Origin of the sequence: Streptomyces sp. NPDC001407 (genome assembly GCF_042895325.1) — a bacterium.
GTDB lineage: Bacteria > Actinomycetota > Actinomycetes > Streptomycetales > Streptomycetaceae > Streptomyces.
Window position 1 is genome coordinate 184969 of record NZ_JBIAWF010000001.1, and the last position, 112425, is coordinate 297393.

Genomic DNA, 112425 nt, shown 5'->3' on the forward strand with positions numbered 1-112425 from the left:
TGGGGGGGGGGGGGGGGGGGGGGGGGGGGTGGGGGTGGTGGCGGGGGGTGGTTTTTCCGGGCCCCCAACCCCCGGCGCGGCCCCCCCCCCGGGTTCCCTGGCCCCCCGCCGGGCGCCCCCACCCCCGGCCCACCCACAACCCAAGCCCGGCCGGCGCTTGAGGCCGCCCGCCGCAGGCGCAACGGACCCGCACAAGACAACGGCGAGCCCCACCAACACCCCGCCCCCAACCAAGATCACCCCCGCAACGTAACCGACGGCACCACCCCAAACCGCTCCCGATAGACCGACGCAAACCGCCCCAAATTCCCGAACCCCCACCGATAAGCCACCTCAGCCACCGTCACCCCACTCCCCCGCTCCGCCAGCAGATCCGCGTGGGCCCGCCCCAGCCGGATCTCGCGGAGGTAGCCGAGAGGAGTCGTATCGAGATGACGGCGGAACGCCTCCTGCAACGCGCGAGGGCTGACGCGGCCGGCGCGGGCCAGGTCGGAGAGGGTCAGCGGCTGGTCGGGGCACTCCTCCGCCAGGGCCATGGCGCGGCGTACCGCCGCGTGGCCGACGACGCCCGGGCGCTGGGCGTCCACGCCGTCGGTGACCAGCCGGTAGGACTCCATGAGCAGGGCGGCGGTCGTCTGGGTCAGCTGGGCGGCGATCAGCGGGCTCGTGCGGGCGATGCCCTCGCCGAGGATCTCGCGGTGCACGGCGTTGGAGATGCCGGCCCAGCTGCGGGCCGCGCCGGGCGAGACCGGGCCGCCTAGTCCGAAGCGGGCGCGTAACGGGCCCTCCACGCCGAGCGCGTCGGCGGCGGCCCGCTCCACGGTCTCGCGGGAGAGCCGGAGGGTCGTCATCCGCGCCCCGGGCGCCCAGTGCACCTGGAACTGGCGGTAGGGGTCGAGCACATACGTCTCCCCGGTCCCCACGACCCGCTCGTCCCGCCCGGGGGAGATCACCTTGACCTGGCCCCGGACGAGTTTGCAGACGAGGAGGTAGGAGTCGAGCGGCTGGGGCGCCACCAGGGTCTCGGCGCCGTACTGGAGGCCGGACACGGTGACGCCGGGGAAGCTGCCCTCGGCGTACCACGCGGAGAATTCCTTGGGGTCGCCGAGCACGCTGAGCTGATAGGGGCTGTAGGCGGAGCTGATGATCTCGCGGGTCTGGTCGAGATCGTTGCTGAGTACGAGCGTGCGCATGTTGCCGGGGGCCTCGGGCCCCACTCGGGGTTCGGTCATCAGGCGTTCCTCGGGAGTCCCGCGTTCTCCGGCCAGGAGCCGCGTTTGACGAGTAGCCGACAGGTGGCCCCGTTAGTACCGTTCAGCTTGTCCGCAGTCAAGGCGAGGGTCCCTCCCACAGCTCTTTCGGGACAGGCCCGGCGCCGTGCTCGGGCACGGCCCTGGATCCACGGGGGACATCCAGGGCCGGTTCCTCACCGGAGGGGCGCCCCGCCGTCAGCGGACAGACGGCGGGGTTCTTCTGCGTCCGCCGAAGCCCGGACCTCTCAGCCCTTGACCGCACCGCCCAGCGCGAAGCCGCCGCCGAGCCGCCGGGAGATCAGCGTGTAGAGCAGGATCACCGGCGTCGAGTAGAGGATCGAGAACGCGGCGAGCTGCCCGTACGCCACCTGGTCGTAGTTGCCGAAGAACGTGAAGATGCTGACGGACGCCGGGAGCTGGTCCGGCGAGAGCAGCAGCATGAAGGGCACGAAGAAGTTGCCCCACAGCATGATGAAGCTGTAGATCGCCACGACGGCCACGCCTGGCCCCATCAGCGGCAGGATGACCCGTACCAGCGCCTGGAGGCGGCTCGCGCCGTCCGTCCAGGCGGCCTCCTCCAGGACGGCCGGGACGCCGTCCATGAAGTTCTTCATCAGCCAGATGGCGAAGGGGAGTTGGGCGGCGGCCATGAACAGCGCGGTGCCGTAGACGGTGTCGATGAGGTCGATCCGTACGAACAGCCCGTAGACCGGCACCATGACCGCGGTGATCGGCAGGCAGGTCGTGAACAGCACGGTCAGCAGGTACGGGCGGCTGAAGCGCGACCGGAACCGCGACAGCGGATAGGCGGCGAGCGCCGCGCACACCATGGTGAGCGCGGTGGCCGTGCCGCACAGGAGCAGGCTGTTGAGCATGGGCCGGAAGGTGATCTCCTCGGTCATGACCGCCGAGAAGTTGGCCGAGGTGGGTCTGTCCGGGACCCGCACCCGCAGCCCGGCCCCGTCGTCGACGGACGCCAGGACCAGCCAGACGAGCGGTACGGCGAACGCGACGGCGACGGCGAGCAACGCGGCGTCGGCGGCGAGTCGTTGACGGGTGCGACGGCTGAGCGTGGGTGGCATGGCGCCTCCGTACGCGGACGGCTGTACGTACCTCCCGGTTAGTACCCACTTTTTTGTGCGTACTTGAGGCCGGACGGTCCGTCGGCGAGCCTGATCAAGGCGCCGAGCACACGATCACCGGACATCCTGGAGCACTCTCATGAGCAAGTCCCCCGTCACCGTCCTCGGCCTGGGCGCCATGGGCACGGCCCTGGCCACCGCGTTCGTCACGGGCGGCCTCCCGACCACCGTCTGGAACCGCACGCCCGGCAAGGCCGAGCCGCTCGTCGCCCTGGGCGCGACGGCCGCCGACGGCCTCCCCTCGGCGGTGACGGCGAGCGAGCTGGTCGTCGTCTGCCTCCTTGACCACGACTCGGTGCACGAGACCCTGGACCCGGTCGCGGACGGGCTCTCCGGCCGCACGCTGGTCAACCTCACCAACGGCACCCCGGCGCAGGCCCGGGAGATGGCCGGGTGGGCGGCCGGGCACGGCATCGCGTACGTCGACGGCGGCATCATGGCCGTCCCGCCGGGGATCGGCACGGAGCACGCGTTCCTCCTCTACAGCGGATCACGCTCCGCCTTCGACGCCTTCGCCCCGGCGCTGGAGCTCCTGGGCGCGCCGCGCTTCGTGGGCGAGGACCCGGGCCTGGCGGCGCTGCTGGACATCGCGCTGCTCAGCGGGATGTACGGCATGTTCGCCGGCGCCTTCCACGCGCTGGCGCTGGCGAACACGGAGCAGGTCCCGGCGGCGGAGTTCGGCCCGCTGCTCGCGGGCTGGATCACCGCGATGGCCTCGGGCATCCCGCACTACGCGCATCAGATCGAGACCGGCGACTACGCGACCGGCGTCGTCTCCAACATCGGCATGCAGGCGGCGGCCTTCGCCAACCTCCTCGAAACCGCCGAGGCCCAGGGCCTCAGCCCCGAACTCCTGGCACCCTTGGGCTCGCTGATGTCCCGCCGGGTCGCGGACGGCCACGGTCGCGAGGACGTGTCGGGGGTCGTGGAGCTGCTGAAGCGGGCGTGAGGGCGCCGGCAGGTCACCGGAAGTCGGCGGCGTGGTCCTGCGCCCACTGCGCGAACGGGACGGCGGGCCGCCCCGTGACCTCCGCGACGCCGTCGTGCACCGCGGCCGGCACGCCGTCGTACGCGGCGCGGTACGCGGTCAGCGTCTCGGCGATGGCCGGTCCCACGAGCCGCGCCGTGCGCTCGAACTCCTCCTCGCGGCTGATCGGTTCGATCCGGACCGGCTTGCCGATGGCCCGCGCGACGAGCCCGACCATCTGCTCCTCGCTGAGCGACTCGGGGCCGGTCAGGTGGTACGTCGCCTTGCGGTGGGCGTCGTCGAGCAGCGCCAGGACCGCCAGGGCGGCGATGTCCCGTTCGTGCACGGGCGCGTTGTGCGTGCCCGGGAACGCGGACTCCACCACGCCCTCCGCGCGGATCGAAGGCGCCCACTGGAGCGTGTTCGTGGCGAAGGAGCCGGGCCGCAGGATCGTCCAGTCGACGCCCGACGCGGCCAGCGCCCGCTCGGCCGCGATGTGGAACGCGCCGATCGCGTTCGACTCCGGGTCCTCCTCCGCCGCCGACAGCGAGGACAGCAGCACGATGTGCTCCACGCCCGCGGCGCGCGCGGCGTCGAGGAACGCGCCGATGCCGGTGGGCTCGGCGTACAGGAACACCTTGCGCACCCCGTCGAGAGCGCCCGCGAACGTCCCGGACTCGGAAAGATCGAGCCGCACGGCCGATGGCCCGCTCTCCCCGGGCCGACGCCCGGCGGGCCGCACCGCCGCGCCGCGCTCCCGCAGGTCGCTCAGAACAGCCGCGCTCACACGGCCTCGCGCGCCGGTCACCAGAATCGTCATGAGATCTCCTGTCGACGGATGGAGCGACGAGTGCCGGGCCCCGCCCGGCCGTGATCCGATCGTCCGTCCGAACCTGACGAACAGCCTCGTCAACTCACCACCGGGCCCCCGAATTCCCCGTCAGGGTTGACGCTTCTCTATGGTGTCGAGATGTTGACCGTACGAAGGATGACCGATACCGACATCACCGCCGTCTCGACGATACGGGTGGCCGGCTGGCAGGCCGCGTACGCGGGCACCGTGCCGCAGACGTATTTGGAGAACATGACGGTCGAGGCGGACGCACAAGCCCTCCGGGCCCGCTTCGCCCGGTCAGGCCCGCAAGGGGCTGACCTCGTGGCGGTCGATGACCGTACCGGAGTCGTGGGGTGGGCCAGCTTTGGCCCCTGCCGTGGCGCGGAAGCGGATACCGGCGAGCTCTACGCCCTCTACGTCCACCCCCGGCTCATCGGAACGGGGGTCGGCCGCAGGCTGCTCACCGCCGTACACGCCGACGCGGTGACGTGCGACTTCCGTACCCTGCTCTTGTGGGTCCTGCGGGACAACCCCCGAGCGCGCCGCTTCTATGAACTCGCGGGCTACGCCCCGGACGGAGCCGTCCAATACGACGACTACGACGGCGTACCCGTCCCGGAAGTCCGCTACCGCCGCCGGATGGGGACATGACTCAGCCGCCGACCGGGACCCCTGCGGGCACGCCCTTCTCCCACAACTCTTCGGCATGCTCGGCGAATCGGGAGAACAGCCCGCCGTCACCTTGGCGGCGCAAGTGCAGCAGCGGGGAGTCGTGCCCGACCAGCCGTGCCAGATGTGGGGTCACCAAGAGCTCGTCATCGAAGCGAAAGACGGAAAGCGAGACATGGTTGACCGCGTCCACGGGAGCGGAGAAGCGGGCCTCCACCCCGTCCGCGGCGCCCAACTTTCCCAAATGCTCCAAGGTGATCCTGATGCGCGTGGAAACCGTCAACGCGACGTCTTCGAGCTGCTCGCGCTGACGCGTGACGTCACCTTCCGGGTCACCCAGAAGGAAGCGCACCCGGCATCCTTCGCCTGCCTTGCGGCGCAGAGTGCCGACGAAGTCGGGCTGGTCCAGCCAGAGGAAGTAATTCGTGTATCCGGCGAAGAGGAGATCCTGGGAAGAGCTCTCGATCAGCCCTCCCCACACCGTGGACGGACACGCGGACCGGTAGGGATAGCTGTGGACCAGTTCCCTGTCCGTACCGGTCTTGATGCGGTCCTTCACGGATTTCGGCCACAGCATCTCTTCGTCAACTCCCAGCTCGGCGCAGGCGTCTTGGCGGTTCTTCCGGTGCGGAATCAACTCCGGATCGTTCAGCCACCGCTCCACGGTCTTGCCTGACACCCCGACTCTCATGGCCAGCTTGCGAGGCGTGAGACCGGCATCGGCCATAGCCGACCGCAGAGCAGTGTTCAAGACCCAGCCTCCAGACGTTTGGGACGTCTTCCACGCTAGCGTCGAAACAGCCCAACTGTCCGGGATTCAGGGCCGATACGTCCTTCTTGGGAGCCGAAGATGGCCCCGTGCCACCCGAGGCGAGCCGACCAGGCCGCCCGAAGGCCGGATGAGGAAGGACAGGTCATGAACGACACGCCTGACACGGAGAAGCGCGACGCCGCTCTCCGCGACAAGGTCCGCGAGGCCAACAAGCGCAGCACCGGGGACCGTACGTGATCGCCGTCGCGCACGCCTCCGCCGGGCCGTACACGATCGTCAAAGGGGACGCCAAGAGCTGCCGGACATGCCGTCGGCTGGACGACGCCCGCGCCCTGGCCCTGTCTCGACGGGACGCCACCACCGAGGCGGCCTGCGCCGAGCGCGCCATGCGGCACATCTACGACGTACACCGGGTGAGCCCATGAAGTCGGACAACACCTGGTGCCTCACCTGCGCACGACTCGCCCTCGCCCGCGCCGCCGCCTTCCGCTGCGGCGAGTACCAAAGGGTGAGTGCGGTCAACGCCGATCTACAGCGCCACCGGGACGACGCACATTCCGGCACTTCGGCCTCAGCCCCACTCCGCCCCCGCTGCTGAGCAGCAGGCACAAACGCATCGCGGATCGACGGTGGGCCCACCCGCGGGCCCACCGTCAGCGGATCACCGGAAGTCGGCCGCGTGGTCCTGCGCCCACTGCGCGAACGGGACGGCGGGCCGCCCCGTGACCTCCGCGACGCCGTCGTGCACCGCGGCCGGCACGCCGTCGTACGCGGCGCGGTACGCGGTCAGCGTCTCGGCGATGGCCGGTCCCACGAGCCGCGCCGTGCGCTCGAACTCCTCCTCGCGGCTGATCGGTTCGATCCGGACCGGCTTGCCGATGGCCCGCGCGACGAGCCCGACCATCTGCTCCTCGCTGAGCGACTCGGGGCCGGTCAGGTGGTACGTCGCCTTGCGGTGGGCGTCGTCGAGCAGCGCCAGGACCGCCAGGGCGGCGATGTCCCGTTCGCGCACGGGCGCGTTGTGCGTGCCCGGGAACGCGGACTCCACCACGCCCTCCGCGCGGATCGAGGGCGCCCACTGGAGCGTGTTCGTGGCGAAGGAGCCGGGCCGCAGGATCGTCCAGTCGACGCCCGACGCGGCCAGCGCCCGCTCGGCCGCGATGTGGAACGCGCCGATCGCGTTCGACTCCGGGTCCTCCTCCGCCGCCGACAGCGAGGACAGCAGCACGATGTGCTCCACGCCCGCGGCGCGCGCGGCGTCGAGGAACGCGCCGATGCCGGTGGGCTCGGCATACAGGAACACCTTGCGCACCCCGTCGAGAGCGCCCGCGAACGTCCCGGGCTCCGAGAGATCGAGCCGCACGGCCTCCCCTCCGGGCTGCCGCCCGGCGGCCCGCACGCCCACACCGCGATCGGTCAGTTCACTCAGCACGGCCGCGCTCACCCGACCGCGCGCGCCGGTCACCAGAATCGTCATGAGATCTCCCCTGTCAACGGATGGAGCGATGAGCGCCGGGCAGCGCCCGATCATGAACGGATCGTCCGCCCCAGCCTGACGAACAGAGCCGTCAACTCACCACCGGGCCCCCGGAATTCCCCGTCAGGGTCGACCGTTCCGAGGCCGGTCCCGCACAGCGGCCCTTCAGGCGCACCCAGTGAAGGCCGCACTGCCTGTCACCCCCACGCGCTGCACGATGCACCACGCGCCGAGCCAGGCCCAGCTTCATACTGGCCCCATGTCAACACCGCAGACGACAGAGCTCCCCGACATCCCGCGCACCATCGGCGGGATCGCCGCCGCCCTCGAAGCCCACTGGCAGGACAAGTTCTGGGACGACGTACGCCGCATCCACGACGGGATCTCCGCCCGTATGGCCATCGACGACTGGTGGAGGCAGGCGGTCATCGACACCGCCGGCAGCGACACGGCGAAGCGCGCCGCGCTGGAGGATGCCGCCGACCTGCACCTGATCGCCCTCGCCAGAGCGGACAGCGACGGCACCACCATGAACCATGAAGAGGCCATGGCGGTCTTCGACCAGGCGCAGGCATCGTGAGCTACACGCTGATCTGGGCCAACGACACGGCCCTCAAACTGCGGGAGTTGCGTCAACGCGACGGGGACGCGGTCAAGCCGTTCCACGACGCCATCAACAGCCTCGTCCGCGATCCCCGCCCGTCGTCCTCCGTACAGATGGGCGGGACGAACTCCTACCGGTTACGCACCGGCAAGTACCGGGCCCTGTACGAGATCAGCGACAGCCGGGTGTCCGTAACCGTGCTGATGATCGGAACCACCCGGTCCGGTGATCCACGCCGGATCACCGCTCCCCCACCGTGGACGGACACACAACTGCCGGACGGGATGGATTTCTCCAGCCCGTCCGGCAGTTGAGGATGCTCGTCGCGGACGGCGGTCGAAGCCCCGCCCTAGAAAACCGACTCCGCCTCGTCCATCCGGTCCTCCGGCACCCGCTTCAGCTCGGTCACCGCATCAGCGAGCGGGACCATCTTGATGTCCGTGCCGCGCAGCGCGGTCATCTTGCCGAAGTCGCCGCGGTGGGCGCCCTCGACCGCGTGCCAGCCGAAGCGGGTGGCGAGGACGCGGTCGTACGCGGTGGGGGTGCCGCCGCGCTGGACGTGGCCGAGGATGACCGGGCGGGCCTCCTTGCCGAGGCGCTTCTCCAGTTCCGCGGCGAGCTTCGTGCCGATGCCGGCGAAGCGCTCGTGGCCGAACTGGTCTATGGCGCCCTTGGCGTAGTCCATGGAGCCCTCGGCGGGGTGGGCGCCCTCGGCGACGCAGATGACGGCGAACTTCTTGCCGCGGGCGAAGCGTTCCTCGACCATGGTGACCAGGTCGGCGACGTCGAAGGGGCGCTCCGGCAGGCAGATGCCGTGGGCGCCGCCGGCCATGCCGGACTCCAGGGCGATCCAGCCGGCGTGGCGGCCCATGACCTCGACGACCATGACGCGCTGGTGCGACTCGGCGGTGGTCTTCAGCCGGTCGATGGCCTCGGTGGCGACGCCGACGGCGGTGTCGAAGCCGAAGGTGCGGTCGGTGGAGGAGATGTCGTTGTCGATGGTCTTCGGCACGCCGACGACCGGCAGGCCCGCGTCGGAGAGCATCTTGGACGCGGTGAGCGTGCCCTCGCCGCCGATGGGGATGAGGACGTCGATGCCGAGGTCGCGGGCGAGCTCCTTGGAGCTCTCGCACGCCTCGCGCAGCCGGGCGCGCTCCAGGCGGGAGGAGCCGAGGATGGTGCCGCCGCGGGCGAGGATGCCGCTGACCGCGTCGAGGTCGAGCTTGCGGTGGCGGCCTTCGAGCAGGCCCTTGAAGCCGTCCTCGAAGCCGATCACCTCGTCGTTGTGGCCGACGACCGCGCGGTGCACCACCGAGCGGATGACAGCGTTCAGGCCGGGGCAGTCGCCGCCTGCGGTGAGGACTCCGATGCGCATCTGGCTGTGTCTCCTGCTCGCTACTGGTACATGTGAGCCGAACCGATTGTTTCACGGGCCGGGAGGTACTGACGCACCCCGTGCCGCACCCCCCGCCCACGCCCCGTGAATCACCTGCTGACGCGCGCCTTATCCACGGGCGCAGGTATTGTCAAGAGGGCAAGCCCACCATAACGGCTATTTTTTTACCGAATGAACACGGCGATGGAGCAAGGAGAGCACGCGTGACGCGCAGCGTGTACGTGACCGGGACCGACCGGGGCGACGGCCGCCAGGTCATCGAGCTGGGAGTCATGGAGCTCCTGACCCGCCATGTCGACCGGGTGGGTGTCTTCCGCCCGCTGGTCCACGGTGACGGCCCCGACCGCCTCTTCGACCTGCTGCGCTCGCGCTACCGGCTCGGCCAGTCGCCGGAGAGCGTGTACGGCCTCTCCTACGGCGAGGCGTCGGCGCTCCAGGCCGAGCGGGGCACGGACGAGCTGGTGTCCGCGCTCGTCGAGCGCTTCCTGGCGGTCGCCCGGCAGTACGAGTACGTGCTGGTGCTCGGCACCGACTACGCGGGCTCCAACCTGCCCGACGAGCTGGCGCTGAACGCGCGCCTGGCGAACGAGTTCGGCGCCTCCGTGATCACGGTCGTCGGCGGCCAGGACCAGGACGCGGAGTCGGTGCGGGCCGAGGCGCGCAACGCCTATCGCGCGTACGAGGCGCTCGGCTGCGACGTCGTCGCGCTGGTCGTCAACCGCGTGGCCCCGGCCGACCGCACGGCCGTCGCCGAGCGGCTCGCGGCGAGCCTGCCGGTCCCCTGCTACGCGCTGCCCGAGGACGCGTCGCTGTCGGCGCCGACCGTGGCGCAGATCGTCGGCAAGCTCGGCGCCGAGGTGCTGCTGGGCGACGACTCCGGGCTCAACCGCGACGCCCGCGACTTCGTCTTCGGTGGCGCGATGCTCCCGGCGTTCCTGCCGGCGCTGACCGAGGGCTGCCTGGTGGTGACCCCGGGCGACCGCACGGACCTGATCATCGGCGCGCTGGCGGCGCACAGCGCGGGCGCCCCGCCGATAGCCGGCGTGCTGCTGACCCTGGACGAGCGGCCGGGCCCGGACATCCTGGCGCTGGCGGGCCGGCTGGCCCCGGGCACGCCGGTGATCTCGGTGCCGGGCGGCTCCTTCCCGACGGCCCAGGAGCTGTTCGCGATCGAGGGCAAGCTCAACGCCGCCTCGCCGCGCAAGTCGGAGACGGCGCTGGGCCTCTTCGAACGGCACGTGGACACCGCGGAGCTGACGAACCGTATCTCCGTCGCCCGCTCCAGCCGCGTCACCCCGATGATGTTCGAGCACGAGCTGATCGAGCGCTCCCGCTCGGGCCGCCGCCGCGTCGTGCTGCCGGAGGGCACCGAGGAGCGCGTGCTGCGCGCCGCGGACGTGCTGCTGCGCCGCGACGTCTGCGACCTCACGCTGCTGGGCGAGGAGGAGGCGATCCGCAAGCGCGCCGGCGAGCTGGGCATCGACCTGGCCGACGCGCAGCTCGTCGACCCGCAGACCTCGCCGCTGCGCGAGCGCTTCGCCGAGCTCTACGCTCAGGTGCGCGCCCACAAGGGCATGACCGTGGAGCTGGCCCACGACATCGTCGCCGACGTGTCGTACTTCGGCACGCTGATGGTCCAGGAGGGCCTGGCCGACGGCATGGTCTCGGGCGCGGTGCACTCCACCGCCGCGACCATCCGCCCCGCCTTCGAGATCATCAAGACGGCGCCGGGCGCGCAGATCGTCTCCTCGGTCTTCTTCATGTGCCTGGCCGACCGGGTGCTCGTCTACGGCGACTGCGCGGTCAACCCGGACCCGAACGCCGAGCAGCTCGCGGACATCGCCATCCAGTCGGCGACGACGGCCGCGCAGTTCGGCGTGGAGCCGCGGATCGCGATGCTGTCGTACTCCACCGGCACCTCCGGCTCCGGCGCCGATGTCGACAAGGTCCGCAAGGCCACCGAGCTGGTGCGCGAGCGCCGCCCGGACCTGCTGGTCGAGGGCCCGATCCAGTACGACGCCGCGGTGGACGCCGCGGTCGCCGCGACCAAGCTCCCGGACTCCGAGGTCGCGGGCAGGGCCACCGTGCTGATCTTCCCCGACCTCAACACGGGCAACAACACCTACAAGGCCGTGCAGCGCTCCGCGGGCGCCGTCGCGGTCGGCCCGGTCCTCCAGGGCCTGCGCAAGCCGGTCAACGACCTGTCGCGCGGCGCGCTGGTCCAGGACATCGTGAACACCGTCGCGATCACCGCCATCCAGGCGCAGGGCGAGCAGCGCCCCTGAGCCCGTTACTGTCGGTACGGGGCCGCGCGGCCCCGTACCGACAGCCCCGCCGAGACCCGTACACCACCCGGAAAGCCTTCATGACTGCCAATCCCACCCGTGTCCTCGTCCTCAACTCCGGCTCCTCGTCGGTCAAGTACCAGCTGCTCGACATGGCCGACCGCACCCGGCTGGCCGTGGGCCTGGTCGAGCGCATCGGTGAGGAGACCTCCCGGCTGGCGCACACCCCGCTCGCGACGGGCGGCGCGAAGCGCGAGCGCGAGCAGCCGATCGCCGACCACGAGGCCGCGCTGAACGCGGTGGCCGAGGAGCTGGCGGCGGACGGGCTGGGCCTGGACTCGCCGGAGCTGGCCGCGATCGGGCACCGGGTGGTGCACGGTGGCAAGAAGTTCACCGAGCCGACCGTGATCACCGAGGAGGTCGTGGCGGAGATCGAGCGGCTGATCCCGGTCGCCCCGCTGCACAACCCGGCCAACATCACCGGCATCCGCACCGCGCAGGCGCTGCGCCCGGACCTGCCGCAGGTCGCGGTCTTCGACACGGCCTTCCACACCACGATGCCGGAGTCGGCCGCTCGCTACGCGATCGACGTGGAGACCGCGGACGCGCACCGCATCCGGCGCTACGGCTTCCACGGCACCTCGCACGCGTACGTCTCGCGCGAGACCGCCAAGCTGCTCGGCAAGGACCCGTCCGAGGTCAACGTCATCGTGCTGCACCTGGGCAACGGCGCCTCCGCCTCGGCGGTCCGCGGCGGCCGCTGCGTGGACACCTCGATGGGCCTGACCCCGCTGGAGGGCCTGGTCATGGGCACCCGCTCGGGTGACCTGGACCCGGCGGTGATCTTCCACCTGGCGCGCAACGCCGGCATGTCCGTCGACGAGATCGACTCGCTCCTCAACAAGAAGAGCGGTCTGATCGGTCTGTGCGGCGACAACGACATGCGCGAGATCCGCCGGCGCATCGACGCGGGCGACGAGAAGGCGGCCCTGGCCTTCGACATCTACGTGCACCGGCTGAAGAAGTACATCGGCGCGTACTACGCCGTCCTCGGCAAGGTCGACGCGGTGGCCTTCACCGCCGGTGTGGGCGAGAACGCCGCCCCCGTCCGGGAGGCCGCCGTGGCGGGCCTGGAGGAGCTCGGCCTGGCGGTGGACGCCGACCTCAACGCCGTCCGGGCGGACGAGCCGCGGCTGATCTCCCCCGACTACGCCCGGGTCGCCGTCGCCGTCGTGCCCACCGATGAGGAGCTGGAGATCGCCACTCAGTCGTACGCCCTGGTCAGCGCTTGATCACCGGCCAGCACTTGGCCTTTCCCACAGCTCGAATATTCCGCTCCGAAACAAACCGATAGGATCTGCCCCATGCGCCGTTCCAAAATCGTCTGCACCCTGGGCCCCGCCGTCGACTCCTTCGACCAGCTGAAGACGCTGATCGAGGCGGGTATGAATGTGGCCCGTTTCAACATGAGCCACGGGACCCACTCGGAGCACGAGGAGCGGTACCACCGCCTCCGTAAGGCCGTCGAGGAGACCGGCCGCGCGGTCGGCGTCCTGGCCGACCTCCAGGGCCCGAAGATCCGCCTGGAGACCTTCGCGGACGGCCCGGTGGAGCTGGTGCGCGGCGACGAGTTCACCATCACCACCGAGGACGTCCCGGGCGACCGGACGATCTGCGGCACGACCTACAAGGGCCTGCCGGGCGACGTCTCCAAGGGCGACCAGATCCTGATCAACGACGGCAACGTCGAGCTCCGGGTCACCGAGGTCGAGGGCCCCCGGGTCCGGACGATCGTCATCGAGGGCGGTGTGATCTCCGACCACAAGGGCATCAACCTGCCCGGCGCGGCGGTCAACGTCCCGGCGCTGTCCGAGAAGGACATCGAGGACCTGAAGTTCGCTCTCGCGATGGGCTGCGACATGGTCGCGCTGTCCTTCGTCCGCGACGCCAAGGACGTCCTCGACGTGCACCGCGTCATGGACGAGGTCGGCCGCCGGGTGCCGGTCATCGCCAAGGTCGAGAAGCCGCAGGCCGTCGCCAACATGGAGGGCGTCGTCATGGCGTTCGACGGTGTGATGGTGGCCCGTGGTGACCTCGCGGTGGAGTATCCGCTGGAGAAGGTCCCGATGGTGCAGAAGCGCCTCATCGAGATGTGCCGCCGCAACGCCAAGCCGGTGATCGTCGCGACCCAGATGATGGAGTCGATGATCACCAACTCGCGGCCGACCCGCGCCGAGGCGTCCGACGTCGCCAACGCGATCCTGGACGGCGCGGACGCGGTCATGCTGTCGGCAGAGTCGAGCGTCGGCGCCTACCCGATCGAGACGGTCAAGACGATGTCCCGCATCGTCGAGGCGGCCGAGGAGGAGCTCCTCTCCAAGGGCCTCCAGCCGCTCGTCCCGGGCAAGAAGCCGCGCACGCAGGGCGGCGCCGTCGCCCGTGCCGCCTGCGAGATCGCCGACTTCCTCGGCGCGAAGTCGCTGGTCGCCTTCACCAAGTCCGGTGACACGGCCCGCCGCCTGTCCCGCTACCGCGCGGCCCAGCCGATCCTGGCCTTCACCACGGACGCCTCCACCCGCAACCAGCTCACGCTGAGCTGGGGCGTCGAGACCTACGTCGTGCCGCACGTCGACAACACCGACGCGATGGTCGACCTGGTCGACGCGGAGCTGCTGAAGCTCAAGCGCTACAGCAAGGGCGACACGATGATCATCACCGCCGGCTCGCCCCCCGGCATCCCGGGCACGACCAACATGGTCCGCGTCCACCACCTGGGCGGCGAGAGCCTCTAGGCAGGACGGAGGGGCCGGTTCCTGGCTGAATCTCAGCCAGGAACCGGCCCCTCCGGCGTTCCCGCAGGTCTTTACGAATACGTGCCGTCCGTCAGGTACTGGTGCAGGTTCGGGATGTGCAGCGTCCCGCCGAACTGGCCGCCCTGCCGGATCTTCACGTTCGTGTAGAAGATCGGGATCGGCAGCTTCAGGCCGGGGATCAGCGGCGGCGGGCTCGTGGGGCTCGCGGTCGACGGGATCAGCCCCAGCAGATTGCCCTTCAACTCCTCGGTGTACATCGTCACTTGCCCGCCCGTCACCGTGGAGTCCGTCCCCGGCCCGACGATGTGGTACTCCTTGCCGTAGCTGTTGACGATCTGGTGCAGGTCCTTGATGGTCAGCGCGTCCGCGGTGAACTTGAGCACGGACTTCTGCTGCCCGTTCACCATCGTGATCTTCTTGATGCCCTCGTAGGTCAGCCCCTTGAGCGTGAGGACCTTCGCCTCCAGATACCAGGGCTGGTTGGGGAAGGAGTGGCCGTCGTTCCCGTCCGCCGCCTTCCCCTTGGGGCACGGCGGCAGGGCCCCCGGCGAAGCGCTCGTGCCCGGTGAGGGCGAGGTGCTGGGGTCGGCGCTCGACGGTGCCGTGGACGGCTTGGCGGACGGTGACGGCGCAGCCTTCGGCTTTCCGCTGGGCTGCCCGTCGGGCGTACGCGCATCGGCGGGCGGCGGTGCGGCCGGCTTCTTCGACGCGGACGGCGCGGAGGGGCCGCCCGACGGGTCGGGCGAGGCGCTCGGCGCCGCCGACGGCTGCTCGCTGCCGGACTTGCCACCGTGCAGGATGTCCCTCAGCTTGTCACCGAGGCCCAGCGGGTCCAGCGGGTTGAAGGGCTTGGACGGCGAGGGCGAGGCGGACGGCGGGGCCGGGGCCTGCGTGGGCGGCGGGTCGGCCTTGGCGGGCTTGTCCGTGTCCGGGCTGCTGCCGGGCTCCGGCTTGGCCTCCGGCTTCGCGGACGGCGAGGCCGGCGCCTTCGAGGGCTGCTCCGAGGGCCGGGTGATCGATTCCTTCGCGCTCCGGCTCGGCGCCGGGCTCGGGCTGGTGCTCCCACTCGCGCCCGGCTCGGGCGAGGCGTCGGGCGCGGTCGCGCACTGCCCGTCGAACGGCTCGGGCAACGGCGGCTTGGCCGAGGCGAGTTGGGGCGTGAGCCCCATGCCCATCAGGACGGCCGTCGGCATCGCGGCGATGGCCACGGCCTTGCCCGCCGGCATGTGGAGCCGGGCGAGCAGCGCCTTGCGGGGCGCGGCGTGCCGGGGCCCGTTTCTCACACCCTCGCCCTCGGGTGTCTCCTCAAGCGGCACTGTGCCCCCCGTCGCTGTCCTTGAGCAGGCTGAGCCCCGACGGCGGCGTATCGGCCCGCGGTGCGGGGCCGCCCTCCGGGTCCTCCGCCTCCGCGACCGGCTTGCCCGGCGCCCAGGAGACGCCGAGGGCGCCGCCGATGAGGGCGAGCAAGAAACCGATCAGGAACGCCCCGAAGTTGGACACCACCAGCGACACCAGCGCGAGCAGGATCGCCGCGACACCGGCGAAGATCCGCGACTGTTTCTGGAACCAGAGCGTCAGCCCGAGGACGATCAGCAGCACGCCGATGATCAGCGAGCCCGCACCCGCGGTGGTGGCCATGCGGATGTGCAGGTCGCCCAGGGTCATGGTCTGGTACGGGATGTACATGATCGGGATGCCGGCCAGCAGGGTCCACAACCCGCCCCAGAACGGGCGCTGCCCGCGCCATTCCCGGAACGAGTGGCGGGCGCGGCCGAATGATCCTGCCGGCCGGGGTCGCGTGTCGGCGCTCATGTCGTACGGCTCCTCGGGGCGATCGGTGTTACGTGTCGCTCGCTGTCCGGCGAGCGGTGCGCGCGGTACGGGCACGGGACCGTGCTTCCCTTCCCGCACCCGTCCGTTCAGCGCGTCACTGCTTCTTCAGCTCGCACTTGGCCTGGCCCTTGCTGACGCTCAGGTGCAGACCCGGCAGGGTGAAGGTGCCCGCCGAGGTGGCCCACGCCTTCTGGTCCACCGTGTCGAACCAGACCTCTCCGGCCTGCTGGGCGAACGAGCCGGGCTCGTGCGATCCTTCGCCGCCCTTGCCCGGGCCCGCCGGGCCCGGCCCCTTGGTCGTGTTGTCCGCGGACACACCGATGTCGATGTCCTTGAACGTCGCGTTGGCGGTCATGTCGTCCGCGTCGATGTACAGCTTCGACGCCTTGACCTGCTTGCCGCCGCCCCCGGCCGTCAGCGTCATCGACACGTTGAAGCCGAGGCCGGTGGGAACGGTGACCGCCTGGCAGAGGCCGTTGATCTCGGCGGTGTCGATACCGACCACCGCGACGGGCTTGGCGCCCGCCTTGGTGCTGTCCAGGGCGCCGTACTGGACGAATCCGGTGCCGTGCAGCTTGTCGGCCGTCACCTGGAACTGCTGACCGGAAACACTGAACGAAGCCGCCAGCGCTCCCTGCGCCACCGCCACACCGATCGCGGCCGTAGCCGCCATACTGGGCACCATCACGACGGCGAACCGGCGCCACCTGGTCCCACCGCGAGTCTGGGACTGCATGACTTTCCTCCTTCTCGGACGTACATCTCCGGTCGGTGCCTCATGGCCCGGGTCCGGGATGGGAGAAGTGCTACGTCCTCGGGAAGAAGAGCGCCGCCGCACCCGGCGGCGCGAAACGCCTCCGACGGCACCGGCGATCACCCCCGAGCGACAACCACTGGCCACGCGTTCGCGCAACCGCGGGGACAGGCCCTGCCGTTGACGGCCGGGACCCCCCTGTCCCATGAGCCGCCCCGGCTGCGGGACGGCCCGCCCGGTGGGGACCCACCTCCGCACACCGACCGGCTGCCGGGTAAGGGAATGGACCGAGCTTGGCCGATCGTGGTCCATTCGCGGCCGGGGCACAAGAGGTTCATTACTAGCGAGTAACGGGCCGATAACCAAGGGAGGTCCAGACCGCATCGACCAGTGCCGAGAGGATGCCGCACCGTGCGCGGAAGAATCGGTAGCCATACGAAAAAACCCGGGCGAATGCCCGGGTTTTTCTTACTCGCAGTAACGGCTCACGCAATTGCCAAGTTTTGGCAAAGTGCGGCAGCCCGTGCCGTCTGTGGCACAGGAGAAGGAGGTTCCGTCAGAACAGCGCGCGCGACAGCGCCGTACGCGCGGCCCCCACTCGCGGATCGTCCGCCCCGATCACCTCGAAGAGCTCCAGCAGCCGCACGCGCGCGGCGTCGCGGTCCTCACCGGCGGTCCGCTTGATCACGTCGAGCAGCCGGCCGAACGCGTCCTCCACATGACCGCCGACCAGGTCGAGGTCGGCCGCGGCGATCTGCGCCCGCACATCGGCCGGGCCCTCGGCCGCGGCCTTGCGGACCTGCTGCGGGTCCATATCCTGGACGCGCTGGAGCAGTTCGGCCTGCGCGAGGCCCAGCTTGGCCTCGGCGTTGCCCGGGTCGTCGGACAGCACGTTCTTGTACGCCCGCACGGCGCCGCCCAGGTCACCCGCGTCCAGCGCGTCGTGGGCCAGACCCAGCGCGCTGTCGTGCGGGCCCGCGGGGGCCGCCGGAGCGGCCGCGGCCTCGTCGGCCGCACCCGGCTCGACCGGCGCGCCGACGATCCCGAAGCGCTCCTCCGAGACCTGGACGAGCTGGTCCAGCACCTGGCGGATCTGCGCCTCGGGCGCCGCGCCCTGGAAGAGCGGCAGGGCCTGCCCGGCCACCACGGCGAAGACCGCGGGGATGGACTGGACGCCGAACTGCTGGAAGAGGAGCTGGTTGGCCTCGACGTCGATCTTGGCGAGCACGAACCGGCCGGCGTACTCCGCGGCCAGCCGCTCCAGCAGCGGGCCGAGCTGCTTGCACGGCTCGCACCAGTCGGCCCAGAAGTCGATGACGACGGGCACCTCGGCGGAGCGCTGGAGCACCTCCGCCTCGAAGCCGGCCTCATCGACGTCGAAGACCAGGCGCTGGGCGCCCGCGGCGGGTGCGCCGCCGCCCTGACGGGCGGCCTCGGCGCGGGCCTGCTCCGCCTTCTGCTTGGCTTCCCCGGCCGCCTTCACCGCGGCGAGGTCGACCACTCCACTCATGGACATGTTCCGTGGCTGCATGGGCCTATCCTCCCCCCTCGGCGCGGCGATCGTAAAAGCGCGCCGGTGTACGGCGCTCGTAGCATCCTCGTGGCACCGGGTCCCCACCCGGCGCCTGTGGTTGTCGCTCTTTCGCTACGAGTCGTAGCGTAACTGGAAGCCGGTCCGTCGCAATGGGGCACCCCCAGGTCTTTGCGTGATCTGGCTCATACCGGCCTGGCTACTCGGCGGTAAGGTCGCGGCATGACTTCCGCCCGCGCCCGTACGGGCCGTCCCCGCAGCGCCGAGGCCGACCGGGCGATACTCGACGCGACGCGCGCCGCCCTGGTCGAACTCGGCTGGGGGAAGCTGACCATGGGCGATGTCGCGGCCCGCGCGGGGGTCGCCAAGACGACGCTCTACCGCCGCTGGGCGGGCAAGAGCGAGCTGGTCGTGGACGCGGTGGCGGCCCTCTTCGACGAGCACCTGGAGCTGCCCGACCTCGGCAGCCTCGCGGCCGACATCGAGGGCGTGGTGCTGCGGTTCGCGGCGCTGCTGGAGCGGCCGGAGACGAAGACGGCGCTGATGGCCGTGGTCGCGGAGTCCACGCGGGACGACGCGCTGCGCGCGCGGATCCGCTGCGCGATCGTGGACCGGCAGAAGCGGCTGGTCCTGCTCGGCCGGGAGCGGGCGCAGGAGCGCGGGGAACTGCCGCTGGAGGAGGACCCCGCGGCGGCGGCCCGCAACGCGGACCTGATCTTCGACGTGATCGCGGGCGCGGTCGTCCACCGGGCGCTGGTCAGCGCGGAGCCGGTGGACGGCGAATGGGCTTACGGCTTCACGGCCCTGCTGCTCGGCGGCCTCGCGGCGGCTGCGCGCTGATCGGTTGCCTGAACCTGCACGCTGCGCGGCGTCCTCAAGCGCCGGACGGGCTGGATGGTGCGGACCGTACCCAGCACAATCAGCCCGTTGGGGGCACCTCTGGGGGCACCCCCGGACGGAGTCTGGGGGAGGTAGCTGGGGGAGTTTGAGGACAACGCGCGAAGCGTGTTGCGGGGGTCTGGGGGCTTGCCCCCCACGCGGCGGAGCCGCAAATCGGATGCAGCCGGGAAGGGGCGGGGCTGGGGAAAAAGCCCGCCGCAGGCGCGAAGCGACCCGCAGCCGTGGGCCCAGGCAAACCCCTAGAACCCCGCCGGCTCCGTATACGTGCCCCACTCCTCCCGCAGGACGTCACAGATCTCACCCAGCGTCGCCTCCGCCCGCACAGCGGAAAGCATCGGCTCGATCATGTTCGCCCCGGACCGCGCGGCGTCCAGCATGCTCTTCAGCGCCGCCGTCACCTTGGCGTCGTCGCGCGCGGCCTTGCGGCCGGAGAGCACGCGGACCTGCTCCCGCTCGACCTCGTGGCTGACGCGCAGGATCTCCAGGTCGCCGGTGACGGAGCCGTGGTGGCAATTGACGCCCACGACCCGCTTGTCACCCTTCTCCAGGGCCTGCTGGTAGCGGAAGGCGCTCTCGGCGATCTCGCCGGTGAACCAGCCGTCCTCGATACCCCGCAGGATGCCGGAGGTCATGGGCCCTATCGGGTGCGCGCCGTTCGGCACGGCCCGCGCGCCGCGCTCCTTGATCTGGTCGAAGATCTTCTCGGCGTCGGCCTCGATGCGGTCGGTGAGCTGCTCCACATACCACGAACCGCCCAGCGGGTCCGCGACGTTGACGATGCCGGTCTCCTCCATCAGCACCTGCTGTGTGCGCAGCGCGATCTCGGCGGCCTGCTCGCTGGGGAGGGCGAGGGTCTCGTCGAGGGCGTTGGTGTGCAGCGAGTTGGTGCCGCCGAGCACGGCGGAGAGGGCCTCGACGGCGGTGCGGACGACGTTGTTGTACGGCTGCTGGGCGGTCAGCGAGACGCCGGCCGTCTGGGTGTGGAAGCGCAGCCACTGCGCCTTGTCGGTCTTCGCGCCGTAGGTGTCGCGCATCCAGCGCGCCCAGATGCGGCGGGCGGCGCGGAACTTGGCGATCTCCTCGAAGAAGTCGAGGTGGGCGTCGAAGAAGAAGGAGAGGCCGGGGGCGAAGGTGTCGACGTCCAGGCCGCGGCTCAGGCCGAGCTCGACATAGCCGAAGCCGTCGGCGAGGGTGTACGCCAGCTCCTGCGCGGCCGTCGCGCCCGCCTCGCGGATGTGGTAGCCGGAGACGGAGAGCGGCTTGTAGGCGGGGATGGAGCCGGTGCAGTGCTCCATGAGATCCCCTATGAGGCGCAGGTGGGGCTCCGGCGGGAAGAGCCACTCCTTCTGCGCGATGTACTCCTTGAAGATGTCCGTCTGGAGTGTGCCGTTGAGGACGGCCGGGTCGATGCCCTGCCGCTCGGCGGCGACCAGATACATGCAGAAGACGGGCACGGCGGGCCCGCTGATCGTCATCGAGGTGGTGACGTCGCCGAGCGGGATGTCCTTGAAGAGGACCTCCATGTCGGCGGCGGAGTCGATGGCGACGCCGCAGTGCCCGACCTCGCCGAGGGAGCGCGGGTCGTCGGAGTCGCGCCCCATGAGCGTCGGCATGTCGAAGGCGACGGAGAGCCCGCCGCCGCCGGCCGCGAGGATCATCTTGTACCGCTCGTTGGTCTGCTCGGCGTTGCCGAAGCCGGCGAACTGGCGGATGGTCCACGTCCGGCCGCGGTAGCCCGTGGGGTGCAGGCCGCGGGTGAAGGGATACTCCCCGGGCCAGCCGATCCGCTCGAAGCCCTCGTACGCGTCGCCGGGGCGCGGGCCGTAGACGGGCTCGACCGGGTCGCCGGAGAGCGTGGTGAAGTCCGCGTCCCGCTTGCGGGCCTTGTCGTACCGCGCCTGCCAGCGGCCGCGCCCTGCCTCGATCGCCTCTGCGTCCATGTGCTCCGAACCGCCTCTCCGCGCCCCGCGAATTTACTAGGACGTCCTAGTAAATGGTCGCGCAAGAAAGCCCCGAACACAAGGGTGTCCGGGGCTGTGCGCGTGGCGCGCGGGTCCACGCGTCTCGCGTCAGGCGGTGGCGGCGGCCTCCGCGACGAGCGGCTCCAGGTCGCGGGTGGCCTTGCGCTCGACGAAGAACGCGGCCGTCGGGATGGTGCCGGCGACGAGCACCCACACCAGCCTGCCGAACGGCCACTTGGCCTTGGAGGCCATGTCGAAGGCGAAGACCAGGTAGAGGACGTAGAGCCAGCCGTGCGCGATGGCGACGACACGGACCGGACCCGCGACGTCCATGTCCAGCCCGTACTTCGCGATCACGCCGATCGTCAGGAGGATCAGCAGCACACCCGTGATGTACGCCAAGACGCGGTAGCGGGTCAGCACGCTTTGTTTCATGCCCACGAGCGTAACCGCCCGAGCCGGGGCGATCTTCGCCACCCCCGGCGCGCGCCGGAAGGTGTCACCCGTGTGTCACTCGTCCGTGAGATCGTCCGCCCGGTCCCCGGCGGCGTCCTCCTGCGCGTCCTCCGCGAAGTCCGCCGCCGCGACCCGCAGCGGGCGCAGCATGTCGAAGATCGCGCCGCATTCGTCCGCGTCGTACGCCCCGAGCCCGAAGTCCATCGCCATCAGGTCGCGGGTGGCGTCCTCGACGACCTGCCGCCCCTTCTCGGTGATCGAGGCGAGCGTGCCGCGGCCGTCGTTGGGGTTGGGCCGCTTGGCGACGAGACCGGAGACCACCAGCCGGTCGACGGTGTTGGTCACCGAGGTCGGGTGCACCATCAGCCGCTCGCCGATCTTGGACATCGGCAGCTCGCCGGCCCGGCTGAAGGTGAGCAGCACCAGCGCCTCGTAGCGCGCGAAGGTCAGCCCGTACGGCTTGACGACCGCGTCGACCTGGCCGAGCAGGATCTGGTGGGCGCGCATGATCGAGGTGATCGCGGCCATGGACGGCACGGACCCCCAGCGCTGCTTCCAGAGCTCGTCGGCTCGGGCGATGGGATCGAAGGAGAGGCTGAGCGGCTTCGGCACGCGTCGAGCCTACCTTCAGGTCACATCGTGGTCACCGGCATCTCACGCTCCGGACTTGGCTGTGCCGGACCCTTCCTCCAGCACCTCACGCACCAGCTGGACGGCCTGTGCCAGGCTCAGCCCCGGCTGGGCCTGGCGCACCGCCTTGACGGCGTGCACCTCGTGCGTACGCGGGTCGACGCCCGCCTTGGCGAGGACGCCGCGCGTCCACTCCTCCCGCACCTCGCGCTCGGGCCGCTCCGCGTACCGGGCGATCAGCTCGGCCGCCAGCTCAAGGCCCGGCCGCTGCTCGTCGGTCGCGCCGGCCAGCGCCTCGCTCACGGCCTCGGCGATCGCCTTCGAATCGCGCAGCACGAGCACCTGCTCGCTCCGCTTGCCCGTACCGAACACCGGCAACTCCCCCTGAAGATCACTTGCTGTGGAGGGAGCGTACGACACCGCGGATCACCGCTCCCACCGCGACCGTACCCAGCACGCCGGTCGCCGCCACCACGTCGTGCACGGGGACGCGTTCGGCGGCCGCGCCGGCGAGTGCCATGCCCAGGCCCTGGAGGGTCATCGTCCCCGCCGTCTGGAGGGTCATCGCGCGGCCGCGCAGCTCTTCCGGCACGGCGGCGACGAACCACTGGTCCAGCCCCAGCGTGTACGCCACCCCCATGCCCGCCAAGGCGACGGCCGACAGGGCGAGGCCGAGCGGGGGCCGGGCCGCGTACACGAGAAAGGGGAGCAGCAGCACCGCGGCCACCGGCAGCACGATGCGCTCCCGGCCGCGCGGCCCGAGCAGCGAGCCCGCGAGCACCTCGCCGACGATCGCCCCCACCGGCATCCCGCACAACAGCAGCCCCAGCCCGACCGATCCGGCTCCGATGCGGTCCGCGTACGGAGCGGCCAGCGCCTCGGGAGCCACCAGGAAGAACGGCGGTATCCAGGACAACAGGAGCAACGCCCGTATGCGGCGCTGCCCGAAGACCTCGCGCAGCCCGGCCCACGAGGCCGTCAGCAGCGTGCCACCGTCCCGCTCCGCACGCGACGGCCGGCGGCGGGTCCCCAGGCGCAGCAGCAGGGCGGAGGCGAGGAATCCGGTGGCGGTGGCGAGCAGGGCGGCGCGCGGCGTCACGACGGTGAGCAGCAGCCCGCCCACGCCGAACCCCGCGAGCTGCGCCCCTTGCGAGACCAGCCGGATCAACGACCGCCCCAGGACGAACAGATCGCCCGCGCCGAGGATCTCCCCCAGCGTCGCCGCCCGCGTCCCGGAGAACACGGGCCCGACGGCGGCGTTCAGACACCGCAGCACGAGCAGCCCGGCGACGGGGGTGACGGGCAGGGCCATCGCGGCGCCACCGGTCGCGCAGAGGAGGTCGCAGACGACGAGGACGCGGCGGGCGGGATACCGGTCGGCGATCCCCGACAGCAGCGTCCCGCCCACGAGATACGGCAGGAAGCCGAGCGCGAAGGTCAGCGAGGTCATGAGCGGCGAGCCCGTCAGGCGGTAGACGAGCACGGACAGCGCGATCTCCCCGACGACGATCCCGAGCAGCGACAGCAGATGCGCCGCGAAGACGACCCGGAACTCCCGCACACCGAACACGGCTCGAAAGCCGCGCGAGGCGGCGCCTGCACTCTGCGAAGTGATGGCCATGGCGCCAGCGTGGCGAGGGGCGCGTCGGAGGCCCAGAGATTCGGCTGGAGACGAAGGAACGAGCACCGCTCGATCGAAAGCGACTTGTCGCCACCCGCGACGAAACCTAGGGTCGCGAGCCCAAGATCCGTACGAGAAGGGTTCCGTGGATGCAGCCACCGACAACGGGCGAAACCGCAGCGAAAGGCGCGGACGGCCAGGCGCAGGGTGAATCGCCCGAGGGCTATCAGCGCGGGCTGGGGTCCCGGCAGATCCAGATGATCGCCATCGGCGGCACGATCGGCACCGGCCTCTTCCTCGGCGCCGGAACCGCGATATCCCAGGCCGGGCCCAGCCTCATCATCTGGTACGCCGTCGCGGGCGTCGTGCTGCTCTTCGTCATGCGCGCGCTCGGCGAACTGCTCACGCACAAGCCCGTGGCGGGCAGTTTCGCCGAATACGCGCGGGAGTTCCTCGGGCCTTTCTGGGGCTACGCCACCGCGTGGACCTACTGGATCATGTGGGTCACCACCGGCATGGCCGAGATCACCGCGGCCGGGCAGTACGTCAAATACTGGTTCCCCGGGATCGAGCAATGGCAGACGGCCCTGGTCTCGCTCGTCGTGCTGCTCGCCGTCAACCTCATCTCGGTGAAGGCGTTCGGTGAGCTGGAATTCTGGTTCGCCCTCGTCAAGGTCGTCGCGATCGTCGGCATGATCCTGATCGGGCTCGGGGTGCTTCTCATCGGTTTCGGCGACGTCGGGAAAACCGCCTCGGTGACCCACCTCTGGCAGGACGGCGGCATCGCCCCCAACGGCGTGCACGACTCCCTGATGACGCTCCAGATCGTCCTCTTCGCCTATCTCGGCGTGGAACTCGTCGGCGTCACCGCGGGCGAGGCGGAGAACCCGAAGAAGAACATCCCGCGGGCCATCAACAGCCTGCCGCTGCGCTTCGGCCTGTTCTACATCGGCACCCTGCTCGTGATCCTTTCCGTGGTGAGCTGGACCGAATTCCACCCGGGCGTCAGCCCGTTCGTCGCCGCCTTCGCCAAGATCGGAATTCCGGCGGCCGCGGGCATCGTCAATTTCATCGTGCTCACCGCGGCCCTCTCCTCGTGCAACGCGGGCGGCCTCTACTCGACGGCACGCATGCTGCGTACGGCGTCGGTCAACGGCCACGCGCCCAAGGCCCTGTCCAAACTGACGGGACGCGGCGTCCCCGCACCGGCGCTGGCGGTATCGGCGGTGACCATGGGAGCGGGCGTACTCATCAACGCGCTCGACCCCGACCACGCGTTCACGTACATCACGTCGGTTTCCACGGGCGGCGCGATCCTCGTCTGGAGCGTCATTCTGGTGACGCACATGCGCTATCGACGGGCCGTCGCCGTGGGCAGCGCGGAGCCGTCGCCGTACCGCATGCCGGGCGCTCCTTATACGAATTGGCTCGCGCTCGCCTTCTTCGCCCTGGTGACCGTGCTCATCGCGTGGAGTTCGGACAGCAGGGTCGCGCTGTATGTGATGGGCGTATGGGTGGCACTGCTGACGGCGGGCTGGGCGGTACTGCGGAAGAGGGGCGTGGGGGGGCGGGGTTTCCTAGGAGGACCCGGAATCCTCGGACTCGGACCCCGGGTAAAGAGAACGTCAAGGCCGACATAGGATGGTCGGGAAATTTTGCATTTCCCTGAGAAAAAGTTGGTACAGCGCATGAAGTTGGCCCGAGTCTCGGCCGTGGTCGCGGCTGCCGCGATCGCCCCGGCGGTTCTGTTCTCCTCCCCGGCGGTCGCCGCCGACACCGTTCCGGCGACGACCGCCTCCACGCCGGACAAGGCGGCGGAGACGAAGGCGGACGCGAAGCCGGACGGGACGCCGGACGCGAAGGCGAAGGACGAGCAGGCGAAGGAGCCGGTGAAGGAGCCGGTCAAGGAGCCCGCGAAGGACGACTCCGCCGCGAAGAAGGCCGACGAGGACAACCGCTTCGCGATCCTCAAAATGCTCAACGGCGCCGAGCGCGGCCTCTACCGCGCCGCGCAGAAGGCGCTGAACGGCACGCCCGAGGACCGTGTGCGCTTCCTGGAGACCGGGCAGTACACGGCCCGCGACGAGGACAACCGCTTCGCCATCCTCAAGATGCTCGACGGCGCGGGCCCGAGCCTCTACGAAGCCGCGCAGAAGGCGCTCGACGGCACCCCCGAGGACCGCGTCCGCTTCCTGGAGACCGGACAGTACAACGCCCACCGCACCGACCTGCGGGTGCGCGTCACCCAGGTCATGAGCGCCGGCGGGGCTCACGTGAAGGAAGCCGCCAAGGCGGTGATCATGGGCGAGATCGAGGAGCTCCAGCACTTCCTGGACGTCGGCCAGTACGAGGCGCGCGCCAAGGACGAGGCGGACGCGAAGGCGGCCGAGGACAAGGCCGAGAAGGACGCCAAGGAGAAGGCCGAGAAGGAGAAGGCCGACAAGGACAAGAGCGACAAGGCCGAGGACGGCAAGCAGGACGCCAAGGACGGCCAGTCCGCCACCGGCGACCCGCAGAAGCACGCCGCCGTGAAGCCCGCCGCCGCCAACGACGCCGTTCAGCCGGCGGGCGGCAGCACCGAACTCGCCTCCACCGGCGCGGGTTCCGCCACCCCGTGGGCGATCGGCGGCACCGCCGCCGCCCTCGCGACGGGCGCGGCCCTGGTCCTCGCGACCCGCCGCCGCACGTCCGAGCACTGACCTGCTGCCGCGCCCTGCCGGGAGGAGGCCCCCCGGCAGGGCGCGGCGCGTCCGGCGCGACCACGGGAAGCTTCAGGCATGTTGCCGCCTGCGGCGCTTTGTTCCCCCACCCCGCCCCCTCCCGAAACTGGGGCTTCGCCCCAGACCCCCTGACCGCCCTGCGGGCGCGTCCGCCGCAGGCGGCGAACCGGCCCGCAGCCGGGGGTCTGGGGCACGCGCCCCAGTTCGGGAAGGGGCGGGGCTGGGGAAAAAGCCCGCCGCAGGCGCCCCCACCACCCCCGTGACACTCCCCCGCCCGACGACGATTCCCCCACGACCCGTCGTCGAACGCACCGGAGAGCCCCCGATGACACTGAACGACACCCCCCTCACCGAACAGCTCCAGCGGCTCGAGACTCTCGAGCGCCGCATCGACAGCGGCTACGTGATCGCGAGCGGAGCGTCCGGTACGGCCGGGATCGCCGCGACGGGCATGGCGATGTACGACTACGCGTGGCTGCACAACGGGCCGATGACGACCGCCGGTGTCGCGCTCGCCGGGGTGCTGCTGAGCGCGGCGAGCTGGTGTGCCAAGAAGGCGAAGCAGCGCAGGGCGCGCCGGGCGGCGCTGCTGCGCCGTCATTCCTGACGCCACGTCAGCCGGGCGCGGTCCAGGCGCGAGCCGCGCCTGGACCGCCGGACGGCCGATCCCCCCAACGCCCAGCCGTCCGACGTACCGCACTTCCAGCGGAGCGCTCAGTGCCCGATGTCAGGCACGACCGACGCCACGGCTGTGACCGCGGCCGCGGTGAGCGCGGAGGCCGCCATGCCCGTCCCCCGCCGTGACCTGCGGTCCGGCCGCTCCGCCCGGTATTCGCTGAGCAGGCGCAGCAGATCGTTGCCGAGAAAGGCCAGGAGGATCAGGCCGACGCCGACGATCCGTACCCACATCCAGTGGAACGTCGTCCAGGCCATCACCCCCGCCGCGAGAACGACAAGGGGCACCAGGTGGGCGGTCAGTTGACCCGCTGAGCGGCCGGGGCGTCGAGAGGGAACGGTGGCGCCTTCGAGTGGGTGGTGGGCCGGTTCGTCGGACACCGCTTCCTCGTCCGCCGTCTCTCCCCGCTCCTGCCGCTGATCGCGCTGCTCGCGGGCGACGATGGAGGCCTTGAGCTCGGCCCACTCCGCACCGCTTCCGGTGTCGGCGGCGACCGTCTCGGCATCGACTGATTTCAGCACCGCCATGAAGTCGTTGTAACCGTCCCGGTTCTGTTCGTTCATTGTTCTTCTCCCCTGGATCATTCCCCCGAGAGCCCGGCAAGGCCCGCCCCGCGATCACGTGTGGACCGTGATCGCGAGACGCGTCCGACCCGGCGGTCCCGCCGGCTATCCCGCGCTCTGCCCGTCACGGTGCACCTTGAGCTTCTCCCGTGCCTGGGAGAGCGCGGTCCGGACCGCTCCGGCGGAGGGCGCGCCCAGCAGGAGGGCGGCCTCCTTGCTGGTCAGACACCAGATCTCGCACATCACGAAGGCGTCCCGTTCACGCTTGCTCGGCACGACCTCCTTGAGGATCTTCACTGCCTCCCGGGCCTGTTCGGAGTTCTCCGCGAGGAGTTCGACGTCCTCGTCGGACGGCCGGTCCCAGTCGTTGAAGTCCGTCAACGTCTCCGGGCGGCGCGTTTTCGCCCTGACGAGGTCCACCCACTTGTTGTGGGCCACCGTCACGGCGAAGGCCGTGGCCTGCGCCGGTCCGAGCGGCGGCCGCTTCTTCCAGGCCGCGAAGACGCTTTCCTGGGAGATCTCACTGGCGTCCGCCTCGTTCACGCCCCGGGAACGGAGATAGCGGAAGGCCCGTGAGTAGAGCTGCTTGAGCACATCGTCGGAGAGAGATGCCTCCTGGTCGAACACACGCGGCACCTGGGCCGGGATGACGGGGCGAGTGTGGCGGGGCTGCTTGCCCTCCGGCTCGGGTACCGATGGTGCTGCCATGCCTGGCCTCCTGTACTACGCCGGATCAGAGGGTTTGGGGTCCTCCGGCCTTGCGAGGAGGAATCGCCGGCGGGTGCGCGAGTGTCAGCCGGTATGCGATTCGATCCGGAGTTCGGAACTTCCTACGAACCGGTGACGGTCCCGGGGCGAAAAAATCGGTGGTCTGCCGACGGGGCACGCGGCTACCGTGGGCCCCATGTCTACGCCCCGAATTTCCTAGCTGAGGACCCGCTTCCCCGCCAGAAGTGTGTCCTTTTGCTTTTTCGGAGCGTCATCTCATGATCACTGTTCGTGGTGCCGAGCTGCGCGCGGGTGCCCGCCTGCTGCTCGCCGATCTCTCCTTCACCGTCTCCCCCGGCGACCGCATCGGCCTCGTCGGCCGCAACGGCGCGGGCAAGACCACCCTGTTGACCGCCCTGGCGGGGCAGGCCAGGCCCGCCGCCGGGACGATCACCCCCACCGGGCCGGTCGGTTTCCTCGCGCAGGATTCCCGTACGGCCGACCCGTCGGTCACCGTCACCGACCGGATCCTCTCCGCCCGTGGCATGGACCGCGCCCTGCGCCAACTGCGCGCGGCCGAGGCGGCGATGGCGGATGCCGCCGGGCCGGCCGCGCTGGACCGGGCGATGAGCGCCTACGCCCGCGCCGAGGCCGCCTTCCAGTCCGGCGGCGGGTACGCCGCCGAGGCGGAGGCCGCCCGCGTGGCGGCCGGGCTCGGGCTGCCCGAGCGGGTCATGGGCGAGCCGGTCGGCGCGCTGTCCGGCGGGCAGCGGCGCCGGGTGGAGCTGGCCCGCATCCTCTTCGCCGGGCACGACGGCACGCTGCTGCTGGACGAGCCGACCAACCACCTCGACGCCGACTCGGTCGCCTGGCTGCGGAGCTTCCTCACCGCCCACCGGGGCGGTCTGGTGGTGATCAGCCACGACACGTCGCTGCTCGCCGACGTGGTCAACCGGGTCTTCCACCTGGACGCCACGCGCGCGACGATCGACATCCACAACACCGGCTGGACGACGTATCTCGCGCAGCGGGAGGCGGAGGAGCGGCGGCGCGTCCGCGAGCGCGCCGGGGCCGAACGCAAGGCGGCCGCGCTGCACGCGCAGGCGGACAAGATGAAGGCCCGCTCCGCCACCGCCGTGACGGCCAGGAGCATGGCGCGGCGGGCCGACCGGATGCTCGCGGACCTGGAACCGGCGCGCCGCGTCGAGAAGGTGGCCCGCATCCGGCTGCCCGAGCCCGCGCCGTGCGGGCGGATGCCGCTGGGGGCCATCGCCCTGACCAAGTCCTACGGCGACTACCAGGTGCTGGGCGGCGTGGACCTGGCGGTGGACCGGGGCAGCCGGCTGGTGGTGCTCGGTCTCAACGGCGCGGGCAAGACGACCCTGTTGCGCATCCTGGCCGGCGTGGAGACGCCGGACTCCGGGCGGGTGGTCCACGGGCCCGGGCTGCGGCTGGGCTATTTCGCCCAGGAGCACGAGACGCTCGACAAGGGCCGTACGGTCCGCGAGAACCTGGCGGCGGCCGCGCCGCACCTCACGGACGGTGAAGTGCGGCGCGTCCTGGGCGCGTTCCTCTTCACCGGCGACGACGCCGACAAGCGGGCCGCGGTGCTCTCCGGCGGCGAGAAGACCCGCCTGGCCCTGGCCGGACTGGTCCACTCCGGGGCGAACGTCCTGCTCCTGGACGAGCCGACCAACAACCTCGACCCCGCCTCCCGCGACGAGGTCCTGACCGCGGTCGGCTCCTACCCGGGCGCGATCGTCATGGTCACCCACGACGAGGACGCGATCGACGCCCTCCGCCCCGACCGCGTCCTCCTCCTCCCGGACGCGGACGAGGACTTGTGGAGCGAGGACTACCGCGAACTGCTCACGCTGGCCTGATGACGGCACCCCCGTATGCTCCGCCCTCATGAACGACGACGTACGGAACATCGTCCTCGGCCTGCTCGCGAGCGGGATCAGCGCGGCCGCCGGCTGGTTCTTCCGGGCTTTCCTGTGGCGGCGGCAACTGCGACGCAAGCAGACGTTCTTCGGGCTGCCCGGGGGTACGGAGTGCCTGCTCGTCGTCAATCAGGATCCGACCGCGAGCAGGCACGGCGTCTCGCGCTACGACACGTTCGCGCTGCTGGAACTGTCCGCGCTGATCAAGGAATGCGGGGCGCAGGCCGACATCGTCGTGCACGACAGCGCCCGCCAGGGCTTCGGCGTACGGACGGAGTTCTGCGTGGGAGGCCCGGCCTCGAACCAGCGCACGCAGGCACACCTGCGGTCGATGCTGCCCGGGGTCGAGGTGAACGCGGACTACGAGAACGCGCACGACGGCGGGGCGTTCACCATCGGCGGCGAGACGTACCGCGTGGAGAAGGGCACCGCCGAGTACGTCCTCCTCGCCCGTCTCACCGGCCCGGGCGGCGGCCGCCCGGTCTTCCTCGCGTCGGGCCAGCGCGCGATCACCAATCAGGCCGCCATACGCTACCTGACCCACCACCACACCGAACTGGCCCGTCGCCACGGCCTGAACGGCACGTTCTGCCTGTTGCTGAAGGTGATCCACTCGGATGTGTACGGCCCGGACATGGTGGAGTCGGCGGTCGACGTCACGACAGCGGCGACGACGCCGCGGGGGTAGGGCGCCCGCACGTGGGGCATACGCCGACCGACGATTGCTGTCGTCGATACGTGGCGGCGTACGCTGCCCCGATGACCCTTCCGACGACTCAGGAAATACGCGCGCTGCACGAGAAGTACGCTCCCAGCCAGGAAGCTCTCGACCTCGTGTACGCGCACTGCGAGATCGTCTGCCGCGTCGCCGAGCAGCTCCTGGACCGCGCCGGGCACGGGCTCGACGCCGAGTTGGTGCGGGCGGGGGCGCTGCTGCACGACATCGGCGTCTACCGGCTCTACGACGACGCCGGGCAGCTCGATCACGGCAGCTACATCCGCCACGGGGTGCTCGGCCACGAGATCCTCCGCCGGGAGGGGTTCCCGGAGCGTCTGTGCCGGTTCTGTTCGTGTCATACGGGGGTCGGGCTCACCCGGCAGGACATCCAGGGGCAGGGGCTGCCCGTGCCCGTGGCCGACTATCTGGCCGAGAGCGGCGAGGAAGCGCTGGTGATGTACGCGGACAAGTTCCACACCAAGTCCACGCCGCCGAGGTTCCTCTCCGCCGACGCCTGCGCCTCGCACGTGCGGAGGTTCGGGGAGGACAAGGTCGCGGCGTTCCAGGCGCTGCGCGCCCGGTTCGGCGAGCCCGATCTCGCGGCCGTCGAGGCCCGTGACGAGGACGCCCTCGCGCTCGCGCGGTACCGCGAGCGGCAGCGCGCCGGTGCGGTGGTCGGCGTTCCGCATGAAGTCGTGCGCCGACGGCTCGGCCTTGAGCCCGAGTGACGACGAACGGTCCGGTTCGAAGCACGTGCTTCGAACCGGACCGTGCCGGAAGATTCAGGTCACCCCTCCGACAGATACCTCTCCACCGTCTCGACCTTCGACGTCAAGCCGTCCGTGACCCCCGCGCGGATGTCCGCCTTCAGCACCAGCGACACCCGGCCGCAGCGCGCCTCGACCGCCGCGACCGCGCGCTTGATCACGTCCATGACCTCGTCCCACTCGCCCTCGACGGACGTGAACATCGCGTCCGTGCGGTTGGGCAGGCCGGACTCGCGGACGACGCGGACCGCGTCCGCCACATACTCACCGACGTCTTCACCCGCACCGACCGGGGAGACGGAAAAGGCAACGATCATGCGCTGACCGTACCCTCCTTGCGCGCGCGGGCGGCGATGACGCTCGCCTCGGCCTCGCGGCGCAGCATCCGCTCGGCGAAGAAGCCGCCGGTGGGGAGGACGGAGAGGACGAAGTAGAGGGCGGCGGTCTCGACGCTCCACTTGGTCTTGTTCCAGGCGTCGAGCCAGAAGACCACGTAGAGGAGGAAGAGGATCGCGTGCACGACGCCCATCACCGGCACGGCGTTGAAGCTCGTGGTCCGCTTCAGGACGGAGCAGACGAGCAGCACGATGAAGGAAATGGCCTCCGGGGCGGAGACCAGGCGGAGCCGGCGCAGGGCGGTGGCGGTCTTGATGTCCACGGGGGGCAACCTTCGGGTTCGGGACGTATCGGGACGACTACAGCTTGTGATGGCATTCACAAGCGTCGGGGCCATTCTCGCAGCCGCGTTGTCGATCAATGGATCCGGGTCCGTTCAGGGTCACAGGGCCCTGTCGGAGCGGCCGGAGCTGACGCTAGCGTCAGGGCGTGGCTCAGTTTCGGCTCCAAGGGAGCAAAGTTCTCGCGGTCGATCTCTCCGGGGAATCGGTCAAGGCCAAGAACGGCGCGATGGTCGCGTACGAGGGCGAGATGTCGTTCAAGAAGATGACCGGTGGCGGTGACGGTCTGCGTGGCATGGTCACGCGCAGGCTCACCGGTGAACAGATGGAAGTGATGGAGGTGAAGGGCCGCGGCACCTGCTATTTCGCCGACCGCGCGAGCGAGATCAATCTCGTGACGCTGCACGGCGAGACGCTCTATGTGGAGTCCAGCAATCTGCTCTGCACGGACGGCGGCCTGCGCACCGGCACCACGTTCACCGGCCTGCGCGGCGCCTCGCAGGGCAACGGCCTCTTCACGACGACCGTGGAGGGCACGGGCCAGGCGGCGATCATGTCCGACGGCTCGGCGATCGTGCTGCGGGTGGCGCCGGACATGCCGCTCCAGGTCGACCCCGGCGCGTACATCGCGCACACCGGCCGGCTCAAGCAGCACTTCCAGTCGGGCGTGAACTTCCGGACCTTCATGGGCGAGGGCTCGGGCGAGGCGTTCCAGATCCGCTTCGAGGGCGACGGCCTGGTGTACGTCCAGCCCAGCGAGCGCAACACGATCGGCGGTGACCTCTGATGCCCTTCCGCCTCCTCAACTCGCGCATGGTCGAGGCCCAGGTGGTCCCCGGCCGGCGGATGTTCAGCCAGCGCGGCGCGATGCTCGCCTACAAGGGCGACGTCTCCTTCACGCCCAGCATCACCGGCGGCCAGGGCGGCATCATGAGCATGATCGGCCGCCGCGTCGCCAACGAGGCGACGCCCCTGATGACCGTCGAGGGCAGCGGCACGGTGATGTTCGGCCACGGCGGCCACCACGTCCACGTCATCGAGCTGGGCGGCGAGACCCTCTATGTGGAGGCCGACCGCCTCCTCGCCTTCGACGGCTCCCTCCAGCAGGGCACGATGTTCATGGGCTCGCAGGGCGGCGTCATGGGCATGGTCCGCGGCCAGGTCACCGGGCAGGGGCTGTTCACCACGACGCTCAAGGGCAAGGGGGACGTCGCGGTCATGGCCCACGGCGGCTTCATCGAGTTGCCCATCGTCCCGGGCCGTCCCGTCCACGTCGACCCGCAGGCGTACGTCGCCCACCGCGGCGACGTACGCAACAAGCTGTCCACCGCCATCGGCTGGCGGGAAATGATCGGGCGCGGGTCCGGGGAAGCCTTCCAGCTCGAACTCTCGGGTCAGGGCACGGTCTATGTACAGGCGTCGGAGGAAAAGCTGTGAACGAGCCGGTCATCTACGACGCGCATACGCTCCCGGTCGACGACAACGTCAATCCGTACGCCTTCAGCGTGGACCTCGACGGCCAGTGGTTCCTCCAGAAGGGGAAGATGATCGCCTATTACGGGCGCATCGAATTCCACGGCATCGGCCACGGTTACCTGGACGCGCTCATCCGCTCCAGCTTCCACAGCCCCCTGCACGCCGCCGACTGGGTCGTCGCCGAGGGCCGGGGCCGGATGCTGCTCGCGGACCGCTCCTTCGACGTCAATTCCTACGACCTCGAAGACGGCAACCTCACGGTCCGCTCGGGCAATCTGCTCGCCTTCCAGCCCTCCCTCTCCCTCAAGCAGTCGATCATCCCGGGATTCCTCACGCTGATCGGCACCGGCAAATTCGTGGCCGCCTCCAACGGCCCCGTCGTCTTCGCCGAACCCCCGATCCGCGTGGACCCGCAGGCCCTCGTCGGCTGGGCCGACTGCCCCTCGCCCTGCCACCACTACGACCACCAGTACCTCAAGGGCGTCCTCGGCGGCGTACGCGCCTGGACGGGGCTCGGCGGCACATCAGGAGAGGAGCACCAATTCGAGTTCGTCGGCGCCGGTACGGTGCTGCTCCAGTCCACGGAACAGTTGATGGCTGAAATTCCGACCGGCGAGACCCCTGAGCAGGAGGGCGTCCCGCACGCAAGCCCGCATAATCAGCCATCTATGCCGCGCATGCCAGGTCAGCTGGGGGACCTCCAGCGCCGCTTCGGGCTGTGAGCGGTACCCTGCGGAGTGTGACGTCGAACGCTTGACCTCGCGCCCGCACTCCCACACTGGTTCAGTATTCAACTTTCTTAGGTAGAATTCCTCTATGTCTATGGACACCGAGAACGGCACCCGCTGGCTCAGCGAAGAGGAACAGCGCGCCTGGCGCGCCCATCTGGACGTCAGCCGGCTGCTGATGCATCAGCTGGAAAGGGATCTCCAGCCTTTCGGCCTCACCAACAACGACTACGAGATCCTCGTGAACCTCTCGGAGTCCGAGGACCACCGGATGCGGATGAGCGACCTCGCCACCGCCACCCTCCAGTCGAAGAGCAGGCTCTCCCACCAGATCACCCGGATGGAGAACGCGGGCCTCGTCCGCCGCGAGAACTGCGAGTCCGACCGCCGCGGCCTCTACGCCGTGCTCACGGAGCAGGGCTGGGAAACGATGCGACGGGTGGCGCCGCACCATGTCGCGTCCGTGCGCGAGCACTTCATCGACCTGCTCGGCGAGACGGACCTCAAGGCGCTGTACGGCTCGCTGGCACCGGTGGCCCAGCACTTGCGCGCGACACGCGGCCGCGCTTAACAGACGGACGAACGGGGTGCGTTGCCTTTGGGTGCGCACCCCGTTGCTTCACTCGTGCGGGAGAAATCGATTCGAACCCGACGTGTTCGGAGCTTGCGCGCTCTAACGTCCGTTGGTACCCAGAGGACTAGGGACGGGCAGGGTACCGATGACGGGTGAACTCTCGAATCCGCCGACGGCATGGCGGTACTGCGGGAACCAGATGAAGCTGTGGCGCACGGAGGCGGGCGTCAGCCGCGAGGAGCTGGCGGCGGAGGCGGGGTACGGCGCCGAGACGATCAAATCGATGGAACAGGGGCGGCGACGGCCCACGCTTCGCGTGCTTGAGATCGCGGACGATCTGTGCGGCGCGCAGGGGAAGTTGAGGGCTGCGTATGTGTACTTGCAGCCGGACCAGGCTCCCGCCCGGGCGCACGCGTTTCTGGACGCGGAATCCAACGCGATCGCCGTCCACAACTACCAGACGATCCTGATCCCGGGTCGGCTCCAGACCGAGGAATACGCGCGGATCCTCATGGGCGGCCAGTGTCCACCCGTGGACCAGACGACGTTCGAAGAGCGCCTGGCGACTCGAATGCGGCGCCAGGAGATGCTGGCACAAAAGCCGACCACGCTCTTCACCTTCGTGATCTACGAGGCCGCATTGCGCACAATGGTCGGCGGGCGCGAAGCGATGACCCGACAGCTACAACACCTGCTGGACGTCGGCGAGTTGCCCAACGTCTTCATCCAGGTTCTTCCCGCCGACCGGTGCTATCACGGCGCACTGAACGGATCGCTGGTCTTGCTGGAGAGCTCCGAGCATGAGCACCACGCATACACCGAATGCCAGGGGACGAGCAACCTGCTCACGGAACGGGGCGATGTCAGCAGCTTCTTGCAGCGTTACGGCATGTTCCGCTCGCAAGCCCTCAACGTCGACGAGTCGGCGGCCTACCTAAGAAAGTTGATCCAGGAATGACAACCACCCAGCCAGCATGGTTCAAGTCCAGCCACAGCGACGACGAAGGCGCCGAATGCGTCGAGGTCGCGGCTCAGCCGGACACCATTCGAATACGCGACTCAAAACACCCGAACGGCCCCCAACTCGCCGTACCCGCCCACGCCTGGGCGGACTTCATCACCTACTGCCGCTGAACTCGCTGCCCCGACACTCGCCCGCAGGACAACCCCGAAGGCAGCCGCGTCGCCCCGTCCACACGTGCCGACCGCAGCTGGTCGCAGGTCAGCCCCTTCGCCGCCAGCTGCGGGGCCGAGCCAGGTGAGCGCGTGGCCGTGAAGTCCGTGCCGCGCAGGTCCGCGTCCGTGAGGTCCGCGCCGGTCAGGTCGGCGCCGTTGAGGTGGGCGCCCCGCAGGTCCGTACCGCGCAGGTGGGCGTCCTTGAGGTCAGTGGCCACCAGGGACGCGGTGCGGAGACCGGCGGCGTCCAGGTGGGTCCCGTGGAGATCGCTGTGGAAGAAGTCGGCGCGGTAGAGGTCGGCGTGCTTCAGGTCCAGGTAGGCGATGGCGACCTTGCGCAGGTCGAGCTGGTGCGTCTCGCCGTGCCGGTCGCGGCGGCCGAGGACCGTGAGAGCGGCCTGGACGTCTCCGTACCCCAGCACCTTGTCCGGCGGGGAGGCGCCGGGAGTGGGCGCGTTCTGGCCGTGGTGGCGGACGAAGGAGGTCAGGACGTCCACGACCGTGGCGTGGTCGCGCGGCGAATCGCCCATCAGCCGCTCCAGCGCGTAGACGGCACCGATCCGGGTGTCCTCCTTGCCTGGGCCGTCCGCGTCGAGTTCCTCGACGGCCTTGGTGTACCGGTCGGTCACCTGCCCTTGCAGGGCCGTCGCCGCCTGCTGCTGCGAGACGAGGAAGGTCTGCGCGGTGTATGCCAGCGCCCCCAGGGCGACCAGGCCGGTCAGGCACTTGAGGAGGAGATCACGATTCGCCGTGACTGCGTCGTGGCGTTCCTTGGGAGAGGTGTCGGCGGGAAGCCCCCGGGCCATCCAGCGCGCCGCCGGACCGAGCAGGAGCCCCAGCAGCGCGACGGCCGCCAGCGCACCGCCGATGCCTGTCAGCAGGTTCATACAGGCGAGTGAGACAGCGGCCGGGCGGCGGGGGAAGTGCGGGCGCCCATTGATTGCCCATCATTGGGCGGGAGTTCGAGGCTGTGCGAGCGCCGCTCACTCCCACCCGATGAAGAACCCGTACAGCAAGCCCAACGCCACATGGACCGCCACCGGCACCAGCGCTCCGTTCCACGGCTTGCGACGGCGCCAGGCGCACAGGGCGAGGGCGAGGACGGGGCCCGTCCAGCCGAGCACGTAGAGGATCACGGCGGCGCCGTCGATGCGATCGGAGAGCCACGAGGCCCGGCCTCCCAGTGACAGCAGGCACAGGAAGGAGAAGAACAGCGTCGAGCCCCAGAGGTTGGCCTCGACGGACTTGGGTCCGGGCACCTCCGTCGTGCCGTCCTGACCTGTCATGGTGTCAGCGCCTCCCCCGAGTCGAATCACTTGATCATAACTTGGGGGAGTTCTTGCTGGCCAAGGGTTGACTCACCAGTTCCTCCACCTAGCGCCGCGCACAACCACGCGTCCGTCGCCCCCACTTTTCCACCGCGGGTCACGTGCAAGCCGGGCCTGGTCATTCCTGGCTACCCGGCCGGGCAGGCCAGATCAGGCGCGGCGCGGTTCGGGGAGCATGTGACCAAGGTCAGCGACAGGAACGTGGGGCGTTCGAGGTAGAAGCCCAAGGACACGTCCGCTCCCCGATACAGCCGTTCCGCCGCTGATTCGACGAGTGCGGCCATGCGAGTCACGTCGCGCTGTGCGGCGGAGTCCAAGCGGGGCGCGTATTCGGCCAGTCGTTCCCCGAGCCAGGCCGCCGCCTCCTTCGACTCCCGCCACGTTCCCCGGATCAAGGCCGACGGCTTCATGAGCCAGTACGCCGGCTCCAACGGCGGCAGGTCAGCCACGGGGAACCCCGTGACCACCTCGCGATATCGGTCGACGATCCGCTGTGCGGCCGTGTCACCGGGCGCCGCCACCGGGGGCGGGTCTGGGTGCGGAGGCCGCCGGAGCGCTTCGTCGTCGAAGCGCTGCTTCGGACCGGCCCAGAGGTAACCATGGTGGTGCAACTGCCCCCCGTTCCACGCGGTAGCGGAGAACGGCGGCCGGTCTCGGCCTTCGGATGCGAAGCCCACGACCGGCCGCCGGATGGAGCACCCGTCAGACCGGGAGTCCGAAGCGCCCGGGATCGATACCGGCCGCGTCCAGCTCGGCCGTGGTGAACCGCAACGGCTCCCGTTCGGGGCGCTTGCTGTCTCCGAGCGCCCACGCATCGGGGCTGATCCTCGCGAGGGTCACACATCCCTCGGTGCACGGTCCGCCGCACGCCTTGGCGAACGCGGTGGTGTCGATGTCGAGCGCGTACAGGTCGGTTCCGTCCAACATGCTGGTGCCTTCCTGATCGTCAGACAGCCGCACGGGCGACCGTCTCCCGCCCGGGACAGGCGGAACAGTGGCATCGTTCCCCCGTGCAGCCGCAGGTTCTAGCGGGTTTCCTGTTCGCGCAAAAACCCGTCCCGGATACCTGCCACCAGGGCCCGCATGGCGTCGTCGGCAACTGCCATCCGCTCGAATCCCTCGAACTTCGATACGTACAGGGCAATGTCCCGGGGGTCGGTCACGACCGTTTCCGCGTGGACCGTTTCGATGGTCACGGTGCGCTCATCCTTGATCGAGAACGAGTGCCCGGGGAAGTCGGTCTGTCTGGCGGAGAGAGCCACAATGCGGATGTCCACGTTGGGCAGGCGAGAGACCGAGATCAGCCTGTCCAGTTGCCCCACCATCACCAGAGGCGACACGATGCGCCATCTGAGAACGGGCTCCGTGATGACGAAGCGAAACGCCTTGTCTTCGGCATAGAGCGCGCTCTGTCGTGCCAGCCTCGCCCCGATAGTGCGATCCAGCTGCACTTCGGTGAGGTTCCTCCGGGCGAAGACGGCCCGGATGTATTCGGGGGTTTGGAGCAGTCCTGGCGCGAGCGAGGGCTGGAACAGTCGCAACAGGCCTGTCTGCGATTCGAGTGCCTGCACCTGCTGCTGTTTCCGGTTGTAGCCCAGTCGCCGGATGAGGCGCCATGCCGTCGCCTCGGTGGCCGCTTCCCTGGCCGCGGCCATGTACTCGGACTTGACCTCATCCGATACGCCTATGGCGGTCAGGACGCAGTCGACGTCAGTCACGCTCGGAGCGGTGTTGCCGTTCTCGATCTTGGACAGCTTGGACCGGGACATGGCAGCGCCACGGGCGACCGCTTTGGCCTCCAGCCCGGAGGATTCCCGCAGTGCCCGCAGCGCGGAGCCGAGGCCGGATTTGTTCACTCGCCGTACTTCGCCCACCATTCGGAGAACGGGACGGCCTGAGCCATCGCCGTATCCCGGTATCCCAAGAACTCGGACAGGCTCTCGCCGCCGAGGAAGTCCACGCCCAGGTAAGCGCCGTCGCCGTCGTAGCTCATGGCTCCGATGGCCCGCTCGTCGAAGAGCCAGAAGTCCGGAGCATCCGGGATCGGGTTCTCCCGGGCCGTGATGTCGAGAATGAAGAACTCTTCGCCGGCCGCCGCGTTCCTCTGATAGCCCCAGGACAGCTCGAACCGCAGATAGTCGGTGAGCGGGCGGGACAGGACGTGTACGCGATAGATGCGCTTTCCTGCCTGGACGGCGTTCCCGACTGTCGCGAGCCAGCCGGACGCCTTGTACGCCTCCGGCTGAGCCTCACCGGCCAGGAAGGCCCTATAGGCGTCGACACCACCCGACTTGCTGTAGTCGTCGAGGGTTTCCAGCCGGAAGGCCTCCCGTTCGAAGTCTTCGAACCAGTCTCCCAAGCTCTTAGATGAGGTCGTCACGGATGGCCTTCCGGAGGAGCTCGATCGGGATTTCCACCAGGGTTTCGTGAGCGGGAACTTCTAAACCGTGGTCGGCGATCCGCCCCCCTTGGACGGCGAGCGTTCCCCGGTCCGTCGCGTAGATGGCCGGGCACTCGCCCACCAAGCGCGTCAGCTTCACAGCCACTGTTGCCCCCTCGTCACCGGTGCCGTGTCCCGATGTTCGTGGTCCCCGCAAGGCAGGGCAAGAGGTTCGGGTTTCCGCTACTGGAAACCGGATCACACCGCGGGACTCAGCCCCGTCCGCTCAGCGCCGCACACAACCACGCGTCCGTCGCCCCCGGCGTCGGGTCCGGGGAGCCCGTCACCACCGCCGTGAGACGCCAGTAGTCGTCGATGCGCAGCTCCGACGCGAGTTGGGAGCCCAGGGCGCGGCGGAAGGCCGGGGTGTCGTGCGTGCCGCGCGCCCTCGCGTGGGCCGAGACGAAGCAGTCGAGGGCCTCGCCCTCGCGTGGCGGGTGCGCGGACCGTACGGCCGGGGCGGCCAGCGCGTACGCCTCGATCAGGCCGTCGTAGAGGACGTCGGGGCGGTAGTCCGGTTCCGGGCGGCGGGCCACCGGGCGGCCGGTGTCGGGGCAAGGGCCGGAGGCGAACGCGTGCAGGCGGGCGAAGGCCAGCACTTGCTCGGGCGTCGGGTCGGCGGGCGGTTGCGGGACGGCCTGGTCGACGATCGCGGTCGTCAGGCGGGCCGGGAGCCGCGGCGGCAGCCAGCTCCGCCAGAAGCGGGCGAGCGCGGCCGTGCTGGGCGGGGTGCCCACGGCGCCGATGAGGCGCAGCCGGTCGGCGCGTTCCTCGGGGGTGCAGTCCTGGAGCAGCTGGAGAGCGGCCTCCCGCCAGCGCAGGGCGGCCATTCGCGAGCCGAGTTCGCGCAGTTGCGCGGCGACGAGGTCCTCCAGCGCGTCCTCCTGGTCGAGGACGCGGCCCACGTCGGGGACCGGCAGGTCGAGCGTGCGCAGCGAGCGGATCAGGCGGAGCCGGTCGAGCGCCTCGGGCCCGTAGCGGCGGTGGCCGCCGCCGCTGCGGCCGGCCTCGGGCAGCAGGCCGCGGTCGGAGTAGAAGCGCACGGTCTTGACGGTGACTCCCGCGTGCTCGGCGAGCTCTCCGATGCTCCACATGTCGTCGGTCGACAAGGCTTGAACCTCCCTCAGGGGGAGTTCCTACCGTACTGCTCAGCGCGCACGGCCCACGGGGGTGGCCGTGCTGATCACGAGGAGGCAATCATGACGGCGTTCGTGCTGGTACCGGGCACGCACATGGGCGGCTGGCTGTGGCGGGAGGTGGCCGGCCGGCTGCGGCAGGCGGGTGCCGAGGCGTACGAGGCGACGCTCACGGGCATGGGCGACCGGCGCCACCTTGCCGGGCCGCAGACCGATTTGGAGACGCACACCGAGGACCTGACGCAGCTGATCGACCACGTGGACGCGCCCGAGGTGGTGCTGGTCGCCCACTGCTACGGCAGCTATCCGGTGCTGGCGGCCGCCGACCGGCGCCCGGAGCGCGTCTCGCGGATCGTCTATGTGGACGCGCCTCTTCCGCAGGACGGCTTCTCGATGCTCGGCCAGGTGCGGGAGCAGATGCAGGACGAGGTGACCCGCGAGGCGATGCTGCGCCGGGCGGCGGAGGCGGCGGACGGCTGGCGGATGCTGCCGCCGGCGTTGCACGAGGAGCGGAACGCGCGAACCTCACGGGGGTGTCCGAGGAGGCGCGCCGGCGGCTGAACCGCCTGGCGGCGCCGCAGCCGCTGGGCACGTTCACCCAGCCGCTGCGGCTCTCGGGCGGCACGGCGGAGATGCCGATGACGGGCGTCTTCTGCACGGCGGGCGGGCCGGGCATCGCCATGGTGGAGGCTCTGGTGGCGTCGGGCGACCCGCGCTTCCAGGAACTCGGCGAGGACCGGTGGGGTTTCTTCGAACTCGCCACCGGGCACTGGCCGATGCTCTCCTGCCCGGACGAGCTGGCCGAGGTGCTGCGCCGCGCGGCGGCGGACGAGGGCCGCCGGGTGGGCGCGGACCGGGTCGCCACGACTGGCGAGGGCTACCGGTGAGCACCGGCCGATAGACGGCCCCCATCGCGATACCCGGCGAGGGCCACACGGTGGGCGCTGACCGCCAGGACGCCGACCCCGTCGCGGCAGCGGCCGAGGGCCACCGGGTCGGCCCGGGGCCGTCAGGACGCGGACCGCGTCGCGGCGGCGGACGTGGGCCACCCGATAGGCCCCGGCCGTCAGCCGCGACCCCCTCGCGAAGCCCGGCGAGAGCCAACCGGTCGGCACCGGCCGTCAGGACGCCGACCGCGTCGCGGCCGTGTAGTCGGCCCAGATCCGCTCCGGGAAGCCGTTGCCGCGCTGCGACGTGTCGCCGCCCACGTCCGACATCGGCAGCAGCTTCCCGTCCTCGGGCTTCATCCGGAACATGGTCACGGCGGTGGAGACCTCCTTCGAATATCCTACGTACCAGGCCGACTTCAGCCGGTCCTGGTCACCCGTGCGGCCCGCGCCGCCGAGCGCGTCGGAGACGTCCTGCGCCACGGCCTTCGGCAGCGCGCGCCGCGCCTTGGCCCGGCTCTCGAAACCACCGACCGACTGGCCGTCCTTGAGGAGCTTGGTCACCGAATAGGGGTCGTTCTGCATGCCTTCGTCGGCGAAGGTGCCGTACGCGCCGGCCATGCGGATCGTGCTGGGCGTGGACGTGCCGACGGAAAAGGAATCGTCCAGCGGCGCCATGCTGCTCTTGAGCAGACCCGAGCGGATCGCGGTGTCCCGCACCTTGTCGGTTCCCACCTCTTTGCCGAGCCGTACGTAGGTGGCGTTGCCGCCCTTCACAAGGGCCTGGCGGAGACTGGGGTGGGAATCGTCGGGCTGTGCCTTCTCCGACGGGTTCTGCAATTGCCCGTCGTCGCCGTAGAAGCTGTCGGGCTGGATGTCCTGCCGTTCGCCGTTCTTCGTCTCCGTGCCGTGCTGGAGGGCGGCGGCGAGGACGAACGGCTTGAACGCGGAGCCGACCGGCACGCCCGACGTGTCGGCGTTGTTGGTGAAGTGCTTGGTCGCGTCGGGGCCGCCGTAGAGGGCGAGGACGGCGCCGTCGGAGGGGCGCACGGAGGCGGCGCCCACCTGCACGTCCTCGTCGGCGGAGCGCTTCTTGGGGTCGATGTTCTCGTCCAGCACGCCCTGCACGGACGTGGTCAGTTGCCGCACCCGCGTCTTGTCGAAGGTCGTGTGGATCTTGTAGCCGCCGTGGGCGAGATCCTGATCGGTCAGCATCGAGTGCGCCTTGATGTATTTGTTGGCGACATCGACGAGATAACCGGTCTGTCCGCCGAGGCTGGTGGCCAGGGACTGCTTGTGGGGCTCGGGGAAGGTCCGGTATTTCTCCCGCTCCTCCTTGGACATCAGACCCGCCTTGACCTGCCGGTCGAGAATCCACTTCCAGCGCTCCTCGGCGCGCTGGTGATTGCCGGAACTGGTCGAGGGGTCGTACAGCTCGGCCCCCTTCAACAGCGAGGCCAGCATGGCGCCTTGGGAGGGGTCGAGCTTCTTCGCGGGAATGCCGTAGTACGCCTGGGCGGCGGCGTCGATGCCGTACGCGCCCCGGCCGAACCAGCTGGTGTTCAGATAGCCCTGAAGCACTTCCCGCTTGCTCTTGGTCCGGTCGACCTTGAGCGAGATGATGAATTCCTTGGCCTTCCGGGTGACGGTCTGCTCCTGGGAGAGATACGTGTTCTTCACGTACTGCTGGGTGATGGTGGAACCACCCTGTGTCTCCTGCCCCTGCACCGTGCTGACGAGGGCCCGGAAGATGCCCTTGGGGGAGACGCCGCGGTCGCTGTAGAAACTCTCGTTCTCCGCCGCTATCACCGCGTGCTGCACGGACTCGGGCACGTCGGAGAGCCGCACGATATTGCGGTTGACCTTGCCGATGCTGACCATCTGGCTGCCGTCCGCCCAGTAATAGGTGTTGGCCTCCTGGACGGCGGCCGCGTTCTCGTCGGGGATGTCCACGCTCGCGTACACCCAGGCGAACAGCCCGGCCAGCGCGCCGAGGCACAGCACGAACATGCTCAGCGACTGCCGCCAGGAGGGCAGCCATCGGCGCACTCCGCTCCTGCCGCGCCGGGGGTAGTCGATGAACCGCTTTCCGCGTGCGTGCCGTTGTCTCGTGCGCAAGGTTCGAAACGCTCCTGCAAATCGGTGTCATCGTCAGAGACGACCGCGCCGGGGTGCGCGGTTGGCCGATGCATATGAGCGTTGTGTGACAAGCCCCGCAAGCGCGGGGTCGTGGGTCACCCCTGGTATTCCGTGAGGTCGATGGCGTGGACGGTCAGCGCGTGGCCGTACTCCGGGTGCGTCGTCTCGCGCTCCGGCTCCATGCCGAGCTTGCGGACGACATTCGCGGAGGCTTCGTCGCCCAGGCGGCTGACGCAGATGACGCGGTCGAGATTGCGGTCCTGGAGCGCGAACTCCAGCGTCGCCTGCGCGGCCTCCGAGCCGTATCCCTGGCCCCAGAACTGCGAGCCGATCCGCCAGCTGATCGCCACCTCGTGCGCCGCGTCCGGCAGGAATTCCGGCACGGAAAGGCCCGTGAACCCGATCAGCTCGCCGGAGCCGAGGAGCTCGACGGCGAAGAGCCCGAAGCCCTCGTCGTCCCACTCCTCCTCCCAGCGCTCGATGTCCTCGGCCGTCTCGTCCAGGCCGCGCACCGAGCCGTCGTCGACCCACCGCATGACCCGCGGGTCGGCGTTGATGTCCGCCATGGGCGCGAGGTCGTCGTCGTGCCAGCGACGCAGGATGAGGCGGGGGGTGCGGATCTCGGTCATGCCCCTATCTTCGCCGGTCACCGGCGCGGGCCGCGCATCGCCCGCACCGGATGTATTGCCCCATACACATAAAGGGGGCGGAAGTGTTTTTCCATTTCCGCCGCCGAGCGGCGTGGAACACATTCCGGCCACGGCTGAGTGTTCTTCTCCACATTCCGGCCGATGATCCGCACCTTCAGGGATTCCCGGGGCCGTCACCGCGATCCGGAGGGCCGGCCAACTCCCTTACGAGGCAAGGCCGTCCGGCTGCCGGAAGCCTCGGGAATTCCACCCGGAGAGCCGTAAAGGCTGTAAGCGGTCCACTAGCCGACCACCCCTGACCCACACAAGCCCTTACCTCGGGTATGGCCAAAAAACAAATCTTCACAAACTCTTGACGTCCGGAGCGCCCGCCTCACACCATTCAGCGCAAGGCCCTGCTCGACCGACACACCGGCCAGGCCGGAACCCCGCCTCCGTAGAGGCGGCACCCCGGCCCCGCTCCCCCACAGCGGCCGCACCGCGGGAAACCCGAGACATGGCCCGGCCCCGCTCCCCCCAAGAAGGCGATACCTCTATGAGTGACCGCACGCTCACCGCGGGCGACACCCAGCCCGAAACGGCCGTCACGGCACCGGCGTCCCAGCACGTCGACGCCGGTGACGCGGGCTACAGCAAGGACCTCAAGTCCCGGCACGTCAACATGATCGCCATCGGCGGAGCGATCGGCACCGGCCTCTTCCTCGGCGCGGGCGGCCGCCTCTCCAGCGCCGGCCCCTCCCTCTTCATCGCCTACGCGGTGTGCGGCGTCTTCGCCTTCTTCGTCGTCCGGGCCCTCGGTGAGCTCGTCCTCTACCGCCCCTCCTCCGGCGCGTTCGTCAGCTACGCCCGCGAGTTCATGGGCGAGAAGGGCGCGTACACCGCCGGCTGGCTCTACTTCCTCAACTGGGCCACCACCGGCATCGCCGACATCACCGCGGTCGCCACGTACACCCACTACTGGGGGATGTTCAGCAGCCTCCCGCAGTGGGTGATCGCCCTGATAGCCCTCGCGGTCGTCCTCACCGTGAACCTGATCTCGGTGAAGTACTTCGGCGAGATGGAGTTCTGGTTCGCGATCATCAAGGTCGCCGCACTGATGGCCTTCCTGGTCATCGGCGTCTTCCTGCTGGCCTCCCAGCACGACGTGGGCGGCCACACCCCGGGCCTGGGCAACATCCTCGACCACGGCGGCGTCTTCCCCTCCGGCGTGATGCCGATGCTGATGGTCATCCAGGGCGTCGTCTTCGCCTACGCCTCGGTCGAGCTGTGCGGTGTCGCGGCGGGCGAGACCAAGAACCCCGAGAAGATCATGCCGAAGGCGATCAACTCGATCATGTGGCGCGTCGGCATCTTCTACGTCGGCTCGGTCATCCTGCTCGCGCTGCTGCTCCCGTACAACGCCTTCACCGGCGACGAGAGCCCCTTCGTCACCGTCCTGTCCAAGATCGGTGTGCCGTACGCGGCCGGCGTGATGAACCTCGTCGTGCTCACCGCGGCCCTCTCCAGCCTCAACTCCGGCCTCTACTCCACCGGCCGCATCCTGCGCTCGATGGCGATGTCCGGCTCCGCGCCGAAGTTCACCAGCCGCATGAACAAGGGCCAGGTGCCCTACGGCGGCATCCTGCTGACCGCCTTCTTCTGTGTGCTCGGCGTCGCGCTCAACTTCGTCGTCCCGAAGGACGCGTTCGAGATCGTCCTGAACTTCGCGGCGATCGGCATCATCGGCACCTGGGGCATGATCATGCTCTGCTCCCTGCTGTTCTGGCGCCGCTCCAAGGACGGCCGGGTCACCCGCCCCGGCTACCGCCTGCCGTGGGCGCCGTACACGCAGATCATCACGCTGCTCTTCCTCGCCGGTGTCCTCGGCATCATGGCGTCCGACCCGGGCCCGAGCCGTACGACGGTCCTGTGCCTGCCGCTGATCGCGGCGGCGCTGGTCGGCGGCTGGTTCCTCGTCCGCGGCCGGGTCGCCCGCGTCCAGCGCGAGAAGGAGCTCCAGGAGGGCTAGGCGCCCGCCACCCGCACAAGCCGAAGGCCGGCTGCCACGGATTCCGTGGCAGCCGGCCTTCGGCGTTTTCGAGGTGCGGCGTCGTTACGCCACGACCCCGGACTTCGCGATGGTGATCTTCGCCTTGGTCGCGCCCGAGTGGCTGCCCAGGGACTCGATCTTCTTGACCAGGTCCATGCCCTCGACGACCTCGCCGAAGACGACGTGCTTGCCGTCGAGCCACGGGGTGAGGACGGTGGTGATGAAGAACTGCGAGCCGTTGGTGTTCTTGCCGGCGTTCGCCATGGAGAGCAGGCCCGGCTTGTTGTGCTTCAGCTGGAAGTTCTCGTCCGCGAACTTCTCGCCGTAGATGCTCTTGCCGCCGGTGCCGTTGCCGGCGGTGAAGTCGCCGCCCTGGAGCATGAAGTCCGGGATGACCCGGTGGAAGCTCGAACCCTCGTAACCGAAGCCGTGCTGGCCGGTGGCCAGCTCACGGAAGTTCGTCGCCGTCTTGGGGACGACGTCGTCGTACAGCTTGAAGACGATACGGCCGGCGGCCTCGCCGTCAATGGTGATATCGAAGAAGACGTTGGAAGACATGGCAGCCATCCTGTCATAGCCGGTGTGGGGGGGGCGGGGTGGTGGCGCGGGGGTGTGTCCGGGTGGCGGTGTTCGCGCCTGCGGCGGGCTTGTTCCTCTACCCCGCCCCTCCCGAAACCGGGGCTCCGCCCCAGACCCCGCAACACGCGGCGCAGCCGCGTTGGGGTCCGGGGTCTCCCCGGTTTCGGGAAGGGGCGGGGTAGGGGAAGAAAGCCCGCCGCAGGCGCGCCCGGCTCGTGGCCGGGGCCCGCGTCAGCCCTGCGTGAGGCCCGCGACCAATTCGTCCGCCGCCGCGTACGGGTCAAGAGAACCGTTCACGATGCGCTCCGCCAGAGCCGAGAGCCGCCGATCGCCATGCAGGTCACCGATCCGCTCCCGCAGCGCGGTGACAGCGATCGTCTCCACCTCACGCGCCGCGCGAGACGCGCGGCGCTCCGCGAGGACGCCGCGCTCCTCCATCCAGGCGCGGTGCTTCTCCAGGGCCTCGACGAGCTCGTCGGTGCCTTGGGCGCGGGCGGCGACGGTCTTGACGATGGGCGGGCGCCAGTCGCCGGGGCCGCGGGCCTCGCCGAGCCCGAGCATGTTGTTGAGCTCGCGGGCGGTGGCGTCGGCGCCGTCGCGGTCCGCCTTGTTGATGACGTAGACGTCGCCGATCTCCAGGATCCCGGCCTTGGCCGCCTGGATGCCGTCGCCCATGCCGGGGGCGAGCAGCACCACGCTGGTGTCGGCCTGGGAGGCGATCTCGACCTCGGACTGCCCGACGCCGACGGTCTCCACGAGGATCACCTCGCAGCCGGCCGCGTCGAGGACGCGGATGGCCTGGGGGGCGGCCCAGGCGAGGCCGCCGAGGTGGCCCCGGGTGGCCATGGAGCGGATGTAGACGCCGGGGTCGGAGGCGTGGTCGGACATCCGCACGCGGTCGCCGAGGAGGGCGCCGCCGGAGAACGGCGAGGAGGGGTCGACGGCGAGCACGCCGACCCGCTTGCCGGCCTTGCGGTAGGCGCTGACCAGGGCCGAGGTGGAGGTCGACTTGCCGACGCCGGGCGAGCCGGTGAGGCCGACGACATAGGCCCCGCCGGTCAGGGGGGCCAGGGCCGCCATCACCTCGCGCAGCTGCGGGGACGCCCCCTCCACCAGGGAGATCAGCCGGGCGACGGCGCGCGGCCGCCCTTCCCGGGCCTGCTCGACCAGCGTGGGGACGTCCACCATGTCTGCTCCGTTCCGAGGGTGCTCCGAAGGTGCCGGGGTGTGCCGGTGGGCGTCAGTTGCCGGGGACGCGGATGATCAGGGCGTCGCCCTGACCGCCGCCGCCGCACAGCGCGGCCGCGCCGACCCCGCCGCCGCGCCGCTTGAGCTCCAGGGCGAGGTGGAGGACTGTGCGGGCGCCGGACATGCCGATGGGGTGGCCCAGCGCGATGGCCCCACCGTTGACGTTCACCTTTTCGGGGGAAACGCCCAGATCCTTGATCGACTGCACCAGAACGGCGGCGAATGCCTCGTTGATCTCGATCAGGTCGAGGTCGTCGACGGTCAGCCCCTCCTTGCCCAGCGCGTGCAGGATGGCGTTGGAGGGCTGCGAGTGCAGGGAGTTGTCGGGGCCGGCCACATTGCCGTGGGCGCCGATCTCGGCGATCCAGTGCAGGCCCAGCTCCTCGGCCTTGGCCTTGCTCATCACGACCACGGCGGCGGCGCCGTCGGAGATCTGCGAGGAGGTGCCGGGGGTGATCGTGCCGTCCTTGGCGAAGGAGGGGCGGAGCTTGCCGAGGACCTCGACGGTGGTGTCGGCGCGCACGCCCTCGTCCTTGCTGAAGAGGACGGGGTCGCCCTTGCGCTGCGGGATCTCCACGGGGGTGATCTCCGCCTCGAAGAGGCCGTTCTTCTGGGCGGCGGCGGCGCGCTGGTGGGAGCGGGCGCCGATCTCGTCCTGCTCGGCGCGGCCGATGCCGAGGCGGGTGTTGTGCTTCTCGGTGGACTCGCCCATGGCGATGCCCTCGTAGGCGTCCGAGAGGCCGTCGTGGTGCATGGAGTCGAGCATCTCGATGGAGCCGTACTTGTAGCCCTCGCGCGACTTGGGCAGCAGGTGCGGGGCGTTGGTCATCGACTCCTGGCCGCCGGCCACCACGATGTCGAACTCACCGGCGCGGATGAGCTGGTCGGCCAGCGCGATGGCGTCGAGGCCGGACAGGCAGACCTTGTTGACGGTGAGGGCGGGCACGCTCATGGGGATGCCGCCCTTGACGGCCGCCTGGCGGGCCGGGATCTGGCCCGCGCCGGCCTGGAGCACCTGTCCCATGATCACGTACTGCACCTGGTCGCCGCCGATGCCGGCCCGGTCGAGGGCGGCCTTGATGGCGAAGCCGCCGAGCTCGGCCGCCGAGAAGGAGCGCAGGGAGCCGAGCAGCCGGCCCATGGGCGTACGGGCGCCCGCGACGATCACGGATGTGGTGCCGGTCGAACCGTTCGTACCAGTCATGAGGCGCGGCCCCTTCGAGGCGGTGGGGTTAACGATGGTTCCCGTCAATGTACTGAGCGGTAGGCGCCCGGGTCACCGGGCCGAAGGTGTGATCGCGCGCACGTTGCGTAACCGCTGCGGCGGGCGGTGCACTGGTTCCATGCTGACTCGTATCGACCACATCGGGATCGCCTGCACGGACCTCGACACGACCGTCGAGTTCTACCGTGCCACGTACGGCTTCGAGGTGTTCCACACCGAGGTCAACGAGGAGCAGGGGGTGCGCGAGGCCATGCTCCGGATCAACGGGACGGACGACGGCGGGGCCTCCTACATCCAGCTCCTGGAGCCCACCCGGCCGGATTCCGCGGTCGGCAAGTGGCTCGCCAAGAACGGCGAGGGGGTTCACCACATCGCGTTCGGTACGCCGGATGTCGACGCCGATGCTGAAGAGATCGGCGGCAAGGGCGTACGCGTCCTCTATGAGCGGCCGCGGACGGGCTCCATGGGTTCCCGCATCACCTTTCTGCACCCCAAGGACTGCCACGGCGTACTGACCGAACTGGTCACCTCGGCGCCCCCCGCGGACCCGGAGCACTGACCCGCACCTCCCCCGGCCGGTAGAGTGCAGGTTCGGCCGGGGGTACGGGGTGGGACCCCGGGCCGGGCTGTACCGATGATCTGACACCATTTCTTCGGAAGGGCAGGCTCCGGGTTCCTCCGGTTTATGCGGGACGGGGCCGGCCGCCAACGCGACCAGGGGACGGATGGGACCGCGCAGTGCGGGGCAACGACCGCTACGAGGCTGACGACCACCTCTCGCAATTCGAAGCCGAGATGGAGCGGCTGAAGAAGGAGCGGGAGAAGGCGGTCCAGCACGCCGACGACCTCGGCTATCAGGTCGAGGTGCTGCGCGCCAAGCTGCACGAGGCGCGCCGCAATCTCGCCCACCGTCCGGCATACGACACCGCCGATATGGGCTACCAGGCGGAGCAGTTGCTCCGTAATGCCCAGATTCAGGCAGAACAGATGCGGACCGACGCGGAGCGCGAGCTCCGCGAGGCGCGTGCCCAGACGCAGCGCCTGCTCCAGGAGCAGGCGGAGCGGCAGGCCCGGATGGAGGCCGAGCTGCACGCGGAGGCCGTCGCCCGCCGCCAGCGCCTGGACGAGGAGCTCAACGAGCGCCGCCAGACCGTCGAATCACACGTCAACGAGAACGTCGCGTGGGCCGAGCAGCTGCGCGCCCGGACGGAGTCCCAGGCCCGGCGCCTGATGGAGGAGTCCCGCGCGGAGGCCGAGCAGTCCCTCGCGGCGGCCCGCGCGGAGGCCCAGCGGCTCACCGAGCAGGCCCGCGGCCGGCTCAGCGCCGCCGCGGACGAGGCGCGTGCCGAGGCGGAGGCGCTGCTGCGCCGTGCCCGCACCGACGCCGAGCGGCTGCTGGCCGCCGCGTCCGCGCAGGCGCAGGAGGCCACCGACCACGCCGAGCAGCTGCGCACGGCGACCAGCGCGGAGTCCGACCAGGCCCGCGCGGCCGCGGCCGAGCTGACGCGGGAGGCGCAGCTGCGCCTCGCCGAGGCCGACTCCGCGCTGCGCGAGGCGCGGGCCGAGGCGGAGAAGCTCGTCACCGAGGCGAGCGAGAGCGCCACCCGGAAGCTGACGTCGGCGGAGTCCGAGCACGAGCAGCGCTCCCGTACGGCCAAGGCCGAGATCGCCCGCCTGGTCGGCGAGGCCACCAAGGAGGCCGAGGCCCTGCGGGCCGAGGCCGAGCAGCTGCGCGACGACGCGAAGGCCAAGGCCGAGCGCCTGCTGGCCGAGGCCGCGGAGAACGCCCGCAGCGCCGCCGCGGAGGATTCCGCGGCGCAGCTCGCCAAGGCCGCGCGCACGGCCGAGGAGGTGCTGACCAAGGCGTCGGAGGACGCCCAGGCCACCACCAAGGCGGCGGCGGAGGAGGCCGAGCGGATCCGGCGCGAGGCGGAGGCCGAGGCCGAGCGGCTGCGCGAGCAGGCCGCGGACACCGCCGAGCAGCTCAAGGGCGCGGCGAAGGACGACACCAAGGAGTACCGCGCCAAGACCGTCGAGCTCCAGGAGGAGGCGCGGCGACTGCGTGGCGAGGCCGAGCAGCTGCGGTCCGAGGCGGTCGCCGAGGGCGAGCGGCTGCGCGGCGAGGCCCGGCGGCAGGCGCTCCAGCAGATCGAGGAGGCGGCCAGCACCGCCGAGAAGCTGCTCGCGAAGGCGAAGGCCGACGCGGAGGAGACGCGCAGCGGGGCGAGCGCCGAGAGCGAGCGCGTGCGCACCGAGGCCGCCGAGCGCGCGGCGAGCCTGCGCAAGCAGGCCGAGGAGGCGCTGGAGCGGGCCCGCACCGAGGCCGAGGAGATGGCCGAGGAGGCGGAGGACCACGCGGAGCGCACCCGCACGGAGGCCGCCGAGGCCGCCAAGCAGCTGCGCGAGGAGGCCGAGCGGGCCGCGGAGGCGCGGCGCGCGGAGGCCGCCGAGGAGCTGGCGCGGCTGCACACCGAGGCGGAGGCGCGCGTCGAGTCCGCCGAGGAGGCGCTGCGCGAGGCGCGCGCGGAGGCGGAGCGGCTGCGCCGTGAGGCCGCCGAGGAGGCCGAGCGGTCCCGTACGGAGGCCGCGGAGCGGGTGCGCGCGCTCCAGGCGCAGGCCGAGACGGAGGCGGAGCGGCTGCGTGCCGAGGCCGCCGAGGAGGCGTCGGCCGCCCGTACCGAGGGCGAGAGCGTGGCCGCGCGGCTGCGGAGCGAGGCCGCCGCGGAGGCGGAGCGGCTGAAGTCCGAGGCGCAGGAGACCGCGGACCGGATGCGGGCCGAGGCGAACGCCGCCGCGGAGCGCACGGCCACCGAGGCCGCCGAGGCCCTCGCGGCCGCGCAGGAGGAGGCCGCCCGGCGCCGCCGTGAGGCGGAGGAGCTGCTGGGCGACGCCCGCACGGAAGCGCAGGCGGAGCGGGAGGCGGCGCGCGAGCAGAGCGAGGAGCTGCTGGCTTCGGCGCGCAAGCGGGTCGGCGAGGCGCAGGAGGAGGCCCGGCGCCTGGTCGAGGAGGCGGAGCAGCGCGCCTCGGAGCTGGTGACGGCCGCGGAGCAGACCGCCCAGCAGGTGCGGGACTCCGTCGCGGGGCTGCACGAGCAGGCCGAGGAGGAGATCGCCGGGCTGCGTTCGGCCGCCGAGCACAACGCCGAGCGGACGGTCACCGAGGCGCAGGAGGAGGCGGACCGGGTCCGTGCCGACGCCTATGCCGAGCGGGAGCGGGCCGGCGAGGACGCCGCCCGTACGCGCGCGGAGGCGCAGGCCGCGTCCGAGGCCGCGAAGTCGCTCGCGGAGCGCACGGTCGCGGAGGCGATCGCCGAGGGGCAGCGCCTGGAGGCGGAGGCCGCCCGGGTGCTGGACGAGGCGCGCGAGGCCGCCAACACGCGTCGCAGCGAGGCCGCGGAGCAGGCCGACGAGCTGCTCGCCGAGGCCATGTCCGAGGCGGAGAAGCTGATCACCGAGGCCGAGGCCGCGGTGGTGACGGCGCAGCAGGAGGCCGACGGTCACCGGGCAGAGGCCGCGGAGCAGGCCGAACGCCTCAAGGCGGAGGCCGAGGCGGAGGCCGAGCGGCTGCGCGCCGAGGGCGCCGAGGCCCTGGAGACCGCACAGCGCGAGGCCGCCCGCACCACGGACGAGGCCCGCGAGGCCGCCAACGCCCGCCGCACGGAAGCCGCCGAGCAGGCGGACGAGCTGATCACGGAGGCGACCGCCGAGGCGGAGAAGCTCGTCGCCGAGGCCAGGCGCACCGTGGAGGAGGCCCGCGAGGAGGCCGACGGCCACCGCGCGGAGGCCACCGCCGAGGCGGAGCGGCTGGTCGCCGAGGCGACGCGCACCGTGGAGGAGGCGCGGGCGAAGGCGGAGGAGCTGGTCGCGAAGGCGACGGCCGAGGCCGACCGCATGGTCTCCGACGCGTCGGCGAAGGCGCAGCAGATGCGTACGGACGCGTCCGACGCGCTGGCCTCCGCCGAGCAGGACGCGGCGCGGGCGCGGGCCGAGGCCCGCGAGGACGCGAACCGGATGCGCTCGGAGGGCCACGCGGAGGCGGAGCGGATCGTCAACGCGGCGGCCGAGCTGACCTCTTCGGCGCAGGACGACGCCGACAAGATCGTGGACGAGGCGCGCGAGGCGGCCAACGCCCGCCGCACGGAGGCCGCCGAGCAGGCGGACGAGCTGATCGCGGAGGCCACGGCCGAGGCGGAGCGGCTCGCGGCCGAGGCCGCCCGCACCGTGGAGGAGGCCCGCGAGGCCGCCGAGGCCCACCGGGCCGAGGCCGCGGAGCAGGCCGAACGCCTCAAGGCCGACGCCGAGGCGGAGGCCGAGCGGCTGCGCGCCGAGGGCGCCGAGGCCCTGGAGACCGCACAGCGCGAGGCCGCCCGCACCACGGACGAGGCACGCGAAGCCGCCAACACCCGCCGCACCGAGGCCGCCGAGCAGGCCGACAGCCTGATCGCCGAGGCCACGGCCGAGGCGGAGCGGATGGCCGCCGAGGCCGCGGAGGCGCTGAGCTCCGCGCAGGAGAACGCCAACAGCACGCGCGCGGACTCCGCGAAGCTCAAGGCCGACGCCGTGCTGGAGGCCGAGCGGGTGCTCGCCGAGGCGCGCGCCGAGGGCGACCGGACGATCGACGCGGCGCGGGACGCGGGCGCGCAGAAGCTGACGGAGGCCGCCGAGAAGGCGGACGCCCTGATCGCCAAGGCGCAGGAGGAGGCCGTCCGGACGGCGGCCGCCGCCGAGGAGCAGGCCGACACCATGGTCGGGGTGGCCCGCCGCGAGGCGGAGCGCATCGTCACGGAGGCCACCGGCGAGGGCAACGCCCTGGTGGAGCAGGCCCGTACGGACGCCAACACCCTGCTGGCCGAGGCCCGCGGGGACGCGACCGCCATAAGGGAGCGCGCGGACGAGCTGCGCACCCGGGTGGAGAGCGAGGTCGAGGAACTGCACGACCGGGCGCGCCGGGAGGCGTCCGAGGCGATGCAGTCGGCGGGCGAGCGCTGTGACAAGCTCGTGGCCGCGGCGACCGAACAGCTCGCGGAGGCCGAGGAGAAGGCGAAGAAGCTGGTCTCCGACGCCAGCAGCGAGGCCAGCAAGGTCCGTATCGCCGCCGTGAAGAAGGCGGAGGGGCTGCTCAAGGAGGCGGAGCAGAAGAAGGCCGCCGTCCAGCGGGAGTCCCAGGCGCTGCTGAAGGAGGCCGAGGAGAAGAAGGCCGCCGCCGTACGCGAGGCGGAGCGCCTGCGCACCGAGGGTGCCGAGGAGGCCAAGCGCCTGGTCGAGGACGGAAAGCGGGAGTTGGAGGCGCTGGTCCGCCGGCGCGAGGACATCAATGCCGAGATTTCCCGTGTCCAGGACGTGTTGGAAGCGTTGGAATCTTTTGAAGCCCCGGGGGCGGGAAGCGCCAAAGAGGGCGGGGTGAAGGCAGCAGCGGTTGCGGGTGCAACTCGATCGGGTGGCAAGCAGTCCCAGAAGTAGCCACTCAAACGGGGGCCCATTCTCCAGATCTGCCCACCGTCCACTCGATGCCACGCCGCTCGCACCCCTAGGATTCCCTCTATCACCTCACCGGTCTCTTATGACAGGAACCCCATGAGTGACACTTCCTCCCCCTTCGGCTTCGAGCTCGTGCGGCGTGGATACGACCGCGGCCAGGTGGACGACCGCATTACCAAGCTCGTCGCCGACCGTGACAGCGCACTGGCGCGGATCACCTCTCTGGAAAAGCGCATCGAGGAGCTCCACCTCGAAACGCAGAATGCTCAGGCCCAGGTCAACGACGCGGAACCGTCCTACGCGGGGCTGGGTGCACGGGTCGAGAAGATCCTGCGGCTGGCCGAGGAAGAGGCCAAGGATCTGCGTGAGGAGGCCCGGCGCGCGGCCGAGCAGCACCGTGAGCTGGCCGAGTCCGCCGCTCAGCAGGTGCGCAACGACGCCGAGTCGTTCGCCGCCGACCGCAAGGCGAAGGCGGAGGACGAGGGCGCCCGCATCGTCGAGAAGGCCAAGGGCGACGCCGCGACCCTGCGCGCGGAGGCGCAGAAGGACGCGCAGTCCAAGCGCGAGGAGGCCGACGCCCTCTTCGAGGAGACCCGCGCCAAGGCCGCCCAGGCCGCCGCGGACTTCGAGACCAACCTGGCCAAGCGCCGTGAGCAGTCCGAGCGCGACCTGGCGTCCCGTCAGGCCAAGGCCGAGAAGCGACTGGCGGAGATCGAGCACCGCGCCGAGCAGCTGCGCCTGGAGGCGGAGAAGCTGCGCACGGACGCCGAGCGCCGGGCCCGTCAGACGGTGGAGACCGCGCAGCGCCAGGCCGAGGACATCGTGGCCGACGCCAACGCCAAGGCGGACCGCATCCGCAGCGAGTCCGAGCGCGAGCTGGCGGCGCTGACCAACCGCCGCGACAGCATCAACGCCCAGCTGACCAACGTCCGCGAGATGCTGGCCACGCTGACCGGCGCGGCCGTCGCCGCGGCCGGCGTCCCCGGTGACGACGAGCCGATCTCGCGCGGCGTCCCGGCCCAGCAGAGCCGCTGAGCGCTCGGCGCACGGCCCCGAGGCAACCCCCGTACACCGACGCCCCGCCTGCCGCCGAGAGGCGGGACGCGGGGCGTCGGTGTCCCTCCCCCGGCCCTCCGCGTCATCCGGACGGGCTGACACCGGTGGCGCCTTGGGAGGTATGCCCTTAACGTGGCGGAATGATCGAGCTCCAGGGTCTGACCAAGCGCTACGGCGACAAGCTCGCCGTGGACGGCCTCACCTGCACCGTACGGCCCGGGATCGTCACCGGCTTCCTGGGGCCCAACGGCGCGGGCAAGTCCACGACGATGCGCATGATGCTCGATCTGGACCGGCCCACCGCCGGTTCGGTCCACCTCGACGGCAAGCACTACCGCCAGCTGCGGGATCCGCTGAAGGTCGTCGGCGCGCTGCTGGACGCCAAGGCGATGCACGGCGGCCGCAGCGCCTACAACCACCTGCTGTGCCTGGCGCAGAGCAATGGCATCCCGCGGGCCCGGGTGGCGGAGGTGCTGGACACGGTCGGCCTGACGTCGGTGGCGAAGAAGCGCTCCAAGGGCTTCTCCCTGGGCATGGGCCAGCGGCTCGGGATCGCGGGCGCGCTGCTGGGCGATCCGCAGGTGCTGCTCTTCGACGAGCCGGTCAACGGCCTCGACCCCGAGGGCATCCACTGGATCCGCAATCTGATGAAGAACCTCGCCGCCCAGGGGCGTACGGTCTTCGTCTCCTCGCACCTGATGAGCGAGATGGCCCTGACCGCCGAGCACCTGATCGTCATCGGTCAGGGGCGGCTGCTCGCGGACACCTCGATGGCGGACTTCATCGCACAGAACTCCCGCTCCTATGTGCGGCTTCGCTCCCCCGACCGGGAGCGGCTGCTGGATGTGCTGGCGGGCGCGGGGATCACGGCCGTGACGGCCGGGGACGGCTCGCTGGAGGTGGACGGGGCCGACGGCGCACGGCTGGGTGAGCTCGCGGCCCGGCACCAGATCGTGCTGCACGAACTGAGCCCTCAGCGGGCCTCGCTGGAGGAGGCGTTCATGCGGCTCACCGCCGAGTCGGTGGAATACCACGCGCACAGCGCGCCGGTCCTGGGATCCGAGCCCGCTCCGGGGCAGCAGCTCCCGGGGGCCGGCTGGGGTGCCGACTGGCAGAAGAAGGGATCCTGAAGCGATGGCGGCGGTGGCGAACCAGGTCCTCCGGTCCGAATGGACAAAGATCAAATCCGTTCGTTCCACGGTGTGGACACTCGGTCTCGCCCTGGTCGTGACGGTCGCGCTGGGGATTTTGATCAGCGCTCTTTCCAAAAGCAACTTCGACAAACTGTCGATGAAGGAGAAGATCACTTTCGATCCGACCTTCACGAGTTTCGCGGGTATGGGACTCGGCCAGCTCGCAATGATCGTTTTCGGGGTACTGGTCGTCACCAACGAATACAGCACCGGAATGATCCGCACTTCGCTCGCGGCCGTACCGCAGCGCGGCACGTTTCTCTTCAGCAAGGTCACCGTCGCGACACTGCTGACGCTGGTCGTCAGCATGGTCACCAGTTTCCTGGCGTTCTTTCTCGGCCAGGCGATGCTGGGCGAGCACAGGACGTCGATCGGCGACACGGGTGTCCTGCGCGCCGTCATCGGCGGCGGGCTCTACATGACCCTGATCACCGTCTTCTCGATGGGCATCGCCACGATGCTGCGAAGCCCGATGCTGTCGCTGGGCATCCTGATGCCGTTCTTCTTCCTGATCTCCAACATCCTCGGCGCGGTCCCGGCCACGAAGAAGGTCGCGCAGTATTTCCCGGACCAGGCGGGCCGCAAGGTCATGCAGGTGATCACGATCGACGACGACGCCCCGTACGGGCCGTGGGGCGGGTTCGCGATCATGGTGCTCTGGGTGGTGGCGGCGCTGGTGGGGGCGTATGTGGTCCTGCGGGAGCGGGACGCTTAGCGCTGCGCTTGGCTGGGCGGTTCCGGGGGCCAGGTCGGTCCGTTCCCCGCACCACCGCTTCGCGGCGGTGTCCTCAATCGCCGGACGGGCTGGTGGTGGCTGATGCGGATGCGTATTCCAGACCGTTTCGAGACCGGCCCCGGCTGGGGAGGGAAAGGGCCGTGGAACCAGACAGTCTCGGCCACGCCCCCGCGGAGCAGCCCCTGACCTACCCCGGGCGGCCCGTCACCGCGCCCGTGCTGCTCACCGGCCGCACCCTGCTCGCCCTGAACCCCGCGCCCGGCGAGCCGCTCGACGCCTGGCAGGTCGCCACCGACGGAGCACCGAGCCTCGACACCGCCCTGGCACGGCTGCGCGCACCGGCCACGGGACAGCGCCACCCCGTCATCGCCGTCGGTTCCAACGCCTCCCCCGCCCAGCTCCACCACAAGCTCGCCCGCCGGGGCCTGCCCACGACAGTCCCCATGGTCCCGGTGCGGGTGCGCGGCATCGGGGTCGGCTGCTCCGGGCACATCGGCCGGTACGGCTATGTCGCGGCCGCCCCGTACGCCGAGCCGGACGCCGAACTCACGCTGGTGATCGGCTGGCTGGACAGCGCGCAGCTCGCGGAGGTGGACCGCACGGAGTTCCACTACCGCCGGACCCTGCTGCCCGGCACCCGCTTCCCCATGCTCATGCCGTCGGGCGAGGCCCTGGGCGGGGCGTATGTCTACGTCAGCCGGCACGGCGTCCTGACCGACACCGCCGACGGCCGCCCGCTGCCAGGTGGCGGCGACCAGCGCGTCCTGCTCACCCGGCTGCTCACCTCCTCCCCCGCCCTGCGCGACCTGCTCGGGCCCGGCCCGGAGAGCTGGGTGGAGCGGGCGCGGGCGGACGAGGCCGTGCGCGACGAAGGGAAGCGGATCTTCCGGGAACACGGCTGGGTGCTGACGGACAGCGGCCTCCCGGCGGAGAAGGAGACACCCGTCACACCCCGCACCTACGACGATCTCCGCCCGCCCCACGACGACACGCCCTACCCACCGGTCACTTGAATCTCACACAAACAGGAACCGTCAGCTCCTCGTTATGCTCCTAACCCTTACGGGGGCTTATGCCCCGAAGAGCTCGCGAGGGGCGGAGAATGATCGAGGCAGTCGGCCTCACGAAGCGCTACGGCGCCAAGACGGCCGTGCACAATCTGTCGTTCCGCGTGCGGCCCGGGACGGTCACCGGCTTCCTGGGCCCCAACGGATCCGGCAAGTCCACCACGATGCGCATGATCCTCGGCCTGGACGTGCCCACGTCCGGCAGCGTGACCATCGGTGGCTACCCCTTCGCCAAGCTCCCCAACGCGCCTCGCCAGGTCGGCGCCCTCCTCGACGCGAAGGCGGTGCACGGCGGGCGCAGCGCCCGGCTGCACCTGCTCTCCCTCGCCCAGCTCGCGGGCCTGCCCGCGCGCCGCGTGGACGAGGTGCTCGCCGTGGTCGGCCTCCAGGACGTGGCCCGCCGGCGCTCCAAGGGCTTCTCCCTCGGCATGGGCCAGCGCCTGGGCATCGCGGCCGCGCTGCTGGGCGACCCGCAGGTGCTGCTCTTCGACGAGCCGGTCAACGGCCTCGACCCCGAGGGCATCCTCTGGGTCCGCAATCTGATGAAGCAGCTCGCGGCGGAGGGCCGGACCGTCTTCGTCTCCTCGCACCTGATGAGCGAGATGGCCCTCACCGCCGAGCACCTCATCGTCATCGGCCGCGGCCAGCTGCTCGCCGACATGAGCGTGCAGGACTTCATCGCCGCGAACTCCGCCGGCTTCGCCCGCGTGCGGACCCCGGACACCGAGCCGGAGGGCCGCGAGAAGCTGACGGCCGCGCTGGTCGAGGCCGGCGGCCAGGTGCTGGCCGAGCCGGACGGCGCCCTGCGCGTCACCGGCGTGCCGCTCCCCCGGATCAGCGACCTCGCGCACGACGCCGACGTCCGCCTCTGGGAGCTCTCCCCGCACCAGGCGTCCCTGGAGGAGGCGTACATGCGGATGACCCAGGGCGCGGTCGACTACCGCTCGACCGCCGACCAGCGCGCGGGCTTCGCGCAGGCCGACCCGTACGCCCAGCCGTACGGCTACGGCGCGCCGCAGGGCCAGGGCTGGGGACAGCCCGCGCAGGGCGGTTGGGGACAGCCCACGCCGTCGCACCCCTATCCCGTGCTGACGGGCGAGCAGCCGAACCCGTACGCCGCCGCTCCGCAGGCACCGGCCGCCCCGCCCGCCGAGCCCCCCGCGCCCGCCGCCCCGGCCGACGCGCCCGCCACCGCCCCCGCCGACCTGACCAAGCGTGACAGCGAGGACGCCCGATGACCGCCCCCCAGCACCCGCAGCCGACCGCGCCGCCGCAGGCACCGGCCTTCGCGCCGGAGGCCCCGCAGTGGAGCGGCGGATACGTCTCGCCCATCCCGGTACGCAAGGCGAACCTCGCCGACGCGATCGCCTCCGAGTGGACCAAGATCCGCTCCCTGCGCTCCACGGTGTGGACGCTCGGCGTCATGGTCGTGCTCGTCTTCGGCATCGGCTGCGCGATCGCGGTGGCCGCCAGCAGCGTCGACTCCAGCGACGGCGAGAAGAACATGTCGGCCCTGAGCTTCGGCGTCTTCGGCGTGCTGCTCGGCATCATCTGCGTGATCACGCTCGGCGTGCTGACGATCAGCTCCGAGTACGGCACGGGCATGATCCGCACCACCCTGACCGCCTGCCCGGACCGCGCCCGCGTGCTGACGGCGAAGGCGATCGTCTTCTTCCTGCTGGTGTTCACGATCACGCTGGTGTCGACGACGCTGGTCGGCATGGTGGCGGAGTCGCTGCTCCAGGGCCAGTGGACGAGCCGCACGACGGGCGAGATGTGGCTGCGCGCCACGGTCGGCGTCAGCCTCTTCGTCGCGCTGATCGGGCTGCTGGCGCTGGCCGTCGGGACGCTCGTGCGGCACTCCGCGGGCGCGATCACGACGATGCTCGGCCTGATGCTGCTGCCGCTGGTCATGACGACGTTCATGTACGCGAGCGCGCTGTCCGAGCTGCGGAAGTTCCTCCTGCAGTACTCGATCCCCTACGAGCTCTTCGTGCTCTTCGCCTCGGGCACCGAGCCCGACTCGGGCCCCACGGGCTGGGATCCGGTCTGGATCATGGCGGGCGTGGTGGCGGTCGCCCTGGGCGGCGCCTACGCGGCGCTGATGAAGCGCGACGCGTAAGCCGTCGGAAGAACCGCCGCCTCAGTAGCGAGGCGCGTTACGGGACCGCTGGAGCCGCGCGCTCCGGCGGTCCTTCGCGTTCCAGCAGGCCTTGTGCCAGTGCCGCCGGTCCTCCACGCCGCCGCCGTACTGCGGCCAGGCGACGAGGTGCGGGACGCCGGGCGGGATCTCCTGGTCGCAGCCGGGGCAGCGGTAGTGCTTGGCCGCCGCGCCGCCGCCGACCGTGCGCACGGCCCAGTCCTCGCCCTGCCAGCTCTCGCTGCGCTCCAGGCCATAGCGGTCGCCGACGAACTCGCGCGGGGCGTCGGCTTGCTGATCTGCGCCGCCTCGCGGGCGGTTTCGGCGCGGGGACACGGGGCACCTCGAAGGTCTGGGGAGCTACGGGCCGTAACCAGGTTACGCGTCACAGTGACCGTCTCGGGCGGGCATCCCCCAAGCACCACCCGAGCGTTCTCCGATCATCGTTAAAACTTAACGCGAGGCCGTGCCCATGGCACGTGTCAGCCGTTGATCCCGGTGGGGGATGCCGCGTCGGTCGCCAGCAAGGAGATTGAGAGCGATGCGCGTTGGAGCATTCGTCCTGGCCGCGCAGTTCCCCGGCCAGGGGCATGGGGAGGCACTGCACCGGGCCGTCCGGTCGGCCGTGGTCGCCGAGGAGGCCGGGCTCGACGCGGTCTGGCTCGCGGAACACCACTTCATTCCGTACGGCGTCTGCCCGTCGGCCACGACGCTGGCCGCGCTGGCGCTGGGGCGCACCCGGCGGATCGAGGTGGGCACGGCGGTGAGCGTGCTGCCCACGGTGCACCCCGTGGCACTGGGCGAGCAGGCGGCGCTGCTGCACCTCGCGTCCGAGGGCCGGTTCACCCTGGGGGTGGGCCGCGGCGGCCCCTGGGTGGACCTGGAGGTCTTCGGCACGGGCCTCGCGGCGTACGAAGAGGGCTTCCCCGAATCGCTCGACCTGCTGCTGCGGTGGCTGCGCACGCCCCGCGTGAGCGCGGCCGGGCCCCGTTTCCACTTCCGCGAAGTGCCCGTCGTGCCGCGCCCGGACGATCTGGAGGATCGTTCCGGCCCGCCGGTGCTGCTCGCCTGCACCTCGCCCGCGAGCGTGCGGCTGGCGGCCGGGCACGGCCTGCCGATGCTGCTCGGGATGCACAACACGGACGAGGAGAAAGCCGAGATGGTCGCCCTCTGGCGCAAGTGCGCGCTGGAGGCGGGCAGTTCACCCGAGGAGGTGGCGGCGGCCGGTCATGTGTCGGCCGGTGTCGCCCAGGTCGGGGACCGGCGGCAGGAGGCCGCGGAGACCCTCCTCAAGGCCATGCCGGGGTGGTTCCACCACGGGCTCGCCGCCTACGAGACGGTCGACGGCAGGCCGCGGCGGATGCGTGATCCGCTCGCCTACACCCAGCAGCTCTGCGACCTCCATCCGGTGGGCCCGCCGCGCCTGTGCGCGGACCGGCTCGCGGCCACGTCCGAGCGCACGGGCATCACCCGCTTCGCCCTCCTCGCCGAGGGCTCCGGCGACCTCGCGGCGACGGAGGAGAACCTCCGCCGACTCGGCTCGGAGGTGCTTCCGTTGCTCGCGTGACGGGTGGTGTGGGTGCGGGTCGGGGGCGCCTGCGGCGGGCTTTTCCCCTACCCGCCCCTTCCCGGCTGCGTCTGATGTGCGGCTCCGCCGCGTGGGGGGCGCTGCCCCAGACCCCGAGCTGCGGGCCGGTTGCCTCCCCCAGCTACCTCCCCCAGACTCCGTCCGGAGGTGCCCTCAGAGGTTCCCCCAGCGGCGGGAGCGGCCTGCGGCCGCGTCCTCAAGCGCCGGACGGGCTGGATGTGCGGACCGTAACCAGCACAATCAGCCCGTCCGGCGCTTGAGGACACCGCGCGAAGCGCGGTCAGGGGGTCTGGGGGCTTGCCCCCGGTTTCGAACCCGCACCCGACGACGGACCCGCACCCAGACACGCACACCCCAGCGCTGCCGCCCACAGAGATCGCTGAGCGGCAGCACAATGCCTCAGCAGTCCCGCAGGAGCGGGGACTGGTTGAGCAGCTGGCCACGGATCGAGGTGAAGCGTGCGAGACGGTCGTCGGCCGCCGGGTCGAGCGGGAAGACCGCCACCCGGTGGCAGTTCTGGAACGCCAGGCGGACACCGAAGTGCCGCTCCAGCGCACCGCGGATCGCGTCACTCGCCAAGGCTCGCAGCAGCTGGCCGCGGGCCTGCTCATCCGGCGGAGGCGTCTGGTTGTCGGCGAACTCGCCACCGTCGATCTTGAGCCGGGCCACCAGGGAGCTGATCATCTCCCACGCGTACGGCAGGGAGGTCCGGACGCAGTCGACGAAATCCGCTTCGTCGACCTCGCCTCGCTCGGCCTGTTCAAGGAGGGCCGGTGAGACGTCGAGCGACATGAGTTCTCCTCTCGCGACCCCGCGAGCGGGGTCTCAGGGATGGGCGAGCGGACGACGACGCCCTGTGCCCGTACGACGACCGCCCGCTTCAACGGTAATTCGGCCACTGCGGGGGCACCAGGAGAACGCATCAACAACCGGCCACGGCCCAGGGTGTTCGGCGGTCCACCGAAGGGGTTCATCAAGGGCGAATCGCGTCGAGGGGCGGGAGTCGAGTAGCGTGGCTGACCATGCGTCTCGTCATCGCCCGTTGCTCCGTGGACTACGCGGGCCGGCTCACCGCCCACCTCCCCTCCGCCCCGCGACTGATCCTCGTCAAGGCGGACGGCAGCGTCTCCATCCACGCGGACGACAGGGCCTACAAACCCCTCAACTGGATGTCCCCGCCGTGCACCCTCAAGGAGGGCGACGGCTCGGTGTGGACGGTGGTCAACAAGGCGGGCGAGAAGCTGATCATCACTATGGAGGAAGTGCTGCACGATTCCTCCCACGAGCTCGGCGTCGACCCGGGCCTGATCAAGGACGGCGTGGAAGCGCACCTCCAGGAGCTGCTCGCCGACCGGATCGAGACGCTCGGTGAGGGCTACACCCTGATCCGCCGCGAGTACCCCACGGCGATCGGGCCCGTGGACATCCTCTGCCGCGACGCGGACGGCGCGACGGTGGCCGTGGAGCTGAAGCGGCGCGGTGACATCGACGGCGTCGAGCAGCTCACGCGCTATCTGGAACTGCTCAACCGCGACCCGCACCTCGCCCCTGTCCGCGGCGTCTTCGCCGCCCAGGAGATCAAGCCGCAGGCCCGCGTCCTCGCGACGGACCGCGGCATCGGCTGCCTCGTCCTCGACTACGACGCGATGCGCGGCATCGAGGACGACAAGCTTCGCCTTTTCTGACCGCGAGGTGGTGCGGGGGGAGTGCGTTCCTGGGGCTGCGCCCCAGGGCCCCCGCCTCCGGGGGGCTGAGGTGTTTCTGGGGGCTGCGCCCCCAGGGCCCCACTTTCGGGGGCTCCGCCCCCTGACCCCGGGGCTCCGCCCGGGGGCTTCGCCCCCTGCACCCCGTCGGCTGATGCCGACCGTCGGGGCTGCTCCCCGACGACGGGGCCGCGCCCCTTCAGGGGCGCGGGGCTGTGACAACGTGCGGCTCCGCCGCGCGGGCGCGACAAGCCCCCACGGCCCGCAGCCACCGGACCGTGCTCAAGTGGCACCCCCGGTGGGCGCCCCCGCCGGGGCCCCGGCCGCGCCCCTTCAGGGGCGCGGGGAACTGCGCGACAAACCCCCACCGGCCCGGGACGGCGCCCCGGTTACCCCGTCGGGCTGCCCGCCCCGGAGTCCGAAGGCCGGTTGCCCGACGAACCCGTCGTCGCCGGACCACCGGCCACCGAGCTGGAGCCGCCCCCGCCCGTCGGCGGTTGCGACGGTGTCACCGGCGGAGTCGTCGGGTCCTTCGTCGGCGGCTTGGACGGCGTGACCGGCGGGGTGGTCGGATCCTTCGTGGGGTCCTTCGTCGGCGGCTTCGACGGCGACTCCGGCGGAGTGGAAGGCTGCGACGGCCCCCCGGACGGCTTGCCGCCACTGCTCGCCCCCGCGCTCGGCGACGCGCTGCCCGACGCGCCGGGGGACGCCGAGCCCGACGCCCCCGGGGAAGCCGACCGCCCGGGCGCCCCCTGCTTGCCCGGCACCTGTGCGTGACCCGCCTCGCCCGGGCCCGGGTGGTCCGCGGTGAGGCTGTCGTCGCCGTCCTGCTGCGACGCGGACCGGTCGGGGGTCACCTTGCCGTCGGACGCGTCCCCGTCGTGGCTGCCGGACGTCGCGCCGAGCGTCACGACGGTGCCGAGCACCGCGGCGAGCAGCGCCCCGGCACCCGCCGCAGCGAGGTTGCGCCGGGTGCCGCTCACCATGAGCTTCCGCGCCCACGGCTGCGACGGCGGCCGCTTTCCCGCGACCGGAGCCGCAGGACCGATCCGGCTGAAGGACTCGGTCGCGATGCGGTCCTGATCGACGGGCGTGGCGAAGGGCGACGGCACGGCGACGGGCGGCGTGGCCGACTCCTCGCGGCGCGCGTCCGGGATCTCCTCACCGACGGGCGGCCGCGCGGCCGGCGGCGGGAAGGCCGGGGTCGGCGCGGAGGACGACGGGACAGCAGGGGCCGCCGGTTCGGTCCGTGGCGCCGCGGGCCCGTTCGCCGTCCGGCCGGAGAGGTCGGCGACGAGGGCGAGGGCGCGACGGCCCGCTATGGCACCGCGTTTGTCCGCGAGCACCCCGCGCATCCCTACCGACGCCTCCAGCTCGGCGCGGGCCCGGTCGATGTTGCCGGTGCACAGGGCGAGCACGCCCAACTCGTGGTGGAAGTACGCCTCTTCGCCGACCTCACCGCTGCGCCGGGCCGCGGCCTGGCCGTGCCGCAGGCAGCGCTCCCAGGCGCTCCAGTGCAGGGCCGCGGCGAACGCGGGCGCCGCCGTACGGGCCAGCCGTACGGCCGCCTCGGCGTGCCCGTCCTCGCCGTCGCCGGCCGTCGCCGCGAGCGCGGCGAGGATCGCGTCGGCCTCCAGGGCGGCGCGCTCGGGGGTGACGGAGGGGTGCCCGGTCCACCAGGCGTAGTGCTGGGCCGCGGCGTGCGCGAGGTCGGCCGCGTCCCGCCCGTACCCCTCGGCGAGCAGCTGGTCGGCGACGCCCGCGGCCAGCCGGTAGTGCGCGCCGGTGGCGGTGATCAGCCCGGCGGCCAGGAGTTCGCCGAGGGCGGCGTCCGCGTGGGTATCGCCCACGAGCGCCGGCAGGTGCGCCTGGTGCGGGACCTCGCCGCCGAGGGCGACGGCGATGCGCAGGGTGTCGCGGGCGGCCTCGCCGAGCCGGGAGGCGAGCCGGGGCGCGGGGGCCGTGGCCGAGGCGAGGGCGGGCAGCGGCACCTCGGGCCCCGCGGCGGCCGGCTCCGGTTCGGCGGCCTCGGCGGTCTCGGCGGCGGCGACGTACGGCCGCTCGGCGACGACGCCGAACTCGTCGGCCACGGCCGTCTCCACGCCCGGCGGGTTGTCGCGCTGCCGCAGCAGCGCCCCCGCCTGGACGAAGCGCAGCGGCAGGCCCTCGGAGGCGAACCACAGGTCCGCCGCCCAGTCGGCCTCCTCGTCGGTGAGCGGGCGGCCGACGGCGTGCTCCAGCAGCTCCAGGCAGCCGGTGCGGTCGAGGCCGCCGAGGAAGACCTCTTCGAGGTGCGAGTCGGCGGAGGGCGCGGCGATGTCGGGCGTGGCCGCGAGCAGGAAGGCGCACTCGGGGGTGGCGTCGAGGAGCTCGTCGAGCGCGCTGCCGCCGAATTCGAGGTCGTCCAGGACGACGACCGCGCCGATCTCGTGGACCAGCGCCAGGAGTTCGGCCCGGTCCGGCCGGTGCAGCGGTGCGTCGTGGACGGCGGCGAAGAGCTCGTGGAGCAGGTCGGTGGTGGTGCGGTGGTGGCCGCTCAGGCGCACGACGCCGTCCGGCGCGAGGTCCGCGCAGTCCGCGGCGACGGCGTCGAGCAGGGCGCTGCGGCCGGAGCCGGAGGGGCCGGTGAGGCGTACGGAGCGGCCGCGCGACAGCAGGCGGACGAGTCTCTCGCGCTCCTCCTGCCGTTCCAGCAAGGGGAGTTCGGGGCCGGCCGCGCGGGCGGGCGGCGGCGGCTGGGCGGCGCGGAGCCGCTCGGCGCGCTCGGCGGGGCCGTGCTTGCCGGGGCGGGCGGGCCGCTGCCCGGGCAGGCAGGGCTCGATCTCGCTGCCGTCGAGCGGATTGACGGTGAGGACGTAGTCGCCGGCGACGAGCCGGACGACGCGGACGGGCGCGGGCCCCTGCCCGCCGCTCTCCTGACCCTGCGTCTCCCGTGCCGGGCCGCCGTCGGTGACGGGCTCGTGGGCGCCGTCGCCGAATTCCTCGGATCGGTTCGTCGGGTCCATGGTGAAAGCCCCCAAAAGCGTGGCGTGCCGTCGTGCCCTCCCGGCCTGTCCGCACTCCCTCGCCCCCGGCCGGGTGCCGCCCGGCCGGCGCTCAGGGTCCGGTGCCCGCCGTGTGGGCATGGTTGTACGGCCTTATGCGGCGGGAAAACCGAACCTCAGACCTGCGGACAGTATCCATGAATCCAGGGGGGCCTCGCCGCCCGGGGGACGTCACAGTCTCGTGAGGGTGAAGGGACGAAGCGGGCGAAAGCCGGAGCGGGGCACGGACGCCCCAACAGCCCCGGTCCGGGCCCCTCCCCGCAATTCCCCGCAATCCCCGGCAGGGCGATTCCGGGCCCACCCCGGCCCACCCCGGCGCCGCACGCGCCGGTCACACTCCGGGCAGGGACTCCGCCTCGATGCCGCCCTCGATGGCGAGGATGCGGTGCAGACGGGTGGCGACCAGCAGCCGCTGCATCCGGTCGGGCACTCCGCGCAGGACGAGGCGCCGGCCGGTGCGGCCGGCCCGGCGGTGGGCGCCCATGATGACGCCCAGCCCCGTCGCGTCCCAGGAGTCCAGCTCGGTGAGGTCGAGCACCAGGTCACCGCGGCCCGCGTCGAGCGCGGAGTGCAGGACCGTACGGGCGTCCGCCGCGCTGCGGACGTCGAGGCGCCCCCCGACGACCAGTTCGGCGTGGTCGCCCCTGATGTGCATATGCGCTCCCGGGAGTGGTGCGTGATGTGGATGAGGTCCTAAAGAACTGACTGCCTCTCACACGACAAGGTTGCCGCTTGTTGGCTAACCGATACCTAATTCACCCTGGCGGGTGAGGCAGATAGCGGAGGTACCGTCAGTGCTGGTAAAAGCCCTGGCCGCTCTTGCGGCCGAGGTCCCCCGCGTCGACCATGCGGCGCATGATCTCCGGCGGTGCGAACTTCTCGTCCTGGCACTCGGCGTAGATGTTCCCGGTGGCGTGCGTCAGGATGTCCACGCCGGTGAGGTCGGCGGTGGCCAGCGGGCCCATCGCGTGGCCGAAGCCCAGCTTGCACGCGATGTCGATGTCCTCGGCGGTGGCCACGCCCGACTCGTAGAGCTTCGCCGCCTCGACCACGAGCGCCGAGATGAGGCGGGTGGTGACGAAGCCCGCGACGTCGCGGTTGACGACGATGCACGTCTTGCCGACGCCCTCCGCGAACTCCCGGGCGGTGGCGAGGGTTTCGTCGCTGGTCTTGTGGCCGCGGACCAGCTCGCAGAGCTGCATCATCGGCACCGGCGAGAAGAAGTGGGTGCCGACGACCCGCTCGGGCCGCCGGGTGGCGGCCGCGATCTTGGTGATCGGGATGGCGGAGGTGTTGGAGGCGAGCACCGTCTCGTCCTTCACCAGCCCGTCCAGGGTGCGGAAGATGTCCCGCTTGGTGTCGACGTCCTCGAAGACCGCCTCGACGACGATGTCGGCGTCGGCGGCGGCGTCGAGGTCGGTGGTGGTCGTGATCCGGGCCAGCGCGCGCTCGGCCGCGTCCGCGTCGAGCTTGCCCTTGGAGACGAACTTCTCGTACGAGGACCGGATGCCGTCCGTGCCCCGCCGCAGCGCCGCGTCGGTGACGTCCCGCAGCACGACGTCCCAGCCGGCCTGGGCCGAGACCTGGGCGATCCCCGATCCCATCAGTCCGGCACCGATGACGGCGAGCTTCTTGGCCACGGTTGTCCCCTTACTCCCTGTGCACAGCGCTGTTCTGTTCCGTGCGCACTCTCTCGGGCGGACATTAGCGCCCATGGGGGCCGCTTTGGGAGGTTAGAGATGCGCGTCACGTCCCACATGACGGACATCACACCGAGACGGCTACCAGCCGCGCCCCACGCACCAGTTGAGCACCTCCAGCATCAGCGTTCACAGCCGCAGGTCGCGTGGGCGGTACGCGAAACCGGTGCGTCCGGCGGCCGGGAACCCGCGGCGCGGCCGCCGCACGGCCTACGCTCGTCCCATGGTCAATCTGACGCGCATCTACACCCGCACCGGCGACAGCGGCACCACCGCCCTCGGTGACATGAGCCGCACCGTGAAGACCGACACCCGCATCGCCGCCTACGCCGACGCCAACGAGGCCAACGCCGCCATCGGCGTCGCGATCGCGCTCGGGCAGCTGCCGGAAGAGGTCGTCAAGGTGCTCGTCCGCATCCAGAACGACCTCTTCGACGTGGGTGCGGACCTCGCGACCCCGGTCGCGGAGAACCCCAAGTACCCACCGCTGCGCGTCGAGCAGTCGTACATCGACAAGCTGGAGGCGGACTGCGACCACTTCCTGGAGGGCCTGGAGAAGCTCCGCAGCTTCATCCTCCCCGGCGGCACCCCGGGCGCGGCCCTGCTGCACCAGGCGTGCACGGTGGTGCGCCGCGCGGAGCGCTCCACCTGGGCGGCGATGGAGCTGCACGCCGACATCATGAACCCGCTGGCGGCGACCTACCTCAACCGCCTCTCGGACCTGCTCTTCATCTTGGCGCGGACGGCGAACCGGGAAGTCGGGGACATCCTCTGGGTCCCCGGAGAAAACCGCTGACCGCACCACCACTCCGGCTGGGGGGCCGGGGGTCACCCCCGGAGCAACACAGCATCTTGGCGCGGACAGCGAACCAGGAAGTCGGGGACATCCTCTGGGTCCCCGGAGAAAACCGCTGACCGCACCACCACTCCGGCTGGGGGGCCGGGGGTCACCCCCGGAGCAACACAGCATCTTGGCGCGGACAGCGAACCAGGAAGTCGGGGACATCCTCTGGGTCCCCGGCGAGAACCGCTGAGAGCCCTTTTGCGGGTCACAGCTTGCCGTGGGTCCGGGCCGGCTCCTCGGCCGCCCCGGGCTCCGGCGGCCGCTTGGGCCAGATCGTGTAACTCGCCGCGATCAGCACGTTGATGCCGACGACCAGCAGCATCTTCGACTGCCACGCCCGCAGCGAGCTGATGTCGCCGGAGTCGCCGACGTACCAGACGGCGGCCTGGAGCAGCCCCGCGGCGACCGCCGCCGCCAGGCACCAGCGGCCCGCGGTCCGCCATTCGTGCACGGTGCGCGCCGTGCCGTACTCAGGCGGCTTGACCGGGGGCGGGCCGCCCGCGAAGCGGTGCGCGAAGCGCTGGTCGGCCCAGGTGATCGTGGAGTGGCCGAGGCCCACCGAGAAGCCGATGTAGACGGCGGCCAGGCCGTGCTTCCAGTCGGCCTGGGCGCCGTTCTTCAGATCGACCGCGGTCGCGACCAGCAGGATCAGCTCCAGCACCGGCTCCAGCAGCAGCACCGCGAGGCCCGCGCGCGGCATCCGGGCCAGATAGCGCAGGCTCAGGCCCCCGGCCAGCAGCACCCAGAAGCCGGCCTCGCACACAATGATCAACGACACGATCACGGGGTTCTCCCTTCCCTCCCCACCAGCGTCGGGCCCGCGCGCGCCCGTTTCGTCGTCGTCGGCGACGATCCTCCACTGCATCCTTCGATGTAGCGCCGCCCGCCCGCACCGCCTCGGCCGGGGACGACCGCACCCCCTCCGACGTGCTGTGATGGGTCCATGTCCCGTTCCCCCCGCGAAGAGGTGCTCATCGCCGCCGCCGGACTGCTCGGCGGCGTGGCGCTGTACGCGCTGGGGCTGAGCAGTTCGCCGGCCGTGGCGGTGCCCCACCGGCTCGCGCTGGTGGCGCTGGCGGTGATGGCCGGTGCCGAACTGCTGCGCCGCAGGGCCCCGCTGACGGGCCTGGCCGTCGGGGTGGGCGCGCTGACGCTCGACGTGCTGTCGGGCAGCATCATGGCGAACGTCGCGATGTTCACCGACCTCGTCTACGCGGCGGTGCTCTACGGTCCGCCGGCCGCGTACCGCATCGTCCCGCGCGCCACCGAAGTGCTCACCGTCGTGGGGACGCTGCTGGCCGCCGCGATCGTCCGCTCCCCCTCCGCGCTGCTGGTCGGCATCGGGCTCGGCGTGATCACGGTGGCTCCCGCGTGGACGGGCGTGGGGGTCCGGGTGCACCGGGACGCCGCCCGGTCGGCCCGGCTGGAGGCCGAGCGGACCGCGCTGCTGGCCGAGTTGGACCGCCGGGAGGCGGTCGGCGCGGAGCGCGCCCGGATGGCGCGCGAGCTGCACGACGTGGTGGCCGGGCACCTGTCGGCCATCGCGATCCACTCCACGGCCGCGCTGTCGATCGGCGACCCGAAGGCATCCGACGAGGCGCTGGCCGTCATCCGGGAGAACAGCGTGCAGGGCCTCGCGGAGATGCGCCGCCTCATCGGCATCCTGCGCGACGCGGGCGCGGCGGACGAGCCCGCGGCCGTGCCCCGGCTGGACGGTGTCGAGGCGCTGCTCGCCCGGGCCCGCGGGGCGGCACGCGACGACGGCTTCGTCTTCGTCCTCCACGACGAGCGGGGCACCCGCCCGCTGCCCGCGCCGGTCGAGCTCGCGGCGTACCGCATCGTCCAGGAGTCGCTGACCAACGCGGTGAAGCATGCCGGACAGGGTCCGGTGACGGTCGAACTGACGCGCCCCGAGCGGCGCCCCGGCCCGCTCGTCGTCCGGGTGACCAGCAGGCTGGACGACCGAAGCGGACCTCGTGTCCCGGGCGCCGGCGTGGGACTCATCGGCATGCGCGAACGCGTCGCCCTGGTGGGCGGGCGGCTGACGGCCGGACCGGTGCCCGGCCCGGAGCGCGGCACGGCGCTCTGGGAGGTACGGGCCGAACTGCCCGTGGAAGGCCCCGAGGAAGACGCGGAGAACGTCGAGAGCGAGGACACCGCATGACCAGTCGGAACGAGGACCGCCCACCGGCCGCGGGTGGCGCCCACCCGGTGCCGGGCGCCACGGAGGACACCGCGCCGCCCCGCGAGGGGATCCGCGTGGTCGTCGCCGAGGACCAGGCCGCCGTGCGCTCGGGGCTCGTGCTCATCCTGCGTTCCGCGCCCGGCGTCGAGGTCGTCGGGGAGGCGGCCGACGGCGAGGAGGCCGTGCGGCTCGCCCGGGAGCTGGAGCCGGACCTGGTGCTGATGGACGTGCAGATGCCGCGCCTGGACGGGGTGTCGGCCACCCGGGTCATCACGGGGGAAGGGCTCGCGGACGTGCTGGTGCTGACCACCTTCGACCTGGACGAGTATGTCTTCGGGGCGCTGCGCGCGGGGGCCGCGGGGTTTTTGCTCAAGGACAGCGAGGCCGCCGACCTGGTCACGGCGGTGCGGACGGTGGCGCGGGGCGAGGGCCTGATCTCCCCGGCGGTGACGCGGCGGCTGATCGCGGAGTTCGCGCGGCCCGGCCCCGTGGGTCCGGGGGCGCCCGACCCGCGGATCCTGGAGCCGCTCACCCGCCGCGAGCGGGAGGTGCTGGCGTGCCTGGGCGAGGGGCTGTCCAACGCGGACATCGCGGTGCGGCTGACGATGGCGGAGGCGACGGTGAAGACGCATGTCAGCCGTCTGCTGGGCAAGTTGGAGCTGCGCAGCCGGGTGCAGGCGGCGGTCCTGGCCCGGGAACTGGGGCTGGTCCAGACCTCTTGACCATTGGTACGGACCTTTTTACTCTCCCCACCACAGCCGCGCGGAACGTGTCCGGATAGCGCACGCTCACCGGTCGCACCACGGTCCCCGCGCACCCCCCACACCCCCACCACAAGGCCCCACCCGAGGAGCTCCCTTGAGCACAGGATCCTCAACCCGCAGCAGACACCCCCTCTCCCGAGCCGTCGCGGTCCTCTCCGCGCTGCTCCTCCCGGCCGCCGCGCTCGTCGGCCTGGCCACCGCCCCCTCGCACGCGGCCCCCGCCCCGAAGGCGGCCTCGCTCACCGCCGCCTTCGCCAAGACATCGGACTGGGGCACGGGCTTCCAGGGCGAGTGGACGGTCAAGAACACCGGCACCGCCGCCGTCAACGGCTGGACCGTGGAGTGGGACTTCCCCGCGACCACCACGGTCGGCTCCTTCTGGGACGCCCTGATCACCAGCTCGGGCACCCACGTCACGGCCAAGAACCGGGACTACAACGGCTCCATAGCCCCCGGCGCCGCCGTCACCTTCGGCTTCGTGGCCACCGGCGACGGCGCCCCGGGCGGCTGCAAGGTCAACGGCGGCACCTGCGACGGCGGCACACCCCCCGGCGACAACCCGCCGTCCGCGCCCGGCGCCCCACAGGCGACGGCCGTCACGGACACCTCCGTCTCCCTGAAGTGGGCGGCGGCCACCGACGACAAGGGCATCAAGAACTACGACGTCTACCGCGGCGCGACGAAGGCCGCCACCGTCGCCAAGCTCGCGTACACCGACACCGGCCTCACGCCGGGCACCGACTACACCTACACCGTCGTGGCCCGCGACACCGCGGACCAGACCGGCAAGGCGAGCCCGCCGCTGACCGTGCGCACCACGGGCGGCGGCACGAAGCCACCGGCCGGCGACTACGCCAAGGTCGGCTACTTCGTGCAGTGGGGCATCTACGGGCGCGCGTACACCGTGAAGTCACTGGAGGACTCCGGCGCGGCCGCGAAGCTCACGCACCTCAACTACGCCTTCTCCAACATTGACCCGAACAACCTCACCTGTCTCAATGGCGTCACCAAGGCCACCACGTCCAACCCCGAGGACCCCAACCAGGGCGACGGCGCGGGCGACTCCTGGGCGGACTACGAGAAGGGGTTCGCCGCCGGTGAGTCCGTCGACGGCGTCGGGGACACCTGGGACCAGCCGCTGGCGGGCAACTTCAACCAGCTGAAGAAGCTCAAGGCCAAGCACCCCGGCCTCAAGGTCGTCATGTCGGTGGGCGGCTGGACCTACAGCAAGTTCTTCTCCGACGTGGCCAGGACGGACGCCTCCCGGCAGAAGTTCGTGAAGTCCTGCATCGACATGTACATCAAGGGCAACCTGCCGGTCAGCAACGGGCGCGGCGGCGACGGCTCGGCGGCCGGGATCTTCGACGGCTTCGACATCGACTGGGAGTGGCCCGGCTCCGACGGCCACCCGGGCAACCACGTCTCGAAGGACGACAAGGCGAACAACCTCCTGCTGTTCGCGGAGTTCCGCAAGCAGCTCGACGCGCTGTCCGCGAGCACCGGGAAGAAGTACCTCGTCACCGCCTTCACCCCGGCCGACCCGGCCAAGATCGACGCGGGCTGGGACATCACCACCAAGGACGGCACGCCCAGCGTCTTCGACTACATGGACTACGCCAACGTCCAGGGCTACGACTTCCACGGCTCCGGCAGCGACAACAGCTGGGAGCCCAACCTCACCGGTCACCAGGGCAACCTCTACACCGACCCCAAGGACCCCTACGCCACGAAGTTCAGCGTGGACAAGACCGTGCAGACCTATCTCGACGCGGGCGTCGACCCCCGCAAGGTGATGCTCGGCCTGGCGTTCTACGGGCGCGGCTGGCAGCAGGTCACCGACGGCGGCGCGCACGGCGCGTGGCAGAAGGCGAACGGGGCGGCGCCGGGGCAGTTCCCCGAGGAGTCGGGGACGCGCGGCTACGACAACCTCATCGCGTCCGTGCCGAACCTGACCGTCTATCACGACGAACAGACCGTCGCCACGTACGGCTACACCGGTGACAACGGCCAGTGGTGGACCTTCGACGACGCCTGGTCCATCGGCAAGAAGGCCGCCTGGCTGCGCGGCAAGGGCCTGGGCGGCGTGATGATCTGGGAGATGTCGGGCGACTCGGGCACGCTGATGACTGCCGTCAGCAGCGGCCTGAGCTGACCTCCGGGGGCTCTGCCCCGGACCCCGTGGTCGGCGCAGCCGAAGGACGGGGTCAAGGGGCAGCGCCCCGTCAGGGGCGCGGGGCTCTGTCGATGTGCGGCTCCGCCGCGTGGGCGCGAACGGCCCCCACCGGCCCGCAGGTGAAAGATGGGGTCCGGGGCGAAGCCCCGGTCACAGAAAGAGGTCAGGCGACGTTGACCCGCTGCCCAGGAGGCGCCGCCTCCAGCCACGCCAGGAACCCGGTCAGCGCATCCTCGCTCATGGCCAGCTCCAGCCGCGTACCCCTGTGGACACAGATAAGCACGACCGCGTCGGAGAGCAACGCCAGCTCCTCGTCCCCGAACGGCGCGCGCCGCTCCAGCACCTCGATCGACGCGCGCTCCAGCACGCGCCGCGGGCGCACCGCGTAGGAGAAGACCCGGAACCACTCGATCCGGTCACTGTTGTAGCGGGCGACGCCGTAGACCCACCCCTTGCCGTCCAGCGGGGCGTCCTCCGGGACGCCCCAGCGCAGACTGCAGTCGAAGGTGCCACCCGACCGCTGGATGAGCCGCCTGCGCAGCCCGAAGACAAAGAGTCCGATCAATACCAGCAAGACGACGATGCCGCTCACGAGCAGAGCGAGGACCATCTCCACCGACCTCCTCGCATCATCTAGAGCAACCGCACCTGTATTGCCTCAGCCGCGGACCGCCCTGGAGTGATCCAGTGCGGTCCGCGGCTGAGGGACGATCTCTGTGGGTCGTGGGCTAGTGAACGCCCGTGACCGCACGCAGCCGGATGTCCGCGCGACGCTCGGCGGCCGCGTCGGCCTCCGACTTCGCACGCTCCAGCGCACGCTCGGCGCGCTGGACATCGATCTCGTCGGCGAGCTCCGCCATCTCGGCGACGAGCGAGAGCTTGTCGTCCGCGAAGGAGATGAACCCGCCGTGCACCGCGGCGATGACATTGCCGTCGGTGGTCTTGATGGTCACCGGGCCGGACTCCAGCACACCGAGCAGCGGCTGGTGGCCGGGCATGACGCCGATGTCACCCGATGTGGTACGCGCGATGACCAGAGTGGCCTCGCCGGACCAGACGCTTCGGTCCGCCGCGACCAGCTCGACGTGCAGCTCAGCAGCCAACGTGGCTCCTCGGGTCTGTCACCTGCCGGATCCGGCAGGTGTTGGGTCAAAGAATAGGGGACGTGACGACCGGGGGCGGGATCGCCCCACCCCCGGCCGTGAGCACGGGGCTCAGGAGACGCCCAGCTCCTTGGCGTTGGCCTTGAGGTCCTCGATGCCACCGCACATGAAGAACGCCTGCTCGGGGAAGTGGTCGTACTCACCGTCGCAGATCGCGTTGAACGCGGCGATGGACTCGTCCAGCGGCACGTCCGAGCCGTCGACACCGGTGAACTGCTTCGCCACGTGGGTGTTCTGCGACAGGAAGCGCTCGACGCGACGGGCACGGTGGACGACGAGCTTGTCCTCCTCGCCCAGCTCGTCGATACCGAGGATCGCGATGATGTCCTGGAGGTCCTTGTACTTCTGCAGGATCGTCTTGACGCGCGAGGCGCAGTCGTAGTGGTCCTGCGCGATGTAGCGCGGGTCCAGGATGCGGGACGTCGAGTCCAGCGGGTCGACCGCCGGGTAGATGCCCTTCTCCGAGATCGGACGCGACAGAACGGTGGTCGCGTCCAGGTGGGCGAAGGTGGTGGCCGGCGCCGGGTCGGTCAGGTCGTCCGCGGGGACGTAGATCGCCTGCATCGAGGTGATCGAGTGACCGCGGGTCGAGGTGATGCGCTCCTGGAGCAGACCCATCTCGTCCGCCAGGTTCGGCTGGTAACCCACCGCGGACGGCATACGGCCGAGCAGGGTGGACACCTCGGAACCGGCCTGGGTGTAACGGAAGATGTTGTCGATGAAGAAGAGCACGTCCTGCTTCTGCACATCGCGGAAGTACTCCGCCATGGTCAGACCGGCCAGGGCGACGCGCAGACGGGTGCCCGGGGGCTCGTCCATCTGACCGAAGACGAGCGCCGTCTTGTCGATGACGCCCGAGTCGGTCATTTCCTCGATGAGGTCGTTGCCCTCACGGGTGCGCTCACCGACACCGGCGAACACCGACACACCGTCGTGGTTGTTGGCCACGCGGTAGATCATTTCCTGGATCAGCACGGTCTTGCCGACACCGGCACCACCGAACAGACCGATCTTGCCGCCCTTGACGTACGGGGTCAGCAGGTCGATGACCTTGACGCCGGTCTCGAACATCTCGGTCTTGGACTCGAGCTGGTCGAAGCTCGGGGCCTTGCGGTGGATCGCCCAGCGCTCGGTGACCTCGGACTCGGCCTCCGGCTTGTTCAGGATCTCACCGAGGGTGTTGAACACCTTGCCCTTGGTGACGTCACCGACGGGGACGGTGATGCCCGTGCCCGTGTCGGTGACCGCGGCCTGACGGACCAGGCCGTCGGTGGGCTGCATGGAGATGGCGCGGACCAGGCCCTCGCCCAGGTGCTGCGCGACCTCGAGGGTCAGCGTCTTGAGCTTGCCGTCCTCGGCCGGGTCGGCGACCTGGACGTGCAGCGCGTTGTAGATCTCCGGCATCGCGTCGACGGGGAACTCCACGTCGACGACCGGGCCGATGACCCGCGCGACGCGGCCGGTGGCCGTGGCGGTTTCAACAGTCGTGGTCATAGTGGTCAGTCACTCCCCGCGTTAGCGTCGGCCAGGGCACTGGAGCCACCGACGATCTCGCTGATTTCCTGGGTGATTTCGGCCTGTCGGGCCGCATTGGCAAGGCGCGACAGCGTCTTGATGAGTTCGCCGGCGTTGTCGGTCGCCGACTTCATCGCGCGGCGGCGGGCGGCGTGCTCGGAAGCGGCCGACTGCAGCAGTGCGTTGTAGATCCGGCTCTCGACGTACCGCGGCAGCAGCGCGTCGAGGACGTCCTCCGCCGACGGCTCGAAGTCGAAGAGCGGAAGGATCTTGCCCTTCGCGCCCTCCTCGGGCTCCTCCGCCGCGTCGAGGGTGAGCGGCAGCAGCCGCTTCTCGACGGGCGACTGCGTCATCATCGAGACGAACTCGGTGAAGACGATGTGCAGCTCGTCGACGCCGCCCTCGGCCGTGTCCAGCTGGACCGCCTCGATCAGCGGGCCCGCCACGCGCTTGGCGTCGGCGTACGTCGGACTGTCGGTGAAGCCGGTCCACGACTGTGCCACCGGGCGCTCCCGGAAGCCGTAGTACGCAACGCCCTTGCGGCCGATGATGTACGTGACGACGTCCTTGCCCTCCGAGCGCAGGCGCTCGGTGAGGCGGTCCGCGGCCTTGATGGCGTTGGAGGAGTAGCCGCCGGCCAGACCGCGGTCGCTCGTGACGAGCAGGACCGCGGCCCGGACCGGGCGCTCGACCTCGGTGGTCAGCGCGTGCTTGGTGTTCGAACCGGTCGCAACCGCCGTCACCGCGCGGGTGAGTTCACTCGCGTACGGCGTCGATGCCGCCACCTGGCGCTGCGCCTTGACGATGCGCGAGGCGGCGATCATCTCCATCGCCTTGGTGATCTTCTTGGTCGCGGTGACGGAGCGGATGCGACGCTTGTAGACCCGGAGCTGGGCTCCCATGGATCAGGTCCCTTCCGTCGTCGTCACTTCGCGGAGCCGGCCGTGGCGTCGTCACCGAGAAGCTTGCCGTCCGAGGTCTCGAACTGCTTCTTGAAGGTGGCGATGGCCTCGGCGAGCGCCTGGAGGGTGTCGTCGGACATCTTGCCGCCCTCGACGATGCTGGTCATCAGGCCCTTGTGCTCGCGGCCCAGGTAGTCGAGCATCTCGCGCTCGAAGCGCTGGATGTCCTCGACCGGCACGTCGTCCATCTTGCCGGTGGTGCCGGCCCAGACGGAGACGACCTGGTCCTCGACCGCGTACGGCGCGTACTGGCCCTGCTTGAGCAGCTCGACCATGCGCTTGCCGCGCTCCAGCTGCGACTTCGAGGCCGCGTCCAGGTCGGAACCGAAGGCGGCGAACGCCTCCAGCTCGCGGTACTGGGCGAGGTCCACGCGAAGCCGGCCGGAGACCTGCTTCATGGCCTTGTGCTGGGCGGAACCACCGACACGGGAGACCGAGATACCGACGTTCAGCGCCGGGCGCTGGCCCGCGTTGAAGAGGTCGGACTCCAGGAAGCACTGGCCGTCGGTGATGGAGATGACGTTGGTCGGGATGAACGCCGAAACGTCGTTGGCCTTGGTCTCGACGATCGGCAGACCGGTCATCGAGCCGGCGCCCATGTCGTCGGAGAGCTTGGCGCAGCGCTCCAGCAGACGCGAGTGCAGGTAGAAGACGTCACCCGGGTACGCCTCACGGCCCGGCGGGCGGCGCAGCAGCAGGGAGACGGCGCGGTAGGCATCGGCCTGCTTCGACAGGTCGTCGAAGACGATCAGGACGTGCTTGCCCTGGTACATCCAGTGCTGACCGATGGCCGAGCCGGTGTACGGGGCGAGGTACTTGAAGCCGGCCGGGTCGGACGCGGGAGCGGCGACGATCGTCGTGTACTCCAGGGCGCCCGCCTCCTCCAGCGCGCCGCGCACGGACGCGATGGTGGAGCCCTTCTGGCCGACGGCGACGTAGATGCAGCGGACCTGCTTCTTCGGGTCGCCCGAGCGCCAGTTGTCGCGCTGGTTGATGATCGTGTCGACGGCCAGCGCGGTCTTGCCGGTCTGGCGGTCGCCGATGATCAGCTGTCGCTGGCCACGGCCGATCGGCACCATGGCGTCGACGGCCTTGAGGCCGGTCTGCATCGGCTCGTGGACCGACTTGCGGACCATGACGCCCGGGGCCTGCAGCTCCAGGGCGCGGCGACCTTCGGTCGCGATCTCGCCGAGGCCGTCGATCGGGTTGCCCAGCGGGTCGACGACGCGGCCGAGGTAGCCCTCGCCGACCGCGACGGAGAGCACCTCACCGGTGCGCTGCACCGGCTGGCCCTCCTCGATGCCGCTGAACTCGCCGAGGACGACCGCACCGATCTCGCGCTCCTCGAGGTTGAGGGCGAGACCGAGGGTTCCGTCCTCGAACCGCAGCAGCTCGTTCGCCATGGCCGAGGGAAGACCCTCGACCTTAGCGATGCCGTCGCCGGCAACGCTGACCGTACCGACCTCCTCGCGCGAGGCCGCGTCCGGCTTGTACGCCTGGACAAAGTTCTCCAGCGCGTCCCGGATCTCCTCCGGCCGGATCGTGAGCTCCGCCATCTGGGTTCCCTGCTCTCCTTGTTGGGCCCGAAGTATTTCTTCTCCGGGGGCCGGTTTCCGCAGCGGTCGCGCTGCGGGCCCCCGGAGGACACCGTCGGCCCAACTCGGGCCGTCAGTCATGCTCTTGAGTTGGTGGCTGGTCAGCCGGCCATCCGCCGCTCCGCCTCGGCGAGGCGGTCGGCGATGCTGCCGTTGACGACCTCGTCGCCGATCCGCACCTGGACGCCGCCGAGGATCTCGGGGTCGATGTCCATGTTGAGGTGGACCCGGCGCCCGTACAGCTTCGCCAGCGTGTCACCGAGGCGCTGCTTCTGCGCATCGCTCAGCGGCACCGCGGACGTGACCACCGCGACCATCCGGTCCCGGCGGTCGGCGGCCAGCTTGGACAGGGCGTTCAGCCCTGCCTCCAGGCTACGACCACGCGGCGCTCCCACCAGACGGGTCACGAGGCGCTCGGTGACCGGGTTGGCCCGGCCGCCCAGCAGTTCGCTCACCAGTCCGGTCTTGGCCGTACGCCCGGCGACCTTGTCGGTCAGCGCGGAGCGCAGCTCGGGGCTGGCGCCCACGATCCGGCCGAAGCGGAACAGCTCGTCCTCGACGTCGTCCAGGACACCGGCCCGCTCGGCGGCGACGAGGTCGGCCGTCGCGGACAGCTCCTCGAGCGCGTCCACCAGGTCGCGCGAGCGCGACCAGCGGGAGCGGACCGTGCCGGCCACCAGGTCGGCGGTCTCGCCGCCCACCTGGCCACCGATCAGGCGGCGCGCCAGCTCGGCCTTGGCCTCGCCGGACTGCGCCGGGTCGGTCAGGACCCGGCGCAGCGACACCTCGCGGTCGAGCAGCCCGGTCACGGCGGCCAGCTCTTCGGCCAGCTTCGCCGCGTCCACGGCCGTGTTGTCCACCAGGGCGTCGAGGCGCTCGCGTGCGGAGGCCAGGGCCTCCCGGCTCGCTCCGCTCATCGGTTGGCCTCGACCTTCGTCGCGTCGGCCGCCTTGGCCTCGAGGTCGTCGAGGAAGCGGTCGATGGTGCGGCTCTGCCGGCCGGCGTCCGCGAGGGACTCGGCGACGATCCTGCCGGCCAGGTCGGTGGCGAGCTTGCCCACGTCCTGGCGCAGCGACGCCGCGGCGGCCTTGCGGTCGGCCTCGATCTGGGCGTGGCCGGCAGCGATGATCTCGTCGCGCTGACGCTGTCCCTCGGACCGCATCTCGGCGATCACCGCGACACCCTGCTCCTGCGCCTCCTGGCGCATCCGAGCGGCCTCGTGGCGAGCATCGGCGAGCTGGGCCCGGTAGTCCTCGAGGACCTGCTGGGCCTCGGCCTGGGCAGCCTCGGCCTTCTCCATACCGCCTTCGATGGCCGCGCGACGCTCCTCCAGCGTCTTGTTGATGATCGGGAGGAGCTTCTTGGCCAGGAAGATGAAGACGATGGCGAAGGCGATCAGGCCGATGACGAGCTCGGGGATCGGCGGGAGAAGGGGGTTTTCCACTTCCCCCTCAGCCGCCAGCATCAGCGGGTTCACATCAATGCCTTCCGTCGAAAACTGTGGTCGTCAGGCTGCGGATCAGGCAGACGGGTAGACGAACGGCATGACCAGACCGATCAGGGCGAGCGCCTCACAGAAGGCGAAGCCGAGGATCTGGTTGGCGCGGATCAGGCCGGCGGCCTCGGGCTGACGGGCCAGCGCCTGGGTGCCGTTACCGAAGACGATGCCGACGCCGACGCCGGGGCCGATCGCGGCGAGGCCGTAGCCGATCGAGCCCAGGTTGCCCTTGATCTCGACACCAGCGGCGATGGTCTGGAGAGCAGCAGACATGCTCGTTCTTCCTTCTCTTTCACGGACCGGTGGGGGTTGGCCACCGGACGATTGTTGGTCTGGGGAGCGGGGGTGCTCAGTGGTGCTCGGCGAGCGCGCCCTGGACGTAGTTGGTGGCCAGCAGCACGAACACGTACGCCTGGACGGCCTGGATGAAGAGCTCGAACGCGGTCATGACGACGGTCATCACGAACGAGACGCCGGCGTAGGCGAAGCCGATGCCGTTCATCAGGTACCAGCTGGCGATGGTGAACATCAGGATCAGCACGTGGCCGGCGAACATGTTCGCGAAGAGTCGCACCGCGTGCGTGAAGGGCCGGACCAGGACGTTCGAGAAGAACTCGATGGTCATGGCGAGCGGCAGCACCGGGCCGAGGGACTTGTCGTAGCCGGTGATGTTCTTCAGACCGCCGACGAAGCCGTGCTTCTTGAAGGTCAGGTACATCCAGAGGACGTAGACGATCAGGGCGAGGGCCGCGGGGAAGGCGATGATCGACGTCACGGGGAACTGGGCGACCGGAATGATCGACCACAGGTTCATGATCCACACGAAGAAGAACAGCGAGACCATGAGGGGGACGTACTTCTCGCCCTCCTTCTTGCCGAGCGCCTCGTAGACGATGCCGCGGCGGACGAAGTCGTAACCCGCCTCACCGACCATCTGAAGCTTGCCGGGGACCACCTTGGCCCGGCCGAACGCCGCCCAGAAGAAACCGATGACGATGACCGTGGTGAGCACGGCCAGCAGCATGGGCTTGTTGAAGTCGTAGCCGCCGACAGTGAAGAGCGGTTCAAACAAGAACGAGTGGAGCCCTGGGGCTGGGAAGCCGCACCCATCGAAGATGTGGCAATCGGTCTCGAAGGCGAGCATCTGGTCAGCACTCACCGCGAGCTCCTTCAGCGTGGCGCATAGGTACGGCAACCTCGTTGTGTCGGCGCGGCGCACAGCCGCGGAACGGCACTGGACTGGTCTTGCGGATGGGGGGGCAGGTGATCGGCGCGGGGCCGGTCTGGGTATTCGGCATCAGCTGCATGGACTGCCGATTCCGTCCCGGGAAACTCGGGTGTTCAGCTGCCTGCGCCCACTGTGCCTCAGATGGCACCGGACGATAGCAGGTGAGCGCCGGCACCTTTATCGCGGCCCTACCGGTCACGTCGGGGACCCGGCGGGCGCGGACTTCTTCGCCTCGGCGGATTCCGGATCGACGTACAGGATCTTGGCCTTCAGATAGGCGCGGGTCTGGGCTGCGGTCCACACGAGGACCGCGCCGAGGAGCGCGAAGGCGAAGGCCCGGGTGTTGAAGAGCGTGGTGTCCCGGAAGACCGCCAGCACGACGGCGGAGATCAGGAACTGCGTCACGTAGAGCACCAGCCCCATGGACTGAAACAGGTGCGGGAAGGACTTGGCGGTGCGCTGGAGAACATAGAGGCCCATGGCCATGACGCCGCCCGCGACCAACGTGCCGACGGCGGCGCCGACCGCGCCCTTGCCACCGGCCAGCACACCGCTGACGACGACTGCGACAACGCCCGCGACGGCGGTCGGGACGGCGCACTGCAGGAGTGTTCGGGCGTCGTTGGACTGCATGAAGGGTTTCTCCGGCGAGAGGTCGGAAGCAACGATTCGTCGTGGACGAGCGTATCCCCGGGAGTGAGACGTGACTCTCGACGAAGGACCGCCGCACTACGGTCCTTCGGCTCTAGCACCGGGTTTCGTGAACGGTATCACAAACTATTTGATGAGGTCTTTACCTACATCGTGTGCCGGACGTCACACGGACGTGTCAACCCGCTGGTCATTGGGCTGACGCGGCGGCATTTTCTCTGCTAAAGCGCACCTTCAGCGCTGGTTGCTGATCTTCCTGACGTGATGGAAACGAGACCGGTCGCCGATGGCGGTCGCCCCGTGCAGGCCGGCGGGTACGGGTTCGCGCTCGCACTCCTCCAGGGCGGCGGACAGTGCGTCCGCGTCGCGTCCGGGCGTCGCGGCCGCCAGGGCTCCCTTGCGCCGGTAGCGCGGCGGAACGAACGCCTCCGCCCAGCGCGGGGCGCGCGGCTTGAAGCGCGGCAGCAGCAACAGCACCAGGCCGACGGCGCTGAGCGCCACGATCAGCAGGACGATCCACCCACTCGCCGAGTGCACGGAGTACGCCACCGTGCCGAAGCCGATGAGCGCCGACCAGAAGTACATGATCAGTACCGCGCGGCTGTGCGAGTGCCCGAGCTCCAGCAGCCGGTGGTGCAGGTGGCCGCGGTCCGCCGCGAACGGCGACTGGCCGTTCCAGGTGCGCCGCACGATCGCCAGCAGCAGGTCGGCGACCGGCACGGCGATGACCGTCAGCGGGAGCAGCAGGGGGATGTAGACCGGCACCATCGCCTGGATGGCCTGCCGCTCGCCGCCGACCTGCTGGTAGAGCAGGTCGGGGTCGACCTGGCCGGTGATGGAGATCGCGCCCGCGGCCAGCACCAGGCCGATGAGCATGGAGCCGGAGTCGCCCATGAAGATGCGGGCGGGGTGCATGTTGTGCGGCAGGAAGCCCAGGCACATGCCCATCAGGACGGCGGCGAAGAGCGTCGCGGGCGCGGCCGCCTCGATGTTGTGTCCGTACCAGAGGCGGTAGGCGTAGAGGAAGAACGCCGCGGCGGCGATGCAGACCATGCCGGAGGCCAGGCCGTCCAGGCCGTCGACGAAGTTCACCGCGTTGATGGTGATCACGACGAGGGCGACCGTCAGGAGGGTGCCCTGCATGGAGGTGAGCGCGACCGTTCCGACGCCGGGCACCGGGATCCACAGGATCGTCAGGCCCTGGAGCACCATCACACCGGCGGCGATCATCTGGCCGCCGAGCTTCACCAGGGCGTCGACGCCCCACTTGTCGTCCAGCACACCGAGCAGCCAGATCAGCCCGGCGCCGGAGAGCAGGGCTCTGGGCTCGTTGCCCAGCTCGAAGACCTTCCCGAGGTTCGACAGGTGGGCGGCGACGAGCAGGCCCGCGCAGAGCCCGCCGAACATGGCGATGCCGCCGAGCCGCGGTGTGGGCTCACGGTGCACGTCACGCGCGCGGATCTCCGGCATCGCGCCGGCGGCGATGGCGAACTTCCGCACCGGTCCCGTCAGCAGATAGGTGACCGCCGCGGTGACGCACAGCGTCAGGAGGTATTCACGCACGGGCCGCCCCAGAGGTCGCGCTGGTCATCACAGCCCCACACCATATTCGCGTCCGCCCCCGATACGTGAATACAGCTGTAGACGTGCGGCCATCCCGAGATGGTCGCAGCCTTCAGGTGTGGGCGGGATAAGGAGGAAAGGCCCGCACCAGCTCGGTGACGGCCGCGCGTGGCCCGCCGTCGGGGCCGCCGCCCCCCAGCGCCGCGCCGAGCAGTACGGCGATCCGTGCCATCTCCGTCTCGCGCATGCCCTGGGTGGTCACCGCGGCGGTGCCCAGCCGCAGGCCGTGCGCGGTGCCGTGGGGCAGGCCGCAGATGTCCAGGACGATGCCCGCCCCGGCGAGCCGGGCGCGGGCCGTGACGGCGTCCAGGGCGAGCGCACAGACGTCGCCGGTGACAATGTGCGTGTCGGTGCCGCCCGTGGTCACAGCGACGCCCTCAGCGGCCAGGGCGGCGGCGAGCACCCGAGCGTTGGCCACGACTTGGTGGGCGTACGCGGTGAAGGCGGGGGTCGCGGCCTCGCCGAAGGCCACGGCCTTGGCCGCGACGGTGTGCATCTGCGCCCCGCCCTGGGTGAAGGGGAAGACCGCCCGGTCGATGCGGCCCGCGAGGCCGGCGCGGCACAGGATCAGCCCGCCGCGCGGCCCGCGCAGCACCTTGTGGGTGGTGGCGCAGACGACGTCGGCGTACGGCACCGGGCTGGGGGCCGCTCCCCCGGCGACCAGCCCGATGGGGTGGGCGGCGTCGGCGACGAGGTACGCGCCCACGTCGTCGGCGATGTCCCGGAAGGCGGCGTAGTCGGGGTGGCGGGGGTAGGAGATCGAGCCGCAGACGATCGCCTGGGGGCGGTGCTTCCTGGCGAGGTCGCGCACCTGGTCGTAGTCGATCAGGCCGGTGTCGCGGCGCACCCCGTAGCCGACGAAGTCGAACCAGCGGCCGGAGAAGTTCGCCGGGGAGCCGTGGGTGAGGTGGCCGCCGTGCGGGAGGCCCATGGCGAGCACGGTGTCGCCGGGGCGCAGCAGGGCCGCGTAGGCGGCGAGGACGGCGGAGGAGCCGGAGTGCGGCTGGACGTTGGCGTGCTCGGCGCCGAAGAGCGCCTTGGCGCGATCCACAGCGGTGCGCTCGACGAGGTCGACCACTTCGCAGCCGCCGTGGTGGCGGGCGCCGGGGTAGCCCTCGGCGTATTTGTTGGCGAGGGAGGAGCCGAGCGCGGCGAGGACGGCGGGTGAGGTGAAGTTCTCGGCGGCGATCAGCTGGAGGCAGCCGGCCTGCCGGTCGGCCTCGCCGAGGAGGAGGCCGGCGATCTCCGGGTCCTGCCGCGTCAGCGCGTCCAGGCCGGTGGACCGGTCGCCGCGTGGCCGGTCCGGTGCCGCGGTGCCGGTGGCCGGTGCGGCGCTGACGCCCTGGGTGGGCAGTGGGGTGGACATCGCGGACTCCGACCTGTGCGGTGCGATGGGCTCAGCACCAATGTAGGCCCGCGCCGCCCCGGATGCCCGGTTTTCCGCCGTTTATTCCCGCGTAGTTCCCGAAGGCCGGCCCGGCACGGGCGGCCCGGCGGGGCCGCGCCTCAGGGGCGGCCCGGGACCCCGGTGAGGGCGGTGAGGACCGGGTCGAGCGCCTGGTTGATCTCGTCGCCGATGGAACGGAAGAAGGTGATGGGGGCGCCGTAGGGGTCGTGGACCTCGTCGGCCTCCGCGCTGGGCGCGAGCAGCCAGCCGCGCAGCGCGGCCGCGGCCTGCACCAGGGCGCGGGCGCGGTCGACCACCCCGCCGGCCCGCTCGGGGTCCGGGAGGGTCGCGGGGTCTATGGCCCGCACGAGCCGGGTGAACTCCTTCAGGGTGAAGGTGCGCAGGCCCGCCGAGTGGCCCATGGAGATGACCTGGGCGCGGTGGTCACGGGTGGCGGTGAGCACCAGGTCGGCACGGATGACGTGCTCGTCCAGGAGCTCACGGCCGATGAAGCCGTGCGGGTCCGCGCCGAGGTCGGCCAGGACGGTGGCGGCGTGCGCCTCCATCGGGGCGCCCTCGTGGCCCCAGGTGCCCGCGCTCTCCACCACCAGGCCGCCCGCGAAGGGGTCGCCGAGGCGGTCGGAGAGGGCATGGCGGGTCAGCCGCTCGGTGATGGGCGAGCGGCAGACGTTGCCGGTGCTGACGTGGAGGATGCGGAAGGTGTCGGTGGAACTGTCCGTGCCCGGTCCCGCTATGCCACGCCCCTGCGGGGCGATCAATTCGCCACCTCGAGGTCGGGTACTACCTCGCGGAGCTGCTCGGCGCTGATGGCACCGGCGCGCAGCAGGACGGGGACCTTGCCGGTGACGTCCACGATGGAGGACGGCACGTCGGCGGGGGTGGGCCCGCCGTCGAGGTAGACGGAGACGGAGTCGCCGAGCATGCCCTGGGCGGCGTCGCAGTCCTGCGGCGCCGGGTGGCCGGTGAGGTTGGCGCTGGAGACGGCCATCGGGCCGAACTCGGTGAGCAGCTCGATGGCGACCGGGTGCAGCGGCATCCGGACCGCGACGGTGCCGCGGGTCTCCCCCAGGTCCCAGGTCAGCGACGGCTGGTGGGTGGCGACGAGGGTGAGCGCGCCGGGCCAGAAGGCGTCGACGAGCTCCCACGCCTGCTCGGAGAAGTCCGTGACGAGCCCGTGCAGGGTGTTCGGGGAGCCGACCAGGACCGGCGAGGGCATGCCCCGGCCGCGGCCCTTGGCCTCCAGGAGGTCGCCCACGGCGTCCCGGCTGAAGGCGTCCGCACCGATGCCGTACACCGTGTCGGTGGGCAGCACGACCAGCTCACCGCGGCGGACCGCGGCGACGGCCTCGCGCAGACCGGTCTTGCGGTCGGTCGCGTCGCTGCAGTCGTATCGCCGTGCCATCTACGAGACCTCCTCGTGCGGAACAAACAGGACAAGAGTGCGGGTTGCCGTGCTCACGGCATCGCCTTCCGGGCGGTGGCGAACCGCGGCCGGTTGTTGAGGTCGGGGTGGTCGGCCGCGTCGGCCCAGCCCCGCTCCTCGGTGAAGATCCACGGCACCTGGCCGCCCTGGGTGTCGGCGTGCTCGATGACGACGACGCCACCCGGGCGCAGCAGCCGGTGGGCGGTGCGCTCGATGCCGCGGATGGTGTCGAGGCCGTCCTCGCCGGAGAAGAGCGCGAGCTCGGGGTCGTGGTCGCGGGCCTCGGGGGCGACGTACTCCCACTCGGTGAGCGGGATGTACGGCGGGTTGGAGATCACGAGGTCGACCTGGCCGTCGAGCTCGGGGAGCGCGGTGAGGGCGTTGCCGTGGTGCAGGGTGACGCGCGAGCCCTCGACGTTCTTGCGGGCCCAGCCGAGGGCGCCCTCGTCGAGCTCGACGGCGTGCACGCGCGAGCGCGGCACCTCCTGGGCGAGGGCGAGGGCGATGGCCCCCGAGCCGGTGCACAGGTCGACGATGAGGGGCTCGACGACGTCCATGGCGCGCACGGCGTCTATGGCCCAGCCGACGACCGACTCGGTCTCGGGGCGGGGCACGAAGACGCCGGGGCCGACCTGGAGTTCCAGATAGCGGAAGAAGGCGCGGCCGGTGATGTGCTGGAGCGGTTCGCGGGCCTCGCGGCGGGCGACGGCCTCCCAGTAGCGGGCGTCGAAGTCGGCGTCCGCCACGTTGTGCAGCTCACCCCGCTTGACGCCGTGGACGAAGGCGGCGAGCTCCTCCGCGTCGAAGCGCGGAGAAGGTACGCCGGCGTCGGCCAGCCGCTGAGTGGCTTGCGCCACCTCGGCGAGCAGCAGATTCACAGTGGTCCTCTCGCGCGTTCGTTACGGTCGTTCCATCGCCGGGACGGGCCGGGGCCGGCCCGTCCGGCGCTCGGTTCCTCGGGTCAGCTCGCGTCGGCGAGCTTCGCCGCCGAGTCCGCGTCGACGCACGCCTGGATCACCGCGTCCAGGTCGCCGTCGAGCACCTGGTCCAAGTTGTACGCCTTGAAGCCGACCCGGTGGTCCGAGATGCGGTTTTCGGGGAAGTTGTACGTCCGGATCTTTTCGGAGCGGTCCACGGTGCGGACCTGGCTGCGGCGGGCGTCCGCGGCGTTCTTCTCGGCCTCCTCCTGGGCGGCGGCGAGCAGCCGGGACCGCAGGATGCGCAGGGCCTGCTCCTTGTTCTGGAGCTGGCTCTTCTCGTTCTGGCAGGAGGCGACGATGCCGGTCGGCAGGTGGGTGATGCGGACGGCGGAGTCGGTGGTGTTGACGGACTGGCCACCGGGGCCCGACGAGCGGTAGACGTCGATGCGCAGGTCGTTGGCGTGGATCTCGACGTCGATCTCCTCGGCCTCGGGCGTGACGAGCACGCCGGCGGCGGAGGTGTGGATCCGGCCCTGGGACTCCGTGGCGGGCACGCGCTGGACGCGGTGGACGCCGCCCTCGTACTTCAGCCGGGCCCAGACGCCCTGGCCGGGCTCGGTGGCGCCCTGGCCGCCCTTGGTCTTCACGGCGACCTGGACGTCCTTGTAGCCGCCCAGCTCCGACTCGGTGGAGTCGATGATCTCGGTCTTCCAGCCGACGCGCTCGGCGTAGCGGAGGTACATGCGCAGCAGGTCGCCGGCGAACAGCGCGGACTCGTCGCCGCCCGCGCCCGCCTTGACCTCGAGGATGACGTCCTTGTCGTCGCTGGGGTCACGCGGGACGAGCAGCAGGCGGAGCTTCTCGGTGAGCTGCTCGCGCTGCTTCTCCAGCTCCTTGACCTCGGCGGCGAAGTCGGGGTCGTCGGCCGCGAACTCGCGCGCGGTCGCGATGTCCTCGCCGGTCTGCTTCCAGGAGCGGTACGTCCCGACGATCGGGGTCAGCTCGGCATAGCGCTTGTTGAGCTTTCGGGCGTTCGCCTGGTCCGCGTGCACGGCGGGGTCGGCGAGCCGCTTCTCGAGGTCGGCGTGCTCGCCGATCAGTTCCTCGACTGCCTCGAACATCAAGATTCCTTCAGCGGAAGTGACGGGCCTGCTGGACGACAAAGCGCCGGTCCGGTCACCCTCGCAACGAGGGCGACCGAGGACCGGCGCCTGCGGGTCGCTACTTCTTCGCGCCGTAGCGGGCCTCGAACCGCGCCACACGGCCACCGGTGTCGAGGATCTTCTGCTTGCCCGTGTAGAACGGGTGGCACTCGGAGCACACGTCGGCACGGATGGTGCCGTCGGCGACGGTGCTACGCGTGGTGAACGAGGCGCCACAGGTGCAGCTGACCTGGGTCTCGACGTAATCCGGGTGGATTTCGCGCTTCAAGGGGATCTCCTAGGTTCGGGAGGGCGCCGGGTCGCAGAGGCGGGATTGCCTTACGTGAACCGGGGCCGACGTACCAGTTTGCCAGCACTGGCCGTATCCCCCAAAACGAGAGGTGGCGGCCGGTTATTCCAGCGGGTCCCGCGGCGCTCCCGCGGGACTGCCGGGGACCGCTCGGGTGCTTATTTCACGACGTCGTCGGCGCCGGTCTTGGCTCCCGCGCCGTCCTTGACGGCGGAGTCCGGGATCGGCTGGTCGTTGCGCAGGGCGGTCCAGATCTGCTGGGACGCCTCCGCGAGCGGGATCACGCGGTTCTTGTCCACGGGGTCGTCACCGACCGGCAGCGTCACCATGTGCATGTCCGAGGAGCCGATGCCCTTGAGCCCGTTGGCGAAGGAGTAGAGCTTGTCGAGCGAGTTCAGGTCGGAGTCGGTGGTCAGCGCCTTGGTGGCGGTGTCCGCGATCCCGTAGAGCTTGGTGGGGCTGGTGAAGACGCCCACGTGCTTGACCTGGTCCAGCAGCGCCTTGATGAACGCCTGCTGGAGCTTGATCCGGCCGAGGTCGCTGCCGTCGCCGACGCCGTGCCGGGTCCGTACGAGCCCGAGCGACTGCTCGCCGTTGAGGGTGTGGGTGCCCGCGTCGAGGTTGAGGTGGCTGAAGTTGTCGCGGATGGGCTTGGTGGTGGTGACCTGCACCCCGCCGAGCTTGTCGATCAGCTTCTGGAAACCGGCGAAGTCGACCTCCAGATAGTGGTCCATCCGGATGTTGGTCATCTTCTCGACCGTGGCGACCGCGCAGGCGGCGCCGCCCACCGAGTACGCGTCGTTGAACTGCGCGCGCTTGACGGCCGGGCTGGTCTTGCCGTCCGGCGTCCTGCACTGCGGCCGCGGCACGATCGTGTCGCGCGGGATGCTCACGACGCTGGCCTTCTTGTGACCCGCGTAGACGTGGACGATCATCGCGGTGTCGGAGCGGGAGCTGCCCTCGTCGCGGCCGTACTTGCTGTTGGCACCGGCGCGCGAGTCGGAGCCCAGGACGAGGATGTCCTGCGAGCCGTTGTCGATGTTCTCCGGGCGGTTCTTGCCCAGCGCCGCGTTGATGTCGACGCTGTTGAGGTTGCCGTTGAACTTGAAGTAGAGGAAGCCGGCCCCGGCCCCTCCGGCGACGACCACGCCGGCCGTCGTCCACGCGGCTATTCGCCAGCCCTTGCGGCGGGCACGGACCTTGCGGCGCCGGCCACGCCCACCACCGGCACGGCGGCGGTGCGAACCCGTCGGCGTACCCCTGCTGTCGTCGCCCATGCGCTCCTCAGTCCTTCGTTGTCTGTCTACCCCTTGCTGGTTGACGGGGAAGTCTGCGTCAGGGTTGCACAGCGCAATCTGAGGACCTTCTTAGAAAGGCTCCGGCCAGTGGCCTCTACAGCTACCCTGTCCGCCCGCTGTCACCTGCGGTTTCGGTCATTCGGGAGGGCTCGGTTCCGGCCAGGCGCGGGCGGTGCCCCCGTGACGCAGATCTCAGAAGATCACAAGCGGGTAACGAAAGGCGCGGGCCCTCCCCGCCGGGTGGCGGGGAGGGCCCGTGCCGCGAGCTGCCGCGATCAGTCGTTGCCGTTGCCCGAGGAGGGCGTGGTCTTCGCGATCTGCATCAGGAACTCGGCGTTGGACTTCGTCTGCTTCATCTTGTCGAGAAGCAGCTCGATGGCCTGCTGCGAGTCGAGCGCGTGCAGCACCCGGCGGAGCTTCCAGACGATGCCCAGCTCCTCACCGCCCAGGAGGATCTCCTCCTTGCGGGTGCTGGAGGCGTCCACGTCCACCGCGGGGAAGATGCGCTTGTCCGAGAGCTTCCGGTCGAGCTTGAGCTCCATGTTGCCGGTGCCCTTGAACTCCTCGAAGATCACCTCGTCCATGCGCGAGCCGGTCTCGACGAGCGCGGTGGCCAGGATGGTCAGCGAGCCGCCGTCCTCGATGTTGCGCGCGGCACCGAAGAACTTCTTCGGGGGGTAGAGCGCGGTCGAGTCGACACCACCGGACAGGATGCGGCCCGAGGCCGGGGCCGCCAGGTTGTAGGCGCGGCCCAGGCGGGTGATCGAGTCCAGCAGGACGACCACGTCGTGACCCAGCTCGACGAGGCGCTTGGCGCGCTCGATGGCCAGCTCGGCGACGGTGGTGTGGTCCTCGGCCGGGCGGTCGAAGGTCGAGGAGATGACCTCGCCCTTGACCGACCGCTGCATGTCGGTGACCTCTTCCGGACGCTCGTCGACCAGGACGACCATCAGGTGGCACTCGGGGTTGTTGGTGGTGATCGCGTTGGCGATCGCCTGCATGATCATGGTCTTGCCGGTCTTCGGCGGGGCCACGATCAGACCGCGCTGGCCCTTGCCGATGGGGGCGACCATGTCGATGATCCGGGTCGTCAGCACGCCCGGGTCCGTCTCCAACCGCATCCGGTCCTGCGGGTAGAGCGGGGTGAGCTTGTTGAACTCCGGCCGACCGCGCCCGGTTTCGGGTGCCATTCCGTTCACCGAGTCCAGGCGGACAAGGGCGTTGAACTTCTCGCGCCGCTCGCCGTCCTTCGGCTGCCGGACCGCACCGGTGACGTGGTCACCCTTGCGCAGGCCGTTCTTGCGGACCTGGGCGAGGGAGACGTAGACGTCGTTCGGACCGGGGAGGTAGCCGGAGGTCCGGATGAAGGCGTAGTTGTCGAGGATGTCCAGGATGCCCGCGACGGGGATCAGGACGTCGTCGTCCGAGACCTGCGGCTCGTTGCCGAAGCCCTCGTCGCGGCCACGACGGCCACGGCGGTCGCGGTAGCGGCCACGGCGGCCGCGGCGGCCGCCCTCGAAGTCGTCCTCGTCCTGCGGGCCGCCCTGGGGGCCCTGCGGCGCGCCACGGTTGTCGCGCTGCTGGCGGTTGCCGCCCTGCTGGCCGGCGTCCTCGCCGCGGTTGCCCCGGCGGTCGCGGTCGCCGCGCTCGCGGTCGCCGCGCTCGCCACGCTGGCCGCGCTCGCCGCGGTCACGGCGCTCGCCCTTCTGGCCGCGCTCGCCGCGCTCGGCGGACTTGGCGGCCTTGCCCTCGGCGGTGTCCGCCGCGGCCTCGGCCCGGTCCTCGGCGCGCGCCTCGGCCTTGGCCTCGACGGCCGGCTCGGGGCTGCCCGAGGGCGCGGTCGCGCGGCGGCGACGGCGCTCGCCGGCCGGCTGCTCATCGCTGCTGGGCTGACCGGGAATCTCGATCTGCTGCTGCGTGGCGGCCTTCTCGGCAATCTTCTCGGCCTTGTCGGCCGCGGCGGCCTCACCCGTACGCGCCTTGGAGGTGGCGCGGCGCTTGGGCTTGGTCTCGGTGTCGGACGCCGCCTTGGCGGGCTCGGCGGTCGTGGCCTTGGCGGGCGCGGCGGAGCCGGCCTGCTTCTCCTTGATGACCTCGATCAGCTGGCCTTTGCGCATCCGCGCGGTGCCCTTGATGCCGAGGCTGGAGGCGAGCTGCTGGAGCTCCGCCAGGACCATGGCGTCGAGGCCCGTGCCCGAGCGTCGCCGCTTGGGGGCGGTGGCAGCACCGGTGGCAGGCGCGGCGGGAGCGTCCGTGGCGGGCGCGGCGGCATTGCCGGCGGCACTGCTGGCAGTGCCGGAGGCGGTCACGCCCATCAGATCGGTGGTGTCGCTCACGAAGGGGTCCTTCCCTGGAGCGGGCGTCGGCCTGTCTGGCTCGGCGACCGGTTGTGCTGTCCGGCTGCGGTCTGGCTGTGCGGACCGGGCCGGGGCGGTGGTCCGCCGGTACGGCGGAAGAATCAGTTCATTGGTTCCGGCGTGAAGAAATGAGGTGAAGACATGACGCATCGGCTTCACTCATGTCACCCACGCCGATTCCGGAGCGTGCTCGAATCTGCTCAGGCAGGCTGCTCAGGCAGTTTGGGAGGCTCCCGGAAGAAAAGCGGTCCCTGATCGGGACACAGAGCACCGAGCCGATGTGGCTTCGAGTGCAGACTTGAGGTTAACACTACCGGATCCCACAAACATTCCCCCTCTCAAAGACCGGCAACCGCTATTTTTCGCGGGTCCCGGGAAGTGCCAGGCTCCGCGCTGGTCAGGCGAGCGGCAGCACGCTCGTCCCCCCGGCGTCGAGGGCCAGCCGGTTGGCCGCCCACCCCTCACCCGCCAGCCGTGCGACCTGGACGGCCGCACCGTTCTCGGCCAGCGCGAGCACCGTGGGGCCCGCGCCGGAGATGACCGCGGGGACGCCGTCCGCGCGCAGTCGGTTGACCAGGGCCACGCTCTCGGGCATCGCCGGGGCCCGGTATTCCTGGTGGAGCCGGTCCTCGGTGGCCGCGAGCAGCAGCTCGGGGCGCCTGGTCATCGCCTCGACGAGCAGCGCCGCGCGGCCGGCGTTGGCCGCGGCGTCCACATGGGGGACGCTGCGCGGCAGCAGCCCGCGCGCGGTCTCGGTCAGTACGGGCTTCGCCGGGACGAAGACCACCGGAACGATGGAATCCGAAGGGTCCATCCGAATGGCCCGTGCCACGCCCGACTCCATCCACGCCAGGGTGAATCCGCCGAGCAGGCAGGCCGCGACGTTGTCCGGGTGGCCCTCGATCTCCGTGGCGAGCTCCAGCAGCGCCGCGTCGTCGAGCTTCTCGGCCCCGCCTATGGTCACGGCGCGGGCGGCGACTATGCCCGCGCAGATGGCGGCGGACGACGAGCCCAGGCCCCGGCCGTGCGGGATCCGGTTGGCACAGACGACCTCCAGGCCGCGCGGCTGGCCGCCGAGCAGGTCGAAGGCGGTGCGCAGGGACCGTACGAGCAGGTGGCTCTCGTCGCGCGGGAGGGTCTCGGCGCCCTCGCCCGCGATGTCGATGTGCAGCCCGGATTCGGCCACCCGGACCACGACGTCGTCGTAGAGCCCCAGCGACAGGCCCAGGGCGTCGAAGCCGGGGCCGAGGTTCGCGCTGGTGGCGGGGGTGCGCACGCGGACAGCGGCGGCGCGGAAGGCGGGACCGGCCATCGCTCGATGACTCTCCTTGGTGTGGCCTCGGTAGGGCGTGCGACATCCGCAAGGGCCGCGACGAGATGCCGCGCGATGACGGCGGGGGTCTGCGACGGGGCGGAGTGAGTACAGCCTATCGAAGGAAGGTTCAGCGGCGACATAGGGCATGGGAGGCGCGTCGCCTGCGCCGGACGGACTTTTCCTGGACTTTCCCGGAATGAGGGAATCCGGTCCGTCCGGCGGTGCGGAGGTGAAACAGGGGAACAACCCGGGGCAGGGCCCCGGGCCATGACGTCAGGCCAGGCCGAGGCGCTCGGCCGCGGCGTCCGCGTCCACCGGCACGGTGAACGGCTGCGGGGCGCCCGCCACCGCCCAGTCCGGGTCCTTGAGGCCGTTGCCGGTGACCGTGCAGACGATGCGCTGGCCGGGGTCCACCAGGCCCTGCTCGGCGGCCTTGAGCAGACCGGCGACGCTCGCGGCCGAGGCCGGCTCGACGAAGACGCCCTCCTGCGAGGCCAACAGGCGGTAGGCGGCCAGGATCTGTCGGTCGGTCACCTCGTCGATGAGACCGCCCGATTCGTCGCGCGCCTCCTCGGCGAACCGCCACGAGGCGGGGTTGCCGATGCGGATGGCGGTGGCGATGGTGTGCGGGTCCTTGACCGGCTCGCCGCGCACGATGGGCGCGGAACCGGACGCCTGGAAGCCCCACATCCGGGGCCTGCGGGTGGCGATGCCGTCCGTGGCGTACTCGCGGTAACCCCGCCAGTAGGCCGTGATGTTGCCCGCGTTGCCGACCGGCAGGACGTGGATGTCGGGCGCGTCGCCGAGCGCGTCCACGATCTCGAAGGCGGCGGTCTTCTGACCCTCGATCCGCACCGGGTTCACGGAATTGACCAGCGCCACGGGGTACTTCTCGGACAGCCCGCGCGCCAGCGTCAGGCAGTCGTCGAAGTTGCCGTCGACCTGGAGGATGCGCGCGCCGTGCACGAGCGCCTGGCCCATCTTGCCGAGCGCGATCTTGCCCTGCGGCACCAGGACGGCGCAGACCATCCCGGCGCGTACGGCGTAGGCGGCGGCCGAGGCGGAGGTGTTGCCGGTGGAGGCGCAGATGACGGCCTTGGCGCCCTCCTCCTTCGCCCGCGTGATGGCCATGGTCATGCCGCGGTCCTTGAAGGACCCGGTGGGATTGGCGCCCTCGACCTTGAGGTGGACGTCACACCCGGTGCGCTCCGAGAGCACCTGGGCGGGGACGAGCGGCGTGCCTCCCTCGCGCAGGGTGACGACCGGCGTGTCGGCCGAGACGGGGAGCCGGTCGCGGTACTCCTCGATGATGCCGCGCCACTGATGGGTCCCGGAGGTCCGCGGACCGTTGTTGGCAGACATTGTTCCCTTGCTCCCCTTATTCGCCTTCGACCCGCATGATGCTCGCGACACCGCGGACCGTGTCCAGCTTGCGCAGCGCCTCGACGGTCGCCGAGAGGGCGGCGTCGGGGGCCCGGTGCGTGACGACGACGAGGGAGGCCTCGCCGTCCTTGCCCGTCTGGCGGACCGTGTCGATCGACACGTCGTGCCCGGCGAAGACCGTGGCGACCTGCGCCAGGACACCGGGCTTGTCGGCCACGTCGAGGCTGATGTGGTAGCGCGTGACCACATCGCCCATCGGGCTCACGGGCAGCCGGGTGTAAGCGGATTCACCGGGTCCGGTGGTTTCCGCGACCTTGTTGCGGCAGACGGCGACGAGGTCGCCGAGGACCGCGGAGGCGGTCGGCGAGCCGCCGGCGCCGGGCCCGTAGAACATCAGCTGACCGGCCGCCTCGGCCTCCACGAACACCGCGTTGTACGCCTCGCGCACCGACGCCAGCGGGTGGGTCAGCGGGATCATCGCCGGGTGCACGCGAGCCGTGACGGACTTGCCGTCGGCGGCGCGCTCGCAGATGGCCAGCAGCTTGATGGTGCAGCCCATCTGCTTCGCGGACGCGAAGTCCGCGGCGGTGACCTCCGTCATGCCCTCGCGATAGACGTCGTCGAGGCGCACCCGGGTGTGGAAGGCGATCCCGGCCAGGATCGCGGCCTTCGCGGCGGCGTCGAAGCCCTCGACGTCGGCGGTCGGGTCGGCCTCCGCGTAGCCGAGCGCGGTGGCCTCGTCCAGCGCCTCGGAGTAGCCCGCGCCGCTGGTGTCCATCTTGTCGAGGATGAAGTTGGTCGTGCCGTTGACGATGCCGAGCACCCGGTTGACCTTGTCGCCCGCGAGGGACTCGCGCAGCGGGCGTACGAGCGGGATGGCACCGGCCACGGCCGCCTCGTAGTAGAGGTCCGCGCCCTGGGCCTCGGCCGCGGCGTGCAGCGCCGCGCCGTCCCCGGCGAGCAGTGCCTTGTTGGCGGACACGACGCTCGCGCCGTGCTCGAAGGCGGTGGTGATCAGGGTGCGGGCCGGCTCGATGCCGCCGATGACCTCGACGACCACGTCGATGTCTCCGCGTTTGACGAGCGCGGTGGCGTCGGTGGTGATCAGCTCCTCCGGCACGCCCGCGCGCACCCGGCCCGGACGGCGCACGGCGATGCCCGCGAGCTCGACGGGCGCGCCGATGCGCGCCGTGAGGTCGTCCGCGTGCGTCGTCATGATGCGCGCCACCTCTGAGCCGACCACTCCACAGCCCAGCAGCGCCACTTTCAGCGGACGCGTACGCATCATCCGACCCCTGCTTCTCACTCGTCTAAAGCCTGTACATCTTCGGTGCAGACCAGTCTCACTCACCGGACGGGGGATTCCCTCCCCCGTCCAGTATCCGAGATCTTTACTTCCGTTTTTACCTCGGTGAGCCGGTTTTTTCGTCCGTCAGCCGACGTCGAGGCGGAAGAGGTCCTCTTCCGTCTCCCGCCGGACGATCACGCGCGCCGTGCCGTCCTTGACCGCGACGACCGGCGGGCGCAGCGCGTGGTTGTAGTTGCTGGCCATCGAGCGGCAGTAGGCGCCGGTCGCGGGCACGGCGAGCAGGTCGCCGGGGGCCAGATCACAGGGGAGGAAGGCGTCGCGCACGATGATGTCGCCGGACTCGCAGTGCTTGCCGACGACGCGGGAGAGCATCGGCTCGGCGGTGGAGGCCCGCGAGACCAGCGCGACGCTGTACTCGGCGTCGTAGAGCGCGGTGCGGATGTTGTCCGACATGCCGCCGTCCACGCTCACGTACGTGCGCAGGCCCGGGAGTTCCTTGACGGTGCCGACCTCGTAGAGGGTGAATGCCGGCGGCCCGGCGATGGCGCGGCCCGGCTCCACGGACAGCCGCGGCACGGCGAGCCCGGCGGCGGCGCACTCGCGTGTGACGATCTCGCGGAGCGCCGTGGCGATCTCGTGCGGCTCGCGCGGGTCGTCCTCGGAGGTGTAGGCGATGCCGAGGCCGCCGCCGAGGTCGATCTCGGGCAGCTCGACGCCGTGCTCGTCGCGGACGTCCCTCAGCAGGCCCACCACGCGGTGCGCGGCCACCTCGAAGCCCGAGGTGTCGAAGATCTGCGAGCCGATGTGGGAGTGGATGCCGATGAGCTCCAGGCCGTCGAGCTTGAGCGCGCGGCGGACGGCCTCCGCGGCCTGTCCCCCGGCGAGCGCGAGCCCGAACTTCTGGTCCTCGTGGGCGGTCGCGATGAATTCGTGCGTGTGCGCCTCGACGCCGACGGTCACCCGGATCTGGACGCGCTGGCGCTTGCCGAGCCGCTCGGCGATGTGCGCGACGCGGACGATCTCCTGGAAGGAGTCCAGGACGATGCGGCCCACCCCGGCCTCGACGGCGCGGGTGATCTCCTCGGTGGACTTGTTGTTGCCGTGCAGCGCGATGCGCTCGGCCGGCATCCCGGCGTCGAGGGCGGTGGCCAGCTCGCCGGCGGAGCACACGTCGAGGTTGAGCCCCTCCTCGTGCAGCCAGCGGACGACGGCGCGGGAGAGGAAGGCCTTGCCCGCGTAGAAGACGTCGGCCTCGGTGCCGAAGGCGTCGCGCCAGGCCCGGCAGCGCGCGCGGAAGTCGTCCTCGTCGAGGAAGTAGGCGGGCGTCCCGAACTCCTCGGCGAGCTCGGTGACCTTGATCCCGCCGACGGTGGCCACGCCGTCGGCGTCCCGCGCGACCGTACGGGCCCACACCCGCGGGTCCAGGGCGTTGAGGTCGGTGGGCGGAGCGGCGTAATGGCCCTCGGGCAGCACGTCGGCGTAGCGGGGCCCGGCGGGGTGTGCGGAACGGCTCATGGCTCTGATCTCCTCAGAGGTGTGCGGGTGCGGTGATGCCGAGCTGGGTCAGGCCGTCGGCCAGCACCTTGCCCGTGGCCTCGGCGAGGGCCAGTCGGGCGCGGTGGACGGCCAAGGGTTTCTCGTCACCGCGCGGCAGCGTGGGACACGCCGCCTGCCAGCGGAGGAAGGCGTCGGCGAGACGTTCGAGATGCCGAGCGAGCCGGTCGGGGGCGCGGGCGGCGCGCACGCGGGGATGGTCGCCGAGGCCGGCGAGCACGGCGGCGGCACTCTCGTCCGGCACGTCCCCCGGCTCGGGGCAGAAGCCCAGGTCACCGGCGTTGCGCAGCAGGGCCCGGGTGCGGGCGTGGGCGTACCGGACGCGGAAGAGCGGGTTGCTCTCGCGCTGCGCGAGCAGCAGGTCGCGGTCGAGGCCCGGGGGGCAAAGGAGGCTCCAGCGGGCGGCGTCGGCGCCGAGTCTGCGTACGAGATCGGGCGGCGGCTCGGGCAGGAGCGGCGGTGCGCTCCGCTCCCCCGCGTCTTCCCCCGCGTCTTCTCTCGCGCCTTCTTCGCTGTTGAGGACGTCCTGTACGAGGCGGACGTAGGAAGCGCCCTCAAGAGTGATGTTGAGGAACCCCGGTCCCGCGATGTCCACCCGGGCGATGCCGGGTTCGGCGGCGAGCCTGCGCCGGAGCACTTCGGCGATCTCGGGGGCGGGGCGTCCGCTCTGCTGGGCGATCCGCAGGGCGACATTGGTGGCGTAGTCCCCGCAGCCCGGCCGGGGCGGGACCCGCACGGTGACCCGATCGGGCACGACGGCGCTCAGCTCATCGGCCTCGACGGCACGACGCACCGTGTGCAGAACGGTGCGGGAGAGATCTGCGGGGGTCACGGGGCCAAGCCTAGGCGAGAAGGGGGGAGGCCCGGCGAACAGGTTTCACAAGGTGGGACGCGCCACCGGAGTGCGGCGGTCCGCTCGGCCGCGTCCTCGGTCTCCGGACGCTCAGTCTCCGGACGGTCTCGATGTGGCCGATGTCGGCGCGCGGCGCCGCCCGTTGTGCAGGGAGTCCGTGTCCCCGGGGGCCGGGGCCCCCGGCAACCCGTCGTCGCCCTCTCCCTTGCGGTGCCGCACCAGCCGCCGGACGAGCCGGACCATCTCCGTCGGCTCGAAGGGCTTCGCCAGGAACGCGTCGACCCCGGTGGAACGCCCGCTGTCGACCTCGGGCTGGGTGCAGGCGCTGATGATCGCGATGGGTATGTCCCGGGTCCGGGCGTCGGCCCGCAGCCGCGCGGCCGTCAGCAGCCCGTCGAGGCGGGGCATGACGACATCCAGGGTCACGACATCGGGACGCACACGGTGCACAATCTCCAGGCACTCGGCACCATCGGCCGCGGTCACGACCTCGAAGCCCTCCAGCTCGAGGTTGACCCTGATCAGCTGCCGGATGACCTTGTTGTCGTCGACGACAAGGACCCGGCCGGACAAGCCAGGCACAACCCGAGAGTAAGCGCGACAGCCACGCTGCGTCCGGGTTTTCCCCACTTCCACCCCGTGCGGGCGACCTCCCCCTGCCCTCACCTCCAACGACGTTGCGGGACACCCGTCCGGAGCTGGTAATGTTCTACCCGTCGCCGCGACAAGCGGCGGACACGCCCCCGTAGCTCAGGGGATAGAGCAACGGCCTCCGGAGCCGTGTGCGCAGGTTCGAATCCTGCCGGGGGCACTTCGCTTCAGCCAGCGCCGCAAGGCCGCTGACCAGCCGAAGTGCCGGACATCGAGAGCCGGACCCAGTCCCACTGGGTCCGGCTCTTTGTCGTACCCGGTCGCATCCGGACGTTTCCGCACGGCATTCTCACCCGTCCCACCACCCTCCCGCGCGGCCCCCCGCGGGGTATGGTGCGGCCGTCGAGGCACCATCTGCGGCCTCCGGGCGGCTTCTTGACGTGGCGTCAGGTCGGGCACATCCAGGCGCATCCAGGCACATCCGGCAGCGAGAAGGTGGGCGGGCCGTGAGGTTTCGGCGGGGTGGGGAGCAAGTGCTGCGGACGCATCCCGCCCGGGACGATGCCGCGCTGCGTGCCGTGCTGGAGGATGCCTCGATGGGGCGGTGGGAGGGGCCCCGGGACCTGCTCGCGGCGACCGGGGGTGACTGGGACCGGCGCGTCTTCCGGCTCCAGGTGCTCGCGCGGGCCGGTGCGCCGTTGCGGTTCGCGGACACCTGGGCGCGGGCCGAGCCGGGGTCCGCCGACGCGCTCGCGCTGCTCGCGCACGTGCAGGCGCTGCGGTCGATGATCCGTGGCGTGGACGAGGGCCGCCCGGAGATGGAGCGGTCCTGGGCCACGTGTCTGGCCGCCGCCGAGGCCGCGCCGGCGGATCCCTCCCCCTGGGTGGTGATGCTCGCCCTGATCCGGGTGCACGCGCCCGGCCGTCAGATGCTGCGGCAGGTGTGGGCCGAGGTGGTGGCCCGCGATCCGTACAACCGGGAGGCGCATCACGAGGTCCTCACCTATCTCTTCGCACGGAACCACGGTTCGGGCACGGAGATGTTCCACTGGGCGCAGGAGCGGGCGGACACCGCGCCCAAGGGGCTGCCCGTCGCGGTGCTGCCGCTGGTGGCCGTGGCGGAGTCGCACCGGCAGCGGATGCGGACGGAGGCCGGCAGCTACGGCCTGAGCATCCACCCCTGGATCGACTGCCCGCACATCGACCAGGTGCTGGAGAACTGGTGGCGCCACCGCCCGCCGCGCCCGCACGCGCAGTTCATGGACGACGCGAACTATCTGGCGCACGCGCTCGCCTTCGCGGGGCGCCATGCCGAGGCGTACGACGTCTTCCGGGCGATCGGGCCGTACGCCGCCGAGGTGCCCTGGTCGTACTGCGGGGACGCGCCGGAGCTCTTCCTGCGGCACCGGGCGTGGGCGGCCCGCGCCGTGCGGCCGAGGAGCGAACAGGCCACCTGAAGAACGCGTTCGAAGAACGAAGCGCACCGCACATTCCTTGACCGCCGTTCACCGGAACGATCACGAGAGAGAGAATCGCGTGCCACTCGACGTACCCGGCGTTTCCGACGAGGAGCGTCTGCGACAGCTCGGCTATACCCAGGTGCTGGCCCGGCGGATGTCCGGGTTCGCGAATTTCGCCGTATCGTTCACGATCATCTCGGTCCTCTCCGGGTGCATGACGATGTACGGATTCGGCATGCGGACCGGCGGACCGGCGATGCTCATGTGGGGCTGGGTCGGTGTCGGTGCCATGACGCTGGTCGTCGGGCTGGCGATGGCGGAGGTGTGTTCCTCCTATCCGACCTCGGCGGGGCTGTATTTCTGGGCGCACCGGATGGCGCCCGAGCGGTCGCGGGCGGCGTGGGCGTGGTTCACCGGGTGGTTCAACGTGCTGGGGCAGATCGCGTGCACGGCGGGCGTCGATTTCGGGGCGGCGTCCTTCCTCAACGCTTATCTGGACCTCCAGTTCGGCTTTCCGGCGACGCCGGGCCATACGATCGCGCTTTTCGGTGCCGTGCTTCTGCTGCACGCGCTGCTGAACACCTTCGGCGTCCGGCTGGTCGCCTTCCTGAATTCCGTGAGCGTGTGGTGGCACCTGCTGGGTGTGCTGCTGATCGTCGGCGCGCTGGCTTTCGTGCCGGACGGGCACCGGTCGACGTCGTTCGTCTTCACCCATTTCGTGAACGACACGGGCTGGGGGTCGGGCCTCTACGTGGGGCTGCTGTCGCTGCTGGTGGCGCAGTACACGTTCACCGGTTACGACGCGTCCGCCCATATGACGGAGGAGACGAACGACGCCTCGGTGGCCGGGCCGCGGGGCATCGTGCGCTCGATCTGGGTGTCGTGGATCGCCGGCTTCGTGCTGCTGGCCGGGATGACGTACGCGATCCAGGACTGGGCGGGCTCAGTGGGCACGGAGACCGGGGTGCCGCCGGCGCAGATCTTCATGGACGCGCTCGGCGCCTCGGCGGGGAAGCTGTTGCTGCTCGTGGTGATCGTCGCGCAGCTCTTCTGCGGGATGGCGTCGGTGACGGCCAACTCCCGGATGATCTACGCGTTCTCGCGGGACGGCGCGCTGCCCTTCTCGCGGGTCTGGCACCGGATCAACCCGCAGACGCGGACGCCCACCAACGCGGTGTGGCTGGCCGCGCTCGGCGCCTTCCTCCTGGGGCTGCCTTATCTGGTCAACTCCACGGCGTACGCGGCGGTCACCTCGATCGCCACGATCGGCCTCTACATCGCCTACGCGGTACCGACGCTGCTGCGGCTCCGCAAGGGTGACGCCTTCGAGCGCGGGCCGTGGCACCTGGGGCGGTGGTCGAAGCCGGTCGGGATCGCCGCGATCTCCTGGGTGGCGGTGATCACCGTGCTCTTCATGCTGCCGCAGTCCGGTCCCGTCACCGTCGACACCTTCAACTACGCGCCGATCGCGGTGGCCGCGGTCGTGGGCTTCGCGGGGGTGTGGTGGCTGGTGTCGGCCCGCCACTGGTTCCTGGACCCGCGGCACCCGCGGCACGCGGCACCCGCCGGGCAGCCGGCCGACCCGCCGCCGATGGACGCCTTCCGCTGGTAGCCCCCGGTCGCGTGCGGGACCGTCGAGGACGGGCCCGCCGCGTACGGCGCGGCGGGCCCGCGGGATCGGTTCCGCTTCCGGGCGGGCGAAGGGTGTCAGATCCTGGGGTAACCGAAGACGTAGCCCTGGCTCTTGAGCCAGGGCAGGATCCGGTCCAGGGCGGCCACGGTCTGGCCGCGGTTACCGCCTCCGTCGTGGAAGAGGATGGTGGGGCCGTCGCTGAGACCCTGGTGGACGGCGTCGACGATCCGCTCGACGCCGGGGTTGGTCCAGTCGCGGGTGTCGACGTTCCAGCCGAGCGGGCGCATGCCGTGGGACGCGGCGACCTCGCGGCTGTACGGGGTGAACGCGCCGCCGGGAGCGCGGTAGTAGAGCACCCGGGTGCCGGGACCCGCCGCGTCCAGGATCATCTTCTGGGCGTCGAGGACCTGTTGCCGCTGGTAGGACTCGGACCGCTGGTCCATGGCGGTGTTGTGGTCCACGGAGTGGTCGCAGAGCCGGTGGCCGGCGGCGACGACCTTTTTGACGAGCTCGGGATACTCCTTCGCGCGCGATCCGATGATGCAGAAGGTGGCCTTCGCGTCGTACTTCTTCAGTACGTCCAGCACCTTCAGCGTCCAGATGGGTTCCGGACCGTCGTCTATGGTCAGGTTGACCGCCTTGCCCGGCGCCTCCGACTCGTGGGTGATCGCGTCCGACACATGGGCCGGGGTGGCCGGGGCGGATGCCGAAGGTGACCGCGGCGCCGAGGACGGCACCCGCTCCGCGCTCCGCTTGTCGTCCTGGCGGTGTGCCGGTTTTCCCGAGTCCTCCGTGGCCATGGCCACGCAACCCGGTATGGTCGCGGCGAGCGCCAGGATCGACACCGCCGTCATCGCGATGTGGCGCGCGCGGGCGTTGAGCCGTGCCATAACGTCCCCTCCCTCGGTACGAGTTGCCCCGCTGGTGCACAGCAAGGACGCCCGTACCGAAAAGAGGGTTCCAACCGGTCACAAGACCTACACATCGCGTTATCGGGCCCATCGCCCGCCTCAGGGGAAATGGACCGACATCCTCCGGATCAACTCCCCCGCCCGCTCCGCGCCTTCGGCGATCACCACCCCCCGGCACGTCGCGCCGGGGGGATTGACGTGCTTGCTGACAAGCAGTCTCATAAGCGTGTGACCGCGGGTAACCCACAGACGAGGTGTCCTCAGCCATGACCACCGAGACCGCACGAGAGCCGCTCCGGGACGCGCTCGGCCTGCTCAAGGATCGCGAGAAGACAGCCGAACGCCTGCTGGAGTCCTCGGCGAAGCACTCCTTCGACCCCGACACCGAACTGGACTGGGACGCGCCCCTCGAAGAGGGCAAGTGGTTCTGGCCGCCCGAGCTGCTCTCCCTCTACGGCACCCCCATGTGGCGGCGGATGCCGGAGGAACAGCGCCTGGAACTCTCCCGTCACGAGGCCGCCTCCCTCGCCTCCCTGGGCATCTGGTTCGAGATCATCCTGATGCAGCTGCTGGTCCGGCACATCTACGACAAGCCGGTCGGCAGCGCGCACGTCCGCTACGCGCTCACCGAGATAGCCGACGAGTGCAGACACTCCAAGATGTTCGCCCGCATGGTGGCGAAGTCCGGCGCCCCCACCTACCCCGTCTCCGGGCTGCACCACAACCTGGCCAGGATCCTCAAGTCCATCTCCACCACGCCCGGTTCCTTCGCCTGCACCCTCCTCGGCGAGGAGATCCTCGATTACATGCAGCGGCTGACCTTCCCGGACGAGCGCGTGCAGACCGTCGTCCGCGGCGTCACCCGCATCCACGTCGTGGAGGAGGCGCGCCACGTCCGCTACGCCCGCGAGGAGCTGCGCCGCCAGATGGTGACCGCCCCGCGCTGGGAGGCCGGCCTGACCCGGCTGAGCTCCGGCGAGGCGGCCCGCGTCTTCTCGCTCGCGTTCGTCAACCCCGCCGTCTATACGAACGTGGGGCTCGACCGCCGCGAGGCCGTCGCCCAGGTCAGGGCGAGCGGCCACCGGCGGGAGGTCATGCAGGCGGGCGCGAAGCGGCTGACGGACTTCCTGGACGACATCGGGGTGATGCGCGGCGCCGGGCGGCGGCTGTGGCAGAGCTCCGGGCTGCTCGCGCGGCCCTGACGCGGCCCGGCCTGCCGCCGCGGACGGGCGGATACGCTGCCGTACATGAACGGCAGCGGAACCGCACCGACTCCGTCCCCCCGCTCCACCTACCGCAGGCTCGGCGTCGAGGAACGCCGCACCCAGCTGATCGCGGCCGCGCTCACGCTCTTCGCGCACCGCGCGCCCGAGGACGTCTCCCTGGACGAGGTCGCGGCCGCCGCCGAGGTGTCACGGCCGCTCGTCTACCGCTACTTCCCGGGCGGCAAGCCGCAGCTGTACGAGGCGGCGCTGCGCAGCGCCGCCGACGACCTCCAACTGTGCTTCGCCGAGCCGCAGTCCGGCCCCCTCACCGGCCGGCTCTCCGCCGCCCTCGACCGCTACCTCGGCTTCGTCGACGAGCACGACGCGGGCTTCAGCGCCCTGCTCCAGGGCGGCAGCGTCGTCGAGACCTCCCGCACGGGCGCGATCGTCGACGGCGTCCGCCGGGGCGCCGCCGAGCAGATCCTCACCCACCTGCGGGTGCGCCACCCGGGCCCCCGGCTGCGGATGATGGTCCGCACGTGGCTCACGGCGGTCGAGGCGGCGTCGCTGATCTGGCTGGACGAGGGCAAGCAGCCCCCGCTGCCCGAGCTGCGCGACTGGCTGGTCGACGAATTCCTGGCCCTGCTGCTGGCCACGGGGGCGGGCGACGAACAGGTGGGCCGGCTGGTGGCGGCCGTCCTGTCCCTGGAGCCCGCCGACGGCCGCGCGGGCACGCTGGCACGCCGGATCGCCCCGATGCTCGCGGCGGCGGACCACTTGCTCTAGCCGAGGCCCGGGCTGCCGGCCGGGGCGGTTGTCAGACCCTCCTCGTACGCTCGTGAGCATGCTCGTGAACCGCGCTTATGTACCGCCCGAGCTCGTCGGCGGCCCCGAGGGGGACGGCTGGCCCTGGGATGTGCCGTGTGTGAAGGAGCTCGTCGGCGAGGGGATCGTCTTCGACGCCCCGGTCACCTTCCTGGTCGGGGAGAACGGCTCGGGCAAGTCGACGATCGTCGAGGCGATAGCGGAGGCGTACGGGCTGGACGGCCGCGGTGGCCGGGCCGGGCGGAAGTACGGCAACGACCGGCCGCCGTCGGTGCTCGGCGGGGCCGTGCGCCTGGACCTCACCTCGGCGGGCACCCGCATGGTGACCGGGCCGCGGACGCGGAAGAAGGGGTATTTCCTGCGGGCCGAGACCGCGTTCGGCCTGATGGAGAGGTGTGGGGGCTCCCGGGCTACTGGGAGGAGAACACCTCGGAGATGAGCCACGGCGAGGGCTTCCTGACCGTCTTCGAGTCGATGTTCGAGCAGCCGGGGCTCTATGTGCTGGACGAGCCGGAGGCGGCGCTGTCCTTCGCCTCCTGCCTGCGGCTGGTCGCGCTGATGCACCGGCTGGGCCGGTCGGACGCCCAGGTGATCTGCGCGACCCACTCCCCCGTGCTCGCGTCGACGCCCGGCGCCCGGATCCTGGAGGTCGGGGAGCACGGCATCGCGCCCGTGGAGTGGAGCGAGCTGCTGCTCGTCGACCACTGGCGGCGGTACATGAGCGATCCGGAGGCGTATCTCCGGCACCTCATACCGCGCGACGAGCGCGCCTGACCCGCGCGATGGGCCCTACGGACACCGGGCCCGGCGGGGGCTGACGCAGACTGGTGGTGTGAGAAGCGAAGATACGCCCTTCGTGGGCGGCCCCCTGGACGGGCGCGTACTGCCGGTACTGCTCGGGCTCTCCGGGCACCCGCCGAAGACCTATGAGATCCCCGTGCCGGACGGGAACGGGGGGACCGAGGTCGTACACGTGTACAGGCGGGTCCAGGCGGGCACGACGAAGCGGCTGGGCCTGCACAAGGGCTGGAAGTACGAGTACGACCCGGAGGGCACCCCCGGCGGCGGCCTCAAATGGCCCTGGTCGCGCCCCGGCGCGTGATGCGGCCGGACGGCCGATGACGCGCGCCCGCCGAACGGGTGACGGCCGGGCAACCAGGGGGTGAGCGGGTTAGGCGGATTCGCCCACCCCACTGCCGTAACGGCGGCCACCATGGCACGATCCTCCTTGGGCTGACGATCACGCCCACGCATCGGAGGTGAGCCCGTGTCAGGACGGTTCGTGCGTGTTGTCTGCACGGCGGCGCTGATAGCCGGCGCCGTGTCGGTCGTACTGCCCGCGCCCATGGCGTCGGCGGCCCCCGCCGACCCGCCCGACCAGCCCGTGAGCTCCCTGCTCTCCCAGCTCCAGTCGCTCTACCGCAAGACCGAGGAAGCGACGGAGAAGTACAACGCCACCGAGGAGCGCCTGAAGAAGCAGCGCGACCAGGTGAGGAAGCTGGACGAGGAGCTGGCCGACACGCGGATCGCGCTCACCGGCAGCCGGGAAGCCGCCGGGCGGCTCGCCCGGGAGCAGTACCAGGGCAGCAGCGGCACCCTCTCCCCGTACATGGGCTTCCTCTTCAGCACGGACCCCCAGCAGGCCCTCGACCGGGGCCACCAGCTCCAGCGGGCCGCCGGACAGCGCGCCGCGACCGTCGGCCGGCTCACACAGAACGAGAAGCGGGCCGCGGACCTCGCGGGCAAGGCGCAGGACGCCCTCAACACCCAGCAGACGCTCGCCGCCCAGCAGAAGCAACAGCGCGACGACGTGCGCAAGAGCCTCGACCAGGTCGAGAAGATGCTGGCCTCGCTGACCGGTGAGCAGCTCTCCGAGCTCCGCGCGCTGGAGCAGAAGGACATCGGCGAGGCCCAGCGCAAGCTGCTCGCCTCCGGGCGGCTCGGCGGCTCGGCCATGCCGTCCGCGCTCGGCGGGAAGGCCCTGGAGTACGCGTACCAGCAGATAGGCAAGCCCTATGTGTGGGGCGCGGCCGGCCCCGAGTCCTTCGACTGCTCCGGCCTCACGTCGCAGGCGTGGGCCCACGCCGGTGACGCCATCCCGCGGACGAGCCAGGAGCAGTGGAAGTCCCTGCCGAGGGTTCCGCTGGACCGGATCCGCCCCGGTGACCTCGTGATCTATTTCGAGGGGGCGACGCATGTCGCGATCTACATCGGCAACGGCCTCGTCATACAGGCGCCGCGGCCCGGGGCGACGGTGAAGGTCTCGCCGATCGCGGCGAATCCTCTGCTCGGGGTTGTGCGGCCGGATGCGGCTGCTCCGTCTTTGCGGGCCTACGAACCGCCCGCCCTGCCGAGTGGTTCGGCGGGCGGGTCCGATGCGGGGTACGGGCGGGCGGGGGCGCCTTCCTGAGGGCGGGGTTCGTTTTCGCCTGCGGCGGGCTTTTCCCCTGCCCCGCCCCTTCCCGAAGCTGGGGCGCTGCCCCAGACCCCGATGTGCGGGGTACGTCGGCTGACGCGCAGCGCCTGCGGCGCTCGTCCTCAAACGCCGGACAGGCTGATTGTGCGGACCGTGGTCCGTAGCCTGCGGCGCCGAACAAGCTGGATTGCGGCCCGCAGGCTACGAACCCACGTTCCGTGAAATTCAGCCCGTCCGGCGTTTGAGGACAGCGCGCGCCAGCGCGGGCCGGGGTCTGGGGCGAAGCCCCAGTTTCGGGAAGGGGCGGGGATGGGGAACAAGCCCGCCGCTGGGGGCACCTCCCAGCGTTAGCTGGGGGAGCACTCAAGCCGCACCCCGACACAGGTCCGCGGCGGAGCCCCGGCCGCGGCGGAGCCGCGCATCAGATGCTGCGGGAAGGGGCGGGGCTGGGGAACAAGGCCCCCGCCACCCTCGCCACGTACTCCGCCGCCCGATCCGCGTCGAAGAAATACTCCTCCAGATCCGACGGATCGTCGTAGCCCCGGGCCAGCCGGTCCGCCACCGCCTCGGACGTCGACGCCGCCCGCATGAGCGCGAGCACATGCTCCGGCAGCGAGCCGAGCATCGCGTTCGTCCACCGTGTCGTGTGCCGGGCGGATGCCCAATGGCGGTCGAAGGCGGACCGCATCCACGCCTCGTCGAAGGGGAGTTCCCCCCGCTCCACGATCGAGTCGAGGTAGGACGCGGCGCACTTGGCAGCGGAGTCGGCGCCCTGGACGGTGACGGGGTCGTCGGCGACGACCGTGTCCGCGACGCCGAGGACGAGGCCGCCCGAGGGCAGGTGGGCGACGGGGTGCCGGACGGTCGGGGCGTGGCGGACGGCGAGTGTGGCGTTGGCGTCGGTCAGTTCGACCTCCGTGGCGCGCGCGTATTCCCAAGGGGCGAACCATTCCAGCAGTTCCAGCGACCGGGCCAGGTGCTCGCTCGGGCCGGCCGTCTCCCGGAAGACGTCCAGCGGGCCGCCGGGCAGGCCCTCCCAGAGCAGGAGGTCGGCGCGGCCGGAGAGGGTGAGGGTGGGGATGACGAAGAGCTCGCCGACACCGGGGACGAGCGTGCAGCGGACCGCGTCGAGGGCGGGGTGTTCCGGGCAGGGCGCGAGGCCGTGCACACAGGCGGCGGCGAGGGCCCGCTGCGGCGTGGCGTGCGGGGAGCGGGCCGCGTCCCGGGCGAACAGGGACGCCAGCTCGCCCCGGCCCACGGCGGCCAGCACCAGGTCGTAGTGTCCGGCGAGCGCGTCGAGGTCGGAGACGGTCGCCGCGTGGATGACGAGGCGGCCGCCGCGCTCGGCGAAGGTGTCCAGCCAGCCGGCCGTCTTGACCCGGCGGTCGACGGACTGGGCGCGGCCGTCGAGCCTGCCGAGCCAGTCGATCAGCCGGGTCCGGCCGCCGCCGTCCGACTCGGGGCCGGCCACCGAGACGCCGAGGCCCTCGATGCGCGGGGCCCGGTCGGTCCAGAAGTCGAGCCCGAGCTCGCTCTCGTGGCGCAGCGCGGTCGGGAAGAGGCACTGGGGTGCCATGATCCGGCCGGCCCGCACCTCGTCGGCGGTGCGGTGGGACATCAGGGTCACGTCGTAGCCCTTGACCTGGAGGCCCAGGGCCAGTTGGAGGCCGGACTGGCCCGCTCCGACGATGAGGATCCGGCGCATGGGTGAAGCTCCTTCGTACGGGCGTGGCGCCGCGCCGCACCGGGCGGGGTGTGCCGGTTATCCGGGTGTGGCGTCGAGGGCCCGGCCGACGAGGATCAGCAGGGTGTCGACGACCGCGACCCGCTGCCGGGCGTCCATCTGGACCAGCGGCACCTGGCGGGGCAGGGCGAGGGCCTCGCGCACCTCCTCCGGTTCGTGGCGCTCGGCGCCCTCGA

Annotated in this window: 112 protein-coding genes and 1 tRNA gene (1 of these 113 only partly in view); 47 read left to right on the forward strand and 66 right to left on the reverse strand. The window is 71.0% G+C overall.

Translation table 11 applies throughout. From position 1 onward, the window contains the following. Positions 1-236: 236 nt before the first annotated feature. Entirely contained in the window at positions 237-1232 is a 996-nt protein-coding gene (locus ACFY1P_RS00800) for an AraC family transcriptional regulator (protein ID WP_390749271.1), read from the reverse strand. Positions 1233-1498: 266 nt separating this feature from the next. After that, positions 1499-2335 carry a carbohydrate ABC transporter permease gene (locus ACFY1P_RS00805; RefSeq protein ID WP_361526385.1) on the reverse strand — a complete coding sequence of 279 codons (837 nt, stop codon included), beginning with the start codon at positions 2333-2335 and terminating at the stop codon, positions 1499-1501. A 139-nt stretch (positions 2336-2474) separates the two neighbouring features. Here ACFY1P_RS00805 and ACFY1P_RS00810 point away from each other — a divergent pair, with 139 nt between their 5' ends. Continuing rightward, the gene (locus ACFY1P_RS00810; protein ID WP_390749272.1) at positions 2475-3344 is read left to right on the forward strand and encodes an NAD(P)-dependent oxidoreductase; all 870 of its coding nucleotides are present in this window, start codon (positions 2475-2477) and stop codon (positions 3342-3344) included. 13 nt (positions 3345-3357) lie between these two features. Here ACFY1P_RS00810 and ACFY1P_RS00815 read toward each other — a convergent pair whose 3' ends face one another. Further along, the gene (locus tag ACFY1P_RS00815; RefSeq protein ID WP_390749273.1) at positions 3358-4182 is read right to left on the reverse strand and encodes an NAD(P)H-binding protein; all 825 of its coding nucleotides are present in this window, start codon (positions 4180-4182) and stop codon (positions 3358-3360) included. 168 nt (positions 4183-4350) lie between these two features. Between ACFY1P_RS00815 and ACFY1P_RS00820 the strand changes: the two genes are divergently transcribed. Continuing rightward, a complete protein-coding gene (locus ACFY1P_RS00820) occupies positions 4351-4848 on the forward strand; it encodes a GNAT family N-acetyltransferase (protein ID WP_390749274.1) in 498 nt (165 codons plus the stop codon). A gap of 1 nt (position 4849) precedes the next feature. On the opposite strand, the gene ACFY1P_RS00825 is transcribed toward ACFY1P_RS00820, so the two are convergent. Then, positions 4850-5443, reverse strand: coding sequence for an XRE family transcriptional regulator (locus ACFY1P_RS00825; protein ID WP_390749541.1), 594 nt, complete (start codon positions 5441-5443; stop codon positions 4850-4852). 428 nt (positions 5444-5871) lie between these two features. On the opposite strand from ACFY1P_RS00825, the gene ACFY1P_RS00830 reads away from it, so the two are divergent. Then, complete coding sequence (locus ACFY1P_RS00830; protein WP_361526400.1) at positions 5872-6063, forward strand: hypothetical protein; 192 nt, start codon at positions 5872-5874, stop codon at positions 6061-6063. Between the two features lie 236 nt (positions 6064-6299). Here the strand turns inward: ACFY1P_RS00830 and ACFY1P_RS00835 are convergent, their stop codons facing one another. Beyond that, positions 6300-7115, reverse strand: coding sequence for an NAD(P)H-binding protein (locus ACFY1P_RS00835; RefSeq protein WP_390749275.1), 816 nt, complete (start codon positions 7113-7115; stop codon positions 6300-6302). Between the two features lie 259 nt (positions 7116-7374). Here ACFY1P_RS00835 and ACFY1P_RS00840 point away from each other — a divergent pair, with 259 nt between their 5' ends. Next, positions 7375-7695, forward strand: coding sequence for a hypothetical protein (locus ACFY1P_RS00840; protein ID WP_361526405.1), 321 nt, complete (start codon positions 7375-7377; stop codon positions 7693-7695). After that, on the forward strand, positions 7692-8033 hold the full coding sequence (locus ACFY1P_RS00845; RefSeq protein WP_390749276.1) for a type II toxin-antitoxin system RelE/ParE family toxin: 342 nt from the start codon (positions 7692-7694) through the stop codon (positions 8031-8033). The genes ACFY1P_RS00840 and ACFY1P_RS00845 overlap by 4 nt, the downstream gene beginning before the upstream one ends. 35 nt (positions 8034-8068) lie before the next feature. Here the strand turns inward: ACFY1P_RS00845 and ACFY1P_RS00850 are convergent, their stop codons facing one another. Then, on the reverse strand, positions 8069-9094 hold the full coding sequence (locus tag ACFY1P_RS00850) for an ATP-dependent 6-phosphofructokinase (protein WP_361526411.1): 1026 nt from the start codon (positions 9092-9094) through the stop codon (positions 8069-8071). Positions 9095-9318: 224 nt separating this feature from the next. Here ACFY1P_RS00850 and pta point away from each other — a divergent pair, with 224 nt between their 5' ends. From pta to pyk, 3 genes are all read left to right on the forward strand, one after another. Next, the gene (gene pta / locus ACFY1P_RS00855) at positions 9319-11400 is read left to right on the forward strand and encodes a phosphate acetyltransferase (RefSeq protein WP_361526414.1); all 2082 of its coding nucleotides are present in this window, start codon (positions 9319-9321) and stop codon (positions 11398-11400) included. Between the two features lie 80 nt (positions 11401-11480). Further along, positions 11481-12692, forward strand: coding sequence for an acetate kinase (locus tag ACFY1P_RS00860; protein WP_361526417.1), 1212 nt, complete (start codon positions 11481-11483; stop codon positions 12690-12692). A 72-nt stretch (positions 12693-12764) separates the two neighbouring features. Beyond that, the gene (gene pyk, locus ACFY1P_RS00865; protein ID WP_361526420.1) at positions 12765-14192 is read left to right on the forward strand and encodes a pyruvate kinase; all 1428 of its coding nucleotides are present in this window, start codon (positions 12765-12767) and stop codon (positions 14190-14192) included. Positions 14193-14263: 71 nt separating this feature from the next. On the opposite strand, the gene ACFY1P_RS00870 is transcribed toward pyk, so the two are convergent. The 4 genes from ACFY1P_RS00870 to ACFY1P_RS00885 form a co-directional block, all read right to left on the reverse strand. Beyond that, entirely contained in the window at positions 14264-15496 is a 1233-nt protein-coding gene (locus ACFY1P_RS00870; RefSeq protein ID WP_361526423.1) for a hypothetical protein, read from the reverse strand. 22 nt (positions 15497-15518) lie between these two features. Beyond that, the gene (locus tag ACFY1P_RS00875) at positions 15519-16025 is read right to left on the reverse strand and encodes a DUF6114 domain-containing protein (RefSeq protein ID WP_361526426.1); all 507 of its coding nucleotides are present in this window, start codon (positions 16023-16025) and stop codon (positions 15519-15521) included. 115 nt (positions 16026-16140) lie between these two features. Further along, positions 16141-16782 carry a DUF6230 family protein gene (locus ACFY1P_RS00880; protein WP_361526429.1) on the reverse strand — a complete coding sequence of 214 codons (642 nt, stop codon included), beginning with the start codon at positions 16780-16782 and terminating at the stop codon, positions 16141-16143. Between the two features lie 574 nt (positions 16783-17356). Then, complete coding sequence (locus tag ACFY1P_RS00885; RefSeq protein ID WP_361526432.1) at positions 17357-18331, reverse strand: tetratricopeptide repeat protein; 975 nt, start codon at positions 18329-18331, stop codon at positions 17357-17359. A 222-nt stretch (positions 18332-18553) separates the two neighbouring features. Here ACFY1P_RS00885 and ACFY1P_RS00890 point away from each other — a divergent pair, with 222 nt between their 5' ends. Further along, entirely contained in the window at positions 18554-19171 is a 618-nt protein-coding gene (locus tag ACFY1P_RS00890; RefSeq protein ID WP_361526434.1) for a TetR/AcrR family transcriptional regulator, read from the forward strand. A 299-nt stretch (positions 19172-19470) separates the two neighbouring features. On the opposite strand, the gene ACFY1P_RS00895 is transcribed toward ACFY1P_RS00890, so the two are convergent. The 5 genes from ACFY1P_RS00895 to ACFY1P_RS00915 form a co-directional block, all read right to left on the reverse strand. Continuing rightward, positions 19471-21171 carry a methylmalonyl-CoA mutase family protein gene (locus tag ACFY1P_RS00895; RefSeq protein WP_361526437.1) on the reverse strand — a complete coding sequence of 567 codons (1701 nt, stop codon included), beginning with the start codon at positions 21169-21171 and terminating at the stop codon, positions 19471-19473. 129 nt (positions 21172-21300) lie between these two features. Next, positions 21301-21627, reverse strand: coding sequence for a DUF3817 domain-containing protein (locus ACFY1P_RS00900; RefSeq protein ID WP_361526439.1), 327 nt, complete (start codon positions 21625-21627; stop codon positions 21301-21303). Between the two features lie 75 nt (positions 21628-21702). Continuing rightward, on the reverse strand, positions 21703-22260 hold the full coding sequence (locus ACFY1P_RS00905; RefSeq protein ID WP_361526442.1) for a MarR family transcriptional regulator: 558 nt from the start codon (positions 22258-22260) through the stop codon (positions 21703-21705). Positions 22261-22302: 42 nt separating this feature from the next. Then, a complete protein-coding gene (locus tag ACFY1P_RS00910) occupies positions 22303-22650 on the reverse strand; it encodes a hypothetical protein (protein ID WP_361526444.1) in 348 nt (115 codons plus the stop codon). A gap of 19 nt (positions 22651-22669) precedes the next feature. Continuing rightward, on the reverse strand, positions 22670-23899 hold the full coding sequence (locus tag ACFY1P_RS00915; RefSeq protein ID WP_390749277.1) for an MFS transporter: 1230 nt from the start codon (positions 23897-23899) through the stop codon (positions 22670-22672). 149 nt (positions 23900-24048) lie between these two features. Here ACFY1P_RS00915 and ACFY1P_RS00920 point away from each other — a divergent pair, with 149 nt between their 5' ends. The 3 genes from ACFY1P_RS00920 (at position 24049) to ACFY1P_RS00930 (ending at position 27226) form a co-directional block, all read left to right on the forward strand. Further along, complete coding sequence (locus tag ACFY1P_RS00920) at positions 24049-25539, forward strand: amino acid permease (protein ID WP_390749278.1); 1491 nt, start codon at positions 24049-24051, stop codon at positions 25537-25539. Between the two features lie 48 nt (positions 25540-25587). Continuing rightward, positions 25588-26598: an ALF repeat-containing protein gene (locus ACFY1P_RS00925; RefSeq protein ID WP_390749279.1), complete on the forward strand. Its 1011-nt coding sequence runs from the start codon at positions 25588-25590 to the stop codon at positions 26596-26598. A 346-nt stretch (positions 26599-26944) separates the two neighbouring features. Further along, positions 26945-27226, forward strand: coding sequence for a hypothetical protein (locus ACFY1P_RS00930; protein WP_361535691.1), 282 nt, complete (start codon positions 26945-26947; stop codon positions 27224-27226). A gap of 107 nt (positions 27227-27333) precedes the next feature. Here the strand turns inward: ACFY1P_RS00930 and ACFY1P_RS00935 are convergent, their stop codons facing one another. After that, the gene (locus ACFY1P_RS00935) at positions 27334-27858 is read right to left on the reverse strand and encodes a hypothetical protein (protein WP_361535694.1); all 525 of its coding nucleotides are present in this window, start codon (positions 27856-27858) and stop codon (positions 27334-27336) included. Positions 27859-27963: 105 nt separating this feature from the next. Continuing rightward, entirely contained in the window at positions 27964-28566 is a 603-nt protein-coding gene (locus tag ACFY1P_RS00940) for an RNA polymerase sigma factor (protein ID WP_390749280.1), read from the reverse strand. A gap of 278 nt (positions 28567-28844) precedes the next feature. On the opposite strand from ACFY1P_RS00940, the gene ACFY1P_RS00945 reads away from it, so the two are divergent. The 3 genes from ACFY1P_RS00945 to ACFY1P_RS00955 all read left to right on the forward strand — a co-directional run bounded on the left by ACFY1P_RS00945 (position 28845) and on the right by ACFY1P_RS00955 (position 31955). Continuing rightward, positions 28845-30449: an ABC-F family ATP-binding cassette domain-containing protein gene (locus ACFY1P_RS00945; protein ID WP_390749281.1), complete on the forward strand. Its 1605-nt coding sequence runs from the start codon at positions 28845-28847 to the stop codon at positions 30447-30449. Positions 30450-30477: 28 nt separating this feature from the next. Then, complete coding sequence (locus ACFY1P_RS00950; protein WP_361530253.1) at positions 30478-31197, forward strand: hypothetical protein; 720 nt, start codon at positions 30478-30480, stop codon at positions 31195-31197. Between the two features lie 71 nt (positions 31198-31268). Further along, a complete protein-coding gene (locus ACFY1P_RS00955) occupies positions 31269-31955 on the forward strand; it encodes an HDIG domain-containing metalloprotein (protein ID WP_361530250.1) in 687 nt (228 codons plus the stop codon). A 59-nt stretch (positions 31956-32014) separates the two neighbouring features. Here the strand turns inward: ACFY1P_RS00955 and ACFY1P_RS00960 are convergent, their stop codons facing one another. Together ACFY1P_RS00960 and ACFY1P_RS00965 are read right to left on the reverse strand one after the other, a co-directional pair. Next, positions 32015-32311 carry an MTH1187 family thiamine-binding protein gene (locus tag ACFY1P_RS00960; RefSeq protein ID WP_361530248.1) on the reverse strand — a complete coding sequence of 99 codons (297 nt, stop codon included), beginning with the start codon at positions 32309-32311 and terminating at the stop codon, positions 32015-32017. After that, complete coding sequence (locus ACFY1P_RS00965) at positions 32308-32652, reverse strand: DUF3817 domain-containing protein (RefSeq protein ID WP_390749282.1); 345 nt, start codon at positions 32650-32652, stop codon at positions 32308-32310. The genes ACFY1P_RS00960 and ACFY1P_RS00965 overlap by 4 nt, the downstream gene beginning before the upstream one ends. Before the next feature lie 167 nt (positions 32653-32819). Here ACFY1P_RS00965 and ACFY1P_RS00970 point away from each other — a divergent pair, with 167 nt between their 5' ends. The 6 genes from ACFY1P_RS00970 (at position 32820) to ACFY1P_RS00995 (ending at position 36583) form a co-directional block, all read left to right on the forward strand. Beyond that, the gene (locus ACFY1P_RS00970; RefSeq protein WP_361530242.1) at positions 32820-33458 is read left to right on the forward strand and encodes an AIM24 family protein; all 639 of its coding nucleotides are present in this window, start codon (positions 32820-32822) and stop codon (positions 33456-33458) included. Then, positions 33458-34108 (forward strand): AIM24 family protein, encoded by a 651-nt coding sequence (locus ACFY1P_RS00975; RefSeq protein WP_390749283.1) that lies wholly within the window; start codon positions 33458-33460, stop codon positions 34106-34108. Before ACFY1P_RS00970 ends, ACFY1P_RS00975 begins: the two co-directional genes overlap by 1 nt. Further along, the gene (locus ACFY1P_RS00980) at positions 34105-34869 is read left to right on the forward strand and encodes an AIM24 family protein (protein WP_390749284.1); all 765 of its coding nucleotides are present in this window, start codon (positions 34105-34107) and stop codon (positions 34867-34869) included. Before ACFY1P_RS00975 ends, ACFY1P_RS00980 begins: the two co-directional genes overlap by 4 nt. Positions 34870-34969: 100 nt before the next feature. Next, positions 34970-35446, forward strand: coding sequence for a MarR family transcriptional regulator (locus ACFY1P_RS00985; RefSeq protein WP_361530262.1), 477 nt, complete (start codon positions 34970-34972; stop codon positions 35444-35446). A 202-nt stretch (positions 35447-35648) separates the two neighbouring features. Next, positions 35649-36407: a helix-turn-helix domain-containing protein gene (locus ACFY1P_RS00990; RefSeq protein ID WP_390749285.1), complete on the forward strand. Its 759-nt coding sequence runs from the start codon at positions 35649-35651 to the stop codon at positions 36405-36407. Then, positions 36404-36583, forward strand: a complete 180-nt coding sequence (locus ACFY1P_RS00995) for a DUF397 domain-containing protein (protein WP_361530230.1) — start codon at positions 36404-36406, stop codon at positions 36581-36583. Before ACFY1P_RS00990 ends, ACFY1P_RS00995 begins: the two co-directional genes overlap by 4 nt. Here ACFY1P_RS00995 and ACFY1P_RS01000 read toward each other — a convergent pair. The 8 genes from ACFY1P_RS01000 to ACFY1P_RS01035 form a co-directional block, all read right to left on the reverse strand. Then, positions 36571-37512 (reverse strand): pentapeptide repeat-containing protein, encoded by a 942-nt coding sequence (locus ACFY1P_RS01000; RefSeq protein ID WP_390749286.1) that lies wholly within the window; start codon positions 37510-37512, stop codon positions 36571-36573. The two genes, ACFY1P_RS00995 and ACFY1P_RS01000, sit on opposite strands and share 13 nt — an antisense overlap. 96 nt (positions 37513-37608) lie before the next feature. After that, a complete protein-coding gene (locus ACFY1P_RS01005) occupies positions 37609-37911 on the reverse strand; it encodes a hypothetical protein (RefSeq protein ID WP_390749287.1) in 303 nt (100 codons plus the stop codon). Positions 37912-38081: 170 nt separating this feature from the next. After that, positions 38082-38564, reverse strand: a complete 483-nt coding sequence (locus ACFY1P_RS01010) for a hypothetical protein (protein ID WP_390749288.1) — start codon at positions 38562-38564, stop codon at positions 38082-38084. A 91-nt stretch (positions 38565-38655) separates the two neighbouring features. Then, complete coding sequence (locus ACFY1P_RS01015; RefSeq protein ID WP_390749289.1) at positions 38656-38880, reverse strand: DUF397 domain-containing protein; 225 nt, start codon at positions 38878-38880, stop codon at positions 38656-38658. A gap of 98 nt (positions 38881-38978) precedes the next feature. After that, positions 38979-39809: a helix-turn-helix domain-containing protein gene (locus ACFY1P_RS01020; RefSeq protein WP_390749290.1), complete on the reverse strand. Its 831-nt coding sequence runs from the start codon at positions 39807-39809 to the stop codon at positions 38979-38981. Beyond that, on the reverse strand, positions 39806-40333 hold the full coding sequence (locus tag ACFY1P_RS01025; RefSeq protein ID WP_361530215.1) for a DUF6879 family protein: 528 nt from the start codon (positions 40331-40333) through the stop codon (positions 39806-39808). The genes ACFY1P_RS01020 and ACFY1P_RS01025 overlap by 4 nt, the downstream gene beginning before the upstream one ends. Next, a complete protein-coding gene (locus tag ACFY1P_RS01030; RefSeq protein WP_390749551.1) occupies positions 40317-40499 on the reverse strand; it encodes a hypothetical protein in 183 nt (60 codons plus the stop codon). Before ACFY1P_RS01030 ends, ACFY1P_RS01025 begins: the two co-directional genes overlap by 17 nt. Before the next feature lie 106 nt (positions 40500-40605). Next, positions 40606-41502 carry a MerR family transcriptional regulator gene (locus ACFY1P_RS01035; RefSeq protein WP_361530212.1) on the reverse strand — a complete coding sequence of 299 codons (897 nt, stop codon included), beginning with the start codon at positions 41500-41502 and terminating at the stop codon, positions 40606-40608. Between the two features lie 90 nt (positions 41503-41592). On the opposite strand from ACFY1P_RS01035, the gene ACFY1P_RS01040 reads away from it, so the two are divergent. Then, positions 41593-42090, forward strand: coding sequence for an alpha/beta fold hydrolase (locus ACFY1P_RS01040; protein ID WP_390749291.1), 498 nt, complete (start codon positions 41593-41595; stop codon positions 42088-42090). Then, entirely contained in the window at positions 42063-42416 is a 354-nt protein-coding gene (locus tag ACFY1P_RS01045; protein ID WP_390749292.1) for a hypothetical protein, read from the forward strand. Before ACFY1P_RS01040 ends, ACFY1P_RS01045 begins: the two co-directional genes overlap by 28 nt. Positions 42417-42650: 234 nt before the next feature. Here the strand turns inward: ACFY1P_RS01045 and ACFY1P_RS01050 are convergent, their stop codons facing one another. Both ACFY1P_RS01050 and ACFY1P_RS01055 read right to left on the reverse strand, forming a co-directional pair. Then, a complete protein-coding gene (locus ACFY1P_RS01050) occupies positions 42651-44534 on the reverse strand; it encodes a transglycosylase domain-containing protein (protein ID WP_390749293.1) in 1884 nt (627 codons plus the stop codon). A 116-nt stretch (positions 44535-44650) separates the two neighbouring features. Further along, positions 44651-45184: a GNAT family N-acetyltransferase gene (locus ACFY1P_RS01055; RefSeq protein WP_361530203.1), complete on the reverse strand. Its 534-nt coding sequence runs from the start codon at positions 45182-45184 to the stop codon at positions 44651-44653. A gap of 556 nt (positions 45185-45740) precedes the next feature. Here ACFY1P_RS01055 and ACFY1P_RS01060 point away from each other — a divergent pair. Continuing rightward, positions 45741-47213 (forward strand): amino acid permease, encoded by a 1473-nt coding sequence (locus ACFY1P_RS01060; RefSeq protein WP_390749294.1) that lies wholly within the window; start codon positions 45741-45743, stop codon positions 47211-47213. Between the two features lie 84 nt (positions 47214-47297). Here the strand turns inward: ACFY1P_RS01060 and ACFY1P_RS01065 are convergent, their stop codons facing one another. The 3 genes from ACFY1P_RS01065 to ACFY1P_RS01075 form a co-directional block, all read right to left on the reverse strand. Beyond that, positions 47298-47792 (reverse strand): peptidylprolyl isomerase, encoded by a 495-nt coding sequence (locus ACFY1P_RS01065; protein WP_390749295.1) that lies wholly within the window; start codon positions 47790-47792, stop codon positions 47298-47300. A 252-nt stretch (positions 47793-48044) separates the two neighbouring features. Then, the gene (meaB, locus tag ACFY1P_RS01070) at positions 48045-49001 is read right to left on the reverse strand and encodes a methylmalonyl Co-A mutase-associated GTPase MeaB (RefSeq protein WP_361535352.1); all 957 of its coding nucleotides are present in this window, start codon (positions 48999-49001) and stop codon (positions 48045-48047) included. Positions 49002-49053: 52 nt separating this feature from the next. Further along, the gene (locus ACFY1P_RS01075; protein ID WP_361535355.1) at positions 49054-50265 is read right to left on the reverse strand and encodes an acetyl-CoA C-acetyltransferase; all 1212 of its coding nucleotides are present in this window, start codon (positions 50263-50265) and stop codon (positions 49054-49056) included. A 139-nt stretch (positions 50266-50404) separates the two neighbouring features. On the opposite strand from ACFY1P_RS01075, the gene mce reads away from it, so the two are divergent. The 8 genes from mce (at position 50405) to ACFY1P_RS01115 (ending at position 61938) form a co-directional block, all read left to right on the forward strand. Then, positions 50405-50845 (forward strand): methylmalonyl-CoA epimerase, encoded by a 441-nt coding sequence (gene mce, locus ACFY1P_RS01080; RefSeq protein WP_361535358.1) that lies wholly within the window; start codon positions 50405-50407, stop codon positions 50843-50845. Between the two features lie 179 nt (positions 50846-51024). Continuing rightward, on the forward strand, positions 51025-55746 hold the full coding sequence (scy, locus tag ACFY1P_RS01085; RefSeq protein ID WP_390749296.1) for a polarized growth protein Scy: 4722 nt from the start codon (positions 51025-51027) through the stop codon (positions 55744-55746). Positions 55747-55860: 114 nt separating this feature from the next. Further along, entirely contained in the window at positions 55861-56799 is a 939-nt protein-coding gene (locus ACFY1P_RS01090) for a cellulose-binding protein (protein ID WP_087926230.1), read from the forward strand. Positions 56800-56960: 161 nt separating this feature from the next. Further along, positions 56961-57950 (forward strand): ATP-binding cassette domain-containing protein, encoded by a 990-nt coding sequence (locus ACFY1P_RS01095; RefSeq protein ID WP_361531706.1) that lies wholly within the window; start codon positions 56961-56963, stop codon positions 57948-57950. Positions 57951-57954: 4 nt separating this feature from the next. Continuing rightward, complete coding sequence (locus ACFY1P_RS01100) at positions 57955-58728, forward strand: ABC transporter permease (RefSeq protein WP_361531703.1); 774 nt, start codon at positions 57955-57957, stop codon at positions 58726-58728. A 161-nt stretch (positions 58729-58889) separates the two neighbouring features. Continuing rightward, the gene (locus tag ACFY1P_RS01105; RefSeq protein ID WP_361531700.1) at positions 58890-59762 is read left to right on the forward strand and encodes a hypothetical protein; all 873 of its coding nucleotides are present in this window, start codon (positions 58890-58892) and stop codon (positions 59760-59762) included. A gap of 89 nt (positions 59763-59851) precedes the next feature. Beyond that, positions 59852-61054: an ATP-binding cassette domain-containing protein gene (locus ACFY1P_RS01110; RefSeq protein ID WP_361531697.1), complete on the forward strand. Its 1203-nt coding sequence runs from the start codon at positions 59852-59854 to the stop codon at positions 61052-61054. After that, entirely contained in the window at positions 61051-61938 is an 888-nt protein-coding gene (locus ACFY1P_RS01115) for an ABC transporter permease subunit (protein ID WP_361531694.1), read from the forward strand. The genes ACFY1P_RS01110 and ACFY1P_RS01115 overlap by 4 nt, the downstream gene beginning before the upstream one ends. A gap of 21 nt (positions 61939-61959) precedes the next feature. Here ACFY1P_RS01115 and ACFY1P_RS01120 read toward each other — a convergent pair whose 3' ends face one another. Next, positions 61960-62292: an ATP/GTP-binding protein gene (locus ACFY1P_RS01120; protein ID WP_361531691.1), complete on the reverse strand. Its 333-nt coding sequence runs from the start codon at positions 62290-62292 to the stop codon at positions 61960-61962. A gap of 205 nt (positions 62293-62497) precedes the next feature. Here ACFY1P_RS01120 and ACFY1P_RS01125 point away from each other — a divergent pair, with 205 nt between their 5' ends. Beyond that, the gene (locus ACFY1P_RS01125; protein ID WP_361531688.1) at positions 62498-63523 is read left to right on the forward strand and encodes an LLM class flavin-dependent oxidoreductase; all 1026 of its coding nucleotides are present in this window, start codon (positions 62498-62500) and stop codon (positions 63521-63523) included. Between the two features lie 420 nt (positions 63524-63943). On the opposite strand, the gene ACFY1P_RS01130 is transcribed toward ACFY1P_RS01125, so the two are convergent. Then, the gene (locus tag ACFY1P_RS01130) at positions 63944-64336 is read right to left on the reverse strand and encodes an SCO5389 family protein (protein ID WP_361531685.1); all 393 of its coding nucleotides are present in this window, start codon (positions 64334-64336) and stop codon (positions 63944-63946) included. A 230-nt stretch (positions 64337-64566) separates the two neighbouring features. Here ACFY1P_RS01130 and nucS point away from each other — a divergent pair, with 230 nt between their 5' ends. Beyond that, positions 64567-65229, forward strand: a complete 663-nt coding sequence (gene nucS / locus ACFY1P_RS01135) for an endonuclease NucS (protein ID WP_116213924.1) — start codon at positions 64567-64569, stop codon at positions 65227-65229. A 407-nt stretch (positions 65230-65636) separates the two neighbouring features. Here the strand turns inward: nucS and ACFY1P_RS01140 are convergent, their stop codons facing one another. From ACFY1P_RS01140 to ACFY1P_RS01150, 3 genes are all read right to left on the reverse strand, one after another. After that, positions 65637-68252: an ATP-binding protein gene (locus tag ACFY1P_RS01140; RefSeq protein ID WP_390749297.1), complete on the reverse strand. Its 2616-nt coding sequence runs from the start codon at positions 68250-68252 to the stop codon at positions 65637-65639. A gap of 370 nt (positions 68253-68622) precedes the next feature. Further along, positions 68623-68946, reverse strand: coding sequence for an STAS domain-containing protein (locus ACFY1P_RS01145; RefSeq protein WP_361527260.1), 324 nt, complete (start codon positions 68944-68946; stop codon positions 68623-68625). Positions 68947-69082: 136 nt separating this feature from the next. Further along, the gene (locus ACFY1P_RS01150; protein ID WP_361527258.1) at positions 69083-69931 is read right to left on the reverse strand and encodes a 3-hydroxyacyl-CoA dehydrogenase family protein; all 849 of its coding nucleotides are present in this window, start codon (positions 69929-69931) and stop codon (positions 69083-69085) included. Between the two features lie 283 nt (positions 69932-70214). Here ACFY1P_RS01150 and ACFY1P_RS01155 point away from each other — a divergent pair, with 283 nt between their 5' ends. Beyond that, positions 70215-70787 (forward strand): cob(I)yrinic acid a,c-diamide adenosyltransferase, encoded by a 573-nt coding sequence (locus tag ACFY1P_RS01155; protein WP_361527256.1) that lies wholly within the window; start codon positions 70215-70217, stop codon positions 70785-70787. A 253-nt stretch (positions 70788-71040) separates the two neighbouring features. Here the strand turns inward: ACFY1P_RS01155 and ACFY1P_RS01160 are convergent, their stop codons facing one another. After that, positions 71041-71619, reverse strand: a complete 579-nt coding sequence (locus tag ACFY1P_RS01160; RefSeq protein WP_361527254.1) for a hypothetical protein — start codon at positions 71617-71619, stop codon at positions 71041-71043. A gap of 159 nt (positions 71620-71778) precedes the next feature. Between ACFY1P_RS01160 and ACFY1P_RS01165 the strand changes: the two genes are divergently transcribed. The 3 genes from ACFY1P_RS01165 to ACFY1P_RS01175 all read left to right on the forward strand — a co-directional run bounded on the left by ACFY1P_RS01165 (position 71779) and on the right by ACFY1P_RS01175 (position 75936). Beyond that, positions 71779-72999 (forward strand): histidine kinase, encoded by a 1221-nt coding sequence (locus ACFY1P_RS01165; RefSeq protein WP_361527252.1) that lies wholly within the window; start codon positions 71779-71781, stop codon positions 72997-72999. Further along, positions 72996-73742, forward strand: a complete 747-nt coding sequence (locus ACFY1P_RS01170; protein WP_361527250.1) for a response regulator transcription factor — start codon at positions 72996-72998, stop codon at positions 73740-73742. Before ACFY1P_RS01165 ends, ACFY1P_RS01170 begins: the two co-directional genes overlap by 4 nt. A 136-nt stretch (positions 73743-73878) precedes the next feature. Then, positions 73879-75936: a glycoside hydrolase family 18 chitinase gene (locus ACFY1P_RS01175; protein ID WP_361527248.1), complete on the forward strand. Its 2058-nt coding sequence runs from the start codon at positions 73879-73881 to the stop codon at positions 75934-75936. Positions 75937-76120: 184 nt separating this feature from the next. Here ACFY1P_RS01175 and ACFY1P_RS01180 read toward each other — a convergent pair whose 3' ends face one another. From ACFY1P_RS01180 to ACFY1P_RS01300, 25 genes are all read right to left on the reverse strand, one after another. Continuing rightward, positions 76121-76567: a DUF2550 domain-containing protein gene (locus tag ACFY1P_RS01180; protein ID WP_361527246.1), complete on the reverse strand. Its 447-nt coding sequence runs from the start codon at positions 76565-76567 to the stop codon at positions 76121-76123. A gap of 118 nt (positions 76568-76685) precedes the next feature. Continuing rightward, positions 76686-77060 carry a F0F1 ATP synthase subunit epsilon gene (locus ACFY1P_RS01185; RefSeq protein WP_361527244.1) on the reverse strand — a complete coding sequence of 125 codons (375 nt, stop codon included), beginning with the start codon at positions 77058-77060 and terminating at the stop codon, positions 76686-76688. Positions 77061-77171: 111 nt separating this feature from the next. After that, entirely contained in the window at positions 77172-78614 is a 1443-nt protein-coding gene (gene atpD / locus ACFY1P_RS01190; RefSeq protein WP_361527242.1) for a F0F1 ATP synthase subunit beta, read from the reverse strand. Positions 78615-78619: 5 nt separating this feature from the next. Further along, positions 78620-79537 carry a F0F1 ATP synthase subunit gamma gene (locus ACFY1P_RS01195; RefSeq protein ID WP_361527240.1) on the reverse strand — a complete coding sequence of 306 codons (918 nt, stop codon included), beginning with the start codon at positions 79535-79537 and terminating at the stop codon, positions 78620-78622. Positions 79538-79560: 23 nt separating this feature from the next. Then, the gene (gene atpA / locus ACFY1P_RS01200) at positions 79561-81153 is read right to left on the reverse strand and encodes a F0F1 ATP synthase subunit alpha (RefSeq protein ID WP_361527238.1); all 1593 of its coding nucleotides are present in this window, start codon (positions 81151-81153) and stop codon (positions 79561-79563) included. Between the two features lie 140 nt (positions 81154-81293). Next, positions 81294-82109, reverse strand: a complete 816-nt coding sequence (locus tag ACFY1P_RS01205; RefSeq protein WP_361527236.1) for a F0F1 ATP synthase subunit delta — start codon at positions 82107-82109, stop codon at positions 81294-81296. Then, complete coding sequence (locus ACFY1P_RS01210; RefSeq protein WP_361527234.1) at positions 82106-82669, reverse strand: F0F1 ATP synthase subunit B; 564 nt, start codon at positions 82667-82669, stop codon at positions 82106-82108. The genes ACFY1P_RS01205 and ACFY1P_RS01210 overlap by 4 nt, the downstream gene beginning before the upstream one ends. A gap of 42 nt (positions 82670-82711) precedes the next feature. Next, entirely contained in the window at positions 82712-82963 is a 252-nt protein-coding gene (gene atpE, locus ACFY1P_RS01215; protein WP_087926250.1) for an ATP synthase F0 subunit C, read from the reverse strand. Between the two features lie 76 nt (positions 82964-83039). Further along, a complete protein-coding gene (atpB, locus tag ACFY1P_RS01220; protein WP_301892291.1) occupies positions 83040-83849 on the reverse strand; it encodes a F0F1 ATP synthase subunit A in 810 nt (269 codons plus the stop codon). A gap of 264 nt (positions 83850-84113) precedes the next feature. Then, positions 84114-84551: a hypothetical protein gene (locus ACFY1P_RS01225; protein ID WP_361527232.1), complete on the reverse strand. Its 438-nt coding sequence runs from the start codon at positions 84549-84551 to the stop codon at positions 84114-84116. A 252-nt stretch (positions 84552-84803) separates the two neighbouring features. Continuing rightward, complete coding sequence (locus tag ACFY1P_RS01230) at positions 84804-86132, reverse strand: MraY family glycosyltransferase (RefSeq protein WP_390749298.1); 1329 nt, start codon at positions 86130-86132, stop codon at positions 84804-84806. A 112-nt stretch (positions 86133-86244) separates the two neighbouring features. After that, on the reverse strand, positions 86245-87558 hold the full coding sequence (glyA, locus tag ACFY1P_RS01235; RefSeq protein WP_390749299.1) for a serine hydroxymethyltransferase: 1314 nt from the start codon (positions 87556-87558) through the stop codon (positions 86245-86247). Positions 87559-87698: 140 nt separating this feature from the next. Next, positions 87699-88358: a protein-tyrosine-phosphatase gene (locus ACFY1P_RS01240; protein WP_361527227.1), complete on the reverse strand. Its 660-nt coding sequence runs from the start codon at positions 88356-88358 to the stop codon at positions 87699-87701. Next, a complete protein-coding gene (locus ACFY1P_RS01245; protein WP_361527225.1) occupies positions 88355-89002 on the reverse strand; it encodes an L-threonylcarbamoyladenylate synthase in 648 nt (215 codons plus the stop codon). The genes ACFY1P_RS01240 and ACFY1P_RS01245 overlap by 4 nt, the downstream gene beginning before the upstream one ends. 53 nt (positions 89003-89055) lie before the next feature. Beyond that, entirely contained in the window at positions 89056-89901 is an 846-nt protein-coding gene (prmC, locus tag ACFY1P_RS01250) for a peptide chain release factor N(5)-glutamine methyltransferase (RefSeq protein ID WP_361527223.1), read from the reverse strand. Between the two features lie 83 nt (positions 89902-89984). Further along, positions 89985-91064, reverse strand: coding sequence for a peptide chain release factor 1 (gene prfA, locus ACFY1P_RS01255; protein WP_361527221.1), 1080 nt, complete (start codon positions 91062-91064; stop codon positions 89985-89987). 100 nt (positions 91065-91164) lie between these two features. Beyond that, a complete protein-coding gene (rpmE, locus tag ACFY1P_RS01260) occupies positions 91165-91374 on the reverse strand; it encodes a 50S ribosomal protein L31 (protein ID WP_361527219.1) in 210 nt (69 codons plus the stop codon). Positions 91375-91553: 179 nt separating this feature from the next. Next, a complete protein-coding gene (locus ACFY1P_RS01265; protein ID WP_361527217.1) occupies positions 91554-92672 on the reverse strand; it encodes an LCP family protein in 1119 nt (372 codons plus the stop codon). A gap of 296 nt (positions 92673-92968) precedes the next feature. Beyond that, positions 92969-95029, reverse strand: coding sequence for a transcription termination factor Rho (gene rho / locus ACFY1P_RS01270; protein WP_390749300.1), 2061 nt, complete (start codon positions 95027-95029; stop codon positions 92969-92971). 418 nt (positions 95030-95447) lie between these two features. After that, positions 95448-96362 (reverse strand): homoserine kinase, encoded by a 915-nt coding sequence (gene thrB, locus ACFY1P_RS01275; protein ID WP_361530763.1) that lies wholly within the window; start codon positions 96360-96362, stop codon positions 95448-95450. A 276-nt stretch (positions 96363-96638) separates the two neighbouring features. After that, entirely contained in the window at positions 96639-97727 is a 1089-nt protein-coding gene (gene thrC, locus ACFY1P_RS01280; protein ID WP_361530760.1) for a threonine synthase, read from the reverse strand. A gap of 16 nt (positions 97728-97743) precedes the next feature. Next, positions 97744-99036: a homoserine dehydrogenase gene (locus tag ACFY1P_RS01285; RefSeq protein ID WP_361530757.1), complete on the reverse strand. Its 1293-nt coding sequence runs from the start codon at positions 99034-99036 to the stop codon at positions 97744-97746. A 144-nt stretch (positions 99037-99180) separates the two neighbouring features. Continuing rightward, positions 99181-100572 (reverse strand): diaminopimelate decarboxylase, encoded by a 1392-nt coding sequence (lysA, locus tag ACFY1P_RS01290; RefSeq protein WP_390749301.1) that lies wholly within the window; start codon positions 100570-100572, stop codon positions 99181-99183. Between the two features lie 13 nt (positions 100573-100585). Continuing rightward, complete coding sequence (gene nrtL, locus ACFY1P_RS01295; protein WP_390749302.1) at positions 100586-101443, reverse strand: ArgS-related anticodon-binding protein NrtL; 858 nt, start codon at positions 101441-101443, stop codon at positions 100586-100588. Between the two features lie 111 nt (positions 101444-101554). Beyond that, positions 101555-102094, reverse strand: a complete 540-nt coding sequence (locus ACFY1P_RS01300; RefSeq protein WP_390749303.1) for a PleD family two-component system response regulator — start codon at positions 102092-102094, stop codon at positions 101555-101557. A 109-nt stretch (positions 102095-102203) separates the two neighbouring features. On the opposite strand from ACFY1P_RS01300, the gene ACFY1P_RS01305 reads away from it, so the two are divergent. From ACFY1P_RS01305 to ACFY1P_RS01315, 3 genes are all read left to right on the forward strand, one after another. Beyond that, positions 102204-102275: transfer RNA gene (locus ACFY1P_RS01305), tRNA-Arg, on the forward strand. Positions 102276-102588: 313 nt separating this feature from the next. Then, entirely contained in the window at positions 102589-103512 is a 924-nt protein-coding gene (locus ACFY1P_RS01310) for a hypothetical protein (RefSeq protein WP_390749304.1), read from the forward strand. A gap of 79 nt (positions 103513-103591) precedes the next feature. Next, the gene (locus ACFY1P_RS01315; protein WP_361530742.1) at positions 103592-105127 is read left to right on the forward strand and encodes an amino acid permease; all 1536 of its coding nucleotides are present in this window, start codon (positions 103592-103594) and stop codon (positions 105125-105127) included. Between the two features lie 95 nt (positions 105128-105222). On the opposite strand, the gene ACFY1P_RS01320 is transcribed toward ACFY1P_RS01315, so the two are convergent. Continuing rightward, a complete protein-coding gene (locus ACFY1P_RS01320; protein ID WP_390749305.1) occupies positions 105223-106038 on the reverse strand; it encodes a polysaccharide deacetylase family protein in 816 nt (271 codons plus the stop codon). 287 nt (positions 106039-106325) lie between these two features. Between ACFY1P_RS01320 and ACFY1P_RS01325 the strand changes: the two genes are divergently transcribed. The 6 genes from ACFY1P_RS01325 to ACFY1P_RS01350 all read left to right on the forward strand — a co-directional run bounded on the left by ACFY1P_RS01325 (position 106326) and on the right by ACFY1P_RS01350 (position 110499). Beyond that, positions 106326-107261 carry a diiron oxygenase gene (locus ACFY1P_RS01325; RefSeq protein WP_361530736.1) on the forward strand — a complete coding sequence of 312 codons (936 nt, stop codon included), beginning with the start codon at positions 106326-106328 and terminating at the stop codon, positions 107259-107261. Positions 107262-107306: 45 nt separating this feature from the next. After that, positions 107307-108050 carry a TetR/AcrR family transcriptional regulator gene (locus ACFY1P_RS01330; protein ID WP_361530733.1) on the forward strand — a complete coding sequence of 248 codons (744 nt, stop codon included), beginning with the start codon at positions 107307-107309 and terminating at the stop codon, positions 108048-108050. Positions 108051-108108: 58 nt separating this feature from the next. Continuing rightward, positions 108109-108528: an AAA family ATPase gene (locus ACFY1P_RS01335; RefSeq protein WP_390749306.1), complete on the forward strand. Its 420-nt coding sequence runs from the start codon at positions 108109-108111 to the stop codon at positions 108526-108528. Beyond that, on the forward strand, positions 108525-108863 hold the full coding sequence (locus ACFY1P_RS01340) for an AAA family ATPase (RefSeq protein ID WP_390749307.1): 339 nt from the start codon (positions 108525-108527) through the stop codon (positions 108861-108863). The genes ACFY1P_RS01335 and ACFY1P_RS01340 overlap by 4 nt, the downstream gene beginning before the upstream one ends. 58 nt (positions 108864-108921) lie before the next feature. Continuing rightward, a complete protein-coding gene (locus ACFY1P_RS01345) occupies positions 108922-109191 on the forward strand; it encodes a hypothetical protein (protein WP_361530727.1) in 270 nt (89 codons plus the stop codon). A 165-nt stretch (positions 109192-109356) separates the two neighbouring features. Continuing rightward, entirely contained in the window at positions 109357-110499 is a 1143-nt protein-coding gene (locus ACFY1P_RS01350; RefSeq protein ID WP_361530724.1) for an NlpC/P60 family protein, read from the forward strand. Positions 110500-110926: 427 nt separating this feature from the next. On the opposite strand, the gene ACFY1P_RS01355 is transcribed toward ACFY1P_RS01350, so the two are convergent. Together ACFY1P_RS01355 and ACFY1P_RS01360 are read right to left on the reverse strand one after the other, a co-directional pair. After that, positions 110927-112210 (reverse strand): styrene monooxygenase/indole monooxygenase family protein, encoded by a 1284-nt coding sequence (locus ACFY1P_RS01355; RefSeq protein WP_390749308.1) that lies wholly within the window; start codon positions 112208-112210, stop codon positions 110927-110929. Between the two features lie 57 nt (positions 112211-112267). Continuing rightward, positions 112268-112425, reverse strand: partial view of an ATP/GTP-binding protein gene (locus tag ACFY1P_RS01360; protein ID WP_361534946.1) — the final stretch only. It continues 469 nt past the right edge of the window; the window shows 158 of its 627 coding nt (coding positions 470-627); its start codon lies beyond the right edge, outside the window — the gene reads right to left on this strand; it ends in the stop codon at positions 112268-112270.

Coding starts and splice junctions, on each gene's coding strand:
- ACFY1P_RS00800 (WP_390749271.1), bottom strand. CDS start 1,232: ATGACCGAACCCCGAGTGGGGCCCGAGGCCCCCGGCAACATGCGCACG.
- ACFY1P_RS00805 (WP_361526385.1), bottom strand. CDS start 2,335: ATGCCACCCACGCTCAGCCGTCGCACCCGTCAACGACTCGCCGCCGAC.
- ACFY1P_RS00810 (WP_390749272.1), top strand. CDS start 2,475: ATGAGCAAGTCCCCCGTCACCGTCCTCGGCCTGGGCGCCATGGGCACG.
- ACFY1P_RS00815 (WP_390749273.1), bottom strand. CDS start 4,182: ATGACGATTCTGGTGACCGGCGCGCGAGGCCGTGTGAGCGCGGCTGTT.
- ACFY1P_RS00820 (WP_390749274.1), top strand. CDS start 4,351: ATGACCGATACCGACATCACCGCCGTCTCGACGATACGGGTGGCCGGC.
- ACFY1P_RS00825 (WP_390749541.1), bottom strand. CDS start 5,443: ATGCTGTGGCCGAAATCCGTGAAGGACCGCATCAAGACCGGTACGGAC.
- ACFY1P_RS00835 (WP_390749275.1), bottom strand. CDS start 7,115: ATGACGATTCTGGTGACCGGCGCGCGCGGTCGGGTGAGCGCGGCCGTG.
- ACFY1P_RS00840 (WP_361526405.1), top strand. CDS start 7,375: ATGTCAACACCGCAGACGACAGAGCTCCCCGACATCCCGCGCACCATC.
- ACFY1P_RS00850 (WP_361526411.1), bottom strand. CDS start 9,094: ATGCGCATCGGAGTCCTCACCGCAGGCGGCGACTGCCCCGGCCTGAAC.
- ACFY1P_RS00860 (WP_361526417.1), top strand. CDS start 11,481: ATGACTGCCAATCCCACCCGTGTCCTCGTCCTCAACTCCGGCTCCTCG.
- pyk (WP_361526420.1), top strand. CDS start 12,765: ATGCGCCGTTCCAAAATCGTCTGCACCCTGGGCCCCGCCGTCGACTCC.
- ACFY1P_RS00875 (WP_361526426.1), bottom strand. CDS start 16,025: ATGAGCGCCGACACGCGACCCCGGCCGGCAGGATCATTCGGCCGCGCC.
- ACFY1P_RS00880 (WP_361526429.1), bottom strand. CDS start 16,782: ATGCAGTCCCAGACTCGCGGTGGGACCAGGTGGCGCCGGTTCGCCGTC.
- ACFY1P_RS00885 (WP_361526432.1), bottom strand. CDS start 18,331: ATGCAGCCACGGAACATGTCCATGAGTGGAGTGGTCGACCTCGCCGCG.
- ACFY1P_RS00890 (WP_361526434.1), top strand. CDS start 18,554: ATGACTTCCGCCCGCGCCCGTACGGGCCGTCCCCGCAGCGCCGAGGCC.
- ACFY1P_RS00895 (WP_361526437.1), bottom strand. CDS start 21,171: ATGGACGCAGAGGCGATCGAGGCAGGGCGCGGCCGCTGGCAGGCGCGG.
- ACFY1P_RS00900 (WP_361526439.1), bottom strand. CDS start 21,627: ATGAAACAAAGCGTGCTGACCCGCTACCGCGTCTTGGCGTACATCACG.
- ACFY1P_RS00915 (WP_390749277.1), bottom strand. CDS start 23,899: ATGGCCATCACTTCGCAGAGTGCAGGCGCCGCCTCGCGCGGCTTTCGA.
- ACFY1P_RS00920 (WP_390749278.1), top strand. CDS start 24,049: ATGCAGCCACCGACAACGGGCGAAACCGCAGCGAAAGGCGCGGACGGC.
- ACFY1P_RS00925 (WP_390749279.1), top strand. CDS start 25,588: ATGAAGTTGGCCCGAGTCTCGGCCGTGGTCGCGGCTGCCGCGATCGCC.
- ACFY1P_RS00930 (WP_361535691.1), top strand. CDS start 26,945: ATGACACTGAACGACACCCCCCTCACCGAACAGCTCCAGCGGCTCGAG.
- ACFY1P_RS00935 (WP_361535694.1), bottom strand. CDS start 27,858: ATGAACGAACAGAACCGGGACGGTTACAACGACTTCATGGCGGTGCTG.
- ACFY1P_RS00940 (WP_390749280.1), bottom strand. CDS start 28,566: ATGGCAGCACCATCGGTACCCGAGCCGGAGGGCAAGCAGCCCCGCCAC.
- ACFY1P_RS00945 (WP_390749281.1), top strand. CDS start 28,845: ATGATCACTGTTCGTGGTGCCGAGCTGCGCGCGGGTGCCCGCCTGCTG.
- ACFY1P_RS00950 (WP_361530253.1), top strand. CDS start 30,478: ATGAACGACGACGTACGGAACATCGTCCTCGGCCTGCTCGCGAGCGGG.
- ACFY1P_RS00955 (WP_361530250.1), top strand. CDS start 31,269: ATGACCCTTCCGACGACTCAGGAAATACGCGCGCTGCACGAGAAGTAC.
- ACFY1P_RS00960 (WP_361530248.1), bottom strand. CDS start 32,311: ATGATCGTTGCCTTTTCCGTCTCCCCGGTCGGTGCGGGTGAAGACGTC.
- ACFY1P_RS00975 (WP_390749283.1), top strand. CDS start 33,458: ATGCCCTTCCGCCTCCTCAACTCGCGCATGGTCGAGGCCCAGGTGGTC.
- ACFY1P_RS00985 (WP_361530262.1), top strand. CDS start 34,970: ATGGACACCGAGAACGGCACCCGCTGGCTCAGCGAAGAGGAACAGCGC.
- ACFY1P_RS00990 (WP_390749285.1), top strand. CDS start 35,649: ATGAAGCTGTGGCGCACGGAGGCGGGCGTCAGCCGCGAGGAGCTGGCG.
- ACFY1P_RS00995 (WP_361530230.1), top strand. CDS start 36,404: ATGACAACCACCCAGCCAGCATGGTTCAAGTCCAGCCACAGCGACGAC.
- ACFY1P_RS01000 (WP_390749286.1), bottom strand. CDS start 37,512: ATGAACCTGCTGACAGGCATCGGCGGTGCGCTGGCGGCCGTCGCGCTG.
- ACFY1P_RS01005 (WP_390749287.1), bottom strand. CDS start 37,911: ATGACAGGTCAGGACGGCACGACGGAGGTGCCCGGACCCAAGTCCGTC.
- ACFY1P_RS01015 (WP_390749289.1), bottom strand. CDS start 38,880: ATGTTGGACGGAACCGACCTGTACGCGCTCGACATCGACACCACCGCG.
- ACFY1P_RS01040 (WP_390749291.1), top strand. CDS start 41,593: ATGACGGCGTTCGTGCTGGTACCGGGCACGCACATGGGCGGCTGGCTG.
- ACFY1P_RS01055 (WP_361530203.1), bottom strand. CDS start 45,184: ATGACCGAGATCCGCACCCCCCGCCTCATCCTGCGTCGCTGGCACGAC.
- ACFY1P_RS01060 (WP_390749294.1), top strand. CDS start 45,741: ATGAGTGACCGCACGCTCACCGCGGGCGACACCCAGCCCGAAACGGCC.
- ACFY1P_RS01065 (WP_390749295.1), bottom strand. CDS start 47,792: ATGTCTTCCAACGTCTTCTTCGATATCACCATTGACGGCGAGGCCGCC.
- meaB (WP_361535352.1), bottom strand. CDS start 49,001: ATGGTGGACGTCCCCACGCTGGTCGAGCAGGCCCGGGAAGGGCGGCCG.
- ACFY1P_RS01075 (WP_361535355.1), bottom strand. CDS start 50,265: ATGACTGGTACGAACGGTTCGACCGGCACCACATCCGTGATCGTCGCG.
- mce (WP_361535358.1), top strand. CDS start 50,405: ATGCTGACTCGTATCGACCACATCGGGATCGCCTGCACGGACCTCGAC.
- ACFY1P_RS01090 (WP_087926230.1), top strand. CDS start 55,861: ATGAGTGACACTTCCTCCCCCTTCGGCTTCGAGCTCGTGCGGCGTGGA.
- ACFY1P_RS01095 (WP_361531706.1), top strand. CDS start 56,961: ATGATCGAGCTCCAGGGTCTGACCAAGCGCTACGGCGACAAGCTCGCC.
- ACFY1P_RS01100 (WP_361531703.1), top strand. CDS start 57,955: ATGGCGGCGGTGGCGAACCAGGTCCTCCGGTCCGAATGGACAAAGATC.
- ACFY1P_RS01110 (WP_361531697.1), top strand. CDS start 59,852: ATGATCGAGGCAGTCGGCCTCACGAAGCGCTACGGCGCCAAGACGGCC.
- ACFY1P_RS01115 (WP_361531694.1), top strand. CDS start 61,051: ATGACCGCCCCCCAGCACCCGCAGCCGACCGCGCCGCCGCAGGCACCG.
- ACFY1P_RS01125 (WP_361531688.1), top strand. CDS start 62,498: ATGCGCGTTGGAGCATTCGTCCTGGCCGCGCAGTTCCCCGGCCAGGGG.
- ACFY1P_RS01130 (WP_361531685.1), bottom strand. CDS start 64,336: ATGTCGCTCGACGTCTCACCGGCCCTCCTTGAACAGGCCGAGCGAGGC.
- nucS (WP_116213924.1), top strand. CDS start 64,567: ATGCGTCTCGTCATCGCCCGTTGCTCCGTGGACTACGCGGGCCGGCTC.
- ACFY1P_RS01140 (WP_390749297.1), bottom strand. CDS start 68,252: ATGGACCCGACGAACCGATCCGAGGAATTCGGCGACGGCGCCCACGAG.
- ACFY1P_RS01145 (WP_361527260.1), bottom strand. CDS start 68,946: ATGCACATCAGGGGCGACCACGCCGAACTGGTCGTCGGGGGGCGCCTC.
- ACFY1P_RS01155 (WP_361527256.1), top strand. CDS start 70,215: ATGGTCAATCTGACGCGCATCTACACCCGCACCGGCGACAGCGGCACC.
- ACFY1P_RS01165 (WP_361527252.1), top strand. CDS start 71,779: ATGTCCCGTTCCCCCCGCGAAGAGGTGCTCATCGCCGCCGCCGGACTG.
- ACFY1P_RS01170 (WP_361527250.1), top strand. CDS start 72,996: ATGACCAGTCGGAACGAGGACCGCCCACCGGCCGCGGGTGGCGCCCAC.
- ACFY1P_RS01180 (WP_361527246.1), bottom strand. CDS start 76,567: ATGGTCCTCGCTCTGCTCGTGAGCGGCATCGTCGTCTTGCTGGTATTG.
- atpD (WP_361527242.1), bottom strand. CDS start 78,614: ATGACCACGACTGTTGAAACCGCCACGGCCACCGGCCGCGTCGCGCGG.
- ACFY1P_RS01195 (WP_361527240.1), bottom strand. CDS start 79,537: ATGGGAGCCCAGCTCCGGGTCTACAAGCGTCGCATCCGCTCCGTCACC.
- atpA (WP_361527238.1), bottom strand. CDS start 81,153: ATGGCGGAGCTCACGATCCGGCCGGAGGAGATCCGGGACGCGCTGGAG.
- ACFY1P_RS01205 (WP_361527236.1), bottom strand. CDS start 82,109: ATGAGCGGAGCGAGCCGGGAGGCCCTGGCCTCCGCACGCGAGCGCCTC.
- atpE (WP_087926250.1), bottom strand. CDS start 82,963: ATGTCTGCTGCTCTCCAGACCATCGCCGCTGGTGTCGAGATCAAGGGC.
- ACFY1P_RS01225 (WP_361527232.1), bottom strand. CDS start 84,551: ATGCAGTCCAACGACGCCCGAACACTCCTGCAGTGCGCCGTCCCGACC.
- glyA (WP_390749299.1), bottom strand. CDS start 87,558: ATGTCCACCCCACTGCCCACCCAGGGCGTCAGCGCCGCACCGGCCACC.
- ACFY1P_RS01245 (WP_361527225.1), bottom strand. CDS start 89,002: ATGGCACGGCGATACGACTGCAGCGACGCGACCGACCGCAAGACCGGT.
- prfA (WP_361527221.1), bottom strand. CDS start 91,064: ATGTTCGAGGCAGTCGAGGAACTGATCGGCGAGCACGCCGACCTCGAG.
- ACFY1P_RS01265 (WP_361527217.1), bottom strand. CDS start 92,672: ATGGGCGACGACAGCAGGGGTACGCCGACGGGTTCGCACCGCCGCCGT.
- thrB (WP_361530763.1), bottom strand. CDS start 96,362: ATGGCCGGTCCCGCCTTCCGCGCCGCCGCTGTCCGCGTGCGCACCCCC.
- thrC (WP_361530760.1), bottom strand. CDS start 97,727: ATGTCTGCCAACAACGGTCCGCGGACCTCCGGGACCCATCAGTGGCGC.
- ACFY1P_RS01285 (WP_361530757.1), bottom strand. CDS start 99,036: ATGATGCGTACGCGTCCGCTGAAAGTGGCGCTGCTGGGCTGTGGAGTG.
- lysA (WP_390749301.1), bottom strand. CDS start 100,572: ATGAGCCGTTCCGCACACCCCGCCGGGCCCCGCTACGCCGACGTGCTG.
- ACFY1P_RS01320 (WP_390749305.1), bottom strand. CDS start 106,038: ATGGCACGGCTCAACGCCCGCGCGCGCCACATCGCGATGACGGCGGTG.
- ACFY1P_RS01325 (WP_361530736.1), top strand. CDS start 106,326: ATGACCACCGAGACCGCACGAGAGCCGCTCCGGGACGCGCTCGGCCTG.
- ACFY1P_RS01330 (WP_361530733.1), top strand. CDS start 107,307: ATGAACGGCAGCGGAACCGCACCGACTCCGTCCCCCCGCTCCACCTAC.
- ACFY1P_RS01335 (WP_390749306.1), top strand. CDS start 108,109: ATGCTCGTGAACCGCGCTTATGTACCGCCCGAGCTCGTCGGCGGCCCC.
- ACFY1P_RS01340 (WP_390749307.1), top strand. CDS start 108,525: ATGAGCCACGGCGAGGGCTTCCTGACCGTCTTCGAGTCGATGTTCGAG.
- ACFY1P_RS01355 (WP_390749308.1), bottom strand. CDS start 112,210: ATGCGCCGGATCCTCATCGTCGGAGCGGGCCAGTCCGGCCTCCAACTG.